Annotated in this window: 82 protein-coding genes; 36 read left to right on the top strand and 46 right to left on the bottom strand. The window is 73.6% G+C overall.

Annotated elements, in window-relative coordinates:
• Positions 1-210: 210 nt before the first annotated feature.
• On the bottom strand, positions 211-846 hold the full coding sequence (locus AWH51_RS08960; protein ID WP_063071732.1) for a TetR/AcrR family transcriptional regulator: 636 nt from the start codon (positions 844-846) through the stop codon (positions 211-213).
• A 110-nt stretch (positions 847-956) separates the two neighbouring features.
• Between AWH51_RS08960 and AWH51_RS08955 the strand changes: the two genes are divergently transcribed.
• Positions 957-2,237 (top strand): MFS transporter, encoded by a 1,281-nt coding sequence (locus AWH51_RS08955; RefSeq protein ID WP_063071731.1) that lies wholly within the window; start codon positions 957-959, stop codon positions 2,235-2,237.
• A 71-nt stretch (positions 2,238-2,308) separates the two neighbouring features.
• Positions 2,309-4,807, top strand: a complete 2,499-nt coding sequence (locus AWH51_RS08950; RefSeq protein ID WP_063071730.1) for a beta-glucosidase H — start codon at positions 2,309-2,311, stop codon at positions 4,805-4,807.
• Between the two features lie 67 nt (positions 4,808-4,874).
• Here the strand turns inward: AWH51_RS08950 and AWH51_RS08945 are convergent, their stop codons facing one another.
• Positions 4,875-5,870 (bottom strand): stage II sporulation protein M, encoded by a 996-nt coding sequence (locus AWH51_RS08945; protein WP_063071729.1) that lies wholly within the window; start codon positions 5,868-5,870, stop codon positions 4,875-4,877.
• Between the two features lie 16 nt (positions 5,871-5,886).
• Here AWH51_RS08945 and AWH51_RS08940 point away from each other — a divergent pair, with 16 nt between their 5' ends.
• Positions 5,887-6,756: an RDD family protein gene (locus AWH51_RS08940; RefSeq protein ID WP_063071728.1), complete on the top strand. Its 870-nt coding sequence runs from the start codon at positions 5,887-5,889 to the stop codon at positions 6,754-6,756.
• Between the two features lie 72 nt (positions 6,757-6,828).
• On the opposite strand, the gene ahcY is transcribed toward AWH51_RS08940, so the two are convergent.
• From ahcY to AWH51_RS08910, 6 genes are all read right to left on the bottom strand, one after another.
• Positions 6,829-8,313: an adenosylhomocysteinase gene (gene ahcY / locus AWH51_RS08935; protein WP_063071727.1), complete on the bottom strand. Its 1,485-nt coding sequence runs from the start codon at positions 8,311-8,313 to the stop codon at positions 6,829-6,831.
• Positions 8,314-8,375: 62 nt separating this feature from the next.
• The gene (locus tag AWH51_RS08930; protein ID WP_175345499.1) at positions 8,376-10,784 is read right to left on the bottom strand and encodes a heavy metal translocating P-type ATPase; all 2,409 of its coding nucleotides are present in this window, start codon (positions 10,782-10,784) and stop codon (positions 8,376-8,378) included.
• Between the two features lies 1 nt (position 10,785).
• The gene (locus AWH51_RS08925; RefSeq protein ID WP_063071726.1) at positions 10,786-11,001 is read right to left on the bottom strand and encodes a heavy-metal-associated domain-containing protein; all 216 of its coding nucleotides are present in this window, start codon (positions 10,999-11,001) and stop codon (positions 10,786-10,788) included.
• A gap of 52 nt (positions 11,002-11,053) precedes the next feature.
• Positions 11,054-11,335, bottom strand: a complete 282-nt coding sequence (locus AWH51_RS08920) for a metal-sensitive transcriptional regulator (protein WP_063071725.1) — start codon at positions 11,333-11,335, stop codon at positions 11,054-11,056.
• A 149-nt stretch (positions 11,336-11,484) separates the two neighbouring features.
• Entirely contained in the window at positions 11,485-12,912 is a 1,428-nt protein-coding gene (locus AWH51_RS08915; RefSeq protein WP_063071724.1) for a phosphomannomutase/phosphoglucomutase, read from the bottom strand.
• On the bottom strand, positions 12,909-13,130 hold the full coding sequence (locus AWH51_RS08910; RefSeq protein WP_015489735.1) for a DUF3499 family protein: 222 nt from the start codon (positions 13,128-13,130) through the stop codon (positions 12,909-12,911). The genes AWH51_RS08915 and AWH51_RS08910 overlap by 4 nt, the downstream gene beginning before the upstream one ends.
• A gap of 45 nt (positions 13,131-13,175) precedes the next feature.
• Here AWH51_RS08910 and AWH51_RS08905 point away from each other — a divergent pair, with 45 nt between their 5' ends.
• Positions 13,176-13,619, top strand: a complete 444-nt coding sequence (locus tag AWH51_RS08905) for a metallopeptidase family protein (protein ID WP_063071723.1) — start codon at positions 13,176-13,178, stop codon at positions 13,617-13,619.
• 51 nt (positions 13,620-13,670) lie between these two features.
• Here AWH51_RS08905 and AWH51_RS08900 read toward each other — a convergent pair whose 3' ends face one another.
• The 5 genes from AWH51_RS08900 to manA all read right to left on the bottom strand — a co-directional run bounded on the left by AWH51_RS08900 (position 13,671) and on the right by manA (position 21,184).
• Positions 13,671-15,182 carry a DUF5719 family protein gene (locus tag AWH51_RS08900; protein ID WP_063071742.1) on the bottom strand — a complete coding sequence of 504 codons (1,512 nt, stop codon included), beginning with the start codon at positions 15,180-15,182 and terminating at the stop codon, positions 13,671-13,673.
• Complete coding sequence (locus tag AWH51_RS08895; RefSeq protein WP_063071722.1) at positions 15,169-18,264, bottom strand: glycosyltransferase; 3,096 nt, start codon at positions 18,262-18,264, stop codon at positions 15,169-15,171. The genes AWH51_RS08900 and AWH51_RS08895 overlap by 14 nt, the downstream gene beginning before the upstream one ends.
• A gap of 133 nt (positions 18,265-18,397) precedes the next feature.
• Positions 18,398-18,715, bottom strand: a complete 318-nt coding sequence (locus AWH51_RS08890; protein ID WP_012298082.1) for a WhiB family transcriptional regulator — start codon at positions 18,713-18,715, stop codon at positions 18,398-18,400.
• Between the two features lie 149 nt (positions 18,716-18,864).
• Complete coding sequence (gene galE / locus AWH51_RS08885; protein ID WP_063071721.1) at positions 18,865-19,833, bottom strand: UDP-glucose 4-epimerase GalE; 969 nt, start codon at positions 19,831-19,833, stop codon at positions 18,865-18,867.
• A gap of 34 nt (positions 19,834-19,867) precedes the next feature.
• Positions 19,868-21,184 carry a mannose-6-phosphate isomerase, class I gene (manA, locus tag AWH51_RS08880; RefSeq protein WP_063071720.1) on the bottom strand — a complete coding sequence of 439 codons (1,317 nt, stop codon included), beginning with the start codon at positions 21,182-21,184 and terminating at the stop codon, positions 19,868-19,870.
• Positions 21,185-21,347: 163 nt separating this feature from the next.
• Here manA and AWH51_RS08875 point away from each other — a divergent pair, with 163 nt between their 5' ends.
• From AWH51_RS08875 to AWH51_RS08865, 3 genes are all read left to right on the top strand, one after another.
• A complete protein-coding gene (locus tag AWH51_RS08875) occupies positions 21,348-22,526 on the top strand; it encodes an acyl-CoA dehydrogenase family protein (RefSeq protein WP_063071719.1) in 1,179 nt (392 codons plus the stop codon).
• Between the two features lie 100 nt (positions 22,527-22,626).
• Positions 22,627-24,039 carry an O-antigen ligase family protein gene (locus AWH51_RS08870; protein WP_254654526.1) on the top strand — a complete coding sequence of 471 codons (1,413 nt, stop codon included), beginning with the start codon at positions 22,627-22,629 and terminating at the stop codon, positions 24,037-24,039.
• Positions 24,040-24,087: 48 nt separating this feature from the next.
• Positions 24,088-25,380, top strand: a complete 1,293-nt coding sequence (locus tag AWH51_RS08865; protein WP_063071717.1) for an O-antigen ligase family protein — start codon at positions 24,088-24,090, stop codon at positions 25,378-25,380.
• A gap of 36 nt (positions 25,381-25,416) precedes the next feature.
• On the opposite strand, the gene AWH51_RS08860 is transcribed toward AWH51_RS08865, so the two are convergent.
• The 5 genes from AWH51_RS08860 to AWH51_RS08840 all read right to left on the bottom strand — a co-directional run bounded on the left by AWH51_RS08860 (position 25,417) and on the right by AWH51_RS08840 (position 32,061).
• On the bottom strand, positions 25,417-25,887 hold the full coding sequence (locus AWH51_RS08860; RefSeq protein ID WP_063071716.1) for a GtrA family protein: 471 nt from the start codon (positions 25,885-25,887) through the stop codon (positions 25,417-25,419).
• 107 nt (positions 25,888-25,994) lie between these two features.
• Positions 25,995-27,851: a hypothetical protein gene (locus AWH51_RS08855; RefSeq protein WP_254654525.1), complete on the bottom strand. Its 1,857-nt coding sequence runs from the start codon at positions 27,849-27,851 to the stop codon at positions 25,995-25,997.
• Between the two features lie 112 nt (positions 27,852-27,963).
• Positions 27,964-29,982 (bottom strand): glycosyltransferase, encoded by a 2,019-nt coding sequence (locus AWH51_RS08850; RefSeq protein ID WP_063071715.1) that lies wholly within the window; start codon positions 29,980-29,982, stop codon positions 27,964-27,966.
• The gene (gene glf / locus AWH51_RS08845; RefSeq protein ID WP_063071714.1) at positions 29,982-31,145 is read right to left on the bottom strand and encodes a UDP-galactopyranose mutase; all 1,164 of its coding nucleotides are present in this window, start codon (positions 31,143-31,145) and stop codon (positions 29,982-29,984) included. Before glf ends, AWH51_RS08850 begins: the two co-directional genes overlap by 1 nt.
• Before the next feature lie 67 nt (positions 31,146-31,212).
• Positions 31,213-32,061 carry a glycosyltransferase gene (locus tag AWH51_RS08840; protein WP_063071713.1) on the bottom strand — a complete coding sequence of 283 codons (849 nt, stop codon included), beginning with the start codon at positions 32,059-32,061 and terminating at the stop codon, positions 31,213-31,215.
• A 213-nt stretch (positions 32,062-32,274) separates the two neighbouring features.
• Here AWH51_RS08840 and AWH51_RS08835 point away from each other — a divergent pair, with 213 nt between their 5' ends.
• Together AWH51_RS08835 and AWH51_RS08830 are read left to right on the top strand one after the other, a co-directional pair.
• Positions 32,275-34,098, top strand: coding sequence for a hypothetical protein (locus tag AWH51_RS08835; protein ID WP_063071712.1), 1,824 nt, complete (start codon positions 32,275-32,277; stop codon positions 34,096-34,098).
• 73 nt (positions 34,099-34,171) lie between these two features.
• Positions 34,172-35,194 carry a glycosyltransferase family 2 protein gene (locus AWH51_RS08830; protein ID WP_063071711.1) on the top strand — a complete coding sequence of 341 codons (1,023 nt, stop codon included), beginning with the start codon at positions 34,172-34,174 and terminating at the stop codon, positions 35,192-35,194.
• Between the two features lie 10 nt (positions 35,195-35,204).
• On the opposite strand, the gene AWH51_RS08825 is transcribed toward AWH51_RS08830, so the two are convergent.
• Both AWH51_RS08825 and AWH51_RS08820 read right to left on the bottom strand, forming a co-directional pair.
• A complete protein-coding gene (locus AWH51_RS08825) occupies positions 35,205-36,179 on the bottom strand; it encodes a glycosyltransferase (protein ID WP_254654524.1) in 975 nt (324 codons plus the stop codon).
• Complete coding sequence (locus tag AWH51_RS08820; RefSeq protein ID WP_063071709.1) at positions 36,176-38,374, bottom strand: hypothetical protein; 2,199 nt, start codon at positions 38,372-38,374, stop codon at positions 36,176-36,178. The genes AWH51_RS08825 and AWH51_RS08820 overlap by 4 nt, the downstream gene beginning before the upstream one ends.
• A 265-nt stretch (positions 38,375-38,639) precedes the next feature.
• Here AWH51_RS08820 and AWH51_RS08810 point away from each other — a divergent pair, with 265 nt between their 5' ends.
• Genes AWH51_RS08810 through AWH51_RS08800 form a run of 3 tightly spaced genes read left to right on the top strand, consistent with a single transcriptional unit; the run spans position 38,640 to position 41,496 of the window.
• A complete protein-coding gene (locus AWH51_RS08810; protein ID WP_063071707.1) occupies positions 38,640-39,494 on the top strand; it encodes a glycosyltransferase family 2 protein in 855 nt (284 codons plus the stop codon).
• A complete protein-coding gene (locus AWH51_RS08805) occupies positions 39,491-40,522 on the top strand; it encodes a glycosyltransferase (protein WP_217491914.1) in 1,032 nt (343 codons plus the stop codon). Before AWH51_RS08810 ends, AWH51_RS08805 begins: the two co-directional genes overlap by 4 nt.
• Positions 40,519-41,496, top strand: a complete 978-nt coding sequence (locus tag AWH51_RS08800) for an NAD-dependent epimerase/dehydratase family protein (protein WP_063071706.1) — start codon at positions 40,519-40,521, stop codon at positions 41,494-41,496. The genes AWH51_RS08805 and AWH51_RS08800 overlap by 4 nt, the downstream gene beginning before the upstream one ends.
• A gap of 30 nt (positions 41,497-41,526) precedes the next feature.
• Here the strand turns inward: AWH51_RS08800 and rfbA are convergent, their stop codons facing one another.
• Genes rfbA through AWH51_RS08785 form a run of 3 tightly spaced genes read right to left on the bottom strand, consistent with a single transcriptional unit; the run spans position 41,527 to position 43,477 of the window.
• Positions 41,527-42,390 (bottom strand): glucose-1-phosphate thymidylyltransferase RfbA, encoded by an 864-nt coding sequence (gene rfbA, locus AWH51_RS08795; RefSeq protein ID WP_063071705.1) that lies wholly within the window; start codon positions 42,388-42,390, stop codon positions 41,527-41,529.
• Positions 42,391-42,393: 3 nt separating this feature from the next.
• Entirely contained in the window at positions 42,394-42,999 is a 606-nt protein-coding gene (locus AWH51_RS08790; RefSeq protein ID WP_063071704.1) for a dTDP-4-dehydrorhamnose 3,5-epimerase family protein, read from the bottom strand.
• A 25-nt stretch (positions 43,000-43,024) separates the two neighbouring features.
• Positions 43,025-43,477, bottom strand: a complete 453-nt coding sequence (locus tag AWH51_RS08785) for a GtrA family protein (protein WP_063071703.1) — start codon at positions 43,475-43,477, stop codon at positions 43,025-43,027.
• A 179-nt stretch (positions 43,478-43,656) separates the two neighbouring features.
• Between AWH51_RS08785 and rfbB the strand changes: the two genes are divergently transcribed.
• From rfbB to AWH51_RS08760, 5 genes are all read left to right on the top strand, one after another.
• Complete coding sequence (gene rfbB, locus AWH51_RS08780; RefSeq protein ID WP_063071702.1) at positions 43,657-44,646, top strand: dTDP-glucose 4,6-dehydratase; 990 nt, start codon at positions 43,657-43,659, stop codon at positions 44,644-44,646.
• Positions 44,643-45,497 (top strand): dTDP-4-dehydrorhamnose reductase, encoded by an 855-nt coding sequence (gene rfbD, locus AWH51_RS08775; protein ID WP_063071701.1) that lies wholly within the window; start codon positions 44,643-44,645, stop codon positions 45,495-45,497. The genes rfbB and rfbD overlap by 4 nt, the downstream gene beginning before the upstream one ends.
• A gap of 95 nt (positions 45,498-45,592) precedes the next feature.
• Positions 45,593-46,462: an ABC transporter permease gene (locus tag AWH51_RS08770; RefSeq protein WP_081235009.1), complete on the top strand. Its 870-nt coding sequence runs from the start codon at positions 45,593-45,595 to the stop codon at positions 46,460-46,462.
• On the top strand, positions 46,446-47,192 hold the full coding sequence (locus tag AWH51_RS08765) for an ABC transporter ATP-binding protein (protein ID WP_063071699.1): 747 nt from the start codon (positions 46,446-46,448) through the stop codon (positions 47,190-47,192). Before AWH51_RS08770 ends, AWH51_RS08765 begins: the two co-directional genes overlap by 17 nt.
• A 101-nt stretch (positions 47,193-47,293) precedes the next feature.
• Positions 47,294-48,433: a glycosyltransferase family 4 protein gene (locus AWH51_RS08760; protein ID WP_081235007.1), complete on the top strand. Its 1,140-nt coding sequence runs from the start codon at positions 47,294-47,296 to the stop codon at positions 48,431-48,433.
• Positions 48,434-48,451: 18 nt separating this feature from the next.
• Here the strand turns inward: AWH51_RS08760 and AWH51_RS08755 are convergent, their stop codons facing one another.
• The 5 genes from AWH51_RS08755 to AWH51_RS08735 form a co-directional block, all read right to left on the bottom strand.
• Positions 48,452-49,801 carry an LCP family protein gene (locus tag AWH51_RS08755; RefSeq protein ID WP_063071698.1) on the bottom strand — a complete coding sequence of 450 codons (1,350 nt, stop codon included), beginning with the start codon at positions 49,799-49,801 and terminating at the stop codon, positions 48,452-48,454.
• Positions 49,798-50,322 (bottom strand): 5-(carboxyamino)imidazole ribonucleotide mutase, encoded by a 525-nt coding sequence (gene purE / locus AWH51_RS08750; RefSeq protein WP_063071697.1) that lies wholly within the window; start codon positions 50,320-50,322, stop codon positions 49,798-49,800. The genes AWH51_RS08755 and purE overlap by 4 nt, the downstream gene beginning before the upstream one ends.
• A gap of 111 nt (positions 50,323-50,433) precedes the next feature.
• Positions 50,434-51,561, bottom strand: coding sequence for a 5-(carboxyamino)imidazole ribonucleotide synthase (locus tag AWH51_RS08745; protein ID WP_063071738.1), 1,128 nt, complete (start codon positions 51,559-51,561; stop codon positions 50,434-50,436).
• Positions 51,562-51,721: 160 nt separating this feature from the next.
• Positions 51,722-52,516, bottom strand: a complete 795-nt coding sequence (locus AWH51_RS08740; RefSeq protein WP_063071696.1) for a PH domain-containing protein — start codon at positions 52,514-52,516, stop codon at positions 51,722-51,724.
• 3 nt (positions 52,517-52,519) lie between these two features.
• Positions 52,520-53,302 carry a biotin--[acetyl-CoA-carboxylase] ligase gene (locus AWH51_RS08735; RefSeq protein WP_063071695.1) on the bottom strand — a complete coding sequence of 261 codons (783 nt, stop codon included), beginning with the start codon at positions 53,300-53,302 and terminating at the stop codon, positions 52,520-52,522.
• 151 nt (positions 53,303-53,453) lie between these two features.
• On the opposite strand from AWH51_RS08735, the gene AWH51_RS08730 reads away from it, so the two are divergent.
• Both AWH51_RS08730 and AWH51_RS08725 read left to right on the top strand, forming a co-directional pair.
• On the top strand, positions 53,454-55,025 hold the full coding sequence (locus AWH51_RS08730) for an acyl-CoA carboxylase subunit beta (protein ID WP_063071694.1): 1,572 nt from the start codon (positions 53,454-53,456) through the stop codon (positions 55,023-55,025).
• Positions 55,022-55,276, top strand: coding sequence for an acyl-CoA carboxylase epsilon subunit (locus AWH51_RS08725; protein ID WP_063071693.1), 255 nt, complete (start codon positions 55,022-55,024; stop codon positions 55,274-55,276). The genes AWH51_RS08730 and AWH51_RS08725 overlap by 4 nt, the downstream gene beginning before the upstream one ends.
• A 294-nt stretch (positions 55,277-55,570) precedes the next feature.
• Here the strand turns inward: AWH51_RS08725 and AWH51_RS08720 are convergent, their stop codons facing one another.
• From AWH51_RS08720 to AWH51_RS08705, 4 genes are all read right to left on the bottom strand, one after another.
• Positions 55,571-56,593: a hypothetical protein gene (locus AWH51_RS08720; protein ID WP_063071692.1), complete on the bottom strand. Its 1,023-nt coding sequence runs from the start codon at positions 56,591-56,593 to the stop codon at positions 55,571-55,573.
• A complete protein-coding gene (locus AWH51_RS08715) occupies positions 56,590-57,948 on the bottom strand; it encodes a sensor histidine kinase (protein WP_254654523.1) in 1,359 nt (452 codons plus the stop codon). Before AWH51_RS08715 ends, AWH51_RS08720 begins: the two co-directional genes overlap by 4 nt.
• The gene (locus AWH51_RS08710; protein WP_063071691.1) at positions 57,938-58,642 is read right to left on the bottom strand and encodes a response regulator transcription factor; all 705 of its coding nucleotides are present in this window, start codon (positions 58,640-58,642) and stop codon (positions 57,938-57,940) included. The genes AWH51_RS08715 and AWH51_RS08710 overlap by 11 nt, the downstream gene beginning before the upstream one ends.
• A 102-nt stretch (positions 58,643-58,744) precedes the next feature.
• Entirely contained in the window at positions 58,745-59,992 is a 1,248-nt protein-coding gene (locus tag AWH51_RS08705) for a class I SAM-dependent RNA methyltransferase (protein ID WP_063071690.1), read from the bottom strand.
• 83 nt (positions 59,993-60,075) lie between these two features.
• On the opposite strand from AWH51_RS08705, the gene AWH51_RS08700 reads away from it, so the two are divergent.
• Positions 60,076-60,762, top strand: coding sequence for a Maf family protein (locus AWH51_RS08700; RefSeq protein ID WP_063071689.1), 687 nt, complete (start codon positions 60,076-60,078; stop codon positions 60,760-60,762).
• Positions 60,763-60,795: 33 nt separating this feature from the next.
• Here the strand turns inward: AWH51_RS08700 and AWH51_RS08695 are convergent, their stop codons facing one another.
• Positions 60,796-61,323, bottom strand: coding sequence for a hypothetical protein (locus AWH51_RS08695; protein ID WP_063071688.1), 528 nt, complete (start codon positions 61,321-61,323; stop codon positions 60,796-60,798).
• A 122-nt stretch (positions 61,324-61,445) separates the two neighbouring features.
• Between AWH51_RS08695 and AWH51_RS08690 the strand changes: the two genes are divergently transcribed.
• Positions 61,446-63,215: an acetyl/propionyl/methylcrotonyl-CoA carboxylase subunit alpha gene (locus tag AWH51_RS08690; protein WP_063071687.1), complete on the top strand. Its 1,770-nt coding sequence runs from the start codon at positions 61,446-61,448 to the stop codon at positions 63,213-63,215.
• A 79-nt stretch (positions 63,216-63,294) separates the two neighbouring features.
• Here the strand turns inward: AWH51_RS08690 and AWH51_RS08685 are convergent, their stop codons facing one another.
• Positions 63,295-64,734, bottom strand: coding sequence for an NAD(P)H-quinone dehydrogenase (locus AWH51_RS08685; protein WP_063071686.1), 1,440 nt, complete (start codon positions 64,732-64,734; stop codon positions 63,295-63,297).
• A 110-nt stretch (positions 64,735-64,844) separates the two neighbouring features.
• On the opposite strand from AWH51_RS08685, the gene AWH51_RS08680 reads away from it, so the two are divergent.
• The 4 genes from AWH51_RS08680 to AWH51_RS08665 all read left to right on the top strand — a co-directional run bounded on the left by AWH51_RS08680 (position 64,845) and on the right by AWH51_RS08665 (position 69,110).
• Positions 64,845-65,672 carry a purine-nucleoside phosphorylase gene (locus tag AWH51_RS08680; RefSeq protein WP_063071685.1) on the top strand — a complete coding sequence of 276 codons (828 nt, stop codon included), beginning with the start codon at positions 64,845-64,847 and terminating at the stop codon, positions 65,670-65,672.
• Positions 65,669-67,372, top strand: coding sequence for a phospho-sugar mutase (locus AWH51_RS08675; protein ID WP_063071684.1), 1,704 nt, complete (start codon positions 65,669-65,671; stop codon positions 67,370-67,372). The genes AWH51_RS08680 and AWH51_RS08675 overlap by 4 nt, the downstream gene beginning before the upstream one ends.
• An 89-nt stretch (positions 67,373-67,461) precedes the next feature.
• The gene (locus tag AWH51_RS08670) at positions 67,462-68,088 is read left to right on the top strand and encodes a MerR family transcriptional regulator (protein ID WP_063071683.1); all 627 of its coding nucleotides are present in this window, start codon (positions 67,462-67,464) and stop codon (positions 68,086-68,088) included.
• Positions 68,085-69,110 (top strand): hypothetical protein, encoded by a 1,026-nt coding sequence (locus tag AWH51_RS08665; protein WP_063071682.1) that lies wholly within the window; start codon positions 68,085-68,087, stop codon positions 69,108-69,110. Before AWH51_RS08670 ends, AWH51_RS08665 begins: the two co-directional genes overlap by 4 nt.
• Here AWH51_RS08665 and AWH51_RS08660 read toward each other — a convergent pair.
• Genes AWH51_RS08660 through AWH51_RS08650 form a run of 3 tightly spaced genes read right to left on the bottom strand, consistent with a single transcriptional unit; the run spans position 69,059 to position 70,936 of the window.
• A complete protein-coding gene (locus AWH51_RS08660) occupies positions 69,059-69,331 on the bottom strand; it encodes a PTS sugar transporter subunit IIB (protein ID WP_063071681.1) in 273 nt (90 codons plus the stop codon). The genes AWH51_RS08665 and AWH51_RS08660 overlap by 52 nt on opposite strands.
• Positions 69,328-69,777 (bottom strand): PTS sugar transporter subunit IIA, encoded by a 450-nt coding sequence (locus AWH51_RS08655; protein WP_063071680.1) that lies wholly within the window; start codon positions 69,775-69,777, stop codon positions 69,328-69,330. The genes AWH51_RS08660 and AWH51_RS08655 overlap by 4 nt, the downstream gene beginning before the upstream one ends.
• A 49-nt stretch (positions 69,778-69,826) precedes the next feature.
• A complete protein-coding gene (locus AWH51_RS08650) occupies positions 69,827-70,936 on the bottom strand; it encodes an adenosine deaminase (protein WP_063071679.1) in 1,110 nt (369 codons plus the stop codon).
• Positions 70,937-71,037: 101 nt separating this feature from the next.
• Here AWH51_RS08650 and AWH51_RS08645 point away from each other — a divergent pair, with 101 nt between their 5' ends.
• A complete protein-coding gene (locus AWH51_RS08645) occupies positions 71,038-71,973 on the top strand; it encodes a nucleoside hydrolase (protein WP_063071736.1) in 936 nt (311 codons plus the stop codon).
• Positions 71,974-72,029: 56 nt separating this feature from the next.
• Here the strand turns inward: AWH51_RS08645 and AWH51_RS08640 are convergent, their stop codons facing one another.
• The 8 genes from AWH51_RS08640 to AWH51_RS08605 all read right to left on the bottom strand — a co-directional run bounded on the left by AWH51_RS08640 (position 72,030) and on the right by AWH51_RS08605 (position 81,573).
• Positions 72,030-73,328, bottom strand: a complete 1,299-nt coding sequence (locus tag AWH51_RS08640) for a thymidine phosphorylase (protein WP_063071678.1) — start codon at positions 73,326-73,328, stop codon at positions 72,030-72,032.
• On the bottom strand, positions 73,325-73,756 hold the full coding sequence (locus AWH51_RS08635; protein ID WP_063071677.1) for a cytidine deaminase: 432 nt from the start codon (positions 73,754-73,756) through the stop codon (positions 73,325-73,327). Before AWH51_RS08635 ends, AWH51_RS08640 begins: the two co-directional genes overlap by 4 nt.
• Complete coding sequence (locus AWH51_RS08630; RefSeq protein ID WP_081235005.1) at positions 73,753-75,060, bottom strand: ABC transporter permease; 1,308 nt, start codon at positions 75,058-75,060, stop codon at positions 73,753-73,755. The genes AWH51_RS08635 and AWH51_RS08630 overlap by 4 nt, the downstream gene beginning before the upstream one ends.
• Complete coding sequence (locus AWH51_RS08625; protein ID WP_175345498.1) at positions 75,057-76,439, bottom strand: ABC transporter permease; 1,383 nt, start codon at positions 76,437-76,439, stop codon at positions 75,057-75,059. Before AWH51_RS08625 ends, AWH51_RS08630 begins: the two co-directional genes overlap by 4 nt.
• Positions 76,436-77,977, bottom strand: coding sequence for an ABC transporter ATP-binding protein (locus AWH51_RS08620; protein WP_063071676.1), 1,542 nt, complete (start codon positions 77,975-77,977; stop codon positions 76,436-76,438). Before AWH51_RS08620 ends, AWH51_RS08625 begins: the two co-directional genes overlap by 4 nt.
• An 81-nt stretch (positions 77,978-78,058) precedes the next feature.
• Positions 78,059-79,153, bottom strand: coding sequence for a BMP family lipoprotein (locus AWH51_RS08615; protein ID WP_063071675.1), 1,095 nt, complete (start codon positions 79,151-79,153; stop codon positions 78,059-78,061).
• 150 nt (positions 79,154-79,303) lie between these two features.
• Entirely contained in the window at positions 79,304-80,377 is a 1,074-nt protein-coding gene (locus tag AWH51_RS08610) for a BMP family lipoprotein (RefSeq protein ID WP_063071674.1), read from the bottom strand.
• Between the two features lie 74 nt (positions 80,378-80,451).
• The gene (locus tag AWH51_RS08605; RefSeq protein WP_063071673.1) at positions 80,452-81,573 is read right to left on the bottom strand and encodes a mannose-1-phosphate guanylyltransferase; all 1,122 of its coding nucleotides are present in this window, start codon (positions 81,571-81,573) and stop codon (positions 80,452-80,454) included.
• A 117-nt stretch (positions 81,574-81,690) separates the two neighbouring features.
• Between AWH51_RS08605 and AWH51_RS08600 the strand changes: the two genes are divergently transcribed.
• From AWH51_RS08600 to AWH51_RS08580, 5 genes are all read left to right on the top strand, one after another.
• Positions 81,691-82,866, top strand: a complete 1,176-nt coding sequence (locus AWH51_RS08600) for a glycosyltransferase family 4 protein (protein ID WP_063071734.1) — start codon at positions 81,691-81,693, stop codon at positions 82,864-82,866.
• A gap of 149 nt (positions 82,867-83,015) precedes the next feature.
• Complete coding sequence (sdhC, locus tag AWH51_RS08595) at positions 83,016-83,450, top strand: succinate dehydrogenase, cytochrome b556 subunit (RefSeq protein WP_081235003.1); 435 nt, start codon at positions 83,016-83,018, stop codon at positions 83,448-83,450.
• A 2-nt stretch (positions 83,451-83,452) separates the two neighbouring features.
• On the top strand, positions 83,453-83,914 hold the full coding sequence (locus AWH51_RS08590; RefSeq protein ID WP_063071672.1) for a succinate dehydrogenase hydrophobic membrane anchor subunit: 462 nt from the start codon (positions 83,453-83,455) through the stop codon (positions 83,912-83,914).
• A gap of 34 nt (positions 83,915-83,948) precedes the next feature.
• Entirely contained in the window at positions 83,949-85,772 is a 1,824-nt protein-coding gene (gene sdhA / locus AWH51_RS08585) for a succinate dehydrogenase flavoprotein subunit (protein WP_063071671.1), read from the top strand.
• A gap of 58 nt (positions 85,773-85,830) precedes the next feature.
• Positions 85,831-86,592: a succinate dehydrogenase iron-sulfur subunit gene (locus AWH51_RS08580; RefSeq protein ID WP_063071670.1), complete on the top strand. Its 762-nt coding sequence runs from the start codon at positions 85,831-85,833 to the stop codon at positions 86,590-86,592.
• 92 nt (positions 86,593-86,684) lie between these two features.
• On the opposite strand, the gene ptsP is transcribed toward AWH51_RS08580, so the two are convergent.
• Positions 86,685-88,340, bottom strand: a complete 1,656-nt coding sequence (gene ptsP, locus AWH51_RS08575) for a phosphoenolpyruvate--protein phosphotransferase (protein ID WP_081235001.1) — start codon at positions 88,338-88,340, stop codon at positions 86,685-86,687.
• Positions 88,341-88,462: 122 nt separating this feature from the next.
• Here ptsP and AWH51_RS08570 point away from each other — a divergent pair, with 122 nt between their 5' ends.
• The 5 genes from AWH51_RS08570 to AWH51_RS08550 all read left to right on the top strand — a co-directional run.
• Complete coding sequence (locus tag AWH51_RS08570) at positions 88,463-89,590, top strand: YihY/virulence factor BrkB family protein (protein WP_063071669.1); 1,128 nt, start codon at positions 88,463-88,465, stop codon at positions 89,588-89,590.
• Positions 89,591-89,600: 10 nt separating this feature from the next.
• Positions 89,601-90,446: an exodeoxyribonuclease III gene (locus AWH51_RS08565; RefSeq protein WP_063071668.1), complete on the top strand. Its 846-nt coding sequence runs from the start codon at positions 89,601-89,603 to the stop codon at positions 90,444-90,446.
• Positions 90,447-90,514: 68 nt separating this feature from the next.
• Positions 90,515-91,525 carry a tryptophan--tRNA ligase gene (trpS, locus tag AWH51_RS08560; RefSeq protein ID WP_063071667.1) on the top strand — a complete coding sequence of 337 codons (1,011 nt, stop codon included), beginning with the start codon at positions 90,515-90,517 and terminating at the stop codon, positions 91,523-91,525.
• Entirely contained in the window at positions 91,522-92,343 is an 822-nt protein-coding gene (locus AWH51_RS08555; protein WP_063071666.1) for an HAD family hydrolase, read from the top strand. Before trpS ends, AWH51_RS08555 begins: the two co-directional genes overlap by 4 nt.
• A 308-nt stretch (positions 92,344-92,651) precedes the next feature.
• Positions 92,652-93,076 (top strand): bifunctional diaminohydroxyphosphoribosylaminopyrimidine deaminase/5-amino-6-(5-phosphoribosylamino)uracil reductase RibD (locus AWH51_RS08550; protein ID WP_254654522.1); only part of this gene is annotated, 425 nt, incomplete at its 3' end.

Below are 93,076 nucleotides of genomic sequence, written 5' to 3'. Positions count from 1 at the left end.
GAGGCGGCCGTCCGCCGGCTCGGCGCCGACGTCGTCACGGGCGCGCCCGCGGACCTGCCGCCCGCGCTCGCCGACCGGTACATCCGGTTGAAGGCCACCGGGCGGCTCTGAGCGCGGGCGTCTCCCCGGCCGGCGGCTCCCCGGCCGGCGTCTCCCCGGCCGGCGGCTCCGGGGCCGGCGCCGCGAGGCCGGACGGAGCGCGCGGCGGGATCAGGCGGGCGCCGACGCCGGATCCGCGGACGGCACGGGCAGCGCCCCGCCGCTGAGCGCGCGGACGGCCCGCTCGAGCGCGTCCCGCATGTCGATCTCCGGACGGTAGCTCCACTGCAGCTGCAGCCCGTCGCTGATGGCGACCGCGACCCGGGCGAACCCGTCCGGGTCCATGCCGTCCGGCAGGACCACGTCGAGCGCGCGCACCTGGTCGGCGACCGCGCCCACGACGCGCGCGTAGCGGCCGGCGATGTAGGCGTGCGCGGGGTGCTCGGCTCCGGCGGCGTCCACGACGAGCCGCGAGTAGAGGGCCACAAGGCCGGGCGTCTCCGCGTTGCGCGAGCTCGCGTGCAGGAGCATGCCGACCATGTCGCTCGGGTCGGCGTCGGGCACGGCCTCGCGGTGGTCCGCCGCGGAGTGCACGTCGCGCTCCTCGAGCACGGCGGCGATGAGCGCCTCGCGCGAGTCGAAGTAGTGGAGCACGCCGGCCTTGCTGATGCCCACGGCGTCGGCGATCTCCTGCAGCGACGACGCGGAGTACCCGCGCTCGGCGATGAGGTCCATGGCCGCCTCGAGGATCTCGCGACGTCGCGCCGCGCCCTTGGCGTAGCGCCGCGGCCCCTCTGCCCCTGCCATGCCTCGACCCTAGCGATCCCGGGCGTCCACCAATGCCTACCGATGGTCGGTTTCCCGTGCTACCGTCGTGCCGAGCCGCCGATGAGGGCGGCCCGACACCAGGAGGCACCGTGGCCGACGCAGTCCGAGAGCAGCAGACCCGGGGCGCGTCGCGTCCCCACGACGGCGGACCGGACGGTGGTCGCCCGCCGGGATCCCGCCGTGCCGAGATCGGGATGCCCATCGCGCTCCTCGGCCTCTTCGTGGCGCTGCTCCCGCCCATCATCGTGTCGCTCGCGCTCAAGGTCGCCGAGGTCGCGCCCGACAGCACGGCAGGCACGCTGAGCCTCGTGCTCGGCCTCGGAGCGCTCGTCGCCCTCGTGGTGAACCCGCTCGCCGGCCGCCTCTCCGACCGCACCCCCGGCCGCTTCGGCATGCGGCGCCCGTGGATCATCGGCGGCGTCGTGCTCGGCTACGGCGCCCTGATCCTCCTCACCCAGGCGACGACCGTGCTCGCGCTCGTCGGCGCGTGGATGCTCGTGCAGGCGTGCTTCAACGCCGCCATCGCCGCGCTCATCGCGGTCATGGCCGACTCCACGCGCCCCCGGAACCGCGGCCGGGTGGCCGCCGCCGTCGGCGTCGCGCAGAACGGCTCGCTCGTCGTGGGCACCTTCATCGTGCAGCTCTTCACCACCACCACGCAGCAGGTGCTCGTGCCGGGCGCGATCGGCGTCGCCGTGGTCGTCGTCTTCGCGCTCGTCTTCCGCGACCGCGTGCTCGCCGAGCGCCCGCCCGCGCGCCTCAGCGTGCGGGAGCTCCTCGGATCGTTCGTGTTCGACCCGCGCCGCAACCCCGACTTCGGCTGGGCGTGGCTCATGCGCTTCCTCCTCACGGCGTCCTCCGTGACGGCCACCAACTACCTCGCCCTCTACCTCATCGACGATCTCGCGGTCGCGGAAGCCGACGTGGCGAACGCCGTGTTCGTCGCCACGCTCTTCAACGCGGTCGGCGTGGTCGCGACGACCTTCGTGGCCGGCTGGCTGAGCGACCGGCTCGGCCGCCGCAAGGTGTTCGTCGCCGCCGCCGCGCTCGTCACGGTCGCGGGCCTCGTGATCCTCGCCCTCGCGCCCAGCCTCGCCGTCGTCTACGCCGCGCAGCTCGTGATCGGGGCGGGCATCGGGTCGTTCTACGCGGTCGACCTGGCGCTCATCACCGACGTGCTGCCGAGCGACGCCGACAACGGCAAGGACCTCGGCGTCGTGAACATCGCGCAGGCGCTGCCGCAGTCGCTCGTGCCGACCGCCGCGAGCGGCGTGGTGGGCATCGCCGGCTACCCGGGTCTGTTCCTCGCGGGCGCCGCCGCCGGGGTCCTCGGCGCGCTCGCCGCCTTCCGCGTGAAGGGCGTGCGATGACCGCCGACCCCGCATCCGCCGCCGACCGCGGGCCCACCCGACCCGACGCCCACGTCCCCCCAGGAGCACCCATGGACCCGCACGACACGCACGACGCCGCCACCCCGCTCGACCCCGACACCGCCCGCCTCGAGGGGCTCGCCGGGCGCCTCACCCTCGAGCAGAAGGTGCAGCTGGTCACCGGGCGCGACTTCTGGACCACGTGGCCCGTCGAGGCGATCGGCCTCCGCCGCCTGCTCGTCTCCGACGGCCCGAGCGGCGTGCGCGGCGAGGTCTGGGACGAGCGCTCCCCGTCGCTCAACCTGCCCTCGGCCTCCGCGCTGTCCTCCAGCTGGGACACCGGGATCGCCGCCCGCTACGGCCGCGCCTCCGCGGTCGAGGCGCGCCGCAAGGGCGTCGACGTGGTGCTCGGCCCGACCATCAACCTGCACCGCTCGCCCTACGGCGGCCGGCACTTCGAGGCGTTCAGCGAGGATCCGCTGCTCACCGCCGACCTCGCCGCCGCGTACGTGCGCGGCGTCCAGGAGAACGGCGTCGGCGCGACCCCCAAGCACTACGTGGCGAACGAGTACGAGACCGACCGCTTCACGGCCGACAGCGTCGTGTCCGAGCGGGCGCTGCGCGAGCTGTACCTCGCGGCGTTCGAGAAGGCCGTCGTGGAGTCGCGCGCCTGGCTCGTGATGAGCTCCTACAACTCGATCAACGGCACGACCTCCACGGAGAGCGACCTGCTCGAGACGCCGCTCAACTCCGAGTGGGGCTTCGACGGCGTGGTGGTCAGCGACTGGACGGGCGTCCGCAGCGTGGACGCCGCGCGCGCGTCGCAGGACCTGGAGATGCCGGGCCCGGTGGGCGCCTGGGGCGACGCGCTGCTCGCGGCCGTCCGCGACGGCCGCGTGCCCGAGGCCGACCTCGACCGCAAGGTCGTGCGCCTGCTGCGCCTCGCCGCCCGCGTCGGCGCGCTGGAGGGCTTCGACGCCGTCGTGCCCGCGCCCGTCGAGGTCGAGGACGGCGTCGCGTTCGCCCGCACGGCCGCCGCGGCCGGCGCCGTGCTCGTCCGCAACGAGGACCGCGCCCTGCCGCTCGACGCGTCGGCGCTCCGCTCCGTCGCCGTCATCGGGCACAACGCCGTCGAGGCGCGCACGCAGGGCGGCGGCAGCGCGACCGTCATCCCGGAGCACGTCGTCACGCCGCTCGACGGGATCCGCGAGGCCCTCGGCGACGGCGTCGAGGTGCGGTACGCCCGCGGCGCGGTCGTGCAGAAGGGGATCCAGGAGCTGCCGCTCGCCGAGATCCGGAACCCCCGCACGGGCTCCCCTGGCGCCCTCGTGCGCTTCCTCGACGGCGACGGCGCCGAGGTCTTCACGGAGGACCGCCGCGCCACGACGCTCATGTACTTCGGCGGCGACGCGCCCACCGGCACGGCCGCCGTCATCGAGATCACGACCCGCTGGACCCCGCCGGAGACCGGCGAGGTCCTCGTCGGGTTCAGCGCGACCGGCCGCGGCCGCGTCTACGCCGACGGCGCGCTCCTCCGCGAGGACGGCGCCGCCCCCGTGGGCATGGACCTCGGCGCGAGCCTGATGTCCCCGCCGTCCATCTCGGCCGAGCTCCGGGTGACCGCCGGCGAGCCGGTGGACCTCCGGGTCGAGTTCGAGCTGACGTCCGCTCCCGGCGGCCTCGCCGGCATCCTCGGCATCACGGTGGGCCTCGAGGCCGACGAGTCGGCGCCCGACCGCCTCCTGGACGAGGCTGCCGAGGCCGCGACCGGCGCGGACGTCGCGATCGTCGTGGTCGGCACGAACGCGCAGGTCGAGTCGGAGGGCTTCGACCGCGACTCCCTCGCGCTGCCCGGGCGCCAGGACGAGCTCGTGCGCCGCGTCGCCGCCGCGAACCCGCGGACGGTCGTGGTCGTCAACTCCGGCTCCCCCGTGCTCCTCCCCTGGCGCGACGACGTGCAGGCCGTGCTCCTCGCCTGGTTCGGCGGCCAGGAGTTCGGCGGTGCCCTCGCCGACGTCCTCACCGGCGCCGTCGAGCCCGGCGGCCGCCTGCCCACGACGTGGCCGGCCGCGGAGGAGGACGTGCCCGTGCGGTCCGTCACGCCGGTGGACGGGAAGGTGGTCTACGACGAGGGGATCCACGTCGGCTACCGCGCGTGGCTCCGCGCCGGCGCGACCCCCGCGTACCCGTTCGGCCACGGCCTCGGCTACACGACGCACGCCCTCGACGACCTGCGGGTCGCGGAGGACGGCGCGGGAGGGATCACCGCGACGGTCCGGGTGACGAACACGGGCGACCGCGCGGGCAAGCAGGTCGTGCAGGCCTACCTGTCGCGCGAGGCCTCCGCCGTCGACCGGCCCGTGCGCTGGCTCGCGGGCTTCGCGGCCGTCGAGCTCGCGGCGGGTGCGTCCGTCGACGTGGACGTGGCGGTGGGCGCGCGGACGTTCGCGCACTGGGACGGCGGCTGGCGGCGCGAGCCCGGCGCGTTCCGCCTGCACGTCGGCACCTCGGTGGCGGAGACGCCGCTCGAGGCCGACGTCGATCCGGCGGGCGGTGCGACCCCAGCCTGACCGCGCGGCGCGACCCGCGCATCCGGCACGACCCGCGAGGCGGGCGGACGGCGGATACGGACCGGGCTCAGCCCGCGACGATCCGCCGGCCGCCCGCCTCGAACTCGTCCAGGTCGCCCGTCGCGCCCGCGCGCACGGCCCGGCCGCCGACCACCACCATGTAGAAGAGGAACGCCCCGAGCGCCACGACGCCGATGCCGACCTTCACGGGCACGGGCCACGGCTGCGGGGTCACGAAGCCCTCGATGATCCCCGACGCCAGCAGCACGAGCACGAGCCCCATCGCCACCGTGATGAGCGCGCGCCCGTCCTCGGCGAGCGCCTGCCCGCGCGTGCGGGCGCCCGGCGCGATCCACGACCAGGAGATGCGGAGCCCCGCGGCGGCGGCCACGAAGATCGCCGTCAGCTCCAGGAGGCCGTGCGGGAGGATGTAGGAGAAGAACGTGCCGCCCTCGCCGTAGTGGAACATGACGGCGGTCGTCGTCCCGATGCCCTGCGCGTTCTGCAGCAGCACGTACGGCACCCACACGCCCGTGATGCCGAAGGCCACGCACTGCGCCGCGATCCACGCGTTGTTGGTCCACACCTGGCCCGTGAACGAGGCCGCCGGGTTGGCGCTGTAGTAGTCGACGAACTGGTCGTCGGCGTACTTCCGGAGGTCGGCGTCGCTGCCGAGGGCCGCGATCGCCGACGGGTCGCGGAGGATCCAGGTGGCGTAGAGCGCGATGAGGCCGACCGTGGCGAGGGTCACCGCGAGGGTGAGCCAGCGGATCCGGTACAGCGCCGCCGGCAGGTCGAGCGCGAAGAACGCCGGGATGCGCGCGGCCACGTTCGTGGTCTCGCCCGTGAAGCGCATGCGGGCCCGCGAGAGCGCGATGGAGAGCCGGTCGCCCTGCGCGGTGGATCCGGCCGCCGCCTGGATCGCGGACAGCTCGGCCGCGCCCGCCTGGTAGCGGTCGACGAGCTCGTCGGCGTCGGGTCCGGTGAGCCGGCGCCGGCCGGCGAGGCGGGCGAGCCGGTCCCACCCGTCCCGGTGGGCGGCGGTGTAGGCGTCGAGGTCCATCTGCTTGACTATATGCATGGCGGCAGCCGACGCGCACGATCCGGGCATCTCGGGCGATCCCGACGCGCTCGTCGTCGGCGAGGCCGTGGCCCTCGACGTCCGTCCGGCGGGCTTCGTCCTGCGGGCCGCGGGCGCCGCGATCGACGTGCTCGCCTCGGTGGCCCTCGCGGTGCTCCTCGCCTTCGGCATCCTCGGGCTCGTCCGGGCGCGTGTCCTGGACGAGTCGTCGACGGCCGCCTGCGCCGTCATCGCGGTCGTCCTCTCCCTCGTCGTGCTGCCCGTCGTCGTCGAGACGGCGTCCCGCGGACGCTCGCTCGGCCGCTGGGCGGTCGGCGCGCGCATCGTCCGCACGGACGGCGGCGGGATCGGCCTCCGGCACGCGGTCGCGCGGGCCCTCGTCGGCATCCTCGAGGTCTACCTCACGTTCGGCGGCCTCGCGGCGCTCGTCGGCCTGCTGTCGCCGCGCTCCCAGCGCCTCGGCGACCTCGTGGCGGGCACCCGGTCGCAGCACGAGCGCGTGCCGGCGTATCCGCGCCCGCTGCCTCCCGTGCCGCCCCAGCTTGCCGCGTGGGCGTCTGAGGCCGACGTGGGCCGCCTCCCGGACGCGCTCGGCCGCCGCATCGCCCGCTTCCTCACGCAGCGCGACGCCATGGCACCCGCCTCCCGGGCCCGCCTGGCGCTCGAGCTCGCCGACGAGGCCGCTCCGCACGTGTCGCCGCTGCCGACGACGGATCCCGAGTCGTTCGTCCAGGCCGTCGGGGCCGTCCGCCGCGAGCGCGAGCACCGCGCGCTGATGATCGAGCGCGAGCGGCTGGCCGCGCTGGAGCCGATCCTCACCGGCCTCCCCCACGCGTTCCCGGCACGCGGCGCGTCCACCGGGTCCTGAGGCGCCGGCACCCGGACGCGACGGCGCCGCCCGCCCCCGGGGGACGGACGGCGCCGGGTGGATCCGCGCGGATCAGTAGCGGTAGTGGTCCACCTTGTACGGCCCCTCGACCGCGACGCCGATGTAGGCGGCCTGCTCGGGGCGCAGCTCGGTGAGCTCCACGCCGAGCGCGTCGAGGTGGAGGCGCGCGACCTTCTCGTCGAGGTGCTTCGGGAGCACGTACACGCCGATCGGGTACTGGTCGTTCCGCACGTAGAGCTCGATCTGGGCGAGCACCTGGTTCGTGAACGAGTTGCTCATCACGAACGACGGGTGGCCGGTGGCGTTGCCGAGGTTCATGAGGCGGCCCTCGGAGAGCACGAGCACGCTGCGGCCGGACGGCAGGCGCCACTCGTGCACCTGCGGCTTGATCTCCACCTTCTCCACGCCCGGGAGGCGCTCGAGCCCGGCCATGTCGATCTCGTTGTCGAAGTGGCCGACGTTGGCGATGATGGCCTGGTGCTTCATGCGCTGGATGTCGTCCACGCGCACGACGTCGACGTTGCCCGTGCCGGTGACGAGGATGTCCACCGTCTCGATGACGGAGGACAGCTTCGCGACCTGGTAGCCGTCCATGGCCGCCTGCAGCGCGCAGATGGGGTCGACCTCGGAGACGATGACGCGGGCGCCCTGTCCGCGCAGCGCCTCGGCCGCGCCCTTGCCCACGTCGCCGTAGCCGACGACGAACGCGACCTTGCCGCCGATGAGCACGTCGGTGGCCCGGTTGAGGCCGTCGGGCAGGGAGTGGCGGATGCCGTACTTGTTGTCGAACTTGCTCTTGGTGACCGAGTCGTTGACGTTGATGGCCGGGAACAGCAGCTCGCCGTCGCGCGCCAGCTCGTACAGGCGGTGGACGCCCGTGGTGGTCTCCTCGGTGACGCCCTGGATGTCGGCGGCACGGCGGGTCCAGCGGTCGGAGGACGCGGCCAGGCTGCGGCGGAGGGTGTCGAGGATGACGCGGTACTCGTGGCTCGCGTCCTCCGGGGTCTCGGGCACGGCGCCCGCGAGCTCGTACTCGCGGCCCTTGTGCACCAGGAGCGAGGCGTCGCCGCCGTCGTCGAGGATCATGTTCGGGCCCGTCCAGTCGGCGCCGGCGGCCTGCGCCTCGCCCGACCAGTCGAAGATCTGCTCGGTGCACCACCAGTACTCCTCGAGCGTCTCGCCCTTCCAGGCGAAGACCGGCACGCCCGCGGGCGCATCGGGGGTCCCCGCGCCGACCGCGACGGCCGCGGCGGCCTCGTCCTGCGTGCTGAAGATGTTGCAGCTGGCCCAGCGCACCTGCGCGCCGAGGGCGGTGAGGGTCTCGATGAGCACGGCCGTCTGCACGGTCATGTGGATGGATCCGGCGATGCGCGCGCCCGCGAGCGGCTGCGACGCGCCGAACTCCTCGCGGAGGGCCATGAGGCCGGGCATCTCGTTCTCGGCGAGGCGGATCTGGTGGCGGCCGGCCTCGGCGAGCGAGAGGTCGGCGACGCGGAAGGGCAGGGCGGTGGACGTGGCTTCCGGGAGAAGGGTCATGCGTCCAGTGTCCCACCCGACCCGTGACGCCCGCCCGGGGATGACGCGCGGTCGGCGGGCTGCTAGCGGAAGGAGCGCAGGCGCAGGCTGTTCGTGACGACGAACACCGACGAGAGCGCCATGGCCAGGCCCGCGACGAGCGGGTTCAGCAGGCCCAGCATCGCGACCGGGATCGCGGCGGCGTTGTAGGCGAAGGCCCAGAACAGGTTCCCGCGGATGGTGCCGAGCGTGCGGCGGGCGAGCCGCACGGCGTCGGCGACGAGCAGGAGGTCGCCGCGGACGATGGTGATGTCGCCCGCCTCGATCGCCGCGTCGGTGCCCGTGCCCATCGCGATGCCGAGGTCGGCCTGCGCGAGCGCCGCGGCGTCGTTCACGCCGTCGCCGACCATCGCGACCACGCGGCCCTCGGCCTGGAGGCGGCGGACCGCGTCGAGCTTGCCCTCGGGGAGGACGCCCGCGATCACCTCGTCGATGCCCACCTCGGCGGCGACGCGCCGCGCGGCCCCCGCGGTGTCGCCCGTGAGGAGGACGGGCCGCAGGCCGAGCGCGCGGAGGCGACGGACGGCCTCGGCGCTCGTGGGCTTCACGGTGTCGGCGACCGCGAGGATCCCGCGCACGGCGCCGTCCCACGCGACCGCGACCACCGTGGATCCGGCCGCCTCGGCCGTCGCCAGCGCCTCGGCGAGCGCGGCGTCGGGCTCCGCGGCCCACCGCTCCGCGAGCCACGCCGGGCGGCCGACCGCGACCGCGCGGCCGTCGACCACGCCGTGGACGCCGAGGCCCGCGGTCGCGACGAAGCCCTCGACGGCGGGCAGGGGTCCGGCGCCCGCGGCCTCGACGACCGCGCGCGCGACCGGGTGCTCGCTCCGCGCCTCGAGGGCGGCGGCCACGCGCACGAGCTCGTCGGCCGCGACGCCCGCCGCGGGCACGGCGCGCACGAGCGCCATGACGCCGGTCGTGACCGTGCCGGTCTTGTCGAGCAGCACCGTGTCGACCCGGCGGGTCGACTCCAGCACCTCGGGGCCGGTGATGAGGATCCCGAGCTGCGCGCCGCGGCCCGTGCCCACCAGCAGCGCGGTCGGCGTCGCGAGGCCGAGCGCGCACGGGCACGCGATGATGAGCGTCGCGACGGCGGCGGTGAACGCGGCCTCGGGCGGGAAGCCGAGCAGCAGCCATCCGGCGAGCGTGCCCAGGGCCAGCACGAGCACGACCGGCACGAAGACGGCGGAGACGCGGTCGGCGAGGCGCTGGACCCGGGCCTTGCCGGTCTGCGCCTCCTCGACGAGCGCGGCCATGCGGGCGAGCCGGGTCTCCTCCCCCACGCGCGTGGCGCGCACGAGGAGGCGGCCTCCGGCGTTGAGGGTGGCGCCCGTGACGTCGTCGCCGGGGCCGACCTCCTCCGGCAGGGACTCGCCCGTGAGGAGGGAGCGGTCGACGGCGCTGGATCCGTCGACGACCACGCCGTCGGTCGCGATGCGCTCGCCCGGCCGCACGACGAACTCGTCGTCGACGCGGAGCTCGCGGATGGGGATCCGGCGCTCGACGCCGTCGCGGACGACCACCACGTCCTTGGCCGCGAGGTCGAGGAGCGCCGCGAGGGCGGCGCCGGACGCGCGGGCGGCCCGCGCCTCCAGGTAGCGGCCGCCCAGGAGGAAGACCGTGACGGCGGCGGCGACCTCGAGGTAGATGTCGCCGGATCCGCCGCCGGGCGCGGAGACGAGGCTCATGGTCATGCGCATGCCGGGCTCGCCCGCGTCGCCGAGGAAGAGGGCGTACAGCGACCAGAGGAACGCGGCCGCGACGCCGATGCTCACGAGCGTGTCCATGCCGACGCCGCCGTGACGCGCGCTCACGGCCGCCGATCGGTGGAACGGCCAGGCGCCCCACACCGCGACGGGCGCGGCCAGTGCGAGCGACAGCCACTGCCAGTCGTCGAACTGGAGCGCGGGGATCATCGCCATGAGGAACACGGGGACCGTGAGCGCCGCGGAGACCACGAGCCGCTGCCGGAGCGCGAGCTCGTCGGCGTCGGGGCGGCGGCCGGGCACGGCGTCGGGGCGCGGGGCGCTCACGGCGTCGCGTCGCGGGGCGGGCAGGGCGTCGCGCGGGGCGGGATCCGCGGGTGCCGGGTCGGGCACGCGATCCGGGGAGACGGCGGGCGCGACGTCCTCCGCCGCCCCGCTCCCCCACGCCGCGCGCTCGGACGCCCGGTACCCCGTGCGCTCGATGGTGCGGATGGCGTCCTCGACGCTCGTGCCCGCGGGCAGCTGCACGCGCGCCCGGTGGGTTGCGTAGTTGACGGCGGCCTCGACCCCGGGCATCCGGCCGAGCTTCCGCTCGATGCGCAGGGCGCACGAGGCGCACGTCATGCCCTGCACGTCGAGGTCGACGCGCGTGAGCACGGCGCCGTCCTCGGGTGGGGCGGCGACGACGCCCTCGGCGGGCGCGGATCCGGATGCGGGGTCGGCCACGTCAGAGCTCCGCGACGTACCCGGCCTCGTCGACCGCGGCGCGCACGGCGGCGGGGTCGAGGGGCTGGTCGCTCTCGACGGTGACGGTGGACGCGCCGCCGACGACGAGGTCGACGGCCACGGACGCGACACCCGGCAGCTCGCCGACCTCCTCGGTGACGCTCGCGACGCAGTGCGCGCAGGTCATGCCGGTGACGGGGAAGCTCGTGGTGGTCATGGGGTCTCCTTCGTGGGGTGCGGTGTCGGCGGGCGGCGGGGGCGGCGCCGGATCAGGACCGGACGAGCCGCGCGATGGCCGCGGAGGCCTCGCGCACCTTGTCGTCCGCGACCTGGCCGCCCTCGCGCGCGGCCTCCGCGAGGCAGTGCGCGAGGTGGTCGTCGAGCAGCTTCAGGGCCACGGTCTCCATCGCCCGCGTGACGGCGGACACCTGCGTCAGCACGTCGATGCAATACGTGTCGGCCTCGATCATGCGCTCGATCCCGCGCACCTGGCCCTCCGCGCGGCGCAGCCGCTTGAGGATGTCGTCCTTGCCCTCGCTGTACCCGACCATGGCGGCCACCTCCGTTCCCGTCGATGCTACCCCCTGGGGGTATGCAATGGAACCCCCAGGGGGTATCCGCGCAGGTCGCCCGCCGGACGCACGACGACGCCGCGCCCCTCCCGGAGGGACGCGGCGTCGGATGCCGTGCGGGTCGCGGATCAGGCCCCGCGGATCAGCCCAAGGAGCTCGTCGCGGAGGGCGGCCATCTTCGACTCGGTCGACGCCTCCACGTTGAGGCGCAGCAACGGCTCGGTGTTCGAGGGGCGGACGCTGAACCACCAGAACGCGCCGTCGTCGTCGACCGGGCCGTCGACCGTGAGGCCGTCGAACTCGTCGAACTCCCCGCGGCCGCGGAACGCCTCGACGATGCGCTCGTACGCGGCGGGCACGTCGTCGACCGTGCTGTTGATCTCGCCCGACAGCGCGTACGGCGTGTAGCGCGCGGAGAGGTCGGACATGAGGCCCTCGGTCTGGCCGAACTCGGCGAGCAGGTGCATGGCGGCGAGCATGCCGTTGTCGGCGCCCCAGAAGTCGCGGAAGTAGTAGTGCGCGGAGTGCTCGCCGCCGAAGACGGCGCCCGTGGCGGCCATCTGGTCCTTGATGAGCGAGTGGCCGACGCGCGTGCGCACCGCGATGGCGCCCGCGGCCTCGATCGTCTCGGGCACGATGCGCGAGGTGATGAGGTTGTGCAGCACGGTGACCTCGTCGTCCGGGGACTGCGCCTTCACGCGCGAGATCTCGCGGAGCGCGACGACCGCCGCGACGGCGCTGGGCGTGACCGCCTGCCCCTTCTCGTCCACCACGAAGCAGCGGTCGGCGTCGCCGTCGAACGCGAGGCCGAGGTCGGCGCCGTGCTCGAGGACGGCCTTCTGCAGGTCGACCAGGTTCGCGGGCTCGAGCGGGTTCGCCTCGTGGTTCGGGAACGTGCCGTCGAGCTCGAAGTACAGCGGGATGACCTCGATGGGCAGCTCGGGCAGGCCTGCCGCGGTGCCGAGCACGGCGGGGACGGTCATGCCGCCCATGCCGTTGCCCGCGTCGACGACGACGCGCAGCGGGCGGATGCCGGAGAGGTCGACGAGCTGGCGGAGGTAGCCCGCGTAGTCGGCGAGCACGTCGCGCTCGCGCACCTCGCCCGCGGGCTCGACGGGCGCGATGCCTCCCTCGAGGAAGCCGATGGCGCGGTCGCGGATGGCGGCGAGGCCCGTGTCGAGGCTGATGCCCTGGGCGCCCGCGCGGGAGAACTTGAGGCCGTTGTAGGTGGCCGGGTTGTGGCTCGCGGTGAACATGACCGCGGGGGCGTCGAGGGACCCGGACGCGAAGTACGTCTCGTCCGTCGAGCACAGCCCGATGAGGAGGACGTTCCCGCCGCGGGCCGTCGCACCCCGGGCGAACGCCTGCGCGAAGGCGGGCGACGAGTCGCGCATGTCGTGGCCGACGACGATCTCGGCGCCCGCGGCCCCGAGCTCGTCGACGAAGCCGGCGCCGAGGGCCGTGACCAGCTCCTCCGTGAGCTGGCTCCCCACGAGACCTCGCACGTCGTAGGTCTTCACGATGGCGGTCAGCGTCGCGGCGGCGGTCGTCGTCATGCCCCGAAACCTACCTCACCGAGCACGCCGTGCCGGACGATCTGCCAGCCCTGCGGCGCCGACAGACGCGCCGCGTGCCGGTCGCAGAGGTCGTAGCTGTGCGGCTCCGAGTCGTGGCTGAGGGGACCGAGCACGGCCATGGAATCCGCGTAGACGTAGGTGAGGGTGGTCGTGGCGCCGCCGGTGCAGCCGACGCGGGAGCAGGGCCTGTTCGTCATGTCGCGCCCACACTACCGCCGACCCGCGGGCCGTACGATGGGGCCATGCCACGATCGAGCCGCCGGGGAGGCCACGTCTCCATCCGCGGATCCTGGCGGGACCGCCACGGCCGGGGGCTCCGCTCCCCCGTCACCGGACCCGAGCTCCCCGTGCTGCGGACGCGCGTCGACCGCTTCGACGAGATCGTGGCCTCGGCCGCCGAGTACCTCCGCGGCCTCTGGCCGGACGAGCTCGAGCGCGTCTCCTTCGAGGTCGCCGCGCTGCCCGCCCGCAACAGCGAGCGCGACGGGATCGACCGCTGGAGCGTGCTCGCCGACGAGCGCCGCGTGGTCTTCTACCGCCTGCCCATCGAGCGCCTCGCGCACCTCCACGAGGAGGACGAGCACCACCACCGGGCGCTCGTCGAGGGCTGCGTCTTCCGCGCGGTCGCCGAGCTCCTCGGCAAGGACCCGTGGGACCTCGCGCCCGACAGGTACGACCCGCACTAGACCGGATGCCGCACGGGCGTCAGGCGTCCGCGCGAGCCGCCCCGGGCGGCGTCAGGGGTGGATGCGCAGCGGGTCCGCCGCCGGCAGCACCGGCACGACGGGCAGCGCGGCCGAGCGCCCGGGCTCGGCGAACGTCACCGTGGCCGTGAGCCCGGCGGATCCCGCGAGCAGGTAGGTGCGGCCCGCGACGACGGCGGCGGAGACCTCGGCGCCCGCGGGCACGGCGAGGGTGACGGGCTCGGATCCGTCGGTCGGCCGCGCCGTGACGGTCGCCTCCGCCTCGCCGGGGTTCCGCACGTGCAGCAGCGGCGCGGGGCCGGACGGCACGGACACCAGCGCGTCGCGGGTGAGCGCGCCGGCGGCGGGCAGCCAGGCGAAGTCGGTGGCGCCGCTCTCGGCCGCGCCGGACATGCTGCGCACGGCCGCGGCCACGGGGACCGAGCTCTGCACGGTGACGGCGTAGCGGCCGTCGGTCAGTCCGGTCACGGGGAAGTCGGTCACGCGACCGGCGTCGGCCTCGACCGTGAAGGTCGTGCCGGTGCCCGTCGTGCCGTCCTCGGGCGCGACGCTGACGCTCACGTCGGCGTCCTCGGAGCCGGGCACGAGGACCCGGACGGCGGTCTCGCGCTCGGGGTCAGTCCCGACGTCGGCGCCGGGCCCGGAACCGGCGGCGCCCTCGGCGGGCGTCTCGCCCGCGGCCGCCGCGGCCGGCGCGGCGGCCTGCGTGTCGATCCGGAGGCCGGTCATGGTGAGTGCGGTGGCCGGCGCGGCGGCGGGGACGACGACGTCGACCCCGCCCGCGAGGAGGCCGCGCACCGTGCTCTGCTCGAGCGTGGCGACGACCTGGCCGCCGCGGCTCTGCACGTGGACGGCGGGCGACGAGAGGTCGGGGGCGAGGCCGGCGAGCGAGAGCACGCGCCGGCTGCCGGCGGGCAGGTTGATCCCGCTGGCCCCGGGGGCGCTCACCGGTCCGTCCTCGCCCGCGATGGCGAGGTCGACGGTGGAAGCGACACCGGACGGGTTGTCGAGGACCACGAAGGTGGTGCGGCCCGTGGTCGTGGCGCCGCCGAGCAGCCACGACTCCGCGGTGGCCTCGGAGCAGGGGGCCGCGGCGAGGCCCGCGAGGTCGCTCGCGGAGGCGATCTGCGACGCCGCGCCCGCGAGCTCCGTCGGTTCCTCCCCCGTCGCCCCGGCGACCGCGAGGACGGACGGCGTGGTCGACGCGCCGCCCTGGACCTCGGGGGCGCGCAGGCGCGAGGTGCGCACGCCCGGGCCGCCGGCGGGCACGTCGCCGGACGCGGATCCGCTCGTGACCGCGGAGGAGCCGACCGCGACGGCGGTCGTCGTCGCGGCGGCGTCCGCCTCCGGGGGCCGGAGGAGGGCTCCCGGGCAGACGCGCTGCTGGTCGGTCGCCACGGGGGTCACGAGCACGGACGGCGCGCTCGCGTCGCTCGACACCGGCGGGAGGAGGAGGGCGCCGGTCACGACGACGCCGAGCACGGCGACCCCCGCGATCCCGGTGGTCACGCGCGTCGCGATGCGCACGGCGTCACGCCTGGCCATCTGTCCTCCTGGGCTGGTCGTCGTCGCGGTCGCCGCGGCGGTCGTCGTCGCGGTCGCCGCGGCGGTCACCGTCGTCCGATGCGGTCGCCGTGGCGGAAGCGTCGCCGGCGTCGTCCGCGGGCCGGTCGCCGACCTGCGGGATGTCGCCGAAGGGCGCCGCCTCCACGCTCGTGCCGGTGGGCTCGTCGGGGTAGGCGGGGATCCCCCGGTCGTCGTGCTCGGGCCGCGGCTCGACGGCGTCCGCCGGGCGCACGTCGGTGCCGGTCACGGGCTCGCGGTAGGCGGGCAGCGGGCGGCTGCGCGCGGCGAGGCTGCCGGTGGGGATCGCGAGGAGGAGCGTCAGCGCGAAGACCAGCGCCTGGGCGGCGAGGACGCCCGCGCGGCCCGCGTCGTCGAGGTTGCCGGGGCCGGCGACCTGCACGTCGAGGTCCTCGCTCCCGACGAAGCGCCAGAGCAGCCCGGCCTCGGTCTGGCCGACGGCGGTGAACACGGGGTCGTCGTCGAGCGCGGAGCCCGCCCGGTCGTGCACGGCCTGCTCGGCGGCGCCCGACGGCGGGGCGAGGAGCACGTAGCTGATCCCGAGCGTGCGGAGGTCCTCGGTGGCGTCGAGGCCCGAGCGCGACGAGACGTTGCCGGCGAGCTCGGCGACGCGGGTCTGCGTGTCGGTGAGCGGCCCGATCGTGGAGTCGACCGTAGACACCTGCTCGAGCGTGCGTCCGGCGCCGCGCTCCACGTCGGCGGCCAGGGAACCGTCGTCGCCCGCGCGGAGCACGAGCGTGCCGACGGACGGGTCGGTCGCGGCCTGCGCCACGACGAGGCCCGGCAGGGACGCGTCCTCGCCGGGGCGCACGGCGGTGGATCCCGCCACCGCCGCCGAGACCAGGGGCATCGCGACGACCACGAGCGTCACGGTCGCGACGAGGCCCGGCACCACCGAGCGCCGGCCGAGCGTCGCGAAGCCGAGCACCAGGGCGCCGGAGAGGCCGAGCCAGAGGAGGCTGAGGCCGGATCCCGGCCACACGGCGACGACGTCGGCCCCCGTGGACTGCACGACCGTGCGCGCCGCGAGCACGGCGGTGGCGAAGCCGACCACGGACACGGACAGGGCGAGCGCGGCCCGGTGCGAGCCGCGGAGGAAGAGGGCGGCGACGGCACCGACGACGAGCGGGGCGACGAGCACGGCCACGACGACGAGCGGCACGGATGCGGGGAGGCCCAGCCCGAGGCCGTCGACGACCGCGGTCCAGCCGCCGAGCCCCGACGTGGGGAAGCCGAGCGCGAGGCCCGGGACGTCCGCCGGGGTGAACGCCGCGGGGACGGCCGGGTCGGCGGCGAGCGCGAGGGGCTGCCCCTGCATCACCCGGTACGCGACGAGCGGGGCGGCGAGCGCGACGAGCGGCACGGGGATCGTGACGAGCCGGCCGACGCGGCGACCGGCGCGGACGACCGCGACGAGCCACAGCACGAGGAGCGCGGGCACGAGGGACGGGGCGGACGCGCCGACCGCGGCCATGAGGATGCCCGCCACGGCCGAGGCGGACCACGACCGCGGCGCCCGCAGCACGGCGAGCGCGAGCCACGGCAGCAGCAGGTGCGCGAGCACGGCGGGCAGGCGGCCGTCGCCGAGCGCGACGAGGAACGTGGGCGCGAGGGTCCAGGCGAGCGCGGCCAGCGCGCGGAGCCAGGCGTTGCGCGTGACCTGCGCGGCGGCGAGCCACGCGGCGAGGGCCGCGAGCGGCAGCGCGCCCACGAAGAGGCCGAGGACCGCGAGCGACGGCTCCCAGGCGGTGATGCTGCCGAGCACCGCGAGCACGGCGGCGAACGGGTCGGATGGGGCGACGGGGCCCGTGCCGATCCCCCGGACGCCGATGCCGACCTGCGCCCACAGCGCGCCCGCGTCCGGTCCGAGCGGCAGCAGCTGCCCGCCGGTGAGGGCGGTGCCGCCGAGGCGCGGGATCCACATGACGGCGGCCAGGAGCAGCGCGGTGAGGACGGTCCAGCCGCCGCCCGTGGCGAGGAACTCGACGCCGTCGGAGACGCCCATGTGCTCGACGCGGTACTGCTCGCGGGCGAGGGACCGGCGGCGGCGGCCGACCGCGAGCGGCTGCCGGAGGGACGCGATGCTCGACCACGGCGCCGTGCGCGTCGCCTGGAGCCGCCGCCTGCTGGCGACGACGCGTCCGGGCGCGACCGCGACGCGGAGGGCGGCGCCGATCTCCCCGGGCGCTGCCGTGGGCCGCTTGCGCAGGAGCTGCAGGAGGGCGCGGAGGATCGCGAGCGGCACGAGCGAGAGCCAGTGGAAGGGCACGGCGGCGGCCGGCGCGTAGGACAGGCGGCGGTGCAGCTCGGCCTGGCGCGCGAGCCGACGGCGGCGGCGGCGCGGGGTGCGGCGGCCGAGGAACGCGGTGCCGGGGCCGGCGGATCCGGCGGACGCGACGCGGGCCGCGGGCACGACCACCACGCGGTGGCCCGCGAGGCGGGCGCGCACGCACAGGTCGAGCGCATCGTCGATCACGGGGAGCGCGTCGTCGAAGCCGCCGAGCTCGTCCCAGAGCCGGTGCCGCACGAGCATGCCGCCCGCGGCCACGCCGAGGACGTCGCTCATGTCGTCGTACTGGGCCTGGTCGAGCTCCCCGTCGACCTCGGGCACGGCGGCGCCGAGGGTGGTGAGGGTGCGGCCGATCTCGCGGATGTAGCCGGGGTGGTCCCACTCCATGAGCTTGGGACCGGCGACGGCGACGCTGGGCGACGCCTCGATCGCGGCGAGCAGGCGCTCGAGCGCGTCGGGCGCGGGCGCGTTGTCGGCGGAGAGCAACCAGAGCAGCTCATCGTCGCCGGTGGGCGCGGGGATCACGCGGACTGCCTGGTCCACGGCCTGCCCGAACGTCATCCGCGCGGGCGCCTGCACCATGCGCGTGGGTTCGGACGCGGCCAGCAGGGCCGCGGACGCGTCCCGGGAGCCGAGGTCGACCGCGACCACCTGGTCGGGTCGTCGGGTCTGCGCGGCGAGGGCCGCTAGGGTCCGCTCGAGGAACTGCGCGCCCTCGTGGGCGACGAGGATCGCGGTTACTCGTGGCTGCATGACAGGGAGACCCTACGTGGTGCCGGATGCGGAACCGCCGCGATCGGACGGCGCGCCGGGGAGCCGGTGCTCCCGGCGGCGCCTGCGCGGTCGGAGCGCCGCGCGTGCGGGGCCGCTCCGGGCGCGTGCGGGGTCAGACCGCGCGCTTGCGGAGCTTGCGGCGCTCGCGCTCGGAGAGCCCGCCCCAGATGCCGAAGCGCTCGTCGTTCTCCAGCGCGTACTCGAGGCACTCGGAGCGCACCTCGCACGAGCCGCAGATCTTCTTGGCGTCGCGGGTGGATCCGCCCTTCTCGGGGAAGAACGCCTCGGGGTCGGTCTGCGCGCAGAGCGAGTCGGCCTGCCAGGCGAGCGGGTTGCCGTCGTCGACGCTCCGGACGCCCGGGACGCCGAGTCGGACGGGGTCGACGAACCAGTCGTCGGGGACCCCGGCGTGGTACTCAGGTAGTGCCATGTCACGATCTCCCCACACGGCTGGAGCGCCCGGCCGGCCCCAGCTTGTCGTCATAATTACACCGGTGTAACTCGTCGGCGTCAAGCCGCGGAGGGTAAACCCTCAGGCGCTCGTCGAGGGTTGCGACGCGCCGCGGCTCGCCCGCGGCGCTACTCCGGGGATCCGGCCTGGCGGGCGAGCCAGGCGCTCGCGACCATGTCGTCCAGGCTGTGGCGCATCGCCCAGTCCAGATCGCGCGCGGCGAGGTCGCCCGACGCCACGATGCGGGCCGGGTCGCCGGGGCGGCGCTCCCGCACCTCGGGCTCGAAGCCGATCCCCGTCGCGTCGCGGATGGCCGTCATGATCTCCCGCACGCTCACGCCCTGGCCGCTGCCGAGGCAGTACACGGGCTCCACGGGCTCGCCGGCCTCGAGCCGGCGCGCGGCCGCGACGTGCGACGCGGCGAGGTCGACGACGTGGATGTAGTCGCGCACGCACGTGCCGTCGGGCGTCGGGTAGTCGCCGCCGTTGATGCGCGGCGTGCGCCCGTCGAGGAGCGCGTCGAACACGAGCGGGAACAGGTTGTGCGGGCTGGTGTCGGCGTAGCCCTCCTCGCCGGATCCCACCACGTTGAAGTAGCGCAGCGACGTGTGGCGGAGGCCGGTCGCGACGCCCTGGTCGCGCAGCAGCCACTCGCCGATGAGCTTGGACTCGCCGTAGGGGGACTCGGGGGCCTTGGCCGTGCGCTCGTCGACGAGGTCGACGTCGGGCGTGCCGTACACGGCCGCGGAGGACGAGAACACGATGCGGTCGACGCCCGCGCGCTCCATCTCCTCGAGCAGCACGGCGGTGGCCGTCACGTTCTGCTCATAGGTGTGCAGGGGGCGCTGGACGGAGACGCCCGCGTACTTGTAGCCCGCCACGTGCACGACGCCGCGGATGTCGCCGGAGCCGAGGATGCCCGCGAGCAGCTCCCGGTCGAGCACGGACCCGCGGTGGAACGGCACGCCCTCCGGGACGAACGACGCGTGGCCGCTCGACAGGTCGTCGAGGACGACCGTGTCGATGCCGGCGCGGGCGAACGCGGAGACGATGTGCGAACCGATGTAGCCGGCGCCGCCGGTGACCAACCATGTCATGCGGCAACCCTATCGACGGCCGGACGGGCGCCGGTCACGCGGCGGAGGCGTCCGGATCGACGTCGTCGGCCGCGGCGGCGGACGGCGCCGGGGTCGTCGCGAGGAACGCCTCGCCCTCCCCCGTGACGACGATCCGCCCCTCGTCGGGCGTGACGAAGACGGCCCCGCCGCGGCGGACGACGACGGACGACGTCTCCCCGCGGAGCGCCACCTCGCCGCTGGTGCACAGCACGATCGCCGGGCCGTCGACCTCGACGACGCTCGCGCCGGCGTCGCCCGGCGTCGCCTCGCGCGTGGCCGGGGAGATCCGGGCGAGCAGGAAGTCGGGCACGTCCGGCCGGTAGAGCTCGACGCCCGGCGCCGTGTGCTCGGGCGCCAGGTACGGCACGGGCAGCGCCTGGAACTCGAGCACGTCGAGCAGCTCCGGCACGTCGACGTGCTTGGGCGTGAGGCCGCCGCGCAGCACGTTGTCGGAGGCGGCCATCAGCTCGATCCCGAGCCCGTGCAGGTACGCGTGGATGTTGCCGGCCGGGAGGTAGAGGGCCTCGCCGCGCCGCAGGGTCACCCGGTTGAGGAGCAGCGACGTGACGATGCCCGGGTCGCCCGGGTACGCCGCGGCGAGCTCGCGGACGGTGCGCATCTCCGTGCCGAACTCGCGGCACTGCCGGTCGGAGGCGAGGCTCGCCAGCAGCGTCACGCGGTCGACGAGGCGGCGCACCTCCGCCCCGCCGCCCATGAGGAAGGCGAACACGTCGCGCAGCACGTCGGCCTCGGATCCGGTGAGGCGCGAGAGCACGGACCGGATGACGGCCGGGTCGGAGTCGGGCCCGGACGCGTCGAGCGTGAGCAGGAGCGTGAACACCTGCCGCACCTCCGCGAGCGGCCGGAAGCCGCAGAGCGCGTGGAACTCGTCGCTCAGCGCGTAGATGAGCTCCGGCTTGTGCAGCGGGTCCTTGTAGTTGCGGTGCGGGGCGTCGATCGGGATGCCGCGCTCCTCCTCGTCGCGGAAGCCGCGGCGGGCGCGGTGCAGGTCGGGGTGCGCCTGGAGCGACAGCGGGCCGCCCGCGGCGAGCACCTTGAGGAGGAACGGGAGGCCGGGGCCGTCGCCCGGGCGCAGGCCCTCGGCGAGCGGGCCGAGCGTGGTGGCCGGGTCCCGCCGGATCCAGTCGGCCAGCGTCGTCGCGCCGCCGGCCGTCGCCGGGTCGTCCACGCGCGTGGGCGAGCCGCCGTGGGCACCGAGCCAGAGCTCGGCCTCCGGGCCCCCCGACGGCTCGCGGCCGAGCAGCTCCGCGATGGCGGTCGTCGACCCCCAGGCGTAGTCGCGGGGGGTGTTGGAGAGGGCAGTGAACACGGGCGATCCTGTCGGGCTTGGCGGCTACCTACAACGCCCACGGGCGCGCGTCCGGTCCGGACGCGACCAAAGTACCAAGCGATGACGGCGCCGCCCGGACGCCGACCTAGGCTCGCCCGCAGGCGCCCGACCCGAGGGCGCCGACGAACCGCAACGGAGCATCGTGTCCCTCACCCCCCTCATCGGCGACTTCTACGGCTACGAGTCCCGGCTCGGCGACAGGGAGAGGGAATCCCTCGCCGAGCTGCGCTCCTACCTCGAGCAGGAGGTCCGGCCGCACGTCAACGGCTGGTGGGCCCGGGCCGAGTTCCCCCGCCACGTGGTCGGCGGCCTCGCCCAGCGCGGCTTCTTCGGCATGCCGTATCCGGAGACGCGCCCGTTCGAGAACTCGGCCGTGTTCCGCGGCTGGGCGGCGCTCGAGCTCGGCCGGGTGGACGCGAGCATCGCGACCCTCGTCGGCATGCAGAGCGGCCTCGTCATGGGCAGCATCGCGGTCGCCGGCTCCCCGGAGCAGCGCGCCGAGTGGCTGCCGCGCTTCGCGTCGGGCGAGCTCCTCGGCTCCTTCGGGCTCACGGAGCCGATGTCCGGCTCCGACTCCGCCCGAGGCCTGCGCACCGTCGCGACGCGGCGCGGCGACGAGTGGAGCATCACGGGCGCCAAGCGCTGGATCGGCAACGGCACCGTGAGCGACGTCACCGTCGTCTGGGCCAAGGACGCGGACGACGGACAGGTGAAGGGCTTCCTCGTCCCCAACGACTCCCCCGGCTTCCGCGCCACCCGCATCGAGGACAAGCAGGCGCTGCGCATCGTGCAGAACGCCGACATCGAGCTGGACGGCGTCATCGTGCCCGAGCGGAACCGCCTGCAGCGGTCGACGTCCTTCGCGGACACGGCCGCCGTGCTGCGCCTGACCCGCGCGGAGGTCGCGTGGGCCGCGATCGGCATCGCGGTCGGCGCCTACGAGGCGGCCGTCGCGTACACGGGCGAGCGCCAGCAGTTCGGCAAGCCGCTCGGCGCGCACCAGCTGATCCAGGACCTCCTCGTCCGCAGCCTCGGCAACATCACCGCGTCCATCGGGCTCGTCACCCGCGCCTCCGAGATGGTGGACGAGGGCACGCAGTCCGACGAGCACTCCGCCCTCGCCAAGGCCTTCGCCACGAGCCGGATGCGCGAGACCGTCGCGTGGTGCCGCGAGGCGTTCGGCGGCAACGGCATCGTCCTCGACTACGACGTGGCCCGGTTCTTCGCCGACGCGGAGGCCCTGTACTCCTACGAGGGCACGCGCGAGATGAACACGCTCATCGTGGGCCGCGCGATCACGGGCCACGCGGCCTTCGTCTGACGGACAGGCGGCCGCCCGACGCGCCGGGCATCCGCGGGCCCGCCGGGCGGAGCTCCCGGCGGGACGGGAGGATCCGCCCCGGCCCGTTACCCTGATGGGCATGCCCTCCGCCAGCCGACGAGCCCTCCGGGCATTCGCGACCTTCGTCCTCGTCACCACCTTCGCGGGCGACATGTGGCGGAACAGCCTCAGCTGGTGGGGCTTCAGCGCGATCGCGCTCGCCGTGCTCATCACGAGCATCACCCTGCTCGTGCGCGCACGACCGCTGCCGCGCCTCCGGGTGCTCCCGGTGCCGTTCCTCGCCTTCACGGGCCTGTCCGTGCTGTCGATCGCCTGGTCGCAGTACCGGCCGGAGTCGGCGCTCGGGGTGATCATCCAGCTCGCCACGTCCACGGCGGCGCTGATGCTCGTGGTGCTGCTCTCGTGGGCGGAGATCGTCCAGGCGCTGGGCCGGGCGCTTCGCATCATCCTCGGGCTGTCGCTGGCCTTCGAGCTGTTCATCGCGGTCGTGGTGCGCCAGCCCGTCATGCCGTTCTTCACCGACTACGGCCCGCGCGCGCCCGCCGCCTTCGCGTGGACGCGCGGCGAGCTGCTCCTGGGCGGCCGCATCCAGGGCGTCGTCGGCAACGCCAACCTCCTCGCCATGGTGGCGCTGCTCGGCCTCATCGTCTTCGCGCTGCAGTTCGCGGCGCGCACCGCGGACCGCCGGACCGCCGCCGTGTGGATCGCGGTGGCCCTCCTCACGCTCACGCTCACGGGCAGCTCCACCGTGCTCGTCGCGCTCATCATGACCGGTGTGGTCGCCGTGCTCGCGGTCATCGCGCGCCGGGTGGGCATCCGCGGACGGCTCGTGCTCGCCGGCGGGGTCGTGGTCGCCGCGGCCGCCGGCGCGGGGATCGTCGTCACGCGCACGGCCGAGGTCTTCGAGCTGCTCGGCCGCTCGCCCGACCTCACGGGCCGCTTCGAGATCTGGGAGTCGGTCATCGGGCTCGCGCAGCAGCACCCCGTGGTCGGCTGGGGCTGGATCGGCTACTGGGCCCCCTGGATCAAGCCGTTCGAGGGCCTCGCGGTGCGCAGCGGCGTCACGTACCTCCAGGCCCACGACGCGTACCTCGACGTGTTCCTCCAGCTCGGTGCCGTGGGCGCGCTGGTCTTCGTCTGCCTCATCGTCACGACGTACATCCGCTCCTGGTGGGCCGCCATCGACCGCCCGCAGCACCGCCGCGACCGGGTCGAGCCGTACAGCGCGCTCGCGCTCGCGCCGCTGCTGCTGATGACCGCGCTCGTCGTGCAGAGCCTCGCCGAGAGCCGTCTGCTCTACGAGGGCAACTGGCTGCTCCTCATCGTCATCGCGATGGCCACCCGCTCGGGGATGATCGCGCGCGAGGACGTGCCCGGCCCGGTCGACTCCCGCCGGCCGCCCGTCGCCGCGGGTGCGGTCGCCGACGCGTCCCGCCTGCCCGCCCCCGCCGCCAGCGCCCCCGCGGTCCCGGCCGATCCCGGCGTCGCCTGACCCGCGTGGCCGCCCGGTGCCCCGTCGACCTCCCGTGAGGGACGCCGCATGACGCTGCCCGCGCGCCTGCCGCTGCCGGAGCGCCTCCCGGAGCTGCTCGGGTCGGCGCGCTTCTCCGCCGCCCTCACGCACTGCGTCATCGGCACCGCCGTCCTCTCGCACGCCGTCCGCGCCACCATGGGCTGGCCCGGGCTCATCGGCATCGTGGCCGCCCTCGTCGCGATGGCCGCGGGATCGCTCGTCGCCAAGCGCGGGGACTGGGAGTGGCGCGGCCTCCTGCCCGTCTCGCTCCTGCTGCTGGTGGGCTGGTGCGCCGCGACGCTGCTCTGGACCGCCTATCAGCCGGACGCGGTCGCCGGCGTGCTGTACCTCGCCGCGTCCGCGTTCCTCGCGGTGTACGTGGGCGTCGTCCGCGACCTGATCCAGATCGTGCGCGCCGTCGGCGACGTGCTGCGGCTCGTCCTCGCGTCGTCGCTCGCGCTCGAGGTGCTCGCCGGGCTCCTCATCGACGGCCCAATCCCGTTCCTCGGCATCCGCGGCGCCCTCGGGCGCCTCGGACCGATCCAGGGCCTCCTCGGCGAGCGCAACGCCCTCGGCGCCCTCGCCCTCGTCGCGGCCGTGACGTTCGCGGTCGAGCTGCTCACCCGGTCCGTGTCGCGCGGGCGCGCCGTCGCCTCCCTGACCGTCGCGCTCCTCGTCGCGTCGCTCACGCGCTCGTCCGTGATCCTCGGCACCTTCCTCGTGCTGGCCGTCGCCTCCCTGGCGGTGTTCGGCCTCCGGCATCTCGCGCGGCAGGCCCGGCCGCTCGCGAACAGCGCGGTGCTGGTGCTGGCCGCCGTGGTCGCGATGCTCGTCGTCGCCTTCCGCTCCCCCGTGCTGCAGGTCCTGCAGGCCCGCCCCGACTACCTGCAGCGCGTCGCCCTGTGGCGCGAGATGCTGCGCCTCATCGACCTCAACACGATCGAGGGCTGGGGCTTCGTCGGCCTGTGGCGCCGCGACGCGTACCCGTACACCGCCCTCGACCTCGTGAGCCGCGGCGCGCAGGAGAGCGCCCGCAACGCCTACCTGGACCTCTACCTGCAGGCCGGGCTCGTCGGCCTGGTGCTCTTCGCCGCGTTCTGCGCCCTCGCGCTCGGCCGCTCGTGGGTGCTCGCGACCACCAAGCGCGGCGTGGGCTACGTGTGGACCGCGCTCGTGCTCGTCGTGCTCGTGGTCGTGTCCCTCGGGGAGAGCGTCACGCTCGTGGAGTGGGGCTGGGTGCTGCTCGTGATCTGCGCGGTCAAGGCCGCGCAGGGCCGCAGCTGGCGCCACGGCCTGCCCGCGCAGCCCCTGCCCGCCTGAGCGGACGTCCGGGCGCGGAGGCGCATCCGGTCGGGATCAGCGGACCGCCTCGTCGCGCGGCCGGCGGAACGAGAAGAACTTGTGGCCGGTGTACGTGGCGACCGTGATGACGATCGTCACGAGGATCTGCGCCACGATCGGCTGCAGCGGCGTCGTCTCCACGACGAGCGGCAGCAGCAGCATGTTGGCGAGCAGCGGCACGAGGTTCACCAGGGTGTACCGCGAGAAGTCCGGGATGAGGTTCCCGCTCACCTTGAAGACGAGCTTCCGGTGGAGCGTGAACGAGATCGGCAGCTGCACCGCCCACGCGATCACGAGCACCACGGGGTACGGGATCGCGTGCCCCCAGAGCAGGTAGAACAGGGCGAACCACGCGGTGCCGATGACGGTGTTGAAGCCGCCCACGAGGAGGAACGCGATGCGCTCGTCCTTGATCAGGCGGAGGAGGATGCCGGGCGGCGGGGTCTCCTCGCGGCGTGCGTCGACGTCGAGGTCGTGCTGGTCCATGCGCTCTCCTCCTCGCACGGCGAGCACGACCGCCGAGGGGCCGCGCCGCGTCCTTCCGGTGCGGCCCCCACTGTATCCGGCGTCGGCTCGACGTCCGGCGTGACGGGTCAGGCGTCCGCGCCGACCGCGATGCGGGCGACCGCCGCGTCGCGCAGGGTCGTGATCGTCGGCGACGACGTGCCCGCCAGGGCCACGAGCCGCGCCCAGGAGGTCACCGGCTTCGCCTGGCCGCCCTGGAGCAGGAACACCGTCGAGTCGGCGATGCCCTTCACGAACACCGGCCCCTGCACGGTGCCGCCGGTCGCGTCGAGCGCACGGCACGTGGTGGGGACCAGATCGGTGACGGGCAGCCCCGTGGATCCCGGGTTCGCCACCGCGACAACGCGCCCCTGCGTGGCGAGCGACGTGACCCCGCCGCAGCGGACCAGCAGCGAGAGGTTCGCCGTGGATCGCGTGTAGCCGTCGAGCGTCTGCGCCGCCACGTTCGCGAACGACGTGCCGAAGCCGAGCTCCTGCGTCACCGCGAAGGACGGGACGCCCACCTTGCTGTTCAGCCCGTTGATCAGGTACACGTCGGCTCCCGCGGGCGACTTCGCCAGCGTCCCCGGCTCGAGCGCCGTGTGGCCCGTCGCGTAGCGGCTCCCCACCGATGCGCGCATGGTGGCCACGAACGGCGACGCGCCCGAGTTGAGCCCGACCAGCGCGGACCAGCTCGAGAGCGGGTACTTGACGCCGCCCTCGAGGAGGTAGGCCGTGCCGCTGCCGGGCAGGACGAAGTACGCGCTCATGTTCCCCGCCGCGGGCACGGAGGCGAGCTGACCCGGATCCAGGTTCACGGCGTCGCCGCACCCGTATCCGTAGTCGCCCACCAGCGCGCAGGACGTGAAGGGATGGCGGCGGTCGCCCTGCACGAGGCTGACGGTCCCGTCCGACGGATCCCGCACGAGCTCGGACGCGACGTTCCCCGTGGCCAGCGCGTCGAGGTAGGAGCGGGAGACCGTGCTGATCCCGCCCAGCGCCGACAGGTTCTGGAACACCGCGAAGTCGGTGATCGGGTGCTTCTGCCCGCCGCTGACGAGGTAGACGCTGTCGTCCGTGGCCGTCTTGACGAACGAGGACACCGGGCCGTCCGACGTGCTGCCGAACCAGTCGGTGTAGAGGCGCCAGAAGTTCCGGTTGCCGTAGGAGGAGCAGGAGTCGCCCGTCCCGTAGAGGTTGGCCAGCGCCGCGGAGTTGGGGCGGTACGGGGTGTAGATGTAGAGGCCGGCCGTCGCCTGGTTCCGGATCGTCACCTGCGACGAGCCGCAGGCCGCGTTCGGGTGCCACAGGATCGTGTTGACCCGGCCGGCCTGGTAGTTCCAGCGCGTCGGCGTCGACTGGTACACCTTGAACTGGCGGGCCGCGTTGTAGACCTGGTTGAAGAAGCCGTAGTAGGTGGAGTCGCATGCCGCGGTGTCCGGGCAGCCGTAGCCGGTGGCGCTGCGGAACTGCCGATCCGTGGGCGTGCTGTCGGTGACGAGGCCCTGCTCCTTCTCGAGCAGCACGAGCAGGGCGGCCTGGCTCACGCCGCAGGCGCGGCCGACCCAGTAGACGACGTCCGCCGCGCTCATCCGGGAGGCCTGCAGGCTGGAGCACCTGCTGTCCCCGTCGCGCGCGGGGGTGTCCTGCACGTAGTTCGTGAGGCAGACGTAGCCGGACGCGCACCGCGGCACCCGGGCCTGCAGGAAGGTCTGCACGTCCCGCTGGGACATGACGGCCCCGTCGAAGAACTTCGCGTCGCTGATGATCATGCCGGGGTCGAAGTCGGCCCCGGATGCGGCCTGCGCCGGCTCGGCGGGCCCCCCGACCACGCCCGTCCCCACGAGCCCGACGCCCAGCGCCACGGCCCAGACGGCCAGGCAGGCGATCAGCCGCGATCGTCGGCGCGCGCGCCGGTGGTCCACCCCGTTGTCGTCCACTGACATCCCCTCGCGTACTGCGTGAGATGCGATTCTCACACACGGGGGAACCCCGTCCGAGCGCGGAGGGGGCGGGCTGCTCTCAGTGGACACCCCGCCGCCCGCGCGTGCGGACCGGCTAGCGCTGCCCGCGCCCGCTCTCCGGCTGGTCGACGCCGAAGGTGCGCGCCCACGATTCCGGGCTGGTGATGGTGGGCAGAGCCGCGCGGTACGCCGCCTTGAGCTGCGGCCAGCGGGCGAGGATGCGCCAGCGGAGCACGAGGCTCGTCCACAGCATGCGCCGGAACAGCGCGGGATCCCGACGGTGGAGCAGGGCGGCGGAGCCCTCCGCGTTGGACACGAGCACGCTGTCGAAGGAGGGCACGACCCACCACCGCGCGTCCTCGAACGAGAGGTGCGCCTCCGGTCCCCGGCTCGCGGACGCGCTCAGCGGCGAGAACGCGTGGCGGGCGACCGTGCGCGCCAGCCAGGCCAGGCGGATGATGCCCGCCGGCGCGGTGCCGCTGACGCGGCCGTGCGGCTTGTCGGGAGCCACGATGTCCGGCAGCGCGGCGCGGTCCTTGATCGGCATCCCGTCGCTGAAGCCCTTCGCGAGCTCCCTGGTGCGGGCGAGGCGCGTGACCATGTCCTGGTGCAGGCCGCGGGGCCCGCGCAGGATGTTCCGATACGCCTCGTGGCGCGCCGCGAGCGCGAAGTACTGCATCGACACCAGGTGACGCACGTCGGTGGCGAGGTTCGCCGTGAGGAACCGGCCGCCGCGCTCGTACGGCGAGTGCAGCAGGGCGGCGATCAGCCGGTTGCGCGCGTGGAAGAACGCCTGCCAGTCCTGCGAGTCGTCCTTGTCCACCCAGGAGACGTGCCACACGGCCGCGCCCGGCAGCGTGACGGTCGGCACGCCGACCTCCTTGGCGCGGAGCGCGTACTCCGCGTCGTCCCACTTGATGAAGACGGGGAGCGACAGGCCCACCTGCTTGATCGTGGAGACGGGGATGAGGCACATCCACCAGCCGTTGTACTCGGCGTCGACCCGGCGGTGCATCCACCGCGTCTGGCGGAGGTTCGACGCGCTGAAGTCGTGGCGCGTGGGCGTGACGGGGCCCCACATGAAGTTCCACATGTCGAAGCCCTCGGCGTACGCGTGGAGCTTGCTCTTGTCGTACATGTCGAACATGTGGCCGCCGACGATCGTGGGCGTGCGCGCGTAGTCGGCGAACTTCACCGCGCGGCGGATGCTCTCCGGCTCGAGCGTGATGTCGTCGTCCATGACGAGGACGTAGTCGCTCGCGCCCTCCTTCAGCGTCTCGTACATGCCGCGGGAGAAGCCGCCGGATCCGCCGAGGTTGGCCTGGTCGATCACGCGGAGCTTCTCGCCGAGGAGCTCCTGCGCACGCGGGAACGCGGGCTGGTCGGCGACCTTCTGCGTGCCCTGGTCCGTGACGTAGACGTGGTCCAGGAGCGCCGCGACGTCGGGCTTCTCGCCGATGTCCGTGAGGAGCTTCACGCAGTACTCGGCGCGGTTGAGCGTCGTGATCGCGATGCTCACCGATCCCGCGGCGCCCGTCGTGGGGACGGTGCCCTCGGGGGCGTACCAGCCCGCCTCGACGAGCGCGAAGTCGGCCTCCTCGCCCATCAGGTCGAACCAGTACCAGCCGCCGTCAGCGAAGTAGGTGAACGGCAGCTCGAAGCGCGAGGTCGTGGGACCCGACACCGACGCGCCGTCGACCTTCTGGATGACGCCCCGCGCGTTGGAGCGGTACACGATGACCTGTCCGCTGCCGGTCGTCTCGACCTCGAGCACGACGCCGTCGAGGCTGGTGCTGGAGCGCCAGTAGGACGCGGGGAACGCGTTGAAGTAGGTGCCGAACGAGACCTTGCGGCGGTGCGGGACCCGGAAGCCGCGGTCGCCCGTGATGGCGCTGGTGATGCCCATGTCGCTGAGGCGGACGACGGCCTTGTCCGCGTCCGAGTCGACCACGCGCAGCGGCGAGCGGCGGCGCTTCTGCGGCGTCACGGGGATGCTCGTCCAGTAGTCGGCGTCCACGTAGAGCGGGAGGATGTCCGGGTCGTGGTCGGAGGGCAGGATGACGCGCTGGATGAGGTCGAGCTGCACGGGGGCGCCCTGGTCCGCGGCGGCCATCAGGAGGCGTCCTTCGCGAGGACGGGCTTCAGCTTGTTCTCGTACATCGAGAGCGCCGCGCCGATGGCCATGTGCATGTCGAGGTACTGGTACGTGCCGAGGCGGCCGCCGAAGAAGACGCCCTCCTCCTGCTTCGCGAGCTCGCGGTACTTGAGGAGGCCCTCGCGGTCGGCCGCGGTGTTGACCGGGTAGTACGGCTCGTCGTCGCCCTCGGCGAAGCGCGAGTACTCGCGCATGATGACCGTCTTGTCCGCGGGCGCGTCGCGCTCGGGGTGGAAGTGGCGGAACTCGTGGATGCGCGTGAACGGCACGTCGGAGTCGGCGTAGTTCATGACGGGCGTGCCCTGGAAGTCGCCGACCGGGAGCACCTCGCGCTCGAAGTCGAGCGTGCGCCACGAGAGCGCGCCCTCCGAGTAGTCGAAGTAGCGGTCGATGGCCCCGGTGTAGACGACGGGCACCGTGCCGACGACCGACGCCCGGTTGACCTCCTGGGTCTCGTCGAAGAAGTCGGTCTCGAGGCGCACCTCGATGTTCGGGTGGTCGGCCATGCGCTCGAGCCAGGCCGTGTAGCCCTGCACGGGCAGGCCCTCGTGCGTGTCGTTGAAGTAGCGGTTGTCGTACGTGTAGCGCACGGGGAGGCGGCTGATGACCTCGGCGGGCAGGTCCGTGGGATCCGTCTGCCACTGCTTGGCCGTGTAGTCGCGGATGAAGGCCTCGTAGAGCGGGCGCCCGATGAGGGAGATGCCCTTCTCCTCGAGGTTCCTCGCCTCGCCGGCGTCGAGCTCGGAGGCCTGCTCGGCGATGAGCTCGCGCGCGGCGGCGGGGCCGTGCGCCGAGCGGAAGAACTGGTTGATGGTGCCGAGGTTGATCGGCAGCGGGAAGACCTCGCCCTCGTGCTCCGTGTAGACGCGGTGCACGTAGGGCGTGAAGTCCGTGAAGCGGTTGACGTACTCCCACACCGTCTCGTTCGAGGTGTGGAACAGGTGCGCGCCGTAGCGGTGCACCTCGATGCCCGTCTCCGGGTCCATCTCGCTGTACGCGTTGCCGCCGATGTGGTCGCGGCGGTCGATGACGAGGACCTTGAGGCCCAGCTCCTCGGCGACGCGCTCCGCGATCGTGAGTCCGAAGAAACCGGACCCGACCACTACGAGATCAGGGCTCATGGCACATTCCTTTGCTGGGGTGGCGCCCGACGGGCGCTCGACGGGACTGGTCAAGGGTAACGGGGGATCAGGCGCGGGCCTGGGGGACCGTCCGGTCGCGCGTGATCAGGCGGCGGTACAGGCCCCGGCGCACGGCCTCGGGGATGAGGCGGTAGCTGCCGCGGACGAGCACGTTGCGCGCCGCCTGCGCGGGCGACGTGAACCGGCGGCGGCGGAACTCGCGCTGGAGCCGCAGCTCCGCGCGCAGCTGGGCGACACCGCCGCGCCGGGCGTAGGCGCCCGCGCTCACGCGGTACATCACGAGCGGGTCGGGGAGGTTGTCCACCCGGGCGCCCGACTGGATCATGCGGGCGAAGAGGTAGTAGTCCTCCATGAGGCCGAGCGGGAGGTACCCGCCGGCGCGCCGCACGGCCGCGCGGCGGTAGACCACGGTGGGGTGGTTGAACGGGTCGTGGAAGCGGGCGTACCGGGAGATGGCGTCGGCGCCGACGGGCGGGGTGCGGCGGCCGCCGATGGTCCCGACCTCGTCCGCGAACTCGTACATGCCGGTGCCCACGAGGTCGAGGCCGCCCGAGATGAGCGCGAGCTGGCGGGCGAAGCGCTCGGGGAGGCTGATGTCGTCGGCGTCCATGCGCGCGATGACGTCGTGCGCGCACGCGTCGAGGCCGCGCTCCAGCGCGTGGGCGAGGCCCATGTTGCGCTCGAGCCCGACCGTGACCACCGGGACGGGCGACGCGTCCGCGAGCTCCGCCATGGCGCGGGCGAGCTCCGCGGACACCGGGCCGTCGCGGACGACGACGACCTCGTCCGGTCGGAGCGTCTGGTCGTCGACGCTGCTGCGGAACGCCCGGCGGAGGAACTCGGGGCGGTCGCCCCGGTACACGGGGAGGAGGAGGGAGAAGGGCTCGGCGGGCATGCGCGTCCCTCCTGCTGCGTGCGCAGCGTCGCGTGTGACGGTGGCCGGACGCGGCCGAGACGGGCTCGGGCGTCGAGCCGCCGAGTCTACCCGGGGGCGGGCCGCAGCCACCGTGGCGCGCGGGGAGCCGGGGAGGAGCGCACCGCTCCGGCCGGCCGTCCCGGCCCGTCCGCCCCCGGGCCGTCGCCGACCCGGCTGGTAGCATCGACCCCCGTGCCCTCACTCGAATCCCCCACCCGGAGCACGCGGCAGGACACGCCCCGGCGCCTGACGTCCGCGCTGTCCGTCGCGGCCGCCGTCCTCCTCTTCCTCGTGACCCAGGTCGGGATGCTCGTGCACCGCGCACCCAGCGTGCTGACGTCGTTCCGCGACTACTTCGTGTACGACCAGCTCTCCTACCTGTCGATGGTGGTCAACTTCGCGCGCGGGGACTTCGCCTCGGTCGAGCCGTTCACCGAGTCCGGCCGCAACACGTACCCGCACCTCTACTACCTCGTGCTCGGCGCCGTCGGTCACCTCACGGGGATCGGGCCGGTCACGGCCTGGAACGTCGTCGGCACCCTCATCCAGGCGGGCCTCGTGGCGGCCATCGCCATCGCCTGCATCCGGGTCTCGGGCCGCGCGTGGACCGGCGTCCTCGGCTTCGCGCCGCTCATGCTCGGGACGTTCGCCTGGACCTCGGGCCCGGGCGCGTGGTTCTGGCAGATGAGCTCGCACGCCGTCCTCTGGGGGCCGTTCGGGGTGCTGTTCACGCTGAACGGCGAGGCCGCCGCGCTCTCCGTCGCCGGCATCGCGTTCCTCGCCGCCCTGGTGCCCACGCTCCGCGGGTCGTCCCGCCGCTCGCGCTTCGTCACGCTCGTGCTGGTGGGCGTCGTGGTCGGCGGCCTGCTCAACGTGCACGTCTACGCGTTCCTCGCGACCGTCTTCCTCTCCTTCTACGTGGTCGCCGCGTACGCCGTGCTCGAGCGCCCTCGACGGCGCCTCCTCGTGCTGTCCGCGGTGCTCGTGCCGGTCTCCCTCGCCCTCGCGGTCGTCGTCGCGGGGACCGTCGGGCCCCTCCCCGCCTTCGTCGTCGGCCTGGTCCCCACCGTCCCGGGGCTCCTCGCGACCATCGGACGCACCCGGGGACTCGCGCTCGTGCCCATTGGCGCAGCGCTCCTCGCGACGATGCCGCAGATCGTGACGACCGTGCTCGCGTCGGCGGCGGGAGACCCGTTCCTCTCCTACCGGGTCGCGTCGAGCAAGGACCTGGGGGTGGCCCTGCCGCTCGGTCCCCTGGCGGGCGCCGCGCTCCTCCTGCCGCTCATCGTGATCCTCGTCGCGGGCATCCGCGCCCGGCGCACCATCTGGATCGCCTACGCGTCCGGCGCGATGCTCGCCTGGGCCATGACCTCGACCAACGACCTGTGGCGCGCGAACCAGGAGCCCTACCGGCTCTGGATCGACTCGTTCCTGCTCATCGCCGTGACCATCGTCCCCGTGCTGCTCGACGTCGCGGTGCGGACGCTCCGCCCGGTCCCCGAGGACGGCGCCGACCGCCCCGCCCCGCGTCGTACCCGCGCCGTCGTCGCGGCGGCCGCCGTCGTGATCGTGGCCGTCGGCGCCGCGAGCGCCGTGGACTGGGCGCGCTTCTTCATCGCCGGGCGCGGCACCGGGCAGATCACGTTCCAGGAGCCCGCGGACCGGGCCATCCGGGACGTGACCGCCGACGTCACGGAGGGAGCCGTCGTGGCCGGCCCGTGCCTCGATCCCCAGATCGTGAAGATCGACTCCGGCCGATCCGTCGCGCACTACAACCTCGGGATGGCCTGGCCCCAGGACAAGGGCGCGGTGGACGCCGCGCGGGAGGCGCTGACCGCCGGTCGCGTCGACCCGCAGGCCACCGAGGCCGCGGGCATCCGGTGGTACCTCGCCCTCTCGGAGTGCACGGACGGGGTGGACCCCGCGGAGGTCCCCGGGCTCGTGGAGGTGGCACGGGAGGTCTACGACCCGTCGACCGGCGCGGCGGCCGTGCTCTACCGCATCGACATAGGCTGAGCCGCGCACCCGGCGACGCCCTGCGACGCCCTGCCGCCCACCACGACACGCTTCCGACGAGGGACTCCCGCACGTGACAGCAGACCAGCACCAGACGCCCGCGCCGCTCGTGAGCTTCATCCTCCCCACCTTCAACGAGGAGGGGAGCATCGACGTGTTCACGCGGACGCTCCACGAGGAGCTGGACGCGGCGCAGCTCGGCATGCGCTTCGAGTTCATCTACGTGAACGACGGGTCGGCCGACGGGTCCCTCGAGCGCCTCCACGCGCTGGCCGCCGCGGACGACCGCGTGCAGGTCATCGACTTCTCCCGCAACTTCGGGCACCAGATCGCGGTCACCGCCGGCCTCGATCACGCCTCGGGCGACGCGGCGGTCATCATGGACACCGACCTGCAGGATCCCCCGCGCGTCGCCGTCGAGCTCATCCGCCGCTGGCAGGAGGGCTACAACGTCGTCTACGCGCAGCGGCGCACGCGCAAGGACTCGCTCTTCAAGAAGGCCACCGCGGGCGCGTTCTACCGCACGCTCGCGCTCGTCGCCGAGATCGACATCCCCCGCGACACCGGGGACTTCCGGCTCATCGACCGGAAGGTCATCGACGCCGTCAAGCGTTTCCCGGAGCGGAACCGCTTCCTCCGCGGCATGGTGTCCTACGTCGGCTTCCGGCAGACGAGCGTGCAGTTCGACCGCGACGAGCGCCACGCGGGCGTCACCGGCTACCCGCTGCGGAAGATGATCAAGTTCGCCGCCGACGGGATCCTCGGCTTCTCGACGTTCCCGCTGAAGCTCATCCAGCTCGTGGGCCTCGTCGTGTCGGCGCTCAGCGCGCTGGCCGTCGTGTACGTCCTGGTGAGCCGGGCCATCGACCCGTCGAGCGTCGTCCCCGGGTGGACGTTCACCGTGATCGCCATCCTCTTCGTGGGCGGCGTGCAGATCATCATGCTCAGCGTGCTGGGGAGCTACCTCGGGCGGGTGTACGCCGAGGTGCAGAACCGGCCGCTCTACCTCGTCGCGTCGCACGTCGGCCGCCCCGCCGATCCCGCCGACGGCACGGTGCGGACGGCCTCCTCCGAGGTGCCCTACCGCCGCGACTGAACCGGCGGCGTCAGCGGCCGGCGGATCCCTCGAGGCGTCGGATGCCGGCGGTGATCTCGCCGAGGCCGTCGAGCACCTCGTGCGCGGGTCGAGGAGGGCGGGCGAGCCCCTGGCGGACGCCGTCGACCAGGCCGCGCAGGAGCAGCCCGCGGTCGCCGGAGCGGGCGATCGTGCGGGTCCAGCTGACGAGGGCGGCCCCGGCGTAGAGGACCCGCTCGGCGGGCGACAGCGCTCGGGAGCGCAGCAGCATCCAGATCTTGTTGCGGACCTCGAACACGAACCGGGCACCGGGATCCACGTCGGTCGACCCGAACGTGCGCGTGCGGTGCTCGACCGTGCTGCCGTGCACCAGGTACCCGCGCCCCCGACGGAGCAGCCGGGACGAGTACTCGAAGTCGTCGTTCCAGAGGAAGTAGTCGGCCATCGGCAGCCCGTGCGCGCGGATGGCGTCGGCCTCGATCATCATCGACACGAACGACGCCGTGCGGACGGGCGTGCAGCCGTGCTCGGCGGCACGCGCGATGCTCCGGCGGCTCGCCGACGGCCTCGTGCGCGGCGTGTTCATGGGATGCGGGCGCCCGTCCGTCCAGCGCACCGCGGACGCGAGCACGACGGTGCCGCGCGGGGCGGCGGCGCGGGCGCGGAGCAGCTCCTCGAGCGCGGTGGGATCCGGCACGGTGTCGTCGTCCATCAGCCAGACGAGCTCGGCGTCGTGCGCCGTGAGCGCGCGCTCGATGCCGGCCGTGAAGCCGCCCGCCCCGCCGGTGTTCGTCGGCAGCGTCGTGAGGGCCACGTCCGGGAAGCGCTCGCGGATGACGTCGGCCGAGCCGTCCGTCGAGGCGTTGTCGATGACGACCACCTCGTGCAGCCGCGCGGTCTGCGCGGCGAGCGCCGCCAGGGTCTCGACCACGAGGTCGCGCCGGTTCCAGGCCACGACGACCGCGACGACGCGCGCCCCCGCGTCCACGCCCGCTCCCCCGCTCACGCGCGCTTCCGCGCCCGCCGGCGCAGGAGCGCCCAGACGACGATGAGGACGAGCATGAGGATCCCCGAGCCCAGCTGGACCTGCCACCCGGGGCTCCAGAAGGAGACCGTGACGGTGCGGCCCTCGTCCGCCGCCGTCACGTCCACGCCGAGGAGCATGTCGTCGACGGGATCCGCGGAGAGCGTGCCGCCGTCGACCTGGTAGCCCGGCCAGGGGATGAGGGACAGGGCGACGCGCCCGCCGTCCGCCGGCACGGAGTCGATCCGGAAGGTGGTGCCCATCGGATCCTGGTGGAGGACGGTGGCCGACGTGCCCGCGGAGGTCCACGCGATGCCGCCGGCGCCGGCGACGGGCTGGTCGCGCACGATCGTGCGCGTGTGCGGGGTGTCCTGGACGACGTGCCACCCCTCGGGGACGACCGTCCAGTCCGCGGACGGCACGGCGCGCGAGGAGTCGAGGCCGCGCTGGATCTTGACGATCTGCACCGTGCTGACGCCCAGCAGGTCGACGAGGTCGGTCCCCGTCTCCGAGCGCTGCACCGGCTGGAAGAGCTGCTCGTAGAGCTGGCCGCAGGTGAAGCCGTTGTACTGCATGCAGACGGCCTTGGAGTAGCCCGGGTAGTAGACGGACGAGTAGGCGTTCTGCACCGGCTTGCCGGTGATGTACCAGGAGTTGCCGGCCAGCGACTCGTCGTAGAAGTCGTCGTCCGACCAGCCGACCACGAGGACGTCGCCACGCGAGTCGGGCAGCTGGGTCGAGTACTCGACGACGTCGGAGGGCAGCCAGTAGCTGGTGAGCGGCGAGGCCGGCGAGAAGGCGTGCTGCGGGACGAGCGCGACGAGGGTCCCCGCGACGGCCATCATCGCGAGCCCGCGGGTCACCCCGCCGGCGTCGCGGGTGCGCACGACGCGCCGGAGGAGCGGCAGGGCGGACACCCGGCCGAGGTCCGCTCCCGCGACTCCCATCGCCACCCCGACGAGGACGGCCGACACGAGCATGCCGACGACGATGGCGCGCCACTCGCGGGGCGCCTGCAGGCCCATGAGCGCGCCGGTCGCGACGACGATGAGCAGGGCCACCGCGAGGTGCCGCCGCGTGACGACGGTGCGTCGTGCGCGCGACAGGCCGAGCGCCAGGATCAGCAGGACGGAGCCGGCCACGAACGGGAGGACCCGGACGGGGAAGCGCAGCGGGCCGATCTGGGACGGCGCGCTCACGGCGACGAGGGCCACCACGGCGATCACGACGAGGCTCGGACGGGAGCGCAGGAGGCGGCCGAGCTCGCGGGGCCGGATGAGCACCACCAGCGGGAGGAGCCAGGAGATGTAGGTGAGCGGGGAGCCGGGGAACTGGCTCCCGTACGTCTCCATGAACGGCCCGCCCGTCGGGATGGCCGAGATGGCGAGGTCGCTGAGGTCGACGCCGAGGAAGCCCGTGTTCACCACGCCCTCGTTGCGGCCGGACACCGACGCGGTGAGCAGGCCGGGGAGGTGGACGACGATCGTGAAGAGGCCGGCGACCGTCGACGCGGCGAGCGCCCGCCAGATCGCGCCCCGGTCGCGTCGCAGCACGGCCTCGAAGAGGATGGCCGCGAGGGCCGCCGCGAGCATGAGGGTCGTGGAGACGTACCCGATGCCGATGAGCAGCAGGGAGGCCGCGATCCCGCCGTACGGCGTGCGGTTGAGGAGGACGCTCCGCCGGGTGAGGCCCACCGCGAGGGGCCACCAGCACCAGGCCATGAGGCCGTTCACCCAGGACGGTGCGTCGTAGAAGAGGGTGAAGCCGGCCAGGGGCGCGGCCGTGGCGACGACCGCGGACCAGGCGCGGGGGATGCCGTAGCTGCGGGCGAGGACGAAGAAGCCGGCCGATCCGATCGCCAGGCACGCGAGCTTCACGATGGTGGAGTACAGGGCGGCGTCGAACAGCACGTGCGAGCCGAGGCCGATCAGCCAGATGAACGGGCTGTAGATGCCCCAGGCGCCCTCGGCCTGGTAGTTGCCGGACTGCCAGACGGTCGGGTTGAGCAGCGACCAGTTCCCCGACATGAGCCGGTCGCCGATCTCCCACCACTGCCCGAACGCCCCCGCCTCCGTGTCGTTCACGAAGTAGTACCGGCGGAAGAAGAGCATCGGGATGATCGCGCCCGCCACCGTGGCGGCGACGGCGGCCGTCGGCCACAGGAGCTTGCTGCGCATGTTGAGGAGGTGTCCGTTCGTCGTGTGCGGCCCGGGACCGGCGGGGCTGGTAGGGCGCGACTCACCCTAATGCCTGGCTCCCCGGCGGCTCGTGAGGACGGACCCGCTGCGGGCGACCGCCTCCCCGATCGCGCGCGGGCGCCGTGAGAGGATGGCCCCCGTCCGCACGCGCTCCGCGGTCGCCCACGGTCCCCGTCGCACGTCGACGTGCTCGGTGGGCAGCGACCCGAGCGCGTCCCCTCCTGCATCGCCGAAGGAGAGCCCCGTGGCCCCACGCGTCTCGATCGTCATCCCCGCCTACAACAACGCCGACTACCTCCAGGAGACGGTCGACTCCGTGCTGGCGCAGACGTACGACGACTTCGAGGTCGTGATCGCGGACCACTCCTCCACCGACGGGACCTGGGACGTGATGCAGCGCTACGCCGACGACCCGCGTGTGCGCCTCCTGCGCACCGAGGCGGGCGGCGGGGCCCTCCGCAACTGGAACCGCGTGAGCCAGGAGGCGCGCGGCGAGCTCGTCAAGCTCGTCTGCGGCGACGACCTGCTCTACCCCACCATCCTCGAGCGCCAGGTGGCGGAGCTCGACGCCTCCCCGTCGGTCGTGCTCGTGGCCTCCCCGCGCGACATCGTGGACGCGGACAGCCGGCCGATCGTGCGCGACCACGGCGTCGCCGGAGCGCGCCTCGCGATGTCCGGCGCCCAGGCCGTCCGGCGCACGATCCGCTCGGGCACCAACATCTTCGGCGAGCCCGGCTGCGTGCTCATGCGCCGGGCGGACCTCGAGGCCGTGGGCTGGTGGGACTCCCGCTGGCCCTATCTCATCGACGAGACCACGTACGCCAAGGTCCTGCTGCGCGGCGACTTCGCGTCGGTGGGCCCGAAGGCCCTCGCCGGCTTCCGCATCTCCGACTCCCAGTGGAGCGTGCGCCTCGCGGGCGAGCAGGCAAGCGCGGCCGCGGGCTTCCACCACTGGGTGCTCGAGGAGCACCCGCACGTCGTGTCCCGCGCCGACGTCCGGCTCGGCGACCTGATGGCCCGCGCGAAGGCGCTGTCCCGCCGCCTCGTGTACGTCTACCTCGGCCGGCGCATGTCGCGGTCGGCCCGGGACGCCGCGTGAGCGCCGCCCCGCCCGCGGATGCCGCCCGGGCCGCGTTGCCGCCCGACCACTCCATCTCGGTCGTCATCCCCGTGTACCAGGGCGAGCTGACGCTCGAGGCGCTGCTCGCGGAGATCCAGCCGTTCACGGTGCCGCAGATCACCCGCGAGGGCCACAGCTACGCGGTCACCGAGGTGCTGCTCGTCTTCGACAACGGGCGCGACGGGTCCCCCCGCGTCATCCGCGACCTCAAGCGCCTGCACCCCTTCGTGCGGCCCATCTGGCTGAGCCGCAACTTCGGGCAGCACGCCGCGACCCTCGCGGGCATGGCCTCCTCCGGGGGCGACTGGATCGTCACCCTCGACGAGGACGGGCAGCACGACCCGGGCTTCATCCCCGACATGCTCGACGTCGCCATGCGCGAGCTCGCCTCGGTCGTCTACGCGAAGCCCACGAACACGCCGTCGCACGGCCTCCTGCGCAACGTCGCCTCCCGCGGCGCGAAGGTCGTCCTCAACGCCATGTCGTCCGACCAGGACGCGGAGCAGTTCCAGAGCTACCGTCTGATGCTCGGCTCGGTCGGCCGCAGCGTCGCGGCCTACGCGGGCTCGGGCGTGTACCTCGACATCGCGCTCGGCTGGGTCGCGAACCGCGTCTCCACCTGCCCCATCACGCTGCGGGACGAGGGCGAGCGCCAGTCCGGCTACTCGCCGCGCCGCCTGTTCTCGCACTTCTGGCGCATGGTGCTCTCCAGCGGCACCCGGGGCCTCCGCGCCGTGAGCGTGCTCGGGGCGCTGTTCCTGGTGGTGGCGCTGATCTTCGTCATCGTCATCGTCGTCAGCCGCCTCACCGACTACTCGGTCCCGGCGGGCTGGGCGTCGACGATCGTCACGATCCTCGCGTCGAGCGGCATCATCCTGTTCTCGCTCGGGATCATCGCGGAGTACGTCGGCGTGGCCGTGGGCATGGCGCAGGGCCGTCCCGCGTACCTCATCGTGCGCGACCCGCTGGACGGGCCGCACGGCCGGCCGGCGCGCGGACACGTGTGACCGCGCCCGTCCCGGTCTGGATCATCGGCGCGCGGGGCCTCCTCGGCGCGTCGTTGGTCGACGCGCTGACGGCGGACCCCCGCTGGGCGCCCGTCGCCGCGGATCCGCTCCCCTGGGCGACCGCAGACGAGGCCGTGATGCGCCGCGCGGCGCGCGCCGGCGCCGGACGGCTCCTCGAGGCGGGGCGCGCCGCCGGGCGCTGGGCCGTGATGTGGTGCGCCGGCGCGGCCGTCACGGGCAGCACGCGCGCGCAGCTGGAGCACGAGCTCGCGCAGCTCCACGCGGTGCTCGACGAGATCGCCGTCGCCGCCTCGGCCGCGCCCGCCCCGGGCGGCGCACTGTTCTACTCGTCGTCCGCGGGCGGCGTCTACGCGGGCGCCGCGCGCCCGCCCTTCACGGAGGCCTCCGAGCCGCGCCCGCTCGCGCCCTACGGCGAGGCGAAGCTCCGGGCCGAGGGCCTCGTGCGCGCGTTCGGCGAGCGTGCCGGGGTCCGCACGCTCGTCGGCCGCATCGCGAACCTCTACGGTCCGCGCCAGGCCGTCGGCAAGCCGCAGGGGCTCATCACGCAGCTCGCGCGCGCGAACCTCTCCCCCACGCCCGCGTCCATCTACGTGCCGCTCGAGACGGTGCGCGATTACCTCTACGCCGACGACTGCGCGGGGCTCGTCCGCGACGCCACCGCGCGCCTGCTGTCGCTGCCCGCGGACACGCACGTCGTGAAGATCATGGCGTCCGGGCAGCCCGTCACCATCAGCGCGCTCCTCGGCCACTTCACGGCGCTCGGCAAGGCGCGCCCGCACGTGATGCTCGGGCTGTCGCCTCTCGCGGGCTACCAGGCCGTGGACCTGCGCCTCCAGAGCGTGGTCTGGCCGGACCTCGACGAGCGCGACACGATGCCGCTGCCCGCCGGGATCAACATCACGGCGCAGGCGCTCATCTCGGGCATGCAGTCCGGCGAGCTCACCCCGCGGTGACGCGGGACGGCGCGCCCCGCCGGCGTGCGGCTACGCCTCGAGCAGGGTGACGAGGTAGCGCCCGTACCCGCTCTTGATGAGCGGCCGCGCGAGCTCCTCGAGGGCGTCCCGGTCGATCCAGCCGGCGCGGTACGCGATCTCCTCGATGCAGCCGATCTTGAAGCCCTGGCGGTCCTCGATGACCTTCACGTACTCCGAGGCCTGCATCATGCTCTCGAACGTGCCGGTGTCGAGCCAGGCGGTCCCGCGGTCCAGCACCTGCACGCGGAGGCGGCCGGCCTGGAGGTAGTGGTCGTTGACGGCCGTGATCTCGAGCTCGCCGCGCTCGCTCGGCTGGATGCCCTTGGCGATCTCGACCACGTCGTTGTCGAAGAAGTAGAGGCCGGGCACGGCGTACGCGCTCTTGGGGGCCGTCGGCTTCTCCTCGATGGAGAGGGCCGTGAAGTCGTCGTCGAACTCGACGACCCCGTACGCCGTGGGATCCGCCACGTGGTACGCGAAGATCAGCGCGCCGTCGATCTCGGTGTTCTTCCGCAGGCTCGTGCCGAGGCCGGCCCCGTGGAAGATGTTGTCGCCGAGGACGAGCGCCACGGAGTCGTCGCCGATGAACTCCTCGCCGATGACGAACGCCTGCGCGAGGCCGTCCGGCGAGGGCTGCACGGCGTACTCGATGCGCATGCCGAGGTGCGATCCGTCGCCGAGCAGGGCTCGGAACTGGTCGTTGTACTCGGGCGTCGTGATGATGAGCACCTCGCGGATGTCGGCCATCATCAGCGTCGACAGGGGGTAGTAGATCATCGGCTTGTCGTAGATGGGCATCAGCTGCTTGCTGATGCCCTTCGTGATCGGCCAGAGCCGGCTGCCGGAGCCGCCGGCGAGGATGATGCCCTTCATGGGTCAGCTCACCTTCTGCGAGTCGTGGAAGGCGCGCATGTCCGACCAGGTGGGGAGGAGTCCGGCGGACGCCGCCTCGGCGAGCGTGGGGGCGTCGGTGTCCTTCGGGGAGAGCAGCGGCTCGCCGGCCTCCTCGGGGAAGACGAGGCCGATCTCGGGGTCGAGCGGGTCGATCCCGTGCTCGGCCGAGGGGGTGTAGACGTCGCTCACGAGGTAGGTGACGGCGGCGTCGTCGGTGAGGGCGACGAAGCAGTGCCCGAGGCCCTCGGAGAGGTAGACGGCCTTGTGGGTCTCCGTGTCGAGCCGGACGCTGTCCCACTGCCCGAACGTCGGGGATCCGACGCGGATGTCCACGATGAAGTCGAGCACGGCGCCCGCGACGGCCTTCACGTACTTGGCCTGCCCGCGGGGCACGTCGGCGAAATGGATGCCGCGCACGACGCCCCGCTTGGAGACGCTCATGTTGGCCTGGCGGAGATCGAGGGGGTGGCCGACCGCCCGCTCGAGCTCGTCGAACCGGTACCACTCGAGGAACACACCCCGGTCGTCGGTGCGCTGGACGGGGGTGATCTCGTAGCCGTCGGGCACGGCGAGCTCTCGGATCTGCACGCCTCCGAGTCTAGCAACGGGGCGGTCAGCGGCCGGGGCCGCCCTCGCCCCGCGGACGGCGGAAGGAGAACCAGCGGTGCCCGGCGTAGCTGATGAGCGTGATCGCCACCACGATGAGCGCCTGCGCGACCAGGCGCGGCACGCCGGCCGCAACGAGCAGCGGCAGCGACACCGCGTTCAGCGTGATGGACACCGCGTACACGGAGACGAAGCGCGCGAGGTCCCGCAGCACGTGTCCGCGCACGCGGAACACCAGGTGCCGGTACAGCACGAAGGCCACGAGAACGGCCACGGCGTAGCTGCCGCCGAGCGGCACGAGGGATCCGAGGACGGGGTGGCCGGCGTCGTCGAGGGCACGGCCGGCGGTCGCCGCGAGCCCCGCGAACAGGAGGAAGGCGAACGCGGTGTTGAAGCCGCCGACGAGGAGGAACGCGACGCGCTCGTCGCGGAGGAGCGCGCGGATGCGGGAGGCGGCCATGCACGCATCCTCCCGCCCGCCCGCCGAGCATCGGCCGCACGACCCGCCGCCTCCCCCGCACGGGGACGTGGCCCCGAGAGCACCCGCGGGTACACTCGGGGCGGTCCGCCCTCGATCTCCGCGGCCGCTCCCCGACGCCGGATGCCCGCCCGGCGCCTCTACCGAAGGACGTATCCCCCATGAGGATCCTCGTGACCGGCGGCGCCGGATTCATCGGCTCCAACTTCGTGCGCCACGCGCTCTCCGACGACTACGCCGGGCTGGAGGGAGCCGACGTCGTCGTGCTCGACGCCCTCACCTACTCCGGCAACCTCGAGAACCTGGCCCCCGTCAGCGACTCGCCGCGCTACACGTTCGTGCACGGAGACATCCGCGACGACGCGGTGCTCGACGAGTGGATCCCGCAGGTCGACGCGGTCGTGCACTTCGCCGCCGAGAGCCACGTCGACCGCTCGGTGCGCGACGCGAGCATCTTCGTGGAGACCAACGTCCTCGGCACGCAGAAGCTCCTCGACGCCGCGCTCCGGCACGACCTCACGCGCTTCGTGCACGTCTCCACCGACGAGGTGTACGGATCCATCGCGGAGGGCTCGTGGGACGAGGAGCGTCCGCTCGAGCCCAACTCCCCCTACTCGGCGTCGAAGGCCGGCAGCGACCTGCTCGCCCGCTCGTACCACCGCACGCACGGGCTGAACGTGTCCATCACGCGCTGCTCGAACAACTACGGGCCGTACCACTTCCCCGAGAAGGTCATCCCGCTGTTCGTCACGAACCTCATCGACGACGTGCACGTGCCGCTCTACGGCGAGGGCCTCAACATCCGCGACTGGCTGCACGTGGACGACCACTGCCGCGGCATCGCGCTCGTGCTCGTGCAGGGCGCGCCCGGCGAGATCTACAACATCGGCGGGGGCACCGAGCTCACCAACCGCGAGCTCACGCAGCTCCTGCTCGACGCCACCGGCCGCGACTGGTCGTACGTCGACCGCGTCGAGGACCGCAAGGGCCACGACCTGCGCTACTCCGTCGACATCTCCAAGATCCAGCGCGAGCTCGGCTACGCGCCGCAGGTGCCGTTCGAGCAGGGCCTCGCCGACGTCGTGCAGTGGTACCGCGACAACCGCTCCTGGTGGGAGCCGCTGAAGCAGCGCGCGGAGCTGCCCGCGTGAGCCGCGTCCTCGTCACCGGCGGGCGCGGGATGCTCGGGCAGGACCTCCTGCCCGCGCTCGCCGCGCACGAGGTGACGGCACCCGCGCGCGCCGACCTCGACATCACCGACGAGGCGGCCGTCCGGGCGGCCGTCGCCGGGCACGATGTCGTCGTGAACCTCGCCGCGTACACCGCGGTCGACGCCGCCGAGGAGCACGAGGAGGACGCGCGGGCGATCAACGCGACCGGCGCCGGGATCCTCGCCCGCGCCGCCGCGGAGGCCGGCGCCCGCATCGTCCACGTCTCCACCGACTACGTCTTCGACGGATCCGCCACCACCCCCTACCCGGAGGACACCCCGCACGCGCCGGTCTCCGCCTACGGCCGCACCAAGGCCGAGGGCGAGCGCCTCGTGCTCGCCGGCCACCCGGAGGGCGCGAGCGTCGTGCGCACCGCGTGGCTGTACGGCGCGGGCGGTCCGTCCTTCCCGTCCACGATGCTGCGTCTCGCCGCATCGCACGACACGGTGTCGGTCGTCGACGACCAGCGCGGCCAGCCCACCTGGACGGTCGACCTGGCGGCCCGCATCGTCGAGCTCGTCGACGCGGGGGTCCCGTCCGGCGTGTTCCACGGGACCGCGTCCGGCGAGACGACCTGGCACGGGCTCGCGCAGGCCGTGTTCGCGGCGGCGGGCCTCGATCCCGCGCGCGTGCTCCCCACCGACAGCGCGTCCTTCGTGCGCCCCGCCCCGCGCCCCGCGTACTCGGTGCTCGGGCACGACGCGTGGGCGCGCATCGGCCTCGCACCGCTCCGCGACTGGCGGGAGGCCCTGTCCGACGCCGCCGCCCACGGCGTGCTCCGAGCGGGCTGACGGCTACACTCGTGTCCGGTCCGATCCCGGACGCCGCAGCCGAACCCGCTCCGCACCCCGTGCGAGCCCCACGCAGTCCGAAGGGCACCACCGAAGTGTCGAGCATGACGAGTTCCCAGTCCCGGGAGTTCTCGAGGCCCGGGACGGGCGCGGGGCTCCTCGACGTGTACCGGAGGCGGTACCTCCTCTCCCTGCTCGTGCGCAAGGAGGTGCAGGTCCGCTACCGCGGCTCGGTGCTCGGCTGGCTCTGGTCGTACGTGAAGCCGGCCGCGCAGTTCGCGGTGTTCTTCGTGGCGATGGGGATCTTCCTGCAGCTCAACCGCAACCAGGTGAACTACCCCGTCTACCTGTTCTCGGGCATCATCCTCATCAACTTCTACACGGAGGCGTTCTCCAACTCCACGAAGTCGCTCGTGGACAACGGCGCGCTGATCAAGAAGATCTACCTGCCGCGCGAGCTCTTCCCGGTGTCCAGCACCTTCGTGGCGCTGGTCAACTTCCTGCCGCAGCTCGTCATCCTCCTCGTCGTGTGCCTCTTCGTGGGCTGGGCGCCGACGCCCGTGCAGGTGCTCGGCATCCTCCTCGCGATCGCCATCATCGGCACGCTCGCCATCGGCCTCGGCATGCTGTTCGGCGCCGCCAACGTGTCGTTCCGCGACTCGCAGAACTTCGTCGAGCTCATCGTGATGGTCGTCGTGTGGGCCTCCCCCGTGCTCTACCCGTACGCGCAGGTCGCGAAGGTGCTGCCGGACTGGATGCTCGTCATCTACCAGCTGAACCCCGTCACCGCCGCGGTCGAGCTCTTCCACGCGGCCTTCTGGTACCCGACCACGGGCGGCACGGGCGAGCTGCCGCCGAACCTCTGGATGTACGGGTTCATCGCCCTCGGCGTCTCGCTCCTGAGCCTCCTGCTCGGGCAGCTCGTCTTCAAGAAGCTGGAGGGGCGCTTTGCCCAGGACCTCTGAGTCGGACGCGCTCCCGCGCATCATCGTCGAGCACGTGCGGAAGTCGTTCCTCCTCCGCCACACCCACTCCATCAAGGAGACCGTCATCGCGGCCGTCCGCCGCAAGCCCCTCGCCTCCACCTTCGACGCGCTGGACGACGTCAGCTTCTCCGTGCGGCCCGGCGAGTCCGTGGCGCTCATGGGCTTCAACGGATCCGGCAAGTCCACGCTCCTGAAGCTCATCTCCGGCGTGTACCAGCCCGACAGCGGCGAGGTGCTCGCCCGCGGCCGCATCGCCGGCCTCATCGAGGTGGGCGCGGGCTTCCACCCCGACCTCTCCGGCCGCGAGAACATCTACCTCAACGCCGCGATCCTCGGCATGGAGCAGCACGAGATCGACGCGCGCTTCGACCAGATCGTGGAGTTCAGCGAGATCGAGAAGTTCATCGACACCGAGGTCAAGCACTACTCCTCGGGCATGTTCCTGCGCCTGGCCTTCTCGGTCGCCATCCACACCGAGGTCGACATCCTCCTGGTGGACGAGATCCTCTCCGTCGGCGACGAGCCGTTCCAGCGCAAGTGCCTCGCGAAGATCCGCGAGCTGCACGACCAGGGCAAGACGCTCGTGGTCGTGAGCCACGACCTCGACATGGTCTCGGACCTGTGCGAGCGCGGCATCCTCATCCGGTCGGGCAGGGTCGAGTTCGACGGCCCGTCCAAGGAGGCCGTCGAGCGGATGCGCGAGGGCTGAGCCCGCCGCGCCCCTGCGCGCTCCTCCCCGGTCGCGGCCGCCCGCGCCGGTACGATGGTCCTCCCGCGGGCCCGCCCGACACCCGCGCGACATGGAGGATCGTGACCACCACGCTGCGCGTGATCATCGACCAGCTGACCGGGCCCATCCCCGGCGGCATGGGCCGCTACGCCGAGGACCTGACGAGCGCCGTCATCGCCGCCACCCCGAGCGGGTGCGAGGTCGAGGGCGTCGTCTCCGCCGTCACCCCCGAGCAGACCGCCGACCTCGAGCAGCGCCTGCCCGGCCTCGCCCGGATCACGCGCGTGCCGCTCCCCCGCCGCGAGCTGTCGCGCGCCTGGCAGCTCGGCCTGCCCACGCCCGGCACCTCCGGCATGGTGCACGCGCCGAGCCTGCTGGCGCCGCTGCGCCGCCACGACCGCGTGAACACGAACGACCAGATCGTCGCGACCATCCACGACGTCAACGCGTGGACCCACCCCGAGAGCATGACGAGCGCGTCCGTCTCGTGGACGAAGGCCATGGCGAAGCGAGCCCGCAAGCACGCGGACGCCGTGGTCGTGCCCTCGCACGCGCTGGCCGAGGAGCTGGCGCGGTTCGTCGACCTGGGCGACCGCGTGCGCGTGATCGGCGGCGCCGTCAGCCCCCGCATCGCGCTGCCCGAGGACCCGGACGCGCGTGCGGCGGAGCTCGACCTGCCGGCCGACTACCTCCTCACGGTGGGCAGCCTCGAGCCGCGCAAGGGGGTCCAGGCGCTCGTGCAGGCGCTCGTCCGCCCCGAGACCGGCGACCTGCCGCTCCTCGTCGTCGGCCCCGCGACGTGGGGCGACGTCGAGCTCGCCCAGGTCGCGGACGAGGCGGGCGTCGACCCGTCGCGCGTGCGCAGCCTCGGCTCCCTGTCCGACGGCGACCTCGCGGTCGTCCTCGACCGTGCCACGGTCTTCGTCCACCCGAGCCTCTCCGAGGGCTTCGGGCTGCCCGTGATCGAGGCGCTGTCGTTCGGCACGCCCGTCGTGCACTCGGACGCGCCCGCGCTCCTCGAGGTCGCGGCGGACGCGGGCGTCGTCGTGCCCCGGGAGGACGTCGACGGCTACCCCCTGCGCCTCGCCGAGGCCATCGGCGGCCTCCTCTCCGACACGGCCGCGCGCGAGCGGCTCGCGGTCGTGGGCCAGGACCGGGCGCGCGCGTTCAGCTGGCGCGACGCGGCCGAGAAGGTGTGGCAGCTGCACGCCGACCTGTAGCGGGTCCGGCCGCACGCATCAGCCGGCGGAGCCCTGCGCGAACTGCTGCTGGATGGCCTGGCGGATCGCCGGGAAGTCGGGCTTCTGCGAGTTGAAGCGCGGCGGCACGATCTCGAGGTCGTCGATCGGCTGGTCCTTCGTCTTCAGCGCGAGCTGCGTGAAGGAGCCGAGCGTGCCGCGCGGGATGTCGGTCTTCACGACCTGCGTGCCGGCCTGCGCGATGGCGTCGAACTTGGTGAGCACGTTGGCCGGGTCGAACTGCCGCACGACGGCCTGCTGCACCTCGCGCTGGCGCGTCATGCGGTCGTAGTCGCTGGCCTGATAGCGGGAGCGCGCGTACCAGAGGGCGTGGTAGCCGTCGAGCTTCTGCTGGCCGGGCTCGATCCACTCGGGGATGGGCACCGGACGGAACTTGTCGTCGTGGCCGGAGCCCATGCCGATGCGGCGCTTCACGTCGACGTCGATGCCGCCGAGCGCGTCGACCATGTCGGAGAAGCCCTGCATGTCGATGAGCACGTAGTACTGGATCGTGAGCCCGGTCACGCCCTGCACGGCCTCGCGCATGGCCTCGATGCCCGGCAGGCTGCCCTTCGCCTTCGCGTCCGGGTAGAGGTCCTGCTTGTAGACCTCGACCTCCGTGTAGATGGAGTTGAGCATGCAGGCGTCGACGTCGCAGTGCGTGTACCCCTTCGGGTAGCGCGCCGTGAGCGGCGACCCGTCGGAGAACGGCACGTCCTCCATGTCGCGCGGGAGGCCGACCATGGTGGCCCGGCCCGTGGCGGCGTCGATGCTGACCACGGTGATGCTGTCGGGGCGGAGGCCCGCCCGGTCGCTGCCCGCGTCGCCGCCGAGCAGCATGATGTTGTACCGGCCGTCGACGGGAGGCTCGCCGGCGTAGTCGCCGAAGATGCCGCCGAGGGCGCCGCGGCCGACGCCCACCACGTAGGCGGCGTACCCGGCGGACCCGGCGGTGCCCACCATCAGCAGCACGGAGAGGGCCGCGATGACCGGCCGGGCCCGCGGTGAGACGCGGATGATGCGCGCGAGCCGCAGGGTGTCGAGCGCGAGCACCACCCAGAGCACGGCGTAGGCCGCGAGCAGCACCTGCAGCGCGAGGAGCACCCACTCCTCGGACACCAGCTGGATCAGGGCACCGCGGGCGAAGAGCGCGAGGCCCGCGGCGACGACGCCGACCACCCAGACGACGAGCGTCGAGGCGAGCCCGACGCGGCCGAGCCGGCGGTTCCCCGCGAGCACCTGGGCGGATCCCGGGATGAGCACGTTCAGCACGACGAGCCACCAGGCCCGCGTGGTCATGATGCGCGGCGACGCGGTGTCCGGGTGCCGGATGGGCTGGGTGAGGCTCACGTGCGCCGCTGGACCTTCTGCTGCAGCGCGGCGTCCTTCTGCTCCACGAGCCCCGCCAGCTCCGTGCGGTGCCGCTCGAGGGCGTCGGCGATGCGCGCGTCCGTGGTGGAGAGGATGCGGGCGGCGAGGAGCCCCGCGTTCTCCGCGCCGCCGATGGACACGGTGGCCACGGGCACGCCGGCGGGCATCTGCACGATGGAGAGCAGCGAGTCCATGCCGTCGAGCGTCTTCAGCGGCACGGGCACGCCGATGACGGGCAGGGTCGTGACGGAGGCGAGCATGCCGGGCAGGTGGGCCGCGCCGCCCGCGCCCGCGACGATGACGCGGATGCCGCGCTCGCGCGCGGCCTGGCCGTAGGCGATCATCCGCTCGGGCGTGCGGTGGGCCGAGAGCACCTGGACCTCGTGGGCGATGCCGAGCGCGTGGAGGGCGTCGGACGCCTTCTCCATCACGTTCCAGTCGGAGTCGGAGCCCATGACGAGGCCGACGAGGGGCGAGGTGTCGGGATTCACGGGCTCCATGCTAGGCGCGCGATGCTGGGCGCCCCGTCGCGCCACGCAGCCGCGCGCGTCGCGGATCCCCCGCGGACGGACGCCCCGTGCGCTCGCGGCGGACGCCCCCGCCCGTCCCCGTCAGCCGCGGAAGAAGGCCGCCGCCGCCCGCGCCCGGTACGCGACCTCGTCGAGGTCGTCACCCACCACCGTGACGTGCCCGACCTTGCGGCCCGGGCGCGGCTCCTTGCCGTAGAAGTGGAACCGCGCCTCCGGCTGGTCGGCGAGCGCCTGCGGGTAGCGGTCGGCGATGGTGCCCGTCTCCGGTCCGCCGAGCACGTTGATCATGACCGACCACGGCGCGAGCGGCCGGGGTGACCCGAGCGGCAGGTCGAGCACGGCGCGCAGGTGCTGCTCGAACTGGCCCGTGACGGCGCCGTCCATCGACCAGTGGCCCGTGTTGTGAGGCCGCATCGCGAGCTCGTTGACGAGGAGGCGGCCGTCGACCGTCTCGAACAGCTCGACCGCGAGCACGCCCGTGACGCCCAGGCCCTCGGCGATGCCGCGCGCCATCTCCTCGGCGGCCTCGCGGAGGCGGGGCGTCGCGCCGTGGGCGGGCGCGATGACCTCCGCGCAGACGCCGTCGCGCTGGATGGACTCGACCACCGGCCACGCCACGATGTCGCCGGACGGGCGACGCGCGACGGACTGGGCGAGCTCGCGCGCGTAGTCCACGAGCTCCTCCGCGAGCAGCGCGTCGCCGGCGTCGAGGGCCTGGAACCAGTCGTCGGCGTCGTCGGCCGAGCGCACGACCCGCACGCCCTTGCCGTCGTAGCCGCCGCGCGGCGTCTTCACGACCGCGACGCCGCCGTTGTCCGCGAGGAACGCGGCGAGCGCGTCCCGGTCGGCGACCTGCGCCCAGACGGGGACGGGCACGCCGAGCTGCTCGAGCCGCTCGCGCATCAGCAGCTTGTCCTGCGCGACGAGGAGGGCGTCCGGGCCCGGGTGCACCGCGACGCCCTCGGCGACGAGCGCGCGCAGCACGTGCTGCGGGACGTGCTCGTGGTCGAAGGTGATCACGTCCACCTCGCGCGCGAAGGCGCGGACCGCGTCGAGGTCGCGGTGGTCGCCGACGGCGGTGGCGGCGAGGCCGGCGGACATGCCCTCGGCCTCGGCGAGCACGCGGATCCCGATGCCGAGCTCCACGGCGGGCGCGATCATCATGCGGGCGAGCTGCCCGCCTCCGACGACTCCGACGGTGGGCGTCATGGTGTCCTCCTCCAGGTGGGTGGGCGCGGCGCGCGGATGCGGCACGGCGACGGGCGCGGACGACCGGCGTCCCCGGCCGTCGCGCCACCGCACATCCTCCCGCATCGCGGTCGGGCCCGCAGCGCGCACGCGCCTCCCGCGATCGTGCGGCGGCGTCGCCTCAGCCGCGCTCCCAGGGCGCGGTGTCGTCGCCCCACGGCGCCCGGCCGTCGTCCTGCTGCCGCCACATCGGATCCCCGGGTCGGCCGCGTCGCGACTCCTCCTGGCGACGGCGCTCCGCCACCATGTTCGCGTTCTCCTCCATGAGGTCCTGCAGCGCCTGCACCACCAGGTGCGCGGACGGGACGTCGCGCAGCACGACGGGCGACTCGAGGCCCGCGTTGACGGTGACGTTCCCGCTGCGGTGCAGGTGCTGGAGCGGTCCGCGGCGGAGGGTCACGTCGTATCCGCGCGAGTGCAGGAGCTCCTGGCGGGTGCGCACGAAGAAGCCGTGGGAGATGATCAGGCGCCGGGTCGTCACCGTGTACCGGCGGTTGAGCCACACGAGCACGGGCAGCAGCGTCACGAACACCGCGACGCCCGCGAGCGACACGAGCAGCAGCACGTTCTCCCACGGCTCCGGGAACCACGCGCCGAAGTAGCCGGCCGTGAGGCAGATGGCGATGAGGAGCAGCACGGGGATCGTCAGCGCCCGGCCGTGCGGCCGCAGCCGCACGAGCACGCGCTCGGGCTCCGCCGCCGGGATCTGCTGGGTCGGCGCGGCGGGCGGGGCGACGGGACGGCCGAGGCGCGGATCCACGTCGTGGACGCCCGTCAGACGACCGGCCTCCTCCTCGGCCAGGCGCTCGCGCTCCGCCTTCTCGGCCTTGCGCCGGGCCCGGCGTCCGCCGCGGACGGGCAGCGCCCGACCGCCCTCCCCGGGTGCGTACCGCTGCGTGTCACCCGTGTGCGCCATGCCTCATTGATACCGCAGATGCGTCACGTCCCCCGCGGCGACAGACGTCACGGCCGGATCCCCGGCCGACTCGACGGTGAGCCGACCGTGGTCGTCCACCCCCGTCGCCCGGCCGAGGAGCTCGCCGCCGCCCGGCAGCTCGACGCGCACGTCGCGGCCGATGGTCGCGCACGTGCGCGCGAGCTCCTCCGCGAGGCCGGCGGCGCGCGCGTCGCCGCCCGCCCGCTCCCACGCCGCACGGCGCGCGCCGAAGGCCCGGAGGAACGCTGCGAGGATCGCGTCCCCGTCCGGCTCGGCGACGCCCGAGAGCCGCAGGGACGTGGAGGTGCGCGTGGGCAGCTCGTCCTCCTCGAGCGTCAGGTTGAGTCCCGTCCCGAGCGCGTAGCGGCCGGGCGACACGAGCTCGCCGAGGATCCCGGAGACCTTGCGCCCATCGACGTGCACGTCGTTCGGCCACTTGAGCGTCACCACGGCGGGCGCCGGCACGACCGCGCGCAGCGTCTCGACGAGCGCGAGCCCGGCCATGAGCGGCAGCCAGCCCGGGTCGAGCTCGGCGCGCGCGGGAGCGCAGAGGACGCTCACGGCCAGCGTCCGGCCGGGCGGCGCGACCCAGACGCGCCCCCGGCGTCCGCGGCCCGCGGTCTGATCGAGCGTGACGACGACGGACCCGTCGGGCCACGCCGACGGATCGCCCGCGGCCCGCCGCGTCAGCTCGTCGTTGGTGGATCCCGCGGTGTCGAGGGCGAGGAGCCGCGGGGCGGCGAGGCGGCTGAGCGGGAGGTCCATGCGGTCACCGTACCGAGCGCCGAGCAGGAGGAGACCGCACCCCCGGCGCGCGACCTTCTGTGCACTCCCCACAAGGGCCGCGCCCCGACCCGCCGGTACAGTGAGGCGGGTGACTGCACACGAGCCAGACGAGGGCGCCGCCGCCCCGGACATGTACACGACCGCCGGGAAGCTCGCCGACCTGAAGAGGCGCTACCACGAGGCCGTCACCGCGAGCGGCGAGGCCGCCATCGAGAAGCAGCACGCGCGCGGCAAGATGACCGCCCGCGAGCGCATCGACCAGCTGCTCGACCACGGGTCGTTCGTGGAGCTCGACGAGTTCGTGCGCCACCGCACGCACGCGTTCGGCATGGACGCGAAGCGGCCGTACGGCGACTCCGTCGTCACGGGCACGGGCACCGTCAACGGGCGCCAGGTCGCCGTCTACTCGCAGGACTTCACGATCTTCGGCGGCTCGCTCGGCGAGGTCGCGGGCGAGAAGATCATCAAGGTCATGGAGCTCGCCATCAAGACGGGCGTGCCCATCATCGGCATCCTCGACTCGGGCGGCGCGCGCATCCAGGAGGGCGTGGTCGCGCTCGGCAAGTACGGCGAGATCTTCCGCCTGAACACCCGCGCGTCGGGCGTCATCCCGCAGATCTCGCTCATCATGGGCCCGGCGGCGGGCGGCGCCGTCTACTCCCCCGCGCTCACCGACTTCGTGATCATGGTCGACAAGACCAGCCACATGTTCGTCACCGGCCCCGACGTGATCAAGACCGTCACGGGCGAGGAGGTCGGCTTCGAGGAGCTCGGCGGCGCACTCACGCACAACCGCGTCTCAGGCGTCTCCCACTACCTCGCGAGCGACGAGGACGACGCGCTCGACTACGCGCGCACCCTCCTCGGCTTCCTGCCGGACAACAACCTCGCCGAGCTGCCGGAGTTCCCGCGCACGGCCGACCTCGAGATCACGGCCCGCGACCTCGAGCTCGACACGATCATCCCGGACAGCCCGAACCAGCCGTACGACATGAGGACGATCATCGAGCTCGTCGTCGACGACGGCGAGTTCCTCGAGACGCAGCCGCTCTTCGCGCCGAACATCATCGTCGGCTTCGCCCGCGTCGAGGGACGCTCGGTCGGCATCGTCGCGAACCAGCCGAACGCGATGGCGGGCACGCTCAACATCGAGGCGGGCGAGAAGGCCAGCCGGTTCGTGCGCTTCTGCGACGCGTTCTCCATCCCGATCCTCACGCTCGTCGACGTGCCCGGCTACCTTCCCGGCACCGACCAGGAGTGGACGGGCGTCATCCGCCGCGGCGCGAAGCTCCTCTACGCGTACGCCGAGGCGACCGTGCCGCTCGTCACCGTCATCACGCGGAAGGCCTACGGCGGCGCCTACATCGTCATGGGCTCCAAGCAGCTCGGCGCCGACATCAACCTCGCGTGGCCGACGGCCGAGATCGCGGTGATGGGCGGCCAGGGCGCCGTCAACATCCTCTACCGCGGCGAGATCAAGCGCGCCGAGGCCGCGGGCGAGGACGTCGCCGCCGTGCGCACGCGCCTCGCGAACGAGTACACGTACAACGTCGCGAGCCCGTTCCTCGCGGCCGAGCGCGGCGAGCTCGACAACGTGATCCAGCCGGCCGCCACGCGCGCGTCGGTCGTCAAGGCGCTCCGGGCGCTGCGCACCAAGCGCGCGAGCCTGCCGCCCAAGAAGCACGGGAACATCCCGCTGTGAGCGACGCGCGCGACTCCTCCGGTGCCGGATCCCCCGCGGCCCGGCCGGTCGGCGGCGGCCTCCGGGTGCTCGGCGGGTCCCCCACGGCGGAGGAGCTCGCGGCCGCGACCGCGGTGCTCGCCGCCCTCGCGGCCGGCCCCGCCGTCGAGCAGTCCGCCCGGCGGGCGCCCGACGCCTGGCAGCGGTCCCAGCGCACGGTCCGCGGCACCCTGGTGCCGGGGGCCGGTCGCTGGCGCGGCTTCTCCGGCTGATCGGCCCGATCCGACCGGACATCGTGCGGGCGCGCGTGTCCTCGGAAATGACGACTTGGCCGGTCCCTCCCGCTCCGTGAGACTCGTCGTGCTGGGGGGCCCGGATCCCGGGTCGCGCAACAGGGCGTCGTCCAACTGTGGTGAGCGGACGACGCCCGGGGGCGGATCATCCTGGTGCTCGGGTCATCGGGATGACCGGAGAGGCGCGGAGGCGTCCGGTGGATCACCGGCCTCCGCGTCTCTCAGCGCCCGGACCCGGACGCCGCCCCTCCGACCGTCCCGGTCGACCGCGGGTCAGGGGCGCGGGCGCGGGATCTCGAGCCAGAGGTCGACCTCGTCGTCGAGGTCCTCGCTGCCGAGCAGGCTCGCGCTGCCGTCCCCGGCGACGCTGAGGCCGACGACCGTCACGGCGGTGTCGGATCCCTCGGGCACCGTCCGCGCGATGATCTTGTCCGCGCGCGTGTCCCGCACCGCCTCCGCGAGCCGGTCGAGCACGACGTCGCGCGTGGCGTCGTCGAGGTCGTCGATGCCGCCCTCGTCGAGGAGCGTGACGACCGTCCCCCGGCGGCGGGCGAGCATCACCTCCTCCCGCACGGCGTCGTTGAGGAGCGTGCGTCCGCGGATCTCGTCGCGGATCGCGCCCTCGAGGTAGAGGCACTCCTGCCGCTCCTCGGGCGACAGGTCGCCCCCGGTCTCGACGATGCGTCGGAGCATCGGGACCGCCATGCGGCTTGTCTGCCGGAGACGGAACTGCCGCTCGTAGAGGTGCGCCTCCTGCGCGGCCTGCCAGTCGGCGGCCTCCCGCTCGGCACGGTGGAACTGCCGCGCATCCCGGGCGGCCTTGGACAGGGCGTGCGCGAGGACGTGCGAGACGGCCACCCACAGCGCGCTGCCCGTGACGCCGTAGTCGACGAGCCCGCCCGGCCCCGCCCAGAGCACCGTCTGGATCGCGAGCACCAGGACGCCGGCCCAGGCGAACCCCTGCCGGCGGCGCGCGGACGTGATCGTCATCAGCGTGCCCACGGCCGCGATGTGCCAGGTCGAGAAGGGCGGCGTCGCCCCGGCGGTGAGCTGGCTGGTGACGAGGATGGGCATGACGATGGCGACCGCGAGGTTGAAGGCCGCGAGCCAGGCCGGCATGACCGTGGGGCTCCTCGGCCAGAGGCTCATGCCGGTGGCGACCACGTAGAGGGCGATCGCGAGCACGGTGATGGCCGGATCCGCCGGGGCCGCGATGGCGACGAGCCCGAGGATCACGTGGTACGCGGAGAACAGCGCCGCGAGGCCCAGGATGATGGAGCGCGGCACGACGATCACCGGGCGCTCCCCTCGCCGTCGACCGGGGCCTCGCCGGGCGCCGGGCCGTCCGCGACCCGGGGCACCGCTCCGGGACCCGCTCCGGGACCCGCTCCGTCGCCGGGCGCTGGCCACCGGATGCGCACGGCGGTGCCCTCGCCCGGCGCCGAGTCGATCGTGACGACGCCGCCCGCCTGCGCCACGCGCTCCTTGATGGAGACGCGGAGGCCGAGGCGCTCGGTGGGGATGCGCCGCTGGTCGAAGCCGGCCCCGTCGTCGACGACGTCGATGGCGACGCCCTGCTCGCCGTGGCCCGCGATCACGAGGCGGCGCGTGATGGACTCGGCCGACGTGCCCGCGTGCTGGAGGCTGTTCATCATGGCCTGCACCGCCGCCGAGTAGATGGCCTCCGCCGTCGCGACGGGCACGGTGCGCGTGCCGAGGTCGCGCGTCTCGAGCACGAAGGGCGCGGACAGCGCCGATGCGGCGTCGACGATGCGCTTCGCCACGGCGCGCAGCGGGACCGCGGCGTCCTCGTCGGTGCCCTGCTCGGCGGCCGCGAGGTGGCCCATGGCGTTGGCGGCCATGACGGCGGCGAGCTCGCGGCCGGCCGGATCCCCGGTGCGCGCCGCGGAGAGCAGGGTCGTGAGCACGCTGTCGTGCACGATCGCGTCGACCTGCACGCGCTCGACCTCCGTCGCGTGCTGCCGGACGGCGTGCGAGTAGCGCGTGAGGGCCGTGCCCTGCGCCCAATCCACGCCGAGGGCCGCCTGCCGGAGCACGGTCACGAGCATGAGGACCGACCCGCCCAGGATGATCGAGTAGAGCGCCTGCAGGAACGAGTCCATGGGCGTCACGCCGCCGTGGCGCACGAGCACCTCGAGGACGCTGAGCAGCAGCGGCGCGGCGACCGTGTAGATCACCGCGATCCACAGCCGGAACGCCATCGCGGCGCACGTCGTCGCGACCGTGAGCTCCTGGTAGAGGAACGGCTGCGGGATGGCCGCGTAGGTGGCCGGCTCGATGGCGAGGGGCCACGTGACGAGGCCCGCGACGAACACGACGGCCACCGTCGCGTGCGCCGGCACCACGCCGCGGCGGATCACGCCGGCGACGCAGGTCCAGACGAGGCCGCCGAAGAAGAGCGTGAGGAAGACCGCGCTCCACGCGGGCCGCATGCCGTCGAGCTGCTCGACGATCACCTGCACGGACTGCAGCGCGAAGAGGAGGCCGAAGGCGCCGGCGCCGCGGCCGAGGATCGTCTCGATGCGGGCGAGGCTGATGGGGTTGTCGGGCGTGCGCGGCGGCTCGCCGGCGCGGGCGCGCGTCACGGGTGCCGCGTTCAGCGGCGCGCTGGCCGGTGGGCTAGCGGGCATCGCCGCCGTCCTGGTCCAGCCCCGGGAGGATGCCGTCCTCCACGGCGCGGCGCAGGAGGTCGACCTTGGTGGGCGCGGGGCGTCCGACCTCGACGTACTTCACGCGGATCCGGTCGAGGTACTCCCGGGCCGTGCTGTTCGCGATGCCGAGCTGCTGCGCCACGAGCTTGAGCGGCAGGCCGGAGGCGTAGAGGTGGAGCACGTCGCGCTCGCGGCGGCCGAGCTGCGCCTTCGCGAAGTCCCGGTCGGCGTCGATCGCGGTGGCCCACTCGAGGTTGTTGAGCACGTCGCCGCGCGCGACGGTGGCGACCGCGGCCATGACGGTCTGCGTGGCGGACGACTTCGGGATCACGCCCGCGGCACCGGCGGCGAGCGCCTCGCGGACGCTCGCGACGCGGTCGGCGATGCTGTGGACGAGCACCGCGGCGCCCGTGCCCTGGGCGGCCTTGACGTTGTCGGTCACCGACGAGCCGTCGCCGAGCGACAGGTCGAGGACGACCACGTCGCACTCGCGGCCGACGAGGCCCTCGACGAGCTCGCGGGCGTTGGCGGCGGCGAGGATGAACTCGTAGCCGGCGTCGAGGCACGCGGCCTTGAGGCCGAGGCGCACCGACTCGTGGTCGTCGACGACGGCGACGCGCACGGGAGGCCGCGCCTCGGAAGCGGGAGCGGATCCCTGCGTGGTCTCGGTCATCCGGATCCCCCTCGTCGCGTGCCCGCCGGCGTGCGCCCGCGATCCCCTCGCCCACTGTAACGCCCAGCACCGCGGCCGCCGGATGCCCGGAGGCGTCGAGGATCAGGACGCGGCGGGCACCAGCACGGCCACGCTCTCGACGTGGTGCGTGTGCGGGAAGAGGTCGAAGGAGCGCACCGAGCGGAGCTCGTAGCCGCCCTCCGCGAAGAGCGCCACGTCGCGGGCGAGGGCCACCGGGTCGCACGCCACGTACACGACCTGCGCCGGGTGCAGGTCGACGATCGCGTCCACCACGGGCTTCTTCGCGCCCGCGCGCGGCGGGTCGAGCACGACGGTGGCGCCCTGGAGCCGGCGTCGCTCGGCGGGGCTCGCCTCGCGGACGAGCTTCTGCAGGTACCGGTCGACGCGCGCGGTGAGCGACGCGGCGCCCACCCACTCGGCGAGGTTGTCGCCCGCGAACTCGGTGGCGACCTCGTCGCTCTCCACGCTGGTGATGCGCACGGTGTCGCCGAAGCGGTCGCCCACGGCGGCGGCCAGCAGGCCGACCCCGCCGTAGAGGTCGAGGTTGGCGGCGCGCGGGTCGAACAGGGCCTCGTCGATGGAGGACTGCACGGCGTCGTACAGGGTCTCGGCCGCACGGCGGTGCACCTGCCAGAAGCCGCCCGCCTCCAGCTTGAACTCGCGGTCGCGGACGCGCTCGGTGATGGTGTCGCGGCGCTGCGGCTTGCCGTCGATGAGCAGCATGCGCACGTGCCCCTCGGCGGGCGCCACGAGGTCGACGCCCTCGACGCCGGGGAAGCGCTGGCCGAAGGGCGCCGCGCCGTTCACGCCCTCCGTCGCGAGCGGGAGGGACTGCACGGGGATGACGCGGTGCGAGCGGGAGGCGTACGGGCCCACGCGGCCGTCGTCGTCGACGTGCAGGCTGACGCGCGTGCGCCAGCCGAGGCCGCCCGCCTCGTCGTCGCCGGGGAGCGCCTCGACCTCGACCTCGCGCTCGACGCGGGCCATGCGGGAGAGGGAGTCGACGACGACCTGGCGCTTCAGCTCGCGCTGGTGGGCGAGGTCGATGTGGCCGAGCTCGGCGCCGCCGACCCGGTCCTCGGGCGCGCGGTCGACGGAGGCCTCGGCCCACACGTGGGGGCGGCGGTGCGGGGAGGCGTCGAGCACCTCGACCGTGTCGGCGCGCCAGAACGACTTCTTCGAGTCCTCCGTGATGCGCGCGCGCACCCGCTCGCCCGGGATCGCGTCCGAGACGAAGACCACCCGCCCGTCGTGCCTGGCGACGGAGACTCCCCCGTGCGCGATGTTGGTCACGTCCACCTCGACCTCGCGGCCCACCTGCTCACCCATGCGGCAACCCTGACACACGCGGGCGCCCCCGTCCGACGGAGCGGGCACCGCGGCACCCCGACCGCGCATGCCACGATGATCCGATGACGACGCGCCTGCACCTCGCCTCCACGTCCCCCGCCCGCCTGGCCCTGCTGCGATCGGCCGGCATCGAGCCCGTCGTCCTGCCGTCCGACGTGGACGAGCCCGCCGCCGTCGCCGCCGCGGAGGCGGATCGCGGGCCGCTCGGACCGGAGGAGATGGTGCAGCTGCTCGCGCGCGCCAAGGCCGAGGCCGTCGTGGGCCAGCTCGTCGCGGGGGCGCCCCTGACCGGCCTCGTGCTCGGCGGCGACTCCGCGTTCGAGGTCGACGGCGTCGTGCACGGCAAGCCGCACACGCCGGAGCGCGCCACCGAGCGCTGGCGGGCGCAGCGTGGCCGGGAGGGCCGCCTCCACTCCGGGCACTGGCTGATCGAGGCGGTCGACGGCCGCATCGTCCGCGGCGTCGGCCGCGCCGCGGTCGCCGACGTGCGCTTCCGCGACGACATCGACGACGCCGAGATCGACGCCTACGTCGCCACGGGCGAGCCGCTGCTGGTGGCGGGCTCGTTCACCATCGACAGCCTGGGCGCCGCGTTCATCGAGCGGATCCAGGGCGACCCGAGCACGGTCGTCGGCCTGTCGCTCCCCACCCTGCGCGCGCTGGTGCGGGAGCTCGACGTGGCCTGGCCGGACCTCTGGAACCGCCAGGGCGCCGTCGAGGCGCGCCTGCTCGGAGCCGACCCCGTCTGATCCGGCGGGCGGGTCGGCGCCTGCGGGACGACCTCAGCCCATCCCGAGCACCTCGATGCGGTCGGCGAGATACGCCGCCAGCGGCCGGGTCTCGTGCGCGTTCGGGCCCCACTGCACGCGCAGCTCGCGTCCGCGGAGGGAGAGCGGGCCGGATCCGCGCGCGAGCGACGCGGCGTCGAGCGCGATGGGCTCCCAGTCGTAGTCGACCGCGTCGCCCTCCGCGAAGGACCGCACGGCCTGGCGCCTGGCCTCCTTGCGCGCCTCGACGCCCGAGTCGAGGCCCTGCGAGCGCGTCGGCTCGACCGCCCGGGTGATGCTGCCGGTGCGGCGCAGCGACCCGTCGGCTGACAGGAGCAGCACGCCGAGCCGCCATGCGCGGCCGACCGGGACCATCGCGGGCTGCCGCTTGATGGGGCCGAAGGAGCGCTTGGCGCGCACCTCGGCGAGCGCCTCGTCCGGGGACCGGCGGGCCTGCAGCTCGGCCACCGTGCGGGCGAGGAGGTCGGCGAGGTCGGCCGCGGCGGCCCGCGCGTCGTCGTCGCCGGTGCCGGATGCGGTCATGCCTCGATCATGCCAGGGCCCGGATCGCGCACGCCGTTTGTCGACGCGCGCACCCCGACGGCCCGCATGTCTGTGGCGACCCTCCGGAGCCGGGCCGATCCCAGACCCTAGGCTGGGGTCCCATGACGCGTGTGAACAAGGTCCTGATCGCCAACCGAGGCGAGATCGCCGTCCGCATCATCCGAGCGGCGAGGGACGCGGGGATCGGCTCGGTCGCCGTCTACGCCGACCAGGACCGCGACGCGCTGCACGTCACGCTCGCCGACGAGGCGTACGCCCTCGACGGGCAGACGAGCGCGGACACCTACCTCGTCATCGCGAAGCTCCTCTCCGTCGCGCGCCGCTCGGGCGCCGACGCGGTGCACCCCGGCTACGGCTTCCTCGCCGAGAACGCCGACTTCGCGCAGCAGGTCATCGACGCGGGCCTCATCTGGATCGGCCCCTCCCCGAGCGCCATCGAGCAGCTCGGCGACAAGGTCACCGCGCGGCACGTGGCCGAGCGCGTGGGCGCGCCGCTCGCGCCCGGCACGCTGAACCCGGTCGCCGGCGCCGCCGAGGTGCTCGACTTCGTCGACGTGCACGGCCTGCCGGTCGCCATCAAGGCGGCGTTCGGCGGCGGCGGCCGCGGCCTCAAGGTCGCCCGCACCCGCGAGGAGGTGCCGGAGCTGTTCGAGTCCGCCACCCGCGAGGCCGTCGCGGCGTTCGGCCGCGGCGAGTGCTTCGTCGAGAAGTACCTCGACCGCCCGCGCCACGTCGAGACCCAGTGCCTCGCCGACAGCGCGGGCACCGTCGTCGTGATCTCGACCCGCGACTGCTCGCTCCAGCGCCGCCACCAGAAGCTCGTCGAGGAGGCGCCCGCGCCGTTCCTCACCGACGAGCAGAACGCCCAGCTCTACGCGGCGTCGAAGGCGATCCTCCGCGAGGTGGGCTACGTCGGCGCCGGCACGTGCGAGTTCCTCGTCGCGCAGGACGGCACCATCTCCTTCCTCGAGGTCAACACGCGCCTGCAGGTGGAGCACTGCGTGTCCGAGGAGGTCACCGGGATCGACCTCGTGCGCGAGCAGTTCCGCATCGCCGCGGGCGGCCTCATCGACTACGACGACCCGGCGCCGCGCGGTCACTCGTTCGAGTTCCGCATCAACGGCGAGGACCCGGGCCGCGGCTTCTTCCCCGCGCCCGGCCCCGTGCACGTGTTCCAGGCTCCCGGCGGCCCCGGCGTGCGCGTCGACTCCGGCGTCCGCGCGGGCGACGAGATCTCCGGCGCCTTCGACTCGCTGCTCGCGAAGCTCATCGTCACGGGATCCAGCCGCGAGGACGCCCTCGAGCGCTCGCGTCGAGCGCTCGACGAGTTCGAGGTGCAGGGCCTGCCGACCGTGCTCCCCTTCCACCGTGCGATCGTGCGCGACCCCGCGTTCGCCCCCGCGGACGGGGCTCCGTTCTCCGTCTACACCCGGTGGATCGAGACCGACTTCGACAACACCATCGAGCCGTGGTCCGGCGCGCTGGCGGACGCCGCCGAGGCGCCCGCGCGGCACACCGTCGTGGTCGAGGTCGGCGGCAAGCGCATCGAGGTGAGCCTCCCCGAGGACCTCGCGCCCGCCGCGGGCGCGTCCTCGTCCCGTCGCGCTGCCGCAGCCCCCGCCCGGCGCAAGCAGGCCGGCGCGGTCGACACCTCGGGCGGCGGATCCGTCACCTCGCCCATGCAGGCCACCGTCGTCAAGCTCGCCGTCGAGGAGGGCCAGCAGGTCGTCAAGGGCGACCTCCTCGTGGTGCTCGAGGCCATGAAGATGGAGCAGCCGCTCACGGCGCACCGGGACGGCGCCGTCACCGGCCTCGCGGCCGAGGTCGGCCAGACCGTCCCGTCGGGGCACCGCCTGCTCGACATCGTCTGATCCCGCCGCGCGCGACGACGGCCGGTCCCCTCGGGGGCCGGCCGTCGTCGCATGTGGGCCGCGCGGCGCGGCCGGAGGGTCAGAGCACGATGTGCATCGCGCGCGCCGCGTCGGAGATGCTGCCCGACAGCGACGGGTAGACCGTGAAGGCGCGCGCCACGTCGTCGACCGTGAGCCGGTGCTCCACGGCGAGCGCGAGCGGGAAGATCAGCTCGCTCGCCTTGGGTGCCACGATGACGCCGCCGATGACCGTGCCGGAGCCGGTGCGCGCGAACAGCTTCACGAAGCCGTCCTTCACGTTCTGCATCTTCGCGCGGGGGTTCGAGGCGAGCGGCAGCTTGTAGATGTCGCCCTGCGCGAGCCCCTCCTCGATCTGCTTCTGCGACCAGCCGACCGTGGCGATCTCCGGCTGCGTGAAGATGTTCGACGTCACGTTGCGGAGCTCCGTGGGGCTGACCGCGTCGCCCATGGCGTGGTAGACCGCCGTGCGCCCCTGCATCGCCGCCACCGAGGCCAGCGGCAGGAACGTCGTGCAGTCGCCCGCGGCGTACACGCTCGGCACCGAGGTGCGCGCGACGCGGTTCACGCGGATGTGGCCGGAGTCGCTCATCTGCACGCCCGCCTCCTCGAGGCCGATCCCTGCGGTGTTGGGCACGGATCCGACCGCCATGAGGCAGTGGCTGCCCTCCACGACGCGGCCGTCGGAGAGCGTCGCGACGACGCGGTCGCCGTCGCGGACGACCGACTCGGCGCGGGACTTCGACAGCACGGTCATGCCGTTGCGCGTGAAGACGTCCTCGATGACGCGGGCGGCGTCGGCGTCCTCGCCGGGCAGCACCTGGTCGCGGGAGGAGATGAGCGTGACCTTGGCGCCGAGCGCCGTGTAGGCCGAGGCGAACTCGGCGCCCGTGACGCCGGATCCCACGACGATGAGGTGCTCGGGCACGCACTCCATCGTGTAGAGCTGGGTCCAGGTGAGGATCCGCTCGCCGTCGGGCCTGGCCGTCGGGAGGATGCGCGGGCTCGCGCCGGTGGAGATGACGGTCGTGTCCGCATCGATCTCGTCGAAGTCGGTGCCCGCGCCCCCGCGCCCCGTGGAGACGATGATGCGGTTCGGCCCGTCGAGGCGGCCCTCGCCCTGCACGATGCGGACACCCGCGCGGATGAGGCTCGACTTCATGTCCTCGGACTGCTGGCGCGCGAGGCGGAGGAGCCGGTCGTTGACGGCCTGCAGGTTGACGGCGACCTCGGGCCGCACGGGCCGGCGGGTCTGCTCGCCGCGGGAGAAGAACTGGACGCCCAGGTCGGCGGCCTCGCCGAGCGCGTTGGTGGCCTCCGCGGTCGCGATGAGGGTCTTCGAGGGGACGACGTCGGTCATCACGGCGGAGCCGCCCACGCCCACGCGCTCCACGAGCGTGACCTCGGCGCCGAGCTGGGCTCCGGCGATGGCGGCCTCGTATCCGCCCGGGCCCCCTCCGAGAATGGCGATCCTCTGGTTGGCCTCGAACTCGTATCCCATGCGCACATCATCCCGCAGGCCCCGGCCCCGCGCGAACCCGTCACCCGGCCCTCCCGCGTCGCCGCTGATGCCGCCCGGGGCGCGGGTCCACGCGCATTTAGGATCGGGGCATGACCTACAGCAACCCCCTCGAGTCTCCCGACGCCGACCCCCAGGAGATCGCGCGGCAGGCGGCCCGGCAGATCGCCGAGCTCACGGGCGTCGAGCGCCACGACATCGCCCTCACCCTCGGCAGCGGATGGGGGCGCGCGGCGGACCTCATCGGCGAGACCACCGCCACGATCCCGGCCACCGAGGTCGTCGGCTTCTCGAAGCCCGCGCTCGAGGGCCACGTCGGCTCGCTCCGCAGCGTGCTGCTGCCCTCCGGCCGCCGCGCCCTCGTCATCGGCGCGCGCACCCATTACTACGAGGGCCACGGCGTCCGCCGGGTCGTGCACAGCGTGCGCACCGCGGCCGCGACCGGCGCGACCACCATGATCCTCACCAACGGCGCCGGAGGCATCAAGCGGCACTGGACGCCCGGCACCCCCGTGCTCATCAGCGACCACATCAACCTCACCGCCGACTCGCCGCTCGAGGGCGCGACGTTCGTCGACCTCACCGACCTCTACTCGGCCCGCCTCCGCGCGATCGCGCACGAGGTGGAGCCCGACCTCGACGAGGGCGTCTACTGCCAGTTCCGCGGCCCGCACTACGAGACGCCCGCCGAGGTGCGCATGGCGGAGGCGATCGGCGGGCACATCGTCGGCATGTCCACCGCGCTCGAGGCCATCGCCGCGCGCGAGGCCGGCATGGAGGTGCTCGGCATGTCGCTCATCACGAACCTCGCCGCCGGCATCCAGGAGACGCCGCTCAGCCACGAGGAGGTCATCGAGGCCGGACGCGCCGCCGAGGGCCGCATCGGCGGGATGCTCGCCCGCATCGTGGGCGCCCTGTGAGCCGGGAGGAGACGCAGGCGCTCGTCGCCGCCGCGCGGGCGTGGCAGGCGCAGGACCCGGATCCCGTCACCCGCGCCGAGGTCGACGCGCTCCTCGCGCGCGTGGCCGGCACCGCGACCGACGCGTCCGCGTCCGACCGCGAGCAGGCCTCCGCCGAGCTGCGCGATCGCTTCCAGACGCGGCTCCAGTTCGGCACCGCGGGCCTCCGCGGCGAGCTGGGCGCCGGCCCGAACCGCATGAACCGCGTGCTCGTGGCGCAGGCCGCCGCGGGCTTCGCCGACTACCTCCGCAGCCGCAGCCCCCGGCCGAGCATCGTCGTCGGCTACGACGGGCGGCACAACTCCCGCGTGTTCGCGGAGGACACCGCGCGGATCATGGCGGGCGCCGGCGTCCGCACCGTGCTGCTCCCCCGCGCGCTGCCGACGCCGCTCCTCGCCTACGCCGTGAAGCACCTCGCGGTGAGCGCCGGCGTCATGGTGACGGCCTCGCACAACCCGGCGCGCGACAACGGCTACAAGGTCTACCTCGGCGACGAGGACCACGGGGCGCAGATCGTCAGCCCCGCCGACCGCGACATCGCCGCCTTCATCCACAAGGCCGCGGGCGAGCGGACGGTGCAGCAGCTGCCCGTCGCGGACGACTACGAGATCGCGCCCGAGTCGCTCGTCGACTCCTACGTGCGCGAGGTCGCCGACCTCTTCGCCGCGCCGCTCGCGCCGCTCACGTGGGTCTACACGCCGCTGCACGGCGTCGGGTGGGAGACGGCGGCGCGCGTGTTCGACGCGGTCGGGGTCGACCGGCCGATCGTCGTGGCCGCGCAGGCGGATCCCGACCCGGACTTCCCGACCGTCGCGTTCCCGAACCCGGAGGAGCCGGGCGCGCTCGACCTCGCGTTCCAGGCGGCCATCGCCGCGGACGCCGAGCTCATCATCGCGAACGACCCCGACGCCGACCGCCTGGCCGTGGCCATCGCGGACGAGCACGGCGCCTGGCGCCGGCTCTCCGGCAACGAGGTCGGCATGCTCCTCGGCCTCGGCATCGCCGAGCGCTACACGGCCGACGGCAACACGGGCACGTTCGCGTCGAGCCTCGTCTCCTCCCCCGCGCTCGAGGTCGTCGCCCGCGAGCTCGGCTTCGGCTACCGCGAGACGCTCACGGGCTTCAAGTGGATCTCGCGCGCCCCCGACATCGTCTACGGCTACGAGGAGGCGCTCGGGTACCTCGTGGCCCCGTGGATCACGAGCGACAAGGACGGCATCTCGGCCGCCGTCGCCGTGCTGCACGGCGTGCTGCTGCTGAAGTCCCGCGGGCAGACCATCGACGACTACGACCGCGAGTTCGCGGAGCGCTTCGGCTCGTTCGCGAGCGACCAGATCTCGGTGCGCGTCACCGACCTCGCGGTCATCCCGCGCATCATGGCGAAGCTCCGCCAGGACCCGCCGACCCGGATCGGCTCGCGCGCGGTCGAGCGCATGGACGACCTGGTCGACGGCTTCGGCGACCTCCCCCCGAGCGACGTGCTCCGCTTCCACCTGGGGGACGGCGCCCGGCTCATCGTGCGCCCGAGCGGCACCGAGCCGAAGGTGAAGGTCTACCTCGACGCCCAGAGCACCGAGGGCACCGTGGCGGAGCGGCGGGACGCGGCGCGCGCGATCATCGCCGACCTCGCCGAGGCCGTCCCGCACCTGCTCGAGGTCTGAGGCGGAGGATCCGCGGGCCGCTCGCCGGCCCGCGGATCTTCTTCCGCCGGCCACTGGTAGTGACGCTATCAGTGCGCTAGCCTCGCGGCATGCGCATCACCGAGCTCGCCGCCGCCACGGGCGTCCCCGCGGCCACCGTCAAGTACTACGTCCGCGAGGGCCTGCTGCCGGCGGGCACCCGCGTGAGCGACAACCGCACGGACTACGACGACGAGCACGCGCGCCGGGTCCGGTTGATCCGCGCCCTCATCGAAGTGGGCCGGCTGCCCGTCGCGCGGGCCCGCGAGGTCCTCGCCGTGCTCGACGACGACGACCGCCGCGTGCAGGACGTCTTCGCGGTCGCGCAGGATGCGCTGACCCACGGCCCGCCGCCGGCGGACGCGCCCGCGCCCGACGCGCTCGCCCGGATCGACGCGGTCACGGAGGAGGCCGGCTGGTGCGTCCTCGACGGGCACGCCGGCCGCGCCCAGGCGGCGCGGGCGGTGGACGCCTTCGCCCGCTCCGGGCATCCGATGGAGGACGGCTACCTGGCGCGCTACGCGGAGGCCGCGGGGGTGCAGGCCGAGGCGGACCTCGCCGCCGTGCGCGCCCGGCCCGACCGCACCGCGATGGCCGAGCTCATGGTCGTCGGCACCGTGCTGGGAGACGAGCTGGCCGCCGGGCTCCGGCGCATCGCGCAGGCGACCGTCGCGATGCCGGCGGGGGCCGCGTCGTGATCCGCCGCGCCGTCGGGTGGCACCGGCCGCTCATGACGGTGGCCGCGCTCATGGTCGTGGTCGCCGCCGTCTGCGTCGTGGGACGCGTGGTCGACGACCGCCTCGTGGCGGGCGCGCCCGTCTGGGACAAGCCCGCCAAGTTCGCGCTGTCGATCCTCGTCTACGCCGTGTCCTGGGCCTGGCTCATCGCGCACCTCCCCCGCTTCCGGCGGCCCGCGCACGTGCTCGGCACGGTGGTCGCGGTCGCGCTCGTCGTCGAGCAGGCGGTCATCGTGGGCGCGGCGGCCGCCGGGACGACGAGCCACTTCAACATCGCGACGCCGCTCGCGACCGTGCTCTGGGGCGTCATGGCCACGTCGATCACCGTGCTGTACCTCTGCACGTTCGTCACGAGCATCGCGGTCCTGCGGCTCCGGCTGCCCGACCCGGCGCTCACGCTCGGGATCCGCGCCGGCGCGCTCATCGCGCTCGTGGGCATCGGCCTCGCGTACCTCATGACCTCGCCGACCGCCGCCCAGCTCGCCGACTTCCACGGCGTGGCCGGAGCGCACGCGGTGGGCGAGGCGGACGGCGGTCCCGGGCTCCCCGTGCTCGGCTGGAGCACGACGGCAGGCGATCTGAGGATCCCGCACTTCATCGGCATGCACGCGCTCCAGCTGCTGCCGGTGGCGGCGCTGCTGCTCGGGCTGGCGGGGCGGCGGATCCCGGCGCTCGCGCCCGACCGCGTGCGCGTGCGGCTGACGGCGATCGCGGCGGTCGCGTACCTCGCGGTGGTCGCGCTCGTCACCGCGCAGGCGCTCGCGGGGCAGCCGATCACCGCGCCGTCGCCCGCGGTGCTCGCGGCCGGCGCGGGGATCGCCGGGATGTCGCTCCTGGCGGCCGGGATCGCGATCGCGCGCGGGGGCGCGGCTCCCCCGGCGACGGCCGGTCGGGCGACGGCTCCGACCCCGACGGATCGGCAGGGCGCGGATCAGCCGAGCGCGGCGTCGAGCTTGGCGGAGATCTCCTCCAGGTCGAAGTAGTTCTCGATGACGACGATGTCGGCGTAGGTCGGGCCGATCCGGTCGACGAGCTCGGGCGACGTGAGGATGACCTGCGCGTCCTCGCCGATCGTCGCGACGCTCGCGAGGTCGGCCGCCGTGACTTCCGCCTCGATGCCGAGGCGCGCGAGCGCCCGCTCGGCGTTCACCTTGAGGATCCCGGACGTGCCGATCCCCACCCCGCAGATCGCGACGACCTTCATGCGTCCTCCTCGCCGGCCATGACGCGCCGGACCTCCTCGACCGTGGTGGCGGCGCGCAGCCGCGGGATCGCGGTGGCGTCGTTGAAGATGTTGGCCATGTCCGCGACCGACGTGACGTGCCGGTCGACCGTGGTGACCGCGAGCCCGACGATGACGTCGACGGGGTCGTTGTGGGCGTGCCCGAACGACACCGGCTCTCGCAGCGTGACGACCGCGAGGCCGTCCGCGAGGGTCTCCGGGCCCGGCCGCGCGTGCGCCAGGGCGAGGCCGGGCGCGATGACGACGTAGGCGCCGAACTCCTCGATGACCCGGATCATGGCGTCGGCGTAGTCGGACGTGGCCGAGCCCGAGCGCACCAGCGCGTCGCCCGCGAGGCGCACGGCGGCGCGCCAGTCGGCGGCCTCGGCGCGGAGCGTGACGGCGTCGTCCGGGAGCGGTGGGAGCACGTGCGGCCTCTCTGGTGCGGGCGGGCGATGACGGGCCGACGGCCCCGGGCTACAGGCGGGCGAACCCGTCGGAGACGATGTCGGCGAGCGCCTCGCGCTCCTCCAGCGGGAGGAAGGCCGCGGCCGCCGCGTTGAGCTGGAACACCTCGTGGTCGTCGAGGTCGTAGGCGAACGCGTCCGTGAGGAGCGCGAGCTCGCGGCTGATGCTCGTGCCGCTCATGAGGCGGTTGTCGGGGTTCACCGTGACGGCGAAGCCGAGCTGGTAGAGCAGGTCGAACGGGTGGTCGACCATCTGGTCGCCCCACGCCTCGATGGCGCCGGTCTGCAGGTTCGACGACGGGCTGAGCTCGAGCGGGATGCCGCGGTCCTTCACCCACTGCGCGAGCGTGCCGAGCGTGACGAAGACGTCCTCGCCCTCCTCGCTGTCGATCTCGATGTCCTCCGCGATGCGCACGCCGTGGCCGAGGCGGAGCGCCCGGCCGTCGAGCAGCGCGCCGCGGATGGACTCGAGGCCGTCGGCCTCGCCCGCGTGGATGGTGCGGGGCATCCACTCCCGCGCGAGCAGGTCGAATGCGCCCTGCAGGCGGGACGGCGGGAAGCCCGCCTCGGGTCCGGCGATGTCGAACCCGACGACGCCGCGGTCGCGGTGGCGGACGGCGAGCTCGGCGATCTCGGTGCCGCGGTCGAGGTGGCGCATGGCGCTCACGAGCTGGCCGACGCGGATGGAGCCGCCCGCCGCCTCGACGCCCTCCTCGATGCCCGCCTGCACGGCCTCGACGACCGCGTCGAGCGAGAGGCCCGTGGTGAGGTGCTGCTCGGGTGCCCAGCGGATCTCGCCGTAGACGACGCCGTCCTCCGCGAGGTCCTCGACGAACTCGCGCGCGACGCGGGCGAGGTTCTCCTCGGTCTGCATGACCGCGATGGTGACGTCGAACGTCTTCAGGTAGTCGACGAGGGATCCGGAGTCGGCGCTGGTGCGGAACCACTCGCCGAGCGCGTCCGCGCCCGTCGCGGGCAGCTCGAGGCCGATCTGGTCGGCGATGTCGACGATCGTGGCGGGGCGGAGGCCGCCGTCGAGGTGGTCGTGAAGGGAGACCTTGGGGAGGTCGCGGTACGACCCTCCGCCGGGCAGCGTGGAGTCCTCGGGAGCGATCGTCATGGGACGAATCTACTAGCCTCGACGAGGCCCGCGACGAGGTCGTGAGCACACTCATCATCGGGGCGCGAGGCATCGTGCCGCCCGAGCAGCCGGAGGACCCCGTGCCCGTCAAGATCCTGATCGACTGCGACCCCGGGCACGACGACGCGCTCGCGCTCATGCTCGCGCACGGGAGCCCCGAGGTGGAGCTCGTCGGCATCACCACCGTCGCCGGCAACCAGACGCTGGACAAGGTGACGCGCAACGCGCTCGCGGTCGCGACCGTCGCCGGGATCCGCGGCGTTCCCGTCGCCGCCGGCTGCGCGCGCCCGCTCGTGCGGCCCGTGATGACGGCGCCGGAGATCCACGGCGAGACCGGGCTCGACGGGCCCGAGCTGCCGGAGCCGACCGTGGCGCTCGACCCGCGACACGCGGTGGACCTCATCATCGAGACGGTGATGTCGCACGCGCCCGGCGAGATCACGCTCGTGCCGCTGGGCGCGCTCACCAACATCGCCCTCGCCGTGCGCCGGGAGCCGCGCATCGTCGAGCGCGTGAAGGAGGTGGTGCTGATGGGCGGCGGCTACCACCACGGCAACCGCACGGCCGTGGCGGAGTTCAACGTCGCGGTCGACCCGGAGGCCGCGCACATCGTCTTCGGCGAGGCGTGGCCCGTGACGATGGTCGGACTCGACCTCACGTACCAGGCGACGGCGACCCCGGAGGTCATGGCGCGCATCGCGGCCCTCGGCACGCCGGCCGCGCGCTTCGTCGTCGACTCGATGGAGTCGTACGGTCGCGCGTACCACGACCGGCAGGACTTCCCGAGCCCGCCCGTGCACGACCCGTGCGCGGTGGCGCGCGTCATCGACCCGCGGATCGTCTCGGTGCGGCGCGCGCCGATCTCGGTGGAGCTCACGGGCACGCACACGACGGGCATGACGGTGGCGGACCTCCGCCGCCCCGCGCCCGCGGACTGCACGACGCAGGTGGCGGTCGACCTCGACCACGCCGCGTTCTGGGACGTGGTGGTGGACGCGCTGGAGCGCATCGGCTGAGGCCGGGGCAGTCCGGCCCGGCCTGGGTCGCGGCACGGCGACCGGCCGGCCCCGGGTCAGCCCTCGGCGGTGATGCGCTCCCGCACGAGCGGGCCGCGGGCGACGAACTCGTCCGGGTCGCCGACGCGGTAGGCGCCCTCGAGCGACTCCAGCGCCCGGGCGAACCGCTCCGGCTCGTCGGCGGACAGGGTGAACAGCGGATCGCCATGGCGGACGCGGTCCCCCGGCTTCGCGTGCAGGTCGACGCCCGCGGCGTGCTGGACGGCGTCGCCCTGGCGCGCGCGTCCGGCGCCGAGGCGCCAGGCGGCGATGCCGAACGGGAGCGCGTCCTGCCGCACGAGCACGCCGTCGCGCTCCGCGGTGACCACGTGCGTCTCGCGCGCGACGGGCAGCGCGGCGTCCGGATCCCCGCCCTGCGCGCGCACGGTCGCGCGCCACGAGTCCATGGCGCGGCCGTCGCGGAGGGCGTCCTCGACGTCGGCGTCCGGGATCCCGACCGCGGCGAGCATCTCCCGCGCGAGCGCGACCGTGAGCTCCACGACGTCGGCCGGACCGCCGCCCGCGAGCACCTCGACGGACTCGCGCACCTCGTTGGCGTTGCCGATGGCGAGGCCGAGCGGCACGTCCATGTCGGTGAGGAGCGCGGTCGTGCGCACCCCCGCGTCCGTGCCGAGCTCGACCATGGTGCGTGCGAGCTCGCGCGACCGGTCGATGTCGGTCATGAAGGCGCCGCCGCCGAACTTCACGTCGAGCACGAGGGCGCCCGTGCCCTCCGCGATCTTCTTGCTCATGATGCTGGACGCGATGAGCGGGATCGCCTCGACCGTGCCCGTGGTGTCGCGGAGCGCGTAGAGCCGCTTGTCCGCGGGGGCGAGCCCGCTGCCGGCCGCGCAGACCACGCCGCCGTGATCCTTCATCTGCTGCACCATCTCCTCGGTGGAGAGGTCGGCGCGCCAGCCCGGGATCGACTCGAGCTTGTCGAGCGTGCCGCCCGTGTGGCCGAGTCCGCGGCCGGAGAGCTGCGGCACGGCGACGCCGTAGGAGGCGACCAGCGGCATGAGCGGGAGGGTGATCTTGTCGCCCACGCCGCCCGTGGAGTGCTTGTCGACCGTGGGCTTGCCGAGCCCCGAGAAGTCGAGCGTCTCGCCGCTCGCGATCATGGCGAGGGTGAGGTCGCGGATCTCCGCGCGGTCCATGCCGCGGAGCAGGATCGCCATCGCGAGCGCGGCCATCTGCTCGTCCGCCACGTAGCGGTCGGTGTACGCAGCGACCAGCCAGTCGATCTCGGCGGTCGAGAGCCGACCGCCGTCGCGCTTGGCGCGGATCAGGTCGACGACGTCGAACGCGGCGCTCACGACCGGCTCCCGTAGGCGTCCAAGGTGCTCGGCCCGAAGGCGTCGGGCAGCACCTCGTCGATCGTGCGGATGCCCGAGACGGTCTCCAGCAGCATGCCCGGCACCGCGTGCTCGAACAGCAGCTGACGGCAGCGCCCGCACGGCATGAGGATGTTGCCGTCGCCGTCCACGCACGTGAAGGCGACGAGCTGGCCGCCGCCCGTGAGGTGCAGCACGGAGACGAGCGCGCACTCGGCGCAGAGGGTGAGGCCGTAGGACGCGTTCTCCACGTTGCAGCCCGTGATGACCCGGCCGTCGGTGGCGATGGCGGCGACGCCCACGGGGAACCTCGAGTACGGGACGTACGCCCGGCCCATGGCCTCGTGCGCCGCCTCGCGGAGCGATCCCCAGTCGATGCCGCCCGACTCCACGGGCTCCGCGCCGCTCACGACTTCACGTAGGGCTTGCCGGCCGCGGCGGGGCCGCGCACCTGCCCCACGAGTCCGGCGACCGCGGCGATGGTCACGACGTACGGCAGCATCAGCATGAACTCGCTCGGCACGGGCGACCCGATGACGCCGAGGACGTTCTGCAGGTTGCTCGCGAAGCCGAACAGGAGGGCCGCGAGCGTGGCGCGCAGCGGATCCCACCGGCCGAAGATGACCGCGGCCAGCGCGATGAAGCCCGCGCCGGCGGTCATCTCCTTGTTGAACGCGCCCACGGAGCCGAGCGTGAAGAACGCGCCGCCGAGACCCGCGATGGCCCCCGCGAGGGACACGTTCCAGAACCGGGTGCGCGCGACCTTGATGCCCACGGTGTCGGCCGCCTGCGGGTGCTCGCCCACCGCGCGGAGGCGCAGGCCCCAGCGGGTGTGGAACAGGCAGTACCAGACGAGGAAGACGGCCACGTACATGAGGTAGACGATGATCGTCTGCCGGAACAGCACCGGGCCGATGATGGGGATCTGGCCGAGCAGCGGGATGTCGATCCGGTCGAACCGCGGCGGCGAGTTGAGCCGCTCGGGGTCGGCCGAGAGCACCTGCGAGAAGAGGAAGCTCGTGAGGCCGGTGACGAGCACGTTGAGCACCACGCCGACGATCACCTGGTCGACCAGGTACTTGATCGCGAAGGCCGCGAGCACGAACGACACCAGCATGCCGGCCACCATCGCCGAGGCGAGGCCGATGAGCGGCTGGCCCGTGATCGACGCCACGACCGCCGAGACGAAGGCGCCGGCGAGCAGCTGCCCCTCGATGGCGACGTTGACGACGCCGACGCGCTCCGAGAGCACGCCGCCGAGCGCGCCGAAGATGAGCGGCACCGACAGCGCGACCGTGCCCACGAGGAGCCCGGGCACGGGGATCGTCTGGCCGGCGGACGCCCAGGTGAGGAACGCCACGAGGAACAGCACGGCGAAGACGGCCGTGAGCCACAGCGGCACCTTCGCCGCGCGGCGCACCAGCAGGGCCGCGACGACCGTGAGCGCCGCGAGGGCGACGGTCACGACCACGCCGGTCGCGGCGGTCGGCAGCACGACCGGGGCGAGCTGGATGAGGTCCGTCCCCGTCGAGAGGCCGAACGTGCTCGAGCCCTCCCGGCCGAGGAGCACGAAGAGGACCAGGGAGATGAGCGTGAAGATCCCGAACGCGACGGGGGCCTTCCAGCTGGTCGCCACGGAGCGCTCGAGGGCCGCGGCAGCCGGATCCTGGGGCGCGGGCGTCGGGGCGGGGGTGGTGGGGGTCGTCGCGGTCACGATGCCGTCGCCGCCTTCCGGATCCGGGTGGTGCGACGCGCCTGGCCCGGCGCGGGGAGGCGGAAGACCGCCCGCACGAGCGGGGGCGCCGCGATGAACAGGACGATGAGCGACTGGACGACCACGACGATGTCGATGGGCACGCCCTCGGCCGCCTGCATCGAGAAGCCGCCGGCCTTGAACGCGCCGAACAGGATCCCGGCGACGAAGACGCCCCAGGGCCGGCTGCGGCCGAGCAGCGCCACCGTGATGGCGTCGAAGCCGATGCCCGCGTCGATCCCCGAGCTGAAGCCCGTGGTGACGGTGCCGAGCACCTGGCTCGCCCCGGCGAGGCCCGCGAGCCCGCCGGAGATGAGCATCGCGTAGAGGTAGGAGTTCTTGACGTCGATGCCCGCGACGCGCGCCGCGCTCGGGTTCTCGCCCACCGCGCGGAAGCGGAATCCGAGGCCGGAGCGGTTGAGCAGGTACCAGACCAGCACCGTCGCGAGGACGACCACGAGGAAGCCCGCGTGCAGCGAGTAGCCGTCGCCGAGGAGGGCGGGGAAGACCGCGCTGTCCTTCATGCCCGGGGTCTTCGGGTTGTTCGACCCGGGCGCCTGGAGGAGGCCCGGGGTCCGCAGCAGGTAGGAGAGGAGGTAGAAGGCGACGTAGTTGAGCATGATCGTGACGATCACCTCGTGCGCGCCCGTGCGCGCCTTGAGGAGCCCGACGATCCCGCCCCAGAGCGCGCCACCGAGGATGCCCGCGCCCACCGCGAGCACGAGGTGCAGCGCGGGCGGCATGTCGAAGCTGAAGCCGACCCAGCCGGCGCACGCCGCGGCGATGAGCATCTGGCCGCGCGCGCCGATGTTGAACAGGCCCACGCGGAACGCGAGCGCGACGCCGAGTCCGGCCGCGATGAGCGGGGTCGCGAAGGTCAGCGTCTCCGTGAGCGGCTTGATGCCGTTCGCGAAGCCCGGGCGGCGGAAGTTGTAGATCGAGCCCTGGAAGAGCGCGGAGTAGGCGCCCGACGCGGCGTCCCACGCCGCGCTCAGCGTGTCGGTGGGGCGCTGGAAGAAGTAGCCGGCGGCCTTCTGCGTCGCCTCGTCGGTGACGGCGATGAGCAGCGCGCCGACGAGGAGCGACAGCACGACCGCGAGCACGGACAGCAGCGCGCTGCCCGACGCGATCTCGCGGAGCACCTGGCCGGCGCGCGATCCCTCGGCCTCGGGCCCGGGGCCGTCGGCGGGGGCGGCGGTGTCCACGGCCGGCACGCCCGCGGGCGCCTCCGAGCGCGTGGGGTCGCCCACCGATCCGGCCTCGCGACCGGACGCGGGCAGCTGTCCGGCGGACGGGTCCGCGGGGCCCTGGCCCTCGGGACGAGTGGTGTCGTCGGTCATGCGGTGCGCCCTCCGGCGGTCGTGGGGGTGGGGACGGATGCGGGGACCTCGCCGGCCATCATCAGGCCGAGCACGTCGCGCGGGGTGTCGCCCGGGACGATGCCGACGATGCCGCCGCGGTACATCACGGCGATGCGGTCGGCCAGCGCCGCGACCTCGTCGAGCTCCGTGGAGACGACGATGACGGGCAGGCCCCGGTCGCGCGTCTCGATGACGCGCGTGTGGACGAACTCGATGGAGCCGACGTCGAGGCCGCGCGTGGGCTGCGCGGCGACGAGGAGCCGCAGCTCCCGGCTGAGCTCGCGGGCGAGCACGACCTTCTGCGCGTTGCCGCCGGAGAGCCGTCCGACGTGCGTGTCGATGCCCTGCGTGCGGATGTCGAACTCGCGCACGCGGTCGCGCGCGAAGGAGTCGAGGTAGGCGAGCTTCAGGGATCCGGCCACCACGAACGGCGGGCTGTCGGACCGGTCGAGCATGAGGTTCTCGGCGATGGTGAACTCGGGGACGAGCCCGTCCTCGTTGCGGTCCTCGGGCACGAAGCCCACGCCCGCGTCGAGCACGCGGCGCACCGAGCGGCCCGTGAGGCGCGTGCCGTCCAGGTCGATGGTGCCGGTGACGCGCGCCTGGAGGCCGAGGATCGCCTCGGTCAGCTCGGTCTGCCCGTTGCCCTGCACGCCGGCGATGGCGAGGATCTCCCCCGCGTGCACCTCGAAGCTCACGCCGTCGACGACGACCTGGCCCGCGGCGTCGACGACCGTGAGGTCGCGCACGACGAGGGCCGCGTCGCCGGGCGTCGCCGGCTCCTTGGCGACCGTGAGCGACACGCTCCGGCCGACCATGAGGGCGGCGAGCTCGGCGTTGCTCGCGGTGGGCTCGGCCTCGCCGACCACCTTGCCGAGCCGGATGACCGTGATGCGGTCCGCGACCTCGCGCACCTCGCGCAGCTTGTGGGTGATGAAGACGATGCCCGTGCCCGCGTCCCGCAGCTGCTTCATGATGACCATGAGCTCGTCGGTCTCCTGCGGCGTGAGCACGGCGGTCGGCTCGTCGAACACGAGCACCTTCGCGTCGCGCGACAGCGCCTTGATGATCTCGACGCGCTGCTGCACGCCCACGGGCAGGTCGTCGACGAGGGCGTCGGGATCCACGTCGAAGCCGAACCGGGCCGAGATCTCGCGCACCTTCGCGCGGGCCGCGGCCAGGTCGAGCCGGCCGCCGGCCTTCGTCTCCTCGTGGCCGAGCATGACGTTCTCCGCGACCGTGAACACGGGGATGAGCATGAAGTGCTGGTGCACCATGCCGATGCCGGCGGCCATCGCATCGCCGGGTCCGGCGAAGCGGGCGACGCGATCGTCGAGGAGGATGTCGCCCTCCTCCGCCTGGTACAGGCCGTAGAGCACGTTCATCAGCGTGGACTTGCCTGCGCCGTTCTCGCCGAGGAGGCAGTGGATCTCCCCGGGCTGGACCACCAGGTCGATGTGGTCGTTGGCGACCAGGGCGCCGAAGCGCTTGGTGATGCCCCGCAGTTCGAGCTTCATCGGATCAATCCGTTCGGTGGGTCGGGTGGACACGCGGCGGGGGGACCGGCGCCTGCCGATCCCCCCGCGGTGCGTTCGATGCTACTTCGTCAGCGACGAGGGCGACTCGACCGTGATCGAGCCGTCGATGATGCCGGCTTTGATCTTCTCGATCTCGCCGGACAGCTCCGACGGGACCTCGGACTCGTAGTCGTGGAACGGGGCGATGTCGACGCCGCCGTTCTCGAGGGTGCCGACGTACGGGGTCGCGTCGAACTTCCCGTCCGCCGCCGTCTTCACGACGTCCTCGACGCCCGCGTCGATGCCCTTGAGCACCGAGGTGAGGAAGAGGTCCTTGAGGTCGGGCGCGCTCTCGTACGCGTCGGAGTCGACGCCCACCATGACGACCTTCTTGTCCCCGGAGTCGCGGATCGCCTGCCCCGCGCTGAGGAAGATCGGGCCGCCGACGGGCATGATGACGTCCGCGCCCTGGTCGATGAGCGTCTGCGCGCTGGTCTTCGCGGCGGGGTTCGCCTCGAACCCGCCGGTGAACGAGCCGGTCTGGCTGGCGACGTCCCAGCCGATGGCCTTGACGTCCTTGCCCTTCTGCTCGTTGTAGTACTTCACGCCGTCGACGAAGCCGTCCATGAAGATGGTGACGGTAGGGATCTGCAGTCCGCCGAAGGTGCCGACCGTGCCGGTCTTCGAGTAGGCCGCCGCCGCGTAGCCCGCGAGGAACGCGGCCTCGCTCGTGTTGAACGTGATGGGCTTCACGTTCGGGGCGTCGATGGTCGCGTCGTCGATGATCGCGTACTCGATGTCGGTGTTGGACGCCGCCGCCTCCTTGGTGGCGTCCGCCAGGAGGTAGCCGACGGTGACGATCAGGCCGCAGCCCTGGTCGGCGAGGTTGGTGAGGTTCGGCGCGAAGTCGGTCTCCGCGGCCGACTCGACGGCGTTCGGCTTGACGAGCCCGAGGTCATCCGCCGCCTTGTTGAGGCCCTCGTAGCCGAGCTGGTTGAACGACTTGTCGTCGAAGCCGCCGGAGTCGGAGACCATGCAGGTGCGCAGGTCGCTCTTCGCGGCGGCGCCCGTGCCTCCCGCGGTCGACTCGGGGGCGGCGCCGCAGCCCGCGAGGATCGCGGTGATGCCGACGGCGGCGAGACCGCCGAGGGCGGCCTTTCGGGTGGTGATGGTCACTGTGGCCTCCAGGTGCAGCCCGGGTCCCCCGGGCGATGTGCGTTCATGTTACCCATGCGCGGGAATGCTCCCGGCGCCCGGATCGGGACCGGGGGCGCAAGCGTTATCCACTCGCGACGGCCCCGAAACACCGCGGCAACACGGGTCCTGCTACGGCGTCGAGACGGACCGCACCTCGACCTCGCCGGACACGATCCGGGCCTTCAGCGCGTCGAGCTCTGACTGCAGCCCGGCCGGCACCGAGGCGGCGAGGTCGTGGTACCCCGCGAGGCCCACGCCGCCGTTCGCGAGCGTCCCGACGTACGGCTCCGAGGAGAAGGACCCCTTTTGGTCGTCCCCCACGATGTCGACCACGGCCTGCCCGGTGTCCTTGAGCACGCTCGTGAGCAGGAGCGGCCGGTACTCGGCGGGAAGCGTGTCGTAGCCGTCGTTGTCGACCCAGATCAGCTTGCCGCTGCCGTGCGCGAGGATCGCCGACGCGGCACCCTCCCCCACCTGCCCGGCGACCGGCATGATGACGTCCGCGCCCTGGTCGAGCAGGTTCTGCGTGGTGGTCTGGCCCTTCGACACGTCCTCGAAGTCGCCCGTGAAGGTGCCGTCCTGCGCCGCCGCGTCCCAGCCGAGCGCCTGGACGCTCGTGCCGTGGGCCTGGTTGTAGGCGGCGACGCCGTCGACGAAGCCGTCCATGAAGAGGGTGACGGGCGGCTGGTTGCCGCCGCCGAAGGTGCCGACCTTGCCCGTCTGGCTGACGCCCGCCGCGAGGTAGCCCGCGAGGTAGGAGGCCTGAGCGGTGTCGAAGACGAGCGGCTTCACGTTGGGGGCGTCGACGACCTCGTCGACGATCGAGAAGTGCACGTCGGGGTTCTGGGCCGCCGCCGCCGTGGTCGCCTCGGCCAGCTCGTAGCCGACGGTGAGCACGAAGCCGCACCCTGTGCCGACGGCCTGCTGGACGTTCGGCGCCAGGTCGGTCTCGGACGTCGACACGAGCACGTCGGCCTGGATCCCGAGCTCCTGCTCGGCGCGCTGCAGACCCTCCCAGCTCGACTGGTTGAAGGAGCGGTCCTGGAGGCCGCCCGAGTTCGTGACCATCCGGGCGCAGTACCCGCTCGCGGCAGCCGAGGTGGCGCCGGGCTCGGGGGCCGCGCCGCATCCGGCGAGGACCGCGGCGGAGAGGAAGGCGATGGACAGGGAGGCGGCGCGCGCGAGGCGGCGGATGCGGGGCATCCCCGGAATCTAACGGCGCGGCTCTTGGGCCTCTCGGCCGCCGGAAACCCCCGGAGGGGTTCGTTACCCGTTCGTTACAGGACGTCCGTCCCGCCGCTGAGCTTGAGCGCGTCCACCACGCTCTTGACCCGCTGCGCGTTCTCCTTCGTGGTGACGAGGAGCGCGTCCGGGGTGTCGACGACCACGATGTCGCGCACGCCGATGAGGCTGATCACGCGCTTGCTGTTCGCCACCACGATGCCGCTCGACGCGTCGGACAGGACGCGCGCGTCCTCGCCGAGGATCACGAGGTCGGACTTCCGCCCGTTCGAGTGCATCTTGGCCACGGACGCGAAGTCGCCGACGTCGTCCCAGGCGAAGCGGCCGGGGATCACGGCGAGGGCACCGCGCGCGGCCGCGGGCTCGGCGACCGCGTAGTCGATGGCGATCTTCTTGAGGTTGGGCCAGACGCGGTCGACGACGAGGCCGCGGTCGGCGGTATCCCACGCCTCGGCCAGCTCGAGCACGCCCTTCAGCAGCTCCGGCTCCGTGCGGCCGAGCTCCTCGAGCAGGCGGTCCGCGCGCGCGATGAACATGCCCGCGTTCCAGAGGTGCGTGCCGCCCTTCACGTAGCCGCGGGCGACCCCGATGCTGGGCTTCTCCACGAACGAGGCGACCTCGAGGGCGTGCGGCGCCTCCGCGATGCTGAGCGCCTTGCCCGTGTGGATGTAGCCGAACCCCGTGGCGGGCTCGGTGGGCGTGATGCCGATGGTGGTGATGTAGCCGGCGTCCGCCGCGATGACGGCCTCGCGCACGGTGTCGCGGAAGCGGTCGGGGTCGGCGATGACGTGGTCGGCGGCGAATGAGCCGATGATGACGCCCGGCTCCCGGCGCTCGAGGATGGCGGCGGCGAGCGCGATGGCCGCGGTGCTGTCCCGGCCCTCGCTCTCCAGCACGACGTTGAGGTCGGCGAGCTCGGGCAGCTGGGCCTCGACGGCGGCGCGGTGGGCGCGGCCGGTGACGACCATGATCCGGTCCTCGCCGGACAGCGGGGCGAGGCGCTCCCACGTGTCCCGGAGGAGCGTGCGGCCGGATCCGGTGAGGTCGTGCAGGAACTTCGGGGCGTCGGCGCGCGACAGGGGCCAGAGCCGGGAGCCCACTCCCCCAGCGGGGATGACGCTGTAGAAACGGGAGATCGCGCTCGTCTGCTCGGCCATGGGCCCACCCTAGTAGAGGGCCCGGAGCCCGCTGGATGCGCCGAGTTCACGCGCCGGCAAGGGCGCGTTCACGACGCCGCGGGGCCGTATTGGGCGCCGGTGCCTAGCGTCGGCGGCATGCGCGTAGCCGTCGTCAGCGAGAGCTTCCTCCCCACCGTCAACGGCGTCACCACGAGCGTCTGCCGTGTCCTCGAGCACCTGCGGGACCGCGGGCACGAGGTGCTCGTCATCGCCCCCGACGCCGGGGCGCCCGCGGAGTTCGCGGGCTTCCGGGTGCACGGCGTGCCCGCCATCGCCTACCGGCAGTTCCCCGTCGGGATCCCGAACCCCCAGGTGCTGCGCCTCCTGACGGACTTCGCGCCGGACGTGCTGCACGCGGCCTCCCCCCTCTTCCTGGGCGCGCAGGCCATCGCCGCGGCGACCCGCATCGACACCCCGTCGGTGGCCGTGTTCCAGACCGACGTCGCCGGCTACGCGCGGCGCAACGGCCTCGCCGCGACGGCGCCGTACGTGTGGCGGCTGGTGCGATGGATCCACCAGGGCGCCGACCTGACGCTCGCGCCGTCGAGCGCCGCCGCCGCCGACCTCGCCGCCGCGGGCGTCGAGCGCGTCGCACGCTGGGGCCGCGGCGTGGACCTCGACCGCTACCACCCGCGCAACCGGGCGATGGGGGACGCGGTCGCGCTCCGCCGCCGGGTCGCCCCGGACGGCGCGATCGTCGTCGGCTACGTGGGACGGATCGCCCCCGAGAAGCAGCTCGAGCGCCTGCAGGCGCTCCGCGGGCTGCCCGGCGTCCGCTTCCTCATCGCGGGCGACGGCCCGAGCCAGGCCTCCGCCCGACGCGCCCTCGCGGGCATGCCCGTCACGTGGCTCGGGCGGGTGGGAGGACGCGAGCTCGCCGCCGCGTACGCCGCGATGGACGTGTTCGTGCACACGGGCACCGAGGAGACGTTCGGGCAGACGGTGCAGGAGGCGCACGCCTCCGGCCTCCCGGTCGTCGCCCCGCACGCGGGCGGGCCCATCGACCTCGTCGCCCACGGCACCGACGGGTTCCTCTTCGACCCGGCGTCCCCGAGGGACGCGGACCTGCGGCGGCTGGTCGCCGAGCTGACCGCCAGCGAGCCGATGCGCCTCCGCATGGGCGAGGCCGGCCGCCGCGCGGTCCTCGGCCGCTCGTGGGCCACCATCGGCGACGAGCTGATCGGCCACTACGGCCGCGCCGTCTCCGCGCGCCGGTCGTCGCTCGCCTCGGTGGATCCGACGGCGCCCGACGCCGTGCCCGTCGGCGCCTGACACCGCCGCCCGGGCAGCGGGTCGTCCTCGCCGCTTAGGGTCCCCTAACGGGCGACCGCCCGGGACCGGCCGTAGACTCGTCAGGACGCGCAAAGACGGCGCGGAAGGGGCTCCGCCCACGGAGCACCAGCATCAGGGAGGGTCGTTCCGTGTCCATCAAGACGGCAGGAACCCGGGCACCGCAGAGCTCACGCGCACCGAAGGTCCCCGCCGGGACGCTGTACCGGGGCCGCGAGGGCATGTGGTCGTGGGTGCTGCACCGCATCACCGGCGTGTCCATCTTCTTCTTCCTCCTCGTGCACGTGCTCGACACGAGCCTCATCCGGGTCAGCCCCGAGGCGTACAACGCGGTCATCGGCACGTACAAGAACCCCGTCATGGGCATCGGCGAGGTCGCCCTCGTCGGCGCGATCGGGTTCCACGCGCTCAACGGGCTGCGGATCATCCTCATCGACTTCTGGCGCTTCGGCGCCAAGCACCAGCGCCTCATGTTCTACGTGGTCATCGGCCTGTGGGTCGTGCTCATGGCCGGCTTCGTGCCGCGCCACCTCATGAACGTGTTCAGCGAAGCGGGATGGATCTGATCATGAGTGACATCGCACAGCAGGTGAGCATCGAGCGTCCGCGCCAGCCGCGTCCGCGCCCCCAGGGCGGGATCAACTGGGAGAAGTGGGGCTGGATGTACATGCGCGCCTCGGGCGTCGTGCTCGTCGTGCTCATCTTCGGCCACCTCTACGTCAACCTCATCAACGGCGAGGGCATCAAGGCCATCGACTTCGCGTTCGTCGGCGGCAAGCTGTCGGACCCGTTCTGGAAGGTGTGGGACATCGCGCTGCTCTGGCTCGCGGTCATCCACGGCGCCAACGGCATGCGCACGCTCGTCAACGACTACGCCGCGTCGCCCCGCACCCGGACGATCCTCAAGGGCGCGCTCGTCGCGTCCACGGTGGTCCTCATCGTGCTCGGCACGCTCGTGGTCTTCACGTTCGACCCGTGCCCCGCCGGCCAGCCCGCGGACCTCCTGCCCTCCTTCTGCGGCGACATCTGATCCCCGCCGCCCATCCGCCTCGAGAAAGAAGCCCGTGACCACTGACACCGCGACCCCCGGTTCCGAGCCCTCCACGAGCACCATCGTGGACGGCGTCCACTACCACCAGTTCGACATCGTGATCGTGGGTGCGGGCGGCGCCGGCATGCGCGCGGCGATCGAGGCGGGACCGCAGGCGAACACGGCCGTCATCTCGAAGCTCTACCCCACCCGCTCGCACACGGGCGCGGCGCAGGGCGGCATGGCCGCGGCGCTGGCGAACGTCGAGGAGGACAGCTGGGAGTGGCACACCTTCGACACCGTCAAGGGCGGCGACTACCTCGTCGACCAGGACGCGGCGGAGATCCTCGCCAAGGAGGCCATCGACGCGGTCATCGACCTCGAGAACATGGGCCTCCCGTTCAACCGCACGCCCGACGGCAAGATCGACCAGCGCCGCTTCGGCGGCCACACGGCCGACCACGGCAAGAGCCCGGTCCGCCGCTCGTGCTACGCGGCCGACCGCACGGGCCACATGATCCTGCAGACGCTGTACCAGAACTGCGTCAAGTTCGGCATCAACTTCTTCAACGAGTTCTACGTGCTCGACCTCGTCATGGCCGAGGTCGACGGCAAGGAGCAGCCCGCGGGCGTCGTGGCGCTCGAGCTCTCGACCGGCGAGATCCACGTCTTCCAGTCGAAGGCCGTCATCTTCGCCACGGGCGGCTTCGGCAAGATCTACAAGACCACCTCGAACGCGCACACCCTCACGGGCGACGGCGTCGGGATCATCTGGCGCAAGGGCCTGCCGCTCGAGGACATGGAGTTCTTCCAGTTCCACCCGACCGGCCTCGCGGGCCTCGGCATCCTCCTGTCGGAGGCGGCGCGCGGCGAGGGCGCGATCCTCCGCAACAGCGAGGGCGAGCGCTTCATGGAGCGCTACGCCCCCACCATCAAGGACCTCGCGCCCCGCGACATCGTCGCCCGGTGCATGGCCACGGAGATCCGCGAGGGGCGCGGCGCGGGCCCGAACAAGGACTACGTCTACCTCGACATCACGCACCTCGAGCCCGCCGTCATCGACGCGAAGCTCCCGGACATCACCGAGTTCGCGCGCACGTACCTGGGAGTCGAGCCCTACACGGAGCCCGTGCCCGTGCTCCCCACCGCGCACTACGCGATGGGCGGCATCCCCACGAACATCAAGGCCGAGGTCCTCTCGGACAACACGACCGTGGTGCCCGGCCTCTACGCGGCCGGCGAGTGCGCGTGCGTGTCGGTCCACGGATCCAACCGCCTCGGCACCAACTCGCTCCTCGACATCAACGTGTTCGGCAAGCGGGCGGGCAACTACGCGGCCGAGTACGTCAAGACGGTCGACTTCACGCCGCTGCCCGCCGACGCGGCCGACTTCGTGAAGGGCCTCGTCGAGGGTGCGCGGAACTCCAACGGCACCGAGCGCATCTCGACGCTCCGTCGCGAGCTGCAGGAGTCGATGGACCGCAACGCCCAGGTGTTCCGCACCGAGGACACGCTGATCGAGGTCACCAAGGTGATCGCCGACCTGCGCGAGCGGTACACGAACATCCAGGTGCAGGACAAGGGCCAGCGCTTCAACACCGACCTGCTCGAGGCCATCGAGCTCGGCTTCCTGCTCGACCTGGCGGAGGTCGTCGTGTACTCGGCGATGTACCGCAAGGAGAGCCGCGGCGGCCACTTCCGCGAGGACTTCCCCAAGCGGGACGACGAGAACTACATGGTCCACACCATGGCGTACCTCACCGGCGACGCGCACAGCACCGACGCCGGCGACCACATCAAGCTGAGCACGAAGCCCGTGGTCATCACGAACTACCAGCCGATGGAGCGGAAGTACTGACCCGCGGGGTCAGCGCCGCCGCACATCACCGCACCACCTACGGAATAGGAACGCACCCGTGAGCACCGCAACCCTGGACGCACCCCCCGCCGGAGAGGCCTCGGCCATCCCCACCTTCACGGTGACCCTCATCATCCGCCGCTTCATCCCCGGCCAGGACGCCGAGCCGAGGTGGGAGGACTTCGACGTCGAGGTGTACCCGACCGATCGCGTCCTCGACGCGCTGCACAAGATCAAGTGGGAGCAGGACGGGTCGCTGACCTTCCGCCGCTCCTGCGCGCACGGCGTGTGCGGATCCGACGCGATGCGCATCAACGGGCGCAACCGCCTGGCCTGCAAGACGCTCATCAAGGACCTCGACATCGACCAGCCCATCTACGTGGAGGCCATCAAGGGCCTGCCGCTGGAGAAGGACCTCGTCGTCGACATGGAGCCGTTCTTCGAGTCGTTCCGCGACGTGCAGCCCTTCCTCATCTCCAACACGAAGCCGGAGAAGGGCAAGGAGCGGATCCAGTCCGCCGCCGAGCGCGCCCGCTTCGACGACACCACCAAGTGCATCCTGTGCGCCGCGTGCACGTCGTCGTGCCCCGTGTTCTGGACCGACGGCCAGTACTTCGGCCCGGCCGCCATCGTCAACGCGCACCGCTTCATCTTCGACTCGCGCGACGAGTCGAACGTGCGCCTCGACATCCTCAACGACAAGGAGGGCGTGTGGCGCTGCCGCACGACCTTCAACTGCTCCGAGGCGTGCCCGCGCGGCATCCAGGTGACGCAGGCGATCGCCGAGGTCAAGCAGGCGATCATGCGCGGCAAGGCGTAGCGCCGCCGCTCCCCCGCACGCGCACGGCCCCGCCGCTCCTCGGAGCGGCGGGGCCGTCGTCGTGTCCGGGTGCGCGTCGCCCGGGCCGCCGATCAGCGGTCGGCGAGGATCCGCTCGGCGGCGGCGCGCGCCTCCGTGGCCGTGCGCGTGGTGAGCACGGCCTCGGCGGCCGAGCGGGCGTCGTCGAGGGTGCGGCGGCCGAGCTCGAGGCGGACGTCCGCGAGGGCGGCCGGGGTCATCGAGAGGCTCGTCGCGCCGAGGCCCACGAGGACGACGGCGAGGAGCGGATCCGCCGCCGCCTCGCCGCAGATGCCGACGGGCGTGCCGGACGCCCGGCCCGCGTCGCCCAGCGCGCGTACGAGGCGGAGGACGGCCGGGTGCCACGGGTCCTGGTAGGACGCGACGGAGCCGAGCATCCGGTCGGCGGCCATCGTGTACTGCGTGAGGTCGTTGGTGCCGATGCTCACGAAGTCGGCGACCTCGACGACCTGGTCGGCGAGGAGCGCGAGCGACGGCACCTCGGCCATCACGCCGACGGTGCGGAGGCCCAGCTCCCGGCCGAGGTCGACGAACCAGGCGGCCTCCTCGGCGTCGGCGACCATGGGCGCCATGACCCAGAGGTCGGCGTCGGTGGCGGCGTCCGCGGCGGCGAGGGCCGTGAGCTGGTCGCGGAGGATCTCGGGGGCGGCGCGCAGGGCGCGGAGGCCGCGGAGGCCGAGCGCGGGGTTCTCCTCGTGCGCGCCGGTGAGGAACGCGAGCGGCTTGTCGGCGCCGGCGTCGAGCGCGCGGACGACGACCTTGCGGCCGGGGAAGGCCGCGAGGAGGGCCGTGTACTGCACGGTCTGCTCCGCGACGGACGGCGCCTCGGCGGCGTCGAGGAACAGGAACTCGGTGCGGAAGAGGCCCACTCCCTCGGCGCCGAGCTCGACGGCGCGCGCCGCCTCGGCCGGGGATCCGAGGTTGGCGAGGAGCGGGACGGGCGTGCCGTCGGCCAGCGCGCCGTCGGTGAGGGGCGCGGCGAGGGCCTCCTCGCGGGCGCGGATCCGGTCGAGGGCGTCCTGGCGCAGGGCGGCGTCCGGGTGCGCGATCACGACGCCCGCGGCCGCGTCGACGACGACCTCGTCGCCCTCCGCGAGGTCGGCCGCTCCCCTCGCCCCGACGATGGCGGGGATGGAGCGGCTGCGGGCGAGGATCGCGGTGTGGCTGGTGGGGCCGCCGTCCGTGGTGACGAGGGCGAGCACGCGGTCGAGATCGAGGAGCGCGGTGTCGGCGGGCGCGAGGTCGCGCGCGACGAGCACGAAGGGCGCGTCGGCCGTGGGGATGCCGGGCGCGGGCACCCCGCGGAGCCGGGCGATGACGCGCTGGGCGACGTCCGCGAGGTCGGCCGCGCGCTCGGCCATGTAGCCGCCCATGCCCGTGAGGAGCTCCTGGAAGGTGGCGAACGCCTCGAACACGGCGCGCTCACCGGAGCGGCCCTGACCGACGAGGTGGCCGACCGAGTCGAGGAGCGCGGGGTCGCGCGCCATGAGCGACTGGGCGTCGAGCACGTCCTTCGCGTCGCCGCCGGCGCGGGCACCCCGCTCAGCGAGGTCGTCGGCCGTGGCGGCGAGCGCCTCCGAGACCCGGGCGACCTCGGCCGCGGCGTCGCCCGTGAAGGGATCCGTGGTGGGCTCGGGGAGCGGGTCGGGCATCCGCATCACGGACCCGACGGCCACTCCATGTCCGACTCCGATACCGGTGATGCGCACGGGGACTCCTCGCTCGGGTGCGGCCGCGCGCACGGACGGCGTGCGCGGGTGGGCTGTCCGGTGGGGCTGCCGGAACGGCCCGTCCACGCTATCAGGGGCCCGGCGGCCCGTATCCTCGGGGCATGACCGCCCCCGACGGCCGCGGACGGCCCGAGCGCCCCGCACCCGGCTCCCCCGCGACGGGGGCGACGCCGTCCGCCGACGGACCGGCCCCCACCGGCATCCCCGCACTGATCGCCCGGGTCATGGAGCTCAAGCCCGTGCGGGTGTTCCTCGCCTACGGGGCCGCGGGCGGGCCGATCCTCGCCGCCGGCATGTCGTACCAGGCGGTCTTCGCGGTGTTCGCGGCCCTCGCGGTCGGCTTCTCGGTCGCGGGATCCGTGCTGGCGGGCAACCCGGCGCTGCTCGAGTCGCTGCTCACGCTCATCCAGGGCGCGGTGCCCGGGTTGTTCGGCCCGGGCGGGGCGATCAAGGACCCGGAGGCGCTGCTCGCGTCCGATGCGGTGCGGACGACGGGGATCATCGGCTCCATCGGCCTACTGGTCACCGCGCTCGGCTGGCTGGCCTCGACGCGCGACTCCGTGCGCCGCATCTTCCAGCTGCCGCCGCCCACCACGTTCTTCCTGCTCCTCAAGGTGAAGGACCTGGGGCTCGCCCTGGTGTTCGCGCTCGCGATGCTGCTCTCGGCCGCCCTGTCGGTCGTGAGCACGGGCCTCCTGGGCTTCGTCTTCGGCCTCGTGCAGGTGCGCGAGGACTCGCTGCTCGCGATCGTCGTCGGCCGCACCGTGGGCCTCGCGCTCGTGCTCGCGCTCGACACGGCCGTGCTGGCGGGCGCCTACCGGATCCTCTCGGGCGTCCGGATCCCGCGACCGCAGCTCCTGCAGGGCGCGCTCCTCGGCGGCGTCGCCATGGGCGTCCTCAAGGTGCTCGGCACGGCGCTCCTCGGCGGGGCGAGCCGGAACCCGCTGCTCGCGTCGTTCGCGGTGATCATCGGCCTGCTGATCTGGTTCAACCTGATCTGCCAGGTCATCCTGATCTGCGCGTCGTGGATCGCCGTGGGCATGGCCGACAAGGGCATCGACGCGCGCGACCTCACGCCCGAGCAGCTGGAGGAGGAGCGGCTCGCGGAGCTCGACGCGGCCCGCCGGATCCTCGAGGAGGAGGAGCGCGAACGGGCCCGGGAGCGGTACGCCCGGTCGCGCGGGCTGCGACGGGTCCTGCTCCGGCTGCGCGGCGAGCACCGCCGTTAGGATCGAGACCATGCCCTCGAACCTCCGCGTCGCGTCCATCAACACGAACGGCATCCGGGCCGCGTTCCGCAAGGGCATGGGCGACTGGCTCGCCACGCGCGACGTCGACATCCTGGCCATCCAGGAGGTCCGCGCCGAGACGAGCGACATCGAGGGCCTCCTCGGCCCCGAGTGGAACGTGCTGCACGACGCCGCGACCGCCAAGGGCCGCGCGGGCGTCGCCATCGCGAGCCGCCGCCGCGCGGAGATCCACCGCGTCGCGATCGGCGAGGAGGACTTCGACAGCGCGGGCCGCTGGCTCGAGGCCGACTACGACGTGGACGGCACGATCGTCACGGTCGTGAGCGCCTACGTGCACTCCGGCGAGGTCGGCACCCCGAAGCAGGACGAGAAGTGGAGGTTCCTCGACGGGATGGAGCGGCGCCTGCCCGAGATCGCGCGGCACTCCGAGCTCGCCGTCGTCGTGGGCGACCTCAACGTCGGCCACCGCGAGCTCGACATCCGCAACTGGAAGGGCAACGTGAAGCGCGCCGGGTTCCTGCCGCGCGAGCGGGGCTACCTCGACCGGATCCTGGGGCCCGCCGGCGAGGAGGTCCAGGGCGTCGACGGATCCACCGGCCCCGGCCTCGGCTGGGTCGACGTGGGCCGCCAGCAGGCCGGCGAGGTCGACGGCCCCTACACGTGGTGGAGCTGGCGCGGCAAGGCGTTCGACAACGACACCGGCTGGCGCATCGACTACCAGCTCGCGACCCCGGCCCTCGCCGCGAAGGTCACCGGCTACGCGGTCGACCGCGCCGAGGCGTACGACCAGCGATGGTCGGACCACACGCCCGTCGTCGTCGACTACGCCATCTGATCCCCCTCCCCTCTCGCGCCGCATCCGGCGCCCCGAGCGCCTCGCGCTCCCCGAACGAAGGCATCGCCATGACCGCTCGTCCCGTCCTCTTCTCCGGCATGCAGCCGTCCGCCGACTCGCTGCAGATCGGCAACTACATCGGCGCGCTCCTCCAGTGGAAGGAGCTGCAGACCACGCACGACGCCGTGTTCTGCGTCGTCGACCTGCACGCCATCACCGTCCCGCAGGAGCCCGCGGCGCTCCGCGCGAGCACCCGGCGCACGGCGGCGCAGTACATCGCGGCGGGCATCGACCCGGCCGTCTCGACGCTCTTCGTGCAATCGCACGTGTCGGCGCACACCGAGCTGGCGTGGATCCTCAACACGCTCACCGGCTTCGGCGAGGCCAGCCGCATGACCCAGTTCAAGGACAAGTCGCAGAAGCAGGGCGCCGACGCGACGACCCTCGGCCTGTTCGCGTACCCGACGCTCATGGCGGCCGACATCCTGCTCTACGGCACCGAGGTCGTGCCCGTCGGCGACGACCAGAAGCAGCACGTGGAGCTCACCCGCGACCTCGCGAAGCGCTTCAACGGGCGGTTCGGCGACGTCTTCCGGATCCCGGAGCCCATGATCCAGAAGGACACGGCCCGCATCTACGACCTGCAGGACCCGACGTCGAAGATGAGCAAGTCGTCCGCCAGCGACGCGGGCGTGGTGTGGCTGCTGGACGAGCCCGCGAAGACGGCCAAGAAGATCCGCTCGGCCGTCACCGACACGGGCCGCGAGATCCGCTTCGACCGCGGCGAGAAGCCCGGCGTCTCCAACCTGCTGACGATCCTGTCGGCGTTCGAGGGCACGGCCGTGCCGGCGCTCGAGGAGCGCTACGCGGGCCGCGGCTACGGCGACCTGAAGAAGGACGTGGCCGAGGTCGTCACGGGCGTCTTCGAGCCGATCCGCGCCCGGACGCTGGAGCTGCTGGACGACCCGGCGGAGCTCGACCGCGTGCTCGCCGGCAACGCGGCGCGCGCCGAGGAGCGGGCGGACGCGATGCTCAGCCGGGTCTACGACGCCGTCGGCCTGGTGCGGCGCGCCCGATGACCCTGCGGCTGGTCCTGCTCGACCTCGACGACACGCTGGTGGACCACCGCGGCGCCGTGGCGGACGGGATCGCCGCGCACCTCGCCGCGCGGGGGCTGCTGGACGCGTCCGACGCCGTCGCGGTCGACGAGGCGGTGGCGCTCTGGGTCGCGCTCGAGGAGGAGCACTACCACCGGTACCTCGCAGGCGAGCTCGACTACCAGGGCCAGCGGCGGGCGCGCGTGCGCGGGTTCCTCGCCGCGCGCGGATCAGCTGACGCCGACGCCCTCGCGGAGGACGACGCCGCGACGGACGCCTGGTTCGGCGGATACCTCGCCGGCTACGAGGCGTCGTGGCGGGCGCTCCCGGGCGCGCACGAGGCGCTCGACGAGATCGCGCGACGGCACCCGGGCGTGCGCTTCGGCGTCGTGACCAACGGCGAGCGCAGCCAGCAGGAGCCGAAGATCGCCGCGGCCGGGCTCACCGACCGCCTCTCCCCCGTCGTCTGCTCGGGCGACCTGGGCTTCACGAAGCCGGATCCGCGCATCTTCCTGCTCGCGTGCGAGGAGGCGGGCGTGGATCCGGCCGAGGTCGTCATGGTGGGCGACCGGCTCCGCACCGATGCGCTCGGCGCGGCCGACGCGGGCCTCGCGGGCGCCGTCTGGCTCGACCCCGACGCGGGCACGACGGATCCGGCGCGCGACCCCGCGGGCGACCCCGAGCGCGGCTGGCCCGACGTGCCGCCGGAGGACCAGGAGCGGGCGGAGCGCGCGGGCATCGTGCGCATCACCGCGCTCGGGCAGCTCGCCGACGCCGTGGACGCGCTGGCCGGCGCCTGACGCCCTCCCGCACCCGCGCCGCACAGCCGCTCCGCGACGCATCCCGTCATCGGCGGCGGTCCTCCCCGCCCCGTGAGCTAATCTCGAGGGATACACGTGCTCCGGGGTCGGTGGAAATCCGAGCCGGCGGTGACAGTCCGCGAACGGACGATGCGCGACCGGGTCCCCGGGAGCCTCGTCCGCCGATCCGGTGGGAATCCGGGACCGACGGTGAGAGTCCGGATGGGAGGCAGCACGCGGCGCCAGCGACCCTGCCGGCGTCGAGGTCCGTCGACCGCGCCCGGAGTCCATCCACGGACGAGGACACCATGCACGACGACCCGACGGCACCGCACGCCCAGGCGGTGCCGCACGCGCAGGCGGTGAGCGATCCCGCGCTCGCGCGCGCGATGCGCCGCGGCCTCGAGCTCGCCGCCGAGGGTCCCGCCTGGGGACCGAACCCGCGCGTCGGCTGCGTGATCCTCGACGCCCGCGGCCGCGTCATCGCCGAGGGACGCCACCGCGGCGCCGGATCCGCGCACGCCGAGGTCGACGCGCTCCGGCGGCTGCCCGCGGGCGGGGCGCGCGGAGCGACCGCCGTCGTCACGCTCGAGCCCTGCAACCACACCGGCCGCACGGGGCCCTGCGCCGCCGCGCTGATCGAGGCCGGAGTGGCGCGCGTCGCCTACGCCGTCGCCGACCCGGGCGCCGAGTCCTCCGGCGGCGCGGCCCGCCTCCGCGCCGCGGGCGTCGA

It is taken from the genome of Clavibacter tessellarius (assembly GCF_001618005.1).
GTDB lineage: Bacteria > Actinomycetota > Actinomycetes > Actinomycetales > Microbacteriaceae > Clavibacter > Clavibacter tessellarius_A.
This window is presented reverse-complemented; position numbering and strand designations above follow the sequence as displayed.

Excerpts from the sequence above, each read along its gene's own strand:
- AWH51_RS08960 (WP_063071732.1), bottom strand. The coding sequence starts at position 846 with ATGGCAGGGGCAGAGGGGCCGCGGCGCTACGCCAAGGGCGCGGCGCGA.
- AWH51_RS08950 (WP_063071730.1), top strand. The coding sequence starts at position 2,309 with ATGGACCCGCACGACACGCACGACGCCGCCACCCCGCTCGACCCCGAC.
- AWH51_RS08945 (WP_063071729.1), bottom strand. The coding sequence starts at position 5,870 with ATGGACCTCGACGCCTACACCGCCGCCCACCGGGACGGGTGGGACCGG.
- AWH51_RS08940 (WP_063071728.1), top strand. The coding sequence starts at position 5,887 with ATGGCGGCAGCCGACGCGCACGATCCGGGCATCTCGGGCGATCCCGAC.
- ahcY (WP_063071727.1), bottom strand. The coding sequence starts at position 8,313 with ATGACCCTTCTCCCGGAAGCCACGTCCACCGCCCTGCCCTTCCGCGTC.
- AWH51_RS08925 (WP_063071726.1), bottom strand. The coding sequence starts at position 11,001 with ATGACCACCACGAGCTTCCCCGTCACCGGCATGACCTGCGCGCACTGC.
- AWH51_RS08920 (WP_063071725.1), bottom strand. The coding sequence starts at position 11,335 with ATGGTCGGGTACAGCGAGGGCAAGGACGACATCCTCAAGCGGCTGCGC.
- AWH51_RS08915 (WP_063071724.1), bottom strand. The coding sequence starts at position 12,912 with ATGACGACGACCGCCGCCGCGACGCTGACCGCCATCGTGAAGACCTAC.
- AWH51_RS08910 (WP_015489735.1), bottom strand. The coding sequence starts at position 13,130 with ATGACGAACAGGCCCTGCTCCCGCGTCGGCTGCACCGGCGGCGCCACG.
- AWH51_RS08905 (WP_063071723.1), top strand. The coding sequence starts at position 13,176 with ATGCCACGATCGAGCCGCCGGGGAGGCCACGTCTCCATCCGCGGATCC.
- AWH51_RS08900 (WP_063071742.1), bottom strand. The coding sequence starts at position 15,182 with ATGGCCAGGCGTGACGCCGTGCGCATCGCGACGCGCGTGACCACCGGG.
- AWH51_RS08895 (WP_063071722.1), bottom strand. The coding sequence starts at position 18,264 with ATGCAGCCACGAGTAACCGCGATCCTCGTCGCCCACGAGGGCGCGCAG.
- AWH51_RS08890 (WP_012298082.1), bottom strand. The coding sequence starts at position 18,715 with ATGGCACTACCTGAGTACCACGCCGGGGTCCCCGACGACTGGTTCGTC.
- galE (WP_063071721.1), bottom strand. The coding sequence starts at position 19,833 with ATGACATGGTTGGTCACCGGCGGCGCCGGCTACATCGGTTCGCACATC.
- AWH51_RS08870 (WP_254654526.1), top strand. The coding sequence starts at position 22,627 with ATGCCCTCCGCCAGCCGACGAGCCCTCCGGGCATTCGCGACCTTCGTC.
- AWH51_RS08865 (WP_063071717.1), top strand. The coding sequence starts at position 24,088 with ATGACGCTGCCCGCGCGCCTGCCGCTGCCGGAGCGCCTCCCGGAGCTG.
- AWH51_RS08860 (WP_063071716.1), bottom strand. The coding sequence starts at position 25,887 with ATGGACCAGCACGACCTCGACGTCGACGCACGCCGCGAGGAGACCCCG.
- AWH51_RS08855 (WP_254654525.1), bottom strand. The coding sequence starts at position 27,851 with ATGTCAGTGGACGACAACGGGGTGGACCACCGGCGCGCGCGCCGACGA.
- AWH51_RS08850 (WP_063071715.1), bottom strand. The coding sequence starts at position 29,982 with ATGGCCGCCGCGGACCAGGGCGCCCCCGTGCAGCTCGACCTCATCCAG.
- glf (WP_063071714.1), bottom strand. The coding sequence starts at position 31,145 with ATGAGCCCTGATCTCGTAGTGGTCGGGTCCGGTTTCTTCGGACTCACG.
- AWH51_RS08840 (WP_063071713.1), bottom strand. The coding sequence starts at position 32,061 with ATGCCCGCCGAGCCCTTCTCCCTCCTCCTCCCCGTGTACCGGGGCGAC.
- AWH51_RS08820 (WP_063071709.1), bottom strand. The coding sequence starts at position 38,374 with ATGCGCAGCAAGCTCCTGTGGCCGACGGCCGCCGTCGCCGCCACGGTG.
- rfbA (WP_063071705.1), bottom strand. The coding sequence starts at position 42,390 with ATGAAGGGCATCATCCTCGCCGGCGGCTCCGGCAGCCGGCTCTGGCCG.
- AWH51_RS08785 (WP_063071703.1), bottom strand. The coding sequence starts at position 43,477 with ATGGCCGCCTCCCGCATCCGCGCGCTCCTCCGCGACGAGCGCGTCGCG.
- rfbB (WP_063071702.1), top strand. The coding sequence starts at position 43,657 with ATGAGGATCCTCGTGACCGGCGGCGCCGGATTCATCGGCTCCAACTTC.
- purE (WP_063071697.1), bottom strand. The coding sequence starts at position 50,322 with ATGGAGCCCGTGAATCCCGACACCTCGCCCCTCGTCGGCCTCGTCATG.
- AWH51_RS08745 (WP_063071738.1), bottom strand. The coding sequence starts at position 51,561 with ATGACGCCCACCGTCGGAGTCGTCGGAGGCGGGCAGCTCGCCCGCATG.
- AWH51_RS08740 (WP_063071696.1), bottom strand. The coding sequence starts at position 52,516 with ATGGCGCACACGGGTGACACGCAGCGGTACGCACCCGGGGAGGGCGGT.
- AWH51_RS08735 (WP_063071695.1), bottom strand. The coding sequence starts at position 53,302 with ATGGACCTCCCGCTCAGCCGCCTCGCCGCCCCGCGGCTCCTCGCCCTC.
- AWH51_RS08730 (WP_063071694.1), top strand. The coding sequence starts at position 53,454 with ATGTACACGACCGCCGGGAAGCTCGCCGACCTGAAGAGGCGCTACCAC.
- AWH51_RS08715 (WP_254654523.1), bottom strand. The coding sequence starts at position 57,948 with ATGCCCGCTAGCCCACCGGCCAGCGCGCCGCTGAACGCGGCACCCGTG.
- AWH51_RS08710 (WP_063071691.1), bottom strand. The coding sequence starts at position 58,642 with ATGACCGAGACCACGCAGGGATCCGCTCCCGCTTCCGAGGCGCGGCCT.
- AWH51_RS08705 (WP_063071690.1), bottom strand. The coding sequence starts at position 59,992 with ATGGGTGAGCAGGTGGGCCGCGAGGTCGAGGTGGACGTGACCAACATC.
- AWH51_RS08700 (WP_063071689.1), top strand. The coding sequence starts at position 60,076 with ATGACGACGCGCCTGCACCTCGCCTCCACGTCCCCCGCCCGCCTGGCC.
- AWH51_RS08695 (WP_063071688.1), bottom strand. The coding sequence starts at position 61,323 with ATGACCGCATCCGGCACCGGCGACGACGACGCGCGGGCCGCCGCGGCC.
- AWH51_RS08690 (WP_063071687.1), top strand. The coding sequence starts at position 61,446 with ATGACGCGTGTGAACAAGGTCCTGATCGCCAACCGAGGCGAGATCGCC.
- AWH51_RS08685 (WP_063071686.1), bottom strand. The coding sequence starts at position 64,734 with ATGGGATACGAGTTCGAGGCCAACCAGAGGATCGCCATTCTCGGAGGG.
- AWH51_RS08680 (WP_063071685.1), top strand. The coding sequence starts at position 64,845 with ATGACCTACAGCAACCCCCTCGAGTCTCCCGACGCCGACCCCCAGGAG.
- AWH51_RS08670 (WP_063071683.1), top strand. The coding sequence starts at position 67,462 with ATGCGCATCACCGAGCTCGCCGCCGCCACGGGCGTCCCCGCGGCCACC.
- AWH51_RS08660 (WP_063071681.1), bottom strand. The coding sequence starts at position 69,331 with ATGAAGGTCGTCGCGATCTGCGGGGTGGGGATCGGCACGTCCGGGATC.
- AWH51_RS08650 (WP_063071679.1), bottom strand. The coding sequence starts at position 70,936 with ATGACGATCGCTCCCGAGGACTCCACGCTGCCCGGCGGAGGGTCGTAC.
- AWH51_RS08625 (WP_175345498.1), bottom strand. The coding sequence starts at position 76,439 with ATGACCGACGACACCACTCGTCCCGAGGGCCAGGGCCCCGCGGACCCG.
- AWH51_RS08620 (WP_063071676.1), bottom strand. The coding sequence starts at position 77,977 with ATGAAGCTCGAACTGCGGGGCATCACCAAGCGCTTCGGCGCCCTGGTC.
- AWH51_RS08610 (WP_063071674.1), bottom strand. The coding sequence starts at position 80,377 with ATGCCCCGCATCCGCCGCCTCGCGCGCGCCGCCTCCCTGTCCATCGCC.
- AWH51_RS08605 (WP_063071673.1), bottom strand. The coding sequence starts at position 81,573 with ATGGCCGAGCAGACGAGCGCGATCTCCCGTTTCTACAGCGTCATCCCC.
- AWH51_RS08600 (WP_063071734.1), top strand. The coding sequence starts at position 81,691 with ATGCGCGTAGCCGTCGTCAGCGAGAGCTTCCTCCCCACCGTCAACGGC.
- AWH51_RS08590 (WP_063071672.1), top strand. The coding sequence starts at position 83,453 with ATGAGTGACATCGCACAGCAGGTGAGCATCGAGCGTCCGCGCCAGCCG.
- AWH51_RS08570 (WP_063071669.1), top strand. The coding sequence starts at position 88,463 with ATGACCGCCCCCGACGGCCGCGGACGGCCCGAGCGCCCCGCACCCGGC.
- AWH51_RS08565 (WP_063071668.1), top strand. The coding sequence starts at position 89,601 with ATGCCCTCGAACCTCCGCGTCGCGTCCATCAACACGAACGGCATCCGG.
- trpS (WP_063071667.1), top strand. The coding sequence starts at position 90,515 with ATGACCGCTCGTCCCGTCCTCTTCTCCGGCATGCAGCCGTCCGCCGAC.
- AWH51_RS08555 (WP_063071666.1), top strand. The coding sequence starts at position 91,522 with ATGACCCTGCGGCTGGTCCTGCTCGACCTCGACGACACGCTGGTGGAC.